Below are 111572 nucleotides of genomic sequence, written 5' to 3'. Positions count from 1 at the left end.
GCCTTCAAGCGGGTGAAATCCGCGATGCAGGCCAGTTTCGGAAACTTCCTTCACGAACAGCTGTTGCTGGAGGGCCGTTTGCAGGGCGATTGCGGCAAGACACGCGACTTCAAGGAAGGGGTGCTGGCCTTTCTGGACAAACGCCCCCCCGTTTTCGAGGGACGCTGAGGGCCGTTCACCCGTGCAACGCAAAAGGCCGCCCCCGTTGGGGCGGCCTTTTTCATCGGCGACGGGCGTGGCCGTCAGCGTTCGGGCAGCAGCCCCTTGGGGCTGAAGCGCAGCACGAGCAGCAGGATGATCCCCATCGTCAGCAGGCGCATATGCGCGGCCGATCCCAACAGGTGATCGCGCAGGGCCGAGCCCTCGTCGAGGCCCACGGTGACCGCCTGCATCAGCGCCATGCCCATGGGTTCGACCATGACCCACAGCCACCAGATCAGGAACCCGCCCAGAACCGCGCCCCAGTTGTTGCCCGATCCGCCCACGATCACCATCACCCAGATCAGGAAGGTGAAGCGCAGCGGCTGATAGGTCGAGGGCACAAGCTGACTGTCGAGCGTGGTCATCATCGCCCCCGCCAGCCCGATCACGGCCGAGCCGAGCACGAAAATCTGCAAGTGGCGGCGTGTGACGTCCTTGCCCATCGCCTCGGCCGCCACTTCGTTGTCGCGGATCGCGCGCATCATCCGGCCCCAGGGCGAGTTCAGCGCCTTCTGGCTCAGCCAGATCAGGATCAGCAGCACGGTGACGAACAATGCCGCATAAAGCAGTTTGACCGTGATGGTCGAGGCGGTGACCGGGTCCGAGCCCATCGACGCCGCGAAGCTCTGGAAGCCTTCGGAGGCCTGCAGATCGACCTCGTAGGGCACAGGGCGGGGAATGCCGATGACGTTCTTCACGCCCCGCGCCAGCCAGTCCTCGTTCTTGAGGATGGCGATGATGATCTCGGCAATGCCGAGCGTCGCGATGGCGAGGTAATCCGAACGCAGGCCAAGGGCGGTCTTGCCGATGATCCAGGCCGCCCCGGCGGCCAGCATCCCGCCCACGGGCCAGGCCAGCAGCACGGGCAGGCCCAGCCCCCCCAGATAGCCGCTGACCGAAGGGTTGACGGATTCGACCGCTTCGACACCGCGGTCGAACACGCCGCGGAACAGGAAGAACCCGCCCACCAAGATGGCCAGCAGCGCCAGGGTACGCAGCCGGCCGGCCGGCAGTTTCTGACGGGCCAGGATCGCGGCGATGATCGTGGCCGCGCCCAGGATCAGGCCCAGGATCACGCCCATGCCGCCCGCGGCCCAGGCCTCGCCCACCGGGTCCATCGAGACAAGGACGGTGGCCAGCCCCCCAAGCGCCAGAAAGCCCATGACACCCACGTTGAACAGGCCGGCATAGCCCCATTGCATGTTCACACCAAGCGCCATGATCGCGCTGATCAGGCCCATGTTCAGGATTGTCAGCGAGGTGTTCCACGACTGCACGATGCCGGTGCCGATGAACAGCAGCGCCACCAGGGCGAACAGGCCCACGGCCCGGAGATTCACCGCTCCGCTCATACCGCTTTCCCCTTCATGATGCCGGTGGGTTTGAACAACAGAACGATCAGCAGGATGCCGAAGCTGACCGCGAATTTGTAATCGGTTGACAGAAGTTGCAGCAGCCCCTCGGGCTCCATGCCCTCGGGTACCAGGTACGAGACGACCTTGCGGAAGGCATAGGTGACGGCCACCTCGGAATAGGCGATGACGAACCCGCCCAGGATCGCCCCCAACGGGTTGCCAAGGCCGCCCACGATGGCCGAGGCGAAAATCGGCAGCAACAGTTGGAAATAGGTGAAGGGCTTGAAGCTCTTGTCGAGACCGTAGAGCCACCCCGGCCGTGGTCGCCAATGCGGCGACGATCAGCCATGTGATCAGCACCACGCGTTCGGGGTTGATCCCCGACAGCAGCGCCAGATCCTCGTTATCGGAAAAGGCCCGCATGGATTTGCCGGTCCGGGTGCGGTTGAGGAACCAGAACAGAAGCGCGACCGCGATGATCGCCACGACGATGGTCAGCCCCTGGCTGGTGCGCAGGGCCAGCCCTTCGTCAAGGCCGGTCATGGTCCGGAACTCGCGCGCCGAAATGATGAAGCGTTCGCCATCGGCAAAGCGCTGGTCATCGACCCCGATGATGAACCGCACCAGCCCGTTCATCACGAACATCACCCCCAGCGAGGCGATCACATAGATGATCGGCTTGGCCTTTTGTTGGCGGTAGAAGCGGTAGACGACCTTGTCCGTCCCGATCAGCAAAAGCCCCGTGACGGCGATCCCCACAGGCAGGGCCAAAAGCGCGGTGGGCAGCGGCCCGAGCGACACGCCCAGTGATTGCAGCCACCATGTCACGAGGATCACGACCATCGTGCCAAAGGCCATCGTGTCGCCATGGGCGAAGTTCGAAAAGCGCAAGATGCCGTAGATCAGCGTCACCCCCAACGCCCCAAGCGCCAGTTGCGCGCCATAGGCAGTGGCGGGGATCAGCACGAAATTGGCAAGCGCCACGATCGCGTTGAGGACATCCATTCAGGTCAACTCCTCGCAGGTTCCGAAATAGCTGGTCGCGGCCCCGGTCGGTCCTGTCGAATGCAGGGTCAACACCGCGCGCGAGTCAGCCTCGATGCTCAAAAGCAGGGCGGCCGCATTCGCGCCGTGCCCGGCATAGTGGTGGCGGGCGGCCCCGTCAGGCGACAGGGCGGCGACGGGAATGTCCTGTCCCAGCCCGGTCAGGAACAACTCGCCCGCGTGGTCGGCGGCCAGCAGATCGAGGGTCAGGTCGCTGGCGTCACAGGGCGCGTCGGCGGGGCAGGCCACGGTCATGTCGCAGCGCCAGGGCTCGGCCGATGCGGCCGCGGCAGAGCCGATCAGCACAAGGATAAAAGCCGCTCGCCGCATCACTCGCCCCCTCCCTCGGGGATGAGCGCCGGGCAGGTGCCGCCCGCGGTGACAACCGGCGGTGTCACATGCGGCTGGTGCATGGTCACGGCGACATGACCGATATCGGACAGGGTGACGATCTGCACCGCTTGCGTATCTGCGGCGGCGTGCACCAGGGTGCGAATGCGCGCGGGGCGCAGCGACCCCTCGGGCGCGGGCAGATCGGCGACGAGGTCATAGGCCGCGCTCTGGGCCCCCGGCCAGGTGACGACCCAGGCCGCGTCCGCGTGCGCCGGCACCTCGAGCGTGATGGATTGATCCCAGTCGCGGCAGGGGGCCACCCCGAGGCAGACCACCGTCAAGTCGCATGTCAGCGTCGCGCCGGGCGTCTGCGCCGCAAGCGGCGACAGGGGCAGGGCGCAAAGCGCGGCAAGGGACAGGCGGGCAAAGGCGGTCATTGTCATCCTCGCACACAGGGGCCGATGAAACTGGCGACGCCAAGGCGGCCGCCCGGTGCGATCCGGTGGCGGGTCAGCACGCCCTCATTGCCGGGGGTCAGGGTGAACAGCAGCGTTTCGCCCTCGGCCTCGAAGACGAGGCCAAGTCCCCCGTCGGCAAAGCGCGCCAAAGGGCGGGCCGTCAGGGGCTGATCGTCGACCTCGAGGCTGTAGCGGCCGTCCTCAAAGGCCAGCTCGAAGGGAATGCCCTCATGCGCCTCGCAATCGATCTCGGGCGCGCAGACCAGCGTGAAGGCGCAGGCCACGGGCTGCGCCAGCGCGGGGGGCGCGGCCAACAGGATCGACAGGGTGAGGGCAGGGGCGGTCATGACGGCTCAGCCCCCGAGGAAGCTGCGGCGGACCTCATCATCGGCCAGCAGGTCCTTGCCGGTGCCGGTATGGGCGTTCGCGCCCTGCACCAGCACATAGCCGCGATCGGCGATTTCCAGCGCCTGACGCGCGTTCTGTTCCACCATCAGGATGGGGATGCCGGTGCGGCTGACCTCGATGATGCGGTCGAACAGCTCGTCCATGACGATGGGCGAGACACCGGCGGTGGGCTCGTCCAGCATCAGCACCTTGGGCTTGGTCATCAGCGCACGGCCCACGGCGACCTGCTGACGCTGCCCGCCCGAAAGCTCGCCCGCCGCCTGGTGGCGTTTCTCGCGCAGGATCGGGAACAGGTCATAGACCTGCTCCATCGTCGGGCGGAAATCGTCGCGGCGGGTGTAGGCGCCCATCTCGAGGTTTTCCTCGACCGTCATCGAGGTGAAGATGTTCGAGGTCTGCGGCACGAAGCCCATGCCCTTTTGCACGCGGGCCTGCGGGGTCAGGTGGGTGATATCCTCGCCATCCAGCACAACGCGCCCCTTGCGCAGGTTCAGCATGCCGAAAACGGCCTTCATCGCGGTGGATTTGCCCGCGCCGTTTGGCCCCACGATCACCGCGATCTCGCCGGGGTTCACGGCGATGGTGCAGTCATGCAGGATGTCCGCACCGCCGCCATAGCCGCCGGTCATCGCCTCGCCGATCAGAAAGGCGCTGGCGCCCTCGATCCGTTCGGCGCGGCCCCCCGCGGGGACCGGATCGCCCATGTGATCGACCGGCTCGCCGGTGACCGAGCGGTCGTTGTTGCCGCGATCCTCGTAGCCGCTGTCGCCGCTCATGCGCCCGCCTCCAGCTTGTCCTTGTTCTTGAGGCCAGTCCCGAGATAGGCCTCGATCACCTCGTTATTGGCCTTGATCTCGCCGATGGAGCCTTCGGCCAGCACGCGGCCCTCGGCCATGACGATGACGGGATCGCAAAGGCGGCCGATGAAATCCATGTCATGCTCGATCATGCAGAAGGTGTAGCCGCGATCCTGGTTCAGGCGCAGGATCGCGTCGCCGATGGTGTTCAGAAGCGTGCGGTTCACGCCCGCGCCCACCTCGTCGAGGAACACGATCTTGGCGTCCACCATCATCGTGCGGCCCAGTTCCAGCAGCTTTTTTTGCCCGCCCGAGATCATGCCGGCGGGGTGGTCGGCCAGGTGCTCGATGGTCAGGAATTCCAGCACCTCGTCGGCCTTGGCGCGCAGGGCGCGTTCCTCCTCGGCGATGCGCTTGCGCCCGAACCAGGTGTTCCACAGCTTTTCGCCCGACTGGCCGGCGGGCACCATCATCAGGTTTTCGCGGCAGCTCATCGACGAGAACTCGTGCGCGATCTGAAAGGTGCGCAGCAACCCCTTGGCGAACAGCTCGTGCGGGGGCAGGCCGGTGATGTCCTCGCCATCCATCACGACGCGCCCCGAGGTCGGCGGCAGAACGCCTGCAACCACGTTGAACAGCGTGGTCTTGCCCGCGCCGTTCGGTCCGATCAGGCCGGTGATCGACCCGGTCTCGATTTTCAGGCTGGCGCCGTCCACGGCGTGAAAGCCGCTGAAATGCTTGTGCAGGTTCTCGACCGTGATCATGTGCGGCTTTTCCCCAAAAACGAAGCAGCCCGGCGATTAACCGGGCTGCGCGTGGACCTCAAGTCAAATGGACCGAAATCAGCGGAATTCGATCGTCTCCAGCGATCCGCCCTGCATCTCGACGACGCGGTAGGACCCGGCTGCCTCGCCCGAGCCGATCATCTCGACGCCCGTGGCCCCCTGATAGTCGATCTCGCCGCCTTCGGCGAGGATTTCGAGCGCGCGGCCCAACTCGCCGGGCATGATCGGCTCGCCAGGGGCGTTGGCCACATCCATGATCGCGGGCGCGTATTCGGTGCCCACGGTCGACCCCGCGGCCTGCATCGCCAGCATCAGCAGCGCGGCTGCGTCATAGGCTTCGGCCGAAAAGACCGAGGTGTTGTCGAAATCGGCGCCTTCCGCGACGGTGGCGTACATCTCGACGCCTTCGCCTTCGGCGCCCGGTGCGGTGCCGAAGCTGCCGTCGATATCGCCGCCGAAGATTTCGGCCAACGTGTCGCCGACCATGCCGTCACCAAAGGCGAACATGTCGAACGCGCCGGTGTCCAGCGCGGCCTGAACCACGCCCGAGCCACCCTGATCGACATAGCCCAACACCACCAGCACGTCGCCGCCGGCCGAGGCCAGCGCGCCGACTTCGGCCGAATAATCCGCGCGGCCATCCTCGTGGGCGGCGACCAGCGTCACTTCGCCACCGGCCTCCTCATAGGCCGCTTGCAGCGCGTCGGCAAAGCCTTGGCCGTAGTCGTTGTTGGTGTAGGTGATGGCGATCGATTCGATGCCTCGCTCCATCAGGATGCCGGCCAGAACCTGGCCCTGCCGCGCATCCGACGGGGCGGTGCGGTAGAACAGGCCGTTATCGTCGGCCGAGGACAGCGCGGGGCTGGTCGAGGCGGGCGGATCATCGGCACGCCGTTGGGCACGGCGACGTTCGCCAGAATGGCCGTGGACATGCCCGAGCAGTCCGAGCCCATGATGCCCACCACGCCATCGGTCGTGATCACGCGCTCGGCGTTGGCCGTCGCGCCGGCGGCATCCGAACAGAACGTGTCGGCGCGCACGGGGGTGACGGTCATGCCGTCCATGAAGGCACCCGAAGCGTTGACCTCGGCAATGGCCAGTTCGGCGCCGCCCGCGATCGGCGGCACCAGGCTTTCGATCGGACCGGTGAAGCTGAGCAGGATGCCCAGCGGCACCTCGCCGCCGTCCTGGGCGAAGGTGCCGCCGGTCATGGCCATCGTTGCGGCCGAGGCGAGAAGGATCTTTTTCATCTGATGTCTCCCTGTTGGACATTCGGATCGTTACGCGCGGACAGTACCACGCGCAATTTCGGTGAAAAGAGGCATTCGCTAGATCAGGGAGGGCAGCCAGAGCACGATACCGGGGAAGGCGATCAGCACAGCCACCGTGGCCACATCGGCCGCGAAGAAAGGCGTCGCGCCGCGAAACACGTCCTGCACGGTGATGGGCAGCTTGCTGTCCTTGGCGACACCGGCGACGACGAAGCAGTTCAGACCTATGGGCGGCGTGATCAGACACAGCTCGGCCATCTTGACCACGATGATCCCGAACCAGATCGCGCATTCCTCGGCGGTCATGCCAAAGGCCGAAGCCTCGCGCGTGACATCCGGCCCCCCATTGAGGGCGATGATGGCCGGGAAGGTCACCGGAAGCGTCAGGATCAGCATCCCGATCGCATCCATGAACATGCCGAGGATGACATAGACCAGCAGGATCGCCAGCAGCACCAGATAGGGCGAGTATTCCAGCCCGCCGATGAACCCGGCGAAGACATCGGGCAGTTGCGCATAGCCGAGGAACCGCACGAAGATCAGCACGCCCCAGATCATGGCGAAGATCATGGCGGTCAGCTTGGCGGCCTCCATCAGCGCGCCTTTCAACTCGCCCCATTTCATGCCCTTCCACAGCGCCATGACCAACACGACAAAGGCCCCGAGCGCGCCCGCCTCGGTCGGCGTGGCCCAGGCCCCGTCTTCGCCGCGATAATAGATCGAGAAGATGATGATGAAGATCACGAACATGATCGGCAGCGCGCCGGGCAGGGCGGCGAACCGCTCGCCCCAGGTGTAGCCGGTGACCGGCGGGCCGAGGTCCTTTTTCCACTTGGCCAGGCCGATGACCAGGCCCGCATAGATCAGCGCCGAGACAAAGCCCGGAACGAACCCGGCCAGCAGCAGCTTGCCGACGGATTCCTCGACAATGATGGCGTAGATCACGAGAATGGCCGAGGGCGGGATCAGGCTGGCCAGCGTCCCGCCCGCTGCGACGACGCCGGCGGCGAAGGCCTTGTTGTAGTTCAGGCGCAGCATCTCGGGGATCGCGATCCGCGCGAAAACGGCCGAGGTGGCGACCGACGCGCCCGAGACGGCGGCAAAGCCGGCCGTGGCGAAGACGGTCGCGACGCCCAAGCCCCCCGGCACCCAGCCGACCCAGCGTTTCGCGGCCTCGAACAGCGTGCGCGTCAGGCCCGCGTAATAGGCCAGATAGCCGATCACGATGAAGGTCGGGATCAGGCTGAGCGCATAGCCCGACGATTTGGAATGCGGCACCTGACCGGCCAGTTTCAGCGCCGTCACGAGACCCCGGTCAAAGCCCTGCCGCTGCATGAAGAAGATGCATAGCCCGACGATCCCGACAAAGGCGGCGGCAAAGGCCACGCGCACGCCGATCAGCACCATGATCAGCAGCAGTCCGCACAGCCACAGCGAGACGGTGAAGATATCGACCCCGTCGAGCAGGGCGCGCATGTCGATGAATTGATCCATGCCGCGCTACCCCTTGTCGTGTCCGCTGACCGTTTCGGCCTCGCGGCTGGCCTGTTCCATGGGATCCTCGGGCAGGGGGACCGCAACGGGCGCATCGCCCCCCTGCCTCAGGCCGCGTGCATAGCCCCAGACCTGCAACACCAGCCGCACCCACAAGAGGGACAGGGCCAGCGGCACGATCAGTTTCGCGGGCCAGAGCGGCAGGCCGATATCGATCGAGCTGTCACGCGAAAACAGCGCCATGTCCCAGTCGAAGCTACGCAGGAAATGATGCCAGCTGCCATAGATCAGGCCCGTCGTCAGGATGAGCATGAACAGCACCGACAGCAGTTCGGCAAACCACAAGGTGCGGCCCCTGAGGCGCATCACCACGATATCCATGCGGATATGGCCGCCCTCGCGTTGGCAATAGCTCAGCCCGAGAAAGGCGAACAGGATCATGAATTGCGAGGTCCAGTCGACATAGCCCGGCACCGGCGCGTTGAACAGCTTGCGCCCGATGACGTTCCAGACGGCCATCAGGACCAGCAGCAGGATCGTCGCGCCGCCGATGAGGTTCAGCGCCGCCTCGACGCGCAAGACCGCGCGGTCGAGACGCGACAAAAGGCTGTTGTCGCTCTGGACATTGGAAGAAGACATGAAGGCCGCCGGATTAGGGTTGTCCGCGGTCCGGCGTCACGGGGCCGGACCGCGGGTTTGTCGATCAGGACGCGCCGGGGCTCAGTTGCCCGAACGCACCTCCTGCAGGGTGGCGCCCACAAGATCGTAGAGCTCCTGCGCGGGCAGGCCGGCGGCGTTCATTTCCTCGATCCAGGCGGCGTGGATCGGGGCCGCGGCCTCGGCGAGCTGCGCCAGCTGCTCCTCGGCGATCGTGACGCGCTCGACCTCGCGCTCGTCCACGCACCTCGTCCCACCGTGCCAGAAGCTCGCCGTAATTCTCGAGGTAGTAGTCGATGGCATCATCGACGGCGGCATCCAGAACGGCGCGTTCCTCGTCCGTCAGGGCCTCGTAGGCGTCGATATTCACCACGACGGGGCAGTTGACCGTGCCGGGGTTCAGGTTCTCGGTCCACCAGTCGGCGATGTCGATCGTGCGGAAGGACAGATGCGCATGCTGGGCAAAGGCGACGGTATCGACGACGCCCGACTCCATGGCGTTATAGGCCTCGGACGAGGTCACCGAGGTCGGCACACCGCCCACCGACGAGAACAGTTCGCCCAGGCCCCCGGTCGCCCGCACGCGCATGCCGTCCATCTCGGCCACTTCGTCGCGCGGCTCGCCCGTGCCGACGAGGTTGTATTGCGGCATCGGGCTGGTCATCAGCATGCGCGCATTCCACTGGGCCATTTCCTCGGCCACGGCGGGATGGTCATAGACGGCATGGCTGACGGCCACCTCTTCGTCGAGGTTGCGCACGTCCATGAAGGGCAGTTCCAGCACGGTGATCGCGCGGTTCTTGTCGGGGTGGTAGCCGGCGCAGAACTGCGCCATCTCGAACGCCCCGATCGAGATACCGTCCAGATTCTCGCGGTTGTTGGACAGGCCGCCATAGCTGATGTTCATCGTGAACGCGCCATTCGTGGCCTCGGATACGGCATCGGCGAGGTAGTGGATATGCTCGGTAAAGGCGCGGCGCTGGCCCCAGACCGAAACATTCCATTCGGTCGCCAGGGCTTCGCTGACGAAAGACACCGAAAGGACCGCCCCGATGGCGGAGGTCGCAAAGTACTTCATGGATGTTCCTCCCACAGAACGCGGCTCCGTCCCTTACGCGGGCCGCTTGGGCGCGAGGTTAGACGCGGCAATCTGTCCATGCCAAGGGCGAATTGGCCCGTGCGGTCAGAAAATCTGACCGGAATACCTGTATTCTCGCGCTCTGGTTGTGGCGCGCGGCGCGGGTTCAGGGCGCGGTGGTGCCAAACAGCCGCAGGCGCGATATCCCGCCATCGGGGAAGATGTTGAACCGGACATGGGTCACCGGCCCGAGCTTGGTCAGTTCGTCCCGGTAGGAATGCTCGGCATCGGCGCCCAGTTTCTGCTGGGGCAACAGCTCTTTCCAGAACATCGAGTCGGTGATCAGCGCATCGGTCAACCCGTCACCGAAATTGCGCAGGTCGGCGGCCTGGATCGACGCGCTGTCGGGGAAGTTGCCCTTGAAATGGGCCGTGTCGATCACGCATTTCTCGATTTCGCCGCGCGCGCCCAAGGCGATGATCATCCAGTCATAACCCGGCTCGCGACGGCGCCGCGTCTCCCAGCCGTCGCCCATGTTGATGCCGCGACCCGGGGCTAGAAGGCGGTTGTAATCGCCGTAATGTGCATCGGAAAAGCCCAGGATACGCCCGCCATTCAGCGCGGCGACCAGATCGATCTCGCCCTTTGCATTGGCGGCATCCAGTTCCGGCACGCCATAAACCCGCAGCCGTGCAATGCCGCCATCGGGGTAGATATGCACGCGCAGATGCGTCCAGCTTTCGAAACTTTCGCATTTGAAGAAGTGATGCGCCGACGGCCCCAAGGGCTTGTGCGGCAGGATGGTGACCCAGCTCTGCTCCTCGGGCGGACGTTCGCCCCGGAACGAGCAGGCCTCGATCTTGCAGGCCGGGGCGTAGTTGCCGGTGAAATGGCTGGTGTCGATGTCGAAACCGATGATCCGGCCCGCCCCGGCCAGCCGGATGATCGCGGTGTCATGCCCGCCATCGCGGCGACGCTGCGTTTCCCAGCCATCCATCCACTTACCGTGGTCGTCGAACTTGCCCTCGATGAAGACCGGGTCGGAATCATGCAGCATGCGTTCCAGCGGGGCGAAGAACTGGTTGCTGGCCCAGACCGCCCGCGCGCCAAGCCCCTGCGAGGCAAGGTTGATCCCCGTGCGGGCAAAGAGCGGGATGTCGGGGTTCAGGCTTTCGATGCTGGGCATGGCATGTCCGGTTGTTCGAGGGCAGGACGGGCCGCGACGGCCGCGTGGCGCGAACGGCCCTTTGACCCCGCGCCAATGCGCCATGTGCCCGTGATTGAAGCAGATGCCGGCGGATTAAGCCCCATTTTCCGCAAAGGGCAAGCCCCGTTGGGCGGGCCCGGCGGCGCGCCCCTTGCGCATCCCCCGTGTTTTCGCCGAAATGCCTGCAAAACGAACGATCCCGTGACAGTCATGCATGGGGCGCGCACGCGCGAGGGGACGCTTATGGACACCACCATCCTGCTGCACTGGGCCGAGTTTGCGGTGCGTTGGCTCCATGTCATCACGGCGATTGCGTGGATCGGGTCGAGTTTCTATTTCATCGCGCTCGATCTCGGGCTGGTGCGTGACCCCAGGCCCGCCAGCGGCGCCGATGGCGAGGAATGGCAGGTGCACGGGGGTGGGTTCTACCATATCCAGAAATACATGGTCGCCCCGTCGCAGATGCCCGAGCATCTGACCTGGTTCAAATGGGAAAGCTACTGGACCTGGCTGTCGGGCTTTGCCCTGCTGGTTCTGGTCTACTGGGTCGGGGCCGAGCTTTACCTGATCGACTGGACGGTGATGGAGCTTGCCCCCTGGCAGGCCATCGGCCTGTCGGCGCTGTCGCTGGTCGTCGGTTGGGTGATCTACGATCTCTTGTGCAAATCCCGGCTGGGCGACAGCCCAACGGTGTTGATGCTGCTGCTTTTCGCGCTGCTCGTGGTCATGGCCTGGGGCTATACCCAGGTCTTTTCGGGGCGGGCCGCGCTGCTGCATCTCGGGGCGTTCACGGCCACGATCATGACAGCGAATGTCGCGATCATCATCATCCCCAACCAAAAGATCGTCGTGGCCGATCTCAAGGCCGGGCGCACCCCCGATCCGAAATACGGCAAGATCGCCAAGCTGCGCAGCACGCATAACAATTACCTGACGCTGCCGGTGATTTTCCTCATGTTGTCAAATCACTACCCGCTGGCCTTCGCGTCCGAGTTCAATTGGCTGATCGCGGCGCTGGTGTTTCTGATGGGGGTGACGATTCGGCATTTTTTCAACACCATGCATGCGCGCGGCGGCTATCGCTGGTGGACCTGGGGCGCGACGGCGGCCATTTTCGGGGCCATCGTCTGGCTGTCGGTGGTGCCCCTTGCCGACGCGCCGCAGCAGGAGGTGCGGGTGAACCCCGCCTTTCAACCCTTTGTCGAACATGACGATTTTCTGCAAGTGGCCGATATCATCATGGCGCGCTGTTCGATGTGTCACGCCGAAGAGGTCTATTGGCCCGGCCTCGCCGTGGCGCCGGGCGGTGTCATGCTGGACAGCGAGGCGCGGATCGCGTCCCATGCCCGCGACATCTACTTGCAGGCGGGGGTGGACCCACGCCATGCCGCCCGGCAACCTGTCCTACATCGAAGAGGACGAGCGCGCCGCGATCCGGGCATGGTATCGGGCGGTCACCGGCGGCGCGACCTAAGGAAAAAAGCACGGAGGGCAGAATGCCGGCACCCCGAAACGACGTGAAAGCCGCCCTGGCGGCGGGCCAGTTGCAACGCGGCCTCTGGCTCAATCTCGACAGCCCGGTGACGGCCGAGATCGCGGGGCGGGCGGGCTTCGACTGGTGCCTGATCGACGGCGAACATGGCCCGTGGGACCCGACCGGCATCCGGGCCCAGTTGATCGCGCTGGAGGGCACCGGAACGACCGCCGTGCTGCGCGTGCCGGTGGCGCAGGACTGGATCCTCAAGCAGGCGCTCGACCTTGGCGTGCAGACCGTGCTCGTGCCCATGGTCGATTCCGTGGCCGAGGCCGAGGCCGTGGTCAGGGCCTGCCGCTATCCGCCCGAAGGCGTGCGTGGCATGGGGGCTGCCGTCGCGCGCGCGGCCGCCTATGGCAACACGGCCGACTATGCCGCCACGGCGAACGAGGAAATCTGCATTCTCGTGCAGGCCGAAAGCCGGGCGGCGATGGCGGATCTGGCGGCGATCGCCGCTGTCGACGGGGTCGATGGCGTGTTCATCGGTCCGGCCGACCTCGGCGCCGATATGGGCTATCGCGACGCGCTCGATGCGCCCGAGTTGTGGGACGAGGTCGAACGGGGGATCGCGATCATCCGCGATGCCGGCAAAGCCGCCGGGATCATCGTGTTCGGCGAAGAGGCCGAGGCGCGCATGATCGATTGCGGGGTGACGTTCCTCGGCGTCGGGTCGGATGCCGCACTGCTGGCGGCCGCCCTGAAAAAGGTGGCCGCGCCCGCATGATCCGGCTGGCCCATGCCGATGCGGTGGCGTTGATCGACCCGGCGGTGGGCAACATCCCCAGTTGGCAGGTGGCGGGCCGCAAGCCGCTCCATGCCGCGGCCTGGCGCGACGACCCGCAGGTGCAGGCGGATGCCGAGCTCCCCTTGGTCGAGCGCCGCCTGGCCGGCGATTTTCTCTGTCTGCCCTTTGGGGCCGCCGCCTCGGGCGACGATCCTTTGCATGGTTGGACGGCCAACAGCGCGTGGACGATCCTCGAGCATGACGTGGCCCATGCCACCCTGCGCCTTGGGGCGCGCCCCTACGGGGCCGAGATCACCAAGCGCGTGCAACTGGTCGAGTCCGGCCTGTTGCAGACGCATGTGATCGAAGGGGGCTTGGGCGAGGTGACGCTGGCCCACCACCCGATGAGCCACATGGCCGAGGGCGGGCGACTGTCCTTTTCGCCCAAGCGGGCGGCCCTGACCGATCCGCTGGCGCTGTGCCCTGGTCGCAATCTCTGGTCCGTCAACCAGTTGCGCGGCGATCTTCATCTCGATTGCGAAGATGGCCGTCAATGGGACCTGCGCCAGTATCCGGCCCGTCACCGGGTCGAGGATTTCGCGATCCTGGTCGAGGCGCGGGGGGCACGGCTGGGCTGGACGGTTGTGATCCGGCAGGCCGAGGATGACATGCTGGTGATCGTCAAGGAGGCGCGGGTACTGCCGATCACCATGTTGTGGATCTCGAATGGCGGGCGCGAGTTTCCGCCGTGGAACGGGCGGCATACCGGGGTGATCGGCATCGAGGACGGTGTTGCGAACGGCCCCTCGGGCCTCGGCGCCGCGACGGGGGAAAACCGGCTGACGGCGCTTGGCGTCCCGACCACCCTGTCTTTGGGGCCACGGCATGTCATCCGGCATGCGATGATCTCTTTGCCGCGCCCGCCTGGCTGGGTCGAGGTTGTGGCGCTGTCGATCACCCGCGGAACGCTCAGCCTGACCGAAGCGTCGGGCGCGCAGATCGCCGTGCCCTTCATGGAAGGCTTCTTTCCCCAATGACGACCCAGATCCTCGTCGATGCCGACGCCTGCCCGGTCAAGGAAGAAATCTACGCCGCCGCTTTTCGGCACAGGCTGCCGGTGCGCCTTTTCGCGGCACAATACCTGCGCCATCCCGATCATCCGCTGATTTCCATGACCATGGCCGGCGCGGCCTTTGACGCCGCTGACGACCTGATCGCCGATGCCGCCGGGCCGGGATCGCTGGTCATCACCGCCGATATCCCCTTGGCCGCGCGTGTCGTCGAGGCGGGCGCGTTGGGTCTGACCCCGCGCGGCGAGACATTGGATGCCCGCAATATCGGCTCGAAACTGGCCACGCGCGACCTGATGGCCGATCTGCGAGGCGGGCTGGAGGGCATGACCATGGGCGGGCCGAAACCGTTCTCGAAATCGGATCGCAGCGCCTTTGCCAATGCGATCGAGACGACACTGCGCCGACTTGGCAACGGGTAGGGACCGCGCGTAGGGGATTTTCAATGCATGCGCTTTGCGCTACACGCGCGGCTTGGCCATTCGAGAGAGCGTCATGAGCTTCACCCTCGCCATTGTCGGCCGCCCCAATGTGGGCAAGTCGACCCTGTTCAACCGTCTTGTCGGCAAGCGTCTGGCGCTGGTCGACGACCAGCCCGGCGTGACGCGTGACCTGCGCGAGGGGGCCGCGCGCCTGGGCGACCTTCGCTTTACCGTGATCGACACCGCCGGGCTCGAGGATGCGACCGATGACAGCCTTCAGGGCCGGATGCGGCGCCTGTCCGAGCGTGCGGTCGAGATGGCCGATGCCTGCCTGTTCCTGATCGACGCGCGGGCCGGCATCACGCCGAACGACACGCTCTTTGCCGATATCCTGCGCCGCTCGGGCAAGCCCGTCATCCTGACCGCCAACAAGGCCGAGGGGCGGGCCGCCGAGGCCGGGTTGATCGAGGCGTGGGAGTTGGGTCTGGGCGAACCCCTTGCCCTGTCGGCCGAGCATGGCGAGGGCATGGCCGAACTGGCCACGCGGCTGGCCCCGCTGGTCGAAGAGGCCGAGGCGCGCAGCGAAGAGGCCGAGACCGACATCGACATCGACGATGCCGAGGCCGAGGGCGACGGACCGCGCCCGATCACCGCGAAGCGCCCGCTGCAGATTGCCGTGGTGGGCCGCCCCAATGCGGGCAAGTCCACGCTGATCAACCGCATCATCGGCGAGGATCGCCTGCTGACCGGCCCCGAGGCCGGGATCACGCGCGATTCCATCGCCGTGCCTTTCCAATGGGAGGGCACGCATATGCGCATTTTCGACACGGCCGGCATGCGCAAGAAGGCCAAGGTGCAGGAAAAGCTGGAAAAGCTGTCGGTCGCCGACGGGTTGCGGGCGGTGAAATTCGCCGAGGTCGTCGTCGTCCTGCTGGATGCCGCGATCCCCTTCGAGACGCAGGATCTACGGATTGCCGACCTCGCCGCACGCGAGGGGCGGGCGGTCGTGGTTGCGGTGAACAAGTGGGATCTTGAAGAGGACAAGCAGGAAAAGCTGCGCGACCTGCGCACGGGGTTCGAACGGCTGCTGCCGCAACTGAAAGGCGCGCCGCTGGTGACCGTGTCGGCCAGGACGGGCCGGGGGCTGGACCGGCTGAATGCCGCGATCCTCAAAGCCTATGATACGTGGAACCGCCGGGTTTCCACCGCGCGCCTGAACCGGTGGCTGACCGCCATGACCGAGGCACATCCGCCCCCGCGCCGGGCGGCAAGCGGATCAAGCTGCGCTATATGACCCAGGCCAAGACGCGTCCGCCGGGCTTTGTGGTGATGTGCTCGCATCCCGACAAACTGCCGGAAAGTTATTCGCGCTACCTGATCAATGGCCTGCGCGAGGATTTCGACATGCCGGGCACGCCCATCCGCCTCTGGATGCGGAGCCAGGCGGATCAGAACCCCTACAAGGACCGCAAGAAATCGACACCCTCGCGGCTATCGAAACATGTCCGCGCCGGGGCGACGCGAAAAAAGGGCTAGCGCCGTGCCCGCACCAGCATCAAGAGCGATCCACCGACGCCGGTGAGAAACAGCGCCGCGCCGAGATACCCCATCAGCGCCGAGACGACACCGGCCGTCGCGGCATCGAGCGTCAGGCGTGGCAACCCCAGGTCGGTCAAGAGGACCGGCGCCCCGTAAAGATAGACGAGGGCACCCGCATAGACGGCCCCGAACATCCAGGCCAGGGCGGGGCCGCCGGGATGCAGCAGGCGGCTTGCGCCCCAGATCAACACGCCCATCGCCGCCATGATGCCCGCCAGGATCATTGGCCGACGGTCGGTCACCACATAATAGATGTCGCGGAAACTTCCGTCTTCGCCGATGGCCCCTTGCGAAAGCTGTCCAGCGAACAGACGGACGCCCAGGGCGAACAGCGCCCAGAACAAGGCCGCCCCCAGATAGAGGGCGGCCGGTCGTGTCACGGTCATGTAGGCCAGCGCCGGTACCAGCAGCGCAAGAAGGGCCCACAGCAGCATCGCGCCCTCAGGCGTTGGCTTCGCGGATCTTGTCGGCGGCATCCTTGGAATAGGTGACGCCCTTTTCGTCGAACAGCTGATCCAACTCGCCCGACAGGGTCATCTCGGTGACGATATCGCAGCCGCCGATGAACTCGCCCTTTACGTAAAGCTGCGGGATCGTCGGCCAGTCGGAATAATCCTTGATGCCCTGGCGAATGTCTTCGTCGGCCAGCACGTTCACGTCCTGGTAGGGCACGCCCATGTAGTTGAGCACGCCCGCCACGCGGCTGGAAAAGCCGCATTGCGGCATGTCCTTGCTGCCTTTCATGAACAGGACCACGTCATTGGCGGTCACGGTGTCCTTGATCCGGGTCTTTGCATCTTCGCTCATGGTCGGTTCCTGTTCCTGGTCGGGTTATGGGCTGTGGTCTGTTCAGGTCTGGCGCGCGGGCCCGCCGTCATCTGGCCGGGTTTCCCGCGCCTCGGTTTCGGGGTCGTTGTAATCGCTGGGGTCGTAGCTGTCCGGATCGAAGCCGCTTTCATCCTCGGCAAGCGCGCCGACATGGGTTGTGCCTGTCTCCTCATTGAAGGTCAGCCCGTATTGCGAGCGGCCCTCGGACGTGTAGCGGCGCAACTCATGAACCACCGCATGGACGAAGACGACCATGAAAGGCACAAGGATCAGTCCCGCCAGCAATCGCGCATCCATGCCGGTGTCACCTTATTCCGGCGCTTTGGTGGTCAGGGCGAGGGCGTGCAATTCGCCATTCGACCCGTCCATCTTGCCCTTGAGCGCGGCATAGACGGCGCGTTGCTGCTGCACGCGGTTCATGCCCCGAAAGCTCTCGTCGATCACCTGCGCCGCGAAATGCTGCCCGTCGTCACCATCCACGGTGATCTTGGCATTTGGAAAGCTTTCGCGGATCATCGTTTCGATTTCATGGGCGGTTATCGCCATGGTTGTCGTTCCCCTGAACCTGTCGTCGTCGAAAAATGTAAGTGCGCAGACGGGCCCGCGCAAGTCGCGCGCCCGACTTGCGCGGTTCAGCCTGCGCGTCAGCCGAAATGGCCGGCGAAGGCCCCCGTCCAGATATCGCGCAACTCGTCCAGCGCTGCCTCGGTGGCCCCGATGCGCACCGTGTCGCCGGTGAACTTGCCCACGGTCTGGATCGTCACGCCGGCCTGGCCGGCAGCAACCATCAACGCCTCGGCCTTGTCGAAGCTGCAGGCAACCAGGTATCGGCCCTGATCCTCGCCGAAGAGCGTGGCGGTATCGGCGGCATCCAGCGTCACGCCGACCCCGCCCGCGATGGCCATTTCCACGGCCGCAAGCGCCAGACCGCCATCGCTGAGGTCGGTGCAGGCATTGATCCACGCGCGGTTTTCGCGGATGAACTCACCGTTGCGCCGCTCGGCCTCGAGATCGACATAGGGCGCGTCGCCATCTTCGCGGTTGAACACCTCGTAGAGCAGGGCGGATTGGCCCAGATGCCCCCTCGGCGCTGCCGATCACAAGGGCCACATGCCCGCTGCGTGCGGTGCCGGCGATCAGATCATCGAGGCTGTCGAGCAGCCCGACCGCGCCGATGGTCGGTGTGGGCAAAATGCCCTGACCGTCTGTTTCGTTGTAAAGGCTGACATTGCCCGACACGATGGGCATGTCCAGCGCCGAACAGGCCGCGCCGATGCCTTTGATCGCGCCGACGAACTGGCCCATGATCTCGGGCTTTTCGGGATTGCCGAAATTCAGGTTGTCCGTGGTCGCCAGGGGTTTGGCCCCCACGGCGCAGAGGTTGCGATAGGCTTCGGCCACCGCCTGCTTGCCGCCTTCCTCGGGGTTGGCCTTGACGTAGCGCGGCGTCACGTCCGAGGTGAAGGCCAGCGCCTTTTCGGTGCCATGCACCCGCACCACGCCTGCGCCGAGGCCCGGCGCCACGACGGTGTCGGCCATGACCATGTGGTCGTATTGCTGGTAGATCCACGCGCGCGAGCAGTAATTGGGGCTGCCCAGCAGGATCTTCAGCGCGTCGATCGCGTCGATCTCGGGCACCGGCTCCATCTCGGGTGCGGGTTCGGTCGGCACCCATGGGCGGTCGTATTCCGGCGCCTCGGAGGAGAGCTTTGACAAAGGCACATCGGCCTTCACTTCGTTGCCGTGAAGGATGATGAACCGGTCCTCGGCAATGGTCTCGCCCACGATCGCGAAATCGAGGTCCCATTCTCGAAAACGGCGCGCGCCGCGGCCTCTTTCTCGGGGTGGAGGACCATCAGCATCCGCTCTTGCGATTCCGACAGCATCATCTCGTAAGCGGTCATGTTCTCTTCGCGCTGCGGCACGTCATCGAGGCGCAACTGCACGCCAAGTCCGCCCTTGTCGCCCATCTCGACCGCCGAGCAGGTCAGGCCGGCCGCCCCCATGTCCTGGATCGAGATCACGGCGCCGGTTGCCATCAACTCCAGCGTCGCCTCCATCAGGCGCTTTTCGGTGAACGGGTCGCCCACCTGCACCGTGGGGCGCTTTTCCTCGATCGTGTCGTCAAACTCGGCGCTGGCCATGGTGGCCCCGCCGACACCGTCGCGGCCCGTCTTGGCGCCAAGATAAACCACAGGCATGCCGACGCCCGACGCCTCGGAGTAATAGATCTTGTCGGCATCGACCAGGCCGGCGGCAAAGGCGTTGACCAGGCAATTGCCGTTATAGGCGGCGTGAAACCGCGCCTCGCCGCCGATGGTGGGCACGCCGAAACAGTTGCCGTAACCGCCGATGCCTTCGATCACGCCATGCACAAGTTGGCGCGTCTTGGGGTGGTCCTTTTCGCCGAAACTCAGCGCGTTCATCGCCGCGATGGGGCGCGCGCCCATGGTGAAGACATCGCGCAGGATGCCGCCGACACCCGTCGCCGCCCCCTGGTAGGGCTCGATATAGGATGGGTGGTTGTGGCTCTCCATCTTGAAGACCACGGCCTGACCATCCCCGATGTCGACGATGCCCGCATTCTCACCGGGGCCGCAGATGACCTGGGGGCCGTCGGTGGGCAGCGTCCGCAGCCATTTCTTCGAGCTCTTGTAGGAACAATGCTCGTTCCACATGGCCGAGAAGATGCCCAGTTCGGTGAATGTCGGCTCACGCCCCATGATCTCGAGAAGGCGGTCGTATTCGTCGGGTTTGAGGCCATGGGCCTCGTTCAAGTCTGGCGTGATGGCAGGTTCGGTCATCTGTCCCCTCCGGTTGACCTGTCTTTAGGGCAGGGCGGGGGCAGGGGAAAGGGCCAGTTGCGAACCATCCGCCAGGCGGGTCGATTCGGCACCGATGATGGCGCATCGCGAGCCTGCCAGCGTCACCTTCCGCGCCAAGGCGTGATCGAAAAACCGCAGTTGGCGTCGGAGTTTACCACAGACCGGCCCGCGATCTGGCCCATTGCCCATCCCGGGCATAACGTCCGCCACAATAAAAGACGCGCCCCCAAGGGGCCGTGACAGGAAGAAGGAAGGACCCGACCATGATGCGTGCAATTCTCGGCGGAACCGCAGTTGCTGCCGTGCTGGCCATCGCACCCGCCAACACGGCCCAGGCCGACCCGCTTGGCCTTTATTTCGGTGCGTCCGGGGTGATCGGCATCGGGGAGTTGAGCAGCACCAGCCACTATGTCGTCCCCGAAGGCATCGCCGCGCCGCTGTTCGAGGGCAACCCGACCGAAACCTTCGATATCGAAGGCGGCGGCGTGAACCTGCGCGTCGGCTACATGACCGAGTTGGGCGGGTTCCTCGTCGGCGGCGAGTTGTCGGGCATGATGGGCAGTATGGTCGTCGACGACACGCGGCGCATCCGGGTCGGCCAGGCGGGCACCGGCTATGACGACCGGTTCGAACTGAGCACGCCCAATGCGTTCGAAATCACCGATCTGGTAGAGTTGCGCGCGCTCGTCGGCATGACGCTCGGCGGTGGCTTCTCGGTGTTCGGGACGGCCGGGTATGCGTTCGGCCAGGGCGAAAGCATGGACGGTCGGATCGACCGTTTCGCCGAGCCCGCCGCCCCCGGCCATGGCAGAACGCAGGATTTCGACGTGGACGGCTATTCGTTCGGTGTCGGGACGATGTACCAGTTAAATGACAACGCAGCGCTGACCCTGCAATACACCTACACGGATTTCGGGTCCTACGATGTGCCGCAGCAGGATTTCGGCATCAATGCCAATGGGTTCGAGGAAGAGCTCGACATCACGCTCGGGCGCGTTGAGATGGGCTTCGTCATCGGCTTCTGACGGCCTGCAACGCCGCGCCCGATCACAGGGCGCGGCGGAACGTCAGGCTTCTTGCACGGCTGTGACCGGCATGTGACGTCCCTGCGACCAGCGAAAACCCGAGCCGCCGAAACAGGCGGTGGTTTTCGCGCAGTTCGACACGGGTCTGCACCTCGAGACAGGTCAACCCGTGGCTGCCAGCCGCCCGTGCCGCGGCATCGAGGATCTCGCGCGCCATGCCCTGGCCGCGCTGCGGTGCAGCAACCGCAAGTTTCCCCACATGGTAACATGCCGGCGTCGCCAGCCCGAAAGCGCAGGCGACCGGGCGGCCCGTGATGCGCATGAGAAAGAGGTCCCCGGTCTCGCTTTTGCGGGCAAGATCGGCAGCCGTCAGGTGGTTGAGCGACGATGGCGGGTCGATCCGCCCCTCCATACCTGCGAAGCAATCGCCCAACAGTTGCAACAACGCGTCCCAATCGTCGAAATCGGATGGGTTTGTTTCGACCCAATGGCCAATTCCAGGCGCGGTCATCGCATCCCCTCTGCGCGTCTTGCGGTCAAAAAAAAGGCCGAGACGAATCTCGGCCAAAGTCCAACAGGGAGGTAATGAAGGGACAGTTGCCTGTTCCGCTCCATTGATGCTGAAATAGTCAGCACATTAGAATCGATCAAGCCGTTTCGCGCCGCACTGCCGCATTCCCGGTATGATTGTGGCGCATAGCACACAGAAATGGTGATATCGGCCGTTCTGTGCCGCTCCGCGCTCAGCCCGCCTGTGCGCCGAGGCTTTCTTTCAGTCGCTTGCGATGGGCGATGACCTCTTCGGTGACGAACTCGCGAAACGCCTCGATTCGCTTCGATTGACGCAATTCCTCGGGATAGGCGAGGAACACAGGCACCTCGTTGGATTCAACATTGGGCAGGACGCGCACCATCTCTGGAAAATCCTGCGTCAGGTAGTCGGGCAGAACCCCGATGCCCAGATCGTGGATGACGCCCTGCAGGACGCCGAAGTAATTGTTCACCGTCAGATGGCTGCCGACATCATAGCTCGTCAGTTCGCGCACCAACACGGCACCGGCCGAGACCTGCGCGCTGTTGGCGTTCTGGCTGATCAGGCGATGTTCGCTGAGCTCCTCGAGGCTTTGCGGCGTGCCGTTCTTTTCCAGATAGCTGGGCGAGGCGTAGAGGCGCATGTTGATCGCCATCAGCTTTCGGCGGATCAGGTCGGCCTGGCTGGGTTCCTTCATGCGGATGGCGACATCGGCCTCGCGCATCGGCAGGTCGAGAACACGTTCCTCCAGCATCAGGTCGATCCGCAGGTCGGGATATTTCGCATAGAGCGCCGGCAGGCGCGGGGCCAGCCACAGCGATCCGAAGCCGATCGTCGTCGTCACGCGCAATTCGCCGAAGACCTCTTCCTCGCTGTCGCGAATGCGGGCCGCGGCGGCATCCAGGCGTTTGGTCATGTGCTTGGTGGCGTCGAACAGCAATTCACCCTGTTCGGTCAGGATCAGACCGCGCGCGTGGCGGTGAAACAGCGTCGTGTTCAACCCTTCCTCGAGGGCGCGAATCTGCCGGCTGACCGCGGATTGGCTGAGGTGCAGCGTATCGCCGGCATGGGTCAGGCTGCCGGCATCGGCCACGGCGTGAAAAATTCGCAATTTGTCCCAATCCACCGGGCGAACCTCCAGCTACGTGTTCGGAATACCTGATATGCATCCGGGGCAGCGCTTTCAAAGCCTAATGCGGCTTTGCCCAAAATTCAGTCGACGCGGGTATGCCGAATTCCGCCGCCTGCGGAAAAACCTGTTTTCAGGTCAGCCTTTTTGACCTATAATGGAATGTGTTACCCTAGCTTGCAGGGAGGTGCACGATGGGTTTGCAACAGGTTTCGCTGTCGGATCGGTTCGATCTGACGAAATCCCCGGTTTTGCTGAATGGCACGCAGGCGCTGGTGCGCCTGATGCTGGCGCAAAAGGCGCGGGATATGGCCGCGGGGTTGAATACCGCCGGTCTGGTTACCGGCTATCGCGGGTCGCCGCTGGGGGCGGTCGATCTGCAGATGGCGCGCGCGGGCAAGCAGTTGTCGGCCTCCGACATCGTTTTCCAGCCCGGTCTGAACGAGGATCTGGCCGCCACAGCCCTTTGGGGTAGCCAGACGGCCGAGTTGCGCGGCGAAGGCAAGTTCGATGGTGTCTTTGGCCTGTGGTACGGCAAGGGGCCGGGCGTCGACCGCTCTGGCGACGTGATGCGGCATGTGAACATGGCCGGCACCTCGCCCCATGGCGGCGTCGTGATGGCGATGGGCGACGATCATACCGGCGAATCCTCGACCACCTGCCACCAGTCCGACTGGGCGCTGGTCGATGCGCATATGCCGGTCCTGTCGCCTGCGGGCGTGCAGGAAATCCTCGATTTCGGGCATTACGGCTTTGCGCTGTCGCGTTTCGCCGGCGTCTGGGTCGGGCTCAAGACCATGAAGGACACGGTCGAGGCCACGGCGGTGGTCGATGGCCGCCCCGATCGCATGTCTTTCGTGCTGCCCCCGTTCGACATGCCCGAGGGCGGGCTGAACATCCGCCTCGGCGACCACTGGGTGCCGCAAGAAGAACGCCTCGTCGCTCATAAACGCTATGCCGCCGAGGCGTTCGCGCGGGCCAACGGTATCGACAAGCGCGTCTGGGGCAAGCCCGGCGCCAAGATCGGTCTGGTCGCGGCGGGCAAGAACTGGCTCGACCTGATGTCGGCCCTGTCGGCGCTGAACATTGACGCGGCCGAGGCCGAGCGGCTGGGGATCACCACCTACAAGGTCGGGCAGACCTGGCCGATGGACATGACCTCGCTGCGCGACTGGGCCGAGGGGCTGGACCTGATCGTGGTGGTCGAGGAAAAGCGCAAGCTGATCGAGGTGCAGGTCAAGGAAGCGATCTTTGACGATCGTCGCGGTCGCCGCGTCTATGGCTATCGCAAGGGCGGCGGCGGCGAGATCCTGTTCCCCACCCACTTTGCGCTCGACCCCGCCGATATCGCGCTGAAACTCGGCCGGATCCTGATCGAGGAAGGGCGGGAAACCGACCGCATCCGCGCCGGCATGGCCAAGGTCGACGAGGCCAAGCGTGCCTCGAACACCCCCGATCTGGCGGCCCGCGTGCCGTGGTTCTGCTCGGGCTGTCCCCACAACACCTCGACCCGGGTGCCCGATGGCGCGCGGGCCGGGGCCGGGATCGGCTGTCATTTCATGGCGAAATGGATGGACCGCGAGACCGAGGCCTATACCCATATGGGCGGCGAGGGCGTGAACTGGGTGGGCGAGGCGCCGTTCTCGACCCGGCCCCACATGTTCCAGAACCTGGGCGAGGGCACCTATAACCACTCGGGCATTCTCGCCATTCGCGCCGCCTTGGCGGCGGGCACCAACATCACCTACAAGATCCTCTTCAACGATGCCGTGGCCATGACCGGCGGCCAGCATAACGAGGGCGATCTGGACCCCGCGCGCATCGCGGCCGAGGTGCAGGCGATGGGGGTGCAGCATATCGCGCTGGTCTACGACCCCAAGGAAGAGATCGACTGGTCGCGTTATCCCAAAGGGCTGGAGCGCTTTGAGCGTGACAACCTGATGGCGGTACAGGAAAAGTATCAGAAGATCCCCGGCGTCTCGGTCATCATCTACGTGCAGACCTGCGCCGCCGAAAAACGCCGCCGCCGCAAGCGCGGCACTTTTCCCGATATCGACCGGCGTGTCTTCATCAACACCGATGTCTGCGAGGGCTGCGGCGATTGCGGTGTACAGTCGAACTGTGTGTCCATCGTGCCGGTGGAGACCGAGCTGGGCCGCAAGCGGGCCATCGACCAATCCAGCTGCAACAAGGATTTTTCCTGCCTCAAGGGGTTCTGCCCCAGCTTCGTGACCGTCGAGGGCGGCAAGATCCGCAAACAGGCGACGGCTCAGGTGGACCTGTCGGGCTTGCCCGAGCCCACGCTGCCCACGATCGACGGCACCCATAACGTGCTGGTCACGGGCGTGGGTGGCACCGGTGTCGTGACCATCGGCGCGGTGATGGCGCAGGCCGCGCAGATCGACGGCAAGGGGGCCGGCATGATCGAGATGGCGGGCCTTGCCCAAAAAGGGGGGGCGGTCTGGATTCACCTGCGCCTGGCCAACGACCCGGCCGATATCAGCGCCATTCGCGTCGGTGTGGGCGAGGCCCATGCCGTCATCGGCGGCGATCTGGTCGTCACAGGCGGGGCCAAGACGCTGTCGGCCATGCGCACGGGCCAGACGGGCGCCGCGGTGAACAGCCACGAGATCATCACCGGCGACTTTACCCGCGATACCGAGTTCCGCATTCCCGGGTCCGATCTGCAGACGGCGCTGCAAGCGCGTCTGAAGGATCGACTGGCGCTTTTCGATGCCACGGACCTGGCCAAGGCACTGTTGGGCGACTCGATCTATTCGAACATGATGACCTTTGGTGCTGCCTGGCAGATGGGGCTGATCCCGCTCAGCCACGCGGCGATCCGGGCCGCCATCGAGCTGAACGGCGCGTCGATCGAGACCAACCTGCAGGCTTTCGAAATGGGGCGTTGGGCGGTCGAAAACCCCGACGCCGCCGAGCGACTGACGCGGGCCGAGGTGGTCGCGCTTCCCAAGACGCTGGACGAGAAGATCGAATTCCGCGTCGCGCATCTGACCGCATACCAGGGGCCGCGACTGGCGAGGCGGTACCGCAAGATGGTGGACGGCATCACCGAGCCCCGCCTGAAGGAGGCCGTGGCCAAGGGCTATCACAAGCTGCTAACCTACAAGGATGAATACGAGGTCGCGCGCTTGCACCTCGATACCGTCGCCAAGGCGCGCGCAGAGTTCGAGGGGGATTTCACCCTGAAATACCACCTCGCCCCGCCGCTTCTGCCCGGCAAGGATGCGAACGGGCGGCCGAAGAAACGCGCCTTTGGCCCGTGGATCGCAAAGGCCTACCCGCTGCTTGCGCGCCTGAAACCCCTCCGGGGCACGCCGCTGGATGTGTTCGGCTACAGTGCCGAGCGGCGGATGGAGCGCGGCTTGATCAAGCAATATGAACGGGACATGACGACGCTATTGCCCGAGGCGCGGGCGGAAACGATGGATCTGCTGGTCGCGCTGGCGGAACTGCCGCTGCAGATCAAGGGGTTCGGTCCCGTGAAAGAGGCCAATGCCGAGAAGGCCGCGCGCCAGAGAGAGGACCTTTTGGCCATGATACGCTCGGGCGGGGCACCGGTGGCGGAGGCCGCCGAGTAGGGGCGGCAGGGCTTGCGCCGCCTGCGTCGTCGCCCGGCGCAGGCGCGGCCTCATGCCTCCTGCGGAGGCAATCGCCCACGCCTTGCCGCTTCGCGGCTTGCATATTTGAAGGATAAAGATGGGGTTAGTCCGGTCCACTCCATCTTTATCCGAGAAATATGCTCGGGGGAGCGCGAGGGGGCAGACAGCCCCCTCGCACGGGTCGGCGCGCATTCGCGCGTCGAGGGCCGGGGGCTCAGCTATCAGGGGCGATCAGACCCAGGCCACGCAAATAGATCCCGATACCGGCCTCGAGCAGATCCTCGGGGGGAAAGGGCGTGTTCGCGCCCGGGCGGCCACGGGCGAAAAGCTCGACCACCCCATGGCTCATGGCCCAGATATGGGCCGAGAACATCGTGGGCGGCGGGCGTTTGCCTTCGGGCAATTGCGCGCTGAGGGCGGCCGCCGCCCGTTCCAGCACGGCGCGCGAGCGGTTGGCCGCGGCGGCCAGGTCCGGCGTGGCATTGGCCGAGGTGCCGCTTTCGAACATCGCCATGTAATGCCCCGGATAGCGCCGCGCAAAGGCGAGATAGGCGCGCCCCGTGGCCTCGAAGGCCGCCAGCGCCGTGGGCTGGCCATCATTGAACGCATGCTCCATCAGGTCGGAAAAGATCGCATGGCCCTGCCGCGCACATTCGGCGATCAGGTCTTCGCGCCCTTCGAAATGGCGATAGACGGCGGCCGGTGTCACGCCGGCGTTCTTGGCCGCCTCGGACAGGGTAAAGCCGGTGGGGCCCTTGGTTTCGATCAGCGTCAGCGCCGCATCGACAAGGGCCTGCTTGAGATTTCCGTGGTGATAGCCGCGTTTGGGCATGGCCTTAGCTGCCATTCGGCGCCGAGTGATCGGCCCACATTTCCGGGCCGCCGCAGATCATCGGGTCGGGCTTGCCCACCAGGTCTTCGTCTTTGCCGGGATAGTGCATGTTTGCGAGGATGGCGCGGATCACGGCCAGCCGGGCCCGGCGCTTGTCATCGGCGCGGATGACCGTCCACGGGGCATGGGCGGTGTGCCCCAGGGCCAGTGTTTCCCCGATCGCGTCCGAGTAGGCATCCCATTTCTTCAGCCCCTCGACATCGATCTTGCTGAGTTTCCATTGCTTCAGCGGGTCTTTCTCGCGGTCGAGGAAGCGGCGCAACTGCTCGGCGCGGCCGACATTCAGCCAGAGCTTCGTCAGGCGGACCCCGTCGCGCACCAGCATCTGTTCGAAATCGGGAAGCTGCCGAAAAAAGGCCTGCCGCTGGTCGGGCGTGCAAAAGCCGAAGACATGTTCGACCACGCCGCGATTGTACCAGCTGCGGTCGAACAGGCGTATTTCGCCCGCAGCGGGCAGGTGATGCACGTAGCGCTGGAAGTACCATTGGCTGGCCTCGCGCTCGGTCGGTTTTTGCAGGGCCACCACACCGGCCACGCGCGGGTTCAGGTTTTCGCGGACCCGCTTGATGGACCCGCCCTTGCCGGCGGCGTCGCGCCCCTCGAAGACCACAGCGATGCGCTCGCCAGTGTCGCGCACCCAGGCGTGGAACTTGACCAGCTCGATCTGGAGGGCGGCGAGCTGACGCTCGTAGTCTTTCTTATCCATGCGCGCGGCATAAGGGTACTGAGGGTCGAGGATCGTGTCCTTGCTGGCCGATTTCAGCGCCTTGCGTACGCTTTCGGGCGCATCTTCCTTGTAGAACCTGCTGATCGCGCCGTCGAAGGGTTTGCTCATCCCGCCTGCCTCTGCCGTCATGTTATGACGCGTCACATTAAGGGCCGCGTCGCCTTAGCGCAATCCGGCGCGCGCGGCGGTGCGGTCGATGGCGGCGTCTGTCGCCTCGGGCGCGGCGTGGTGGGGCATGTGGCCGATCCCCTCCAGCACGGTGAGGGTCGCGCCATCGATCTGCCGCGACAGCGGGATGGAATGCACCGCCAGCGGCACGGTGTCGTCGGCATCGCCATGGATGATCTCGACCGGCACGGCGATCTCGCCATAGCGCGGGGCCTGGGCCGTGATCTCGGCCAGCAGGTTGGCGCGCTGCATCGCGTTCGCCCGCATGGAGACGCGGCGCAGGGTCAGGCCGGCCCCGATATGCGGGTGATAGCCCTCGGGCGCGGCGTTGGGCAGGAAGACCCTGTCGATCGTGTCGTCCACCACGCGATCGGGTACCCAGGCGGTGAGCGCCGGAATGACCAGCGACTGCCCGACGGGATGGGAGAGAACCGTGTAATAGGTCCCCAGCCCCGTCGACCAGGGGTTCGAGGCGGCGGCCGACAGGGTCAGGCCCGACAGGCGGTCGGGAAAATGAACGGCCCAGGCCAGGGCGACCGATCCGCCATAGGAATGCCCGAAGACCAGGGGGCGGTCCGCCCCAAGCTGCGCGGCCGCCTGCACCAGCAGGTCGGCCTGTTGCCGCAGCGAGGCCCCGCTGCGGTTGATCCGGTCGGTGTAGCCAAGGCCGGGCCGGTCGAAGACGATCACCCGGTAGCGATCGGCCAGCCTGTCCACCATCGAAAAGGTGAAATCGCGTGTATTGCCGCTGGCCCCGTGGATCAGCACCAGATCGGGGCCCGCACCCCGGATGACGTAATGCACGCGATGGCCATTCACGGTCAGGACCTGCCCCTCGGGCGGCCAATGCGCCTCGGCCAGACGTTCATGGCGGGCGGCCTTCCACAGGGTGACGGCCACGGTGACCGCCAGCAGGCCGAGAAGGATCAGGACGAGTTTCATGCGCCCGTGCGCCAGTCGGTGCTGGCCTCGCCGATGCGCGCGATCTCGAAGGGGGTCGTCAGGTAGACCTCGGAAATCCAGTTCCCATAAAGCAGATGCGCCTGGCTGCGCCAGCGGTTCGGCGGACGGCGCGTGGGGTCATCGTCGGGAAAGTAGTTCACCGGCAGCTGGATGTCGGCCCCGTCCACCTGCGCGCCGGCCAGGTCTCGCTGGTACTCCTCGTTCAGGGTGCCGCTGTCATATTCGAGATGGTTGAAGACATAGAGCGCGCGATGATCGGGGTCTTCGACAAGGCCGGTGCCCACATCTTCGGAATGCAGCAGGACGGGCAGGCCGGCGGCCTCGATCTCGTCGCGGCGCATCTCGGTCCAGCGGCTGACGGGCATGACGAAATCATCCGAGAAGCCGCGCAGATAGGGGCTGTCGGGGGCAAGGTTCTGGTGCCGGTAGCAGCCAAACAGTTTCTGCGGCAGCAGGTGCTTTTTCACCCCGTGAAAGTAGTGGATCATCGCCATCCCGCCCCAGCAGACGCCGAAGGTGGAATGCACGTGGCTTTGGGTCCAGTCGAAGACGCGGGTCAGTTCCGGCCAATAGGTGACCTCGTCGAAGGGCAGATGCTCGATCGGCGCGCCGGTGATGATCAGACCGTCGAATTTCTCGCCCGTGGCTGCGACCTCGCGGAAGGGGCGGTAGAACTCCTCCATATGCTCTGGCGCGGTGTTGCGCGTTTCGTGATCGGACATGCGGATCAGCGAGAACTCGACCTGCAGGGGCGTGGCCCCGATCAGGCGGGCGAATTGCGTCTCGGTCTGGATCTTTTTCGGCATCAGGTTCAACAGCCCGATGCGCAGGGGGCGGATATCCTGCTTGTCGGCGGCGCGCCGGCCCATGACCATGACGCCCTCGTCCTTCAGGATCGAAAAGGCGGGCAGGCTGGTGGGCAGGCGGATGGGCACGGGATCTGACCTCTGGTGGGTGTCGAGTGCTGTGATCTAGGCGTTGGCGGTGCGCCGTCCAAGGGCGGCGGCGACCATCGCCTCGGCGTCCGTGGCATCGCGGACGCTTTCGACCTCGGCCGCGGTGACGCTGACACCCCAGTGGCGCGCCATCGCCGCATAGAGGGGGGCGCGATGGGCCAGCGCACGGGCATAGGCGAACCGCACGAAGGCATCGGGGTCGACCGTCTGGGGCGACTGGCCGCTCTGGTCGAGATAGCTTGCCCATTCCGCCCGCAGAAAGCCAGGCTGGTAATACATCGGCTTGGGCGCGCGATCGAAGCGGCGGATCAGGGCCTCGGTATGGGCCTCGGTGCCCTCGATCCAGACCAGCAGCGTGTGTTTCGACAAACTCGTCAACACCTCGTCGGTCGGGTTCTCGGGGTCGACCACCTCGCAGATCGAGCCGCCGGTATCGTTCACGAAATGCGGATAGCCATAAAGGTCATGGGCCCGCGCGATGAAGGCGGGCGTATCGAGCAGCGCGTTGATCTCGGCCCGGCGGTGCAGGTCCTGGCGGCGCATGTACTCGTCAAAGGGCAGGCCACCGCGCCCCGGATCGCCCGGCTTGCCCAGATAGGTGGACAGAGGGGCGAGATTGTCGAAGCGGATATTCGAGCCGATATAGATCGAGTCCGAGCGCAGCAGTTCGGCCAGGAACGGCACCCGCATCGCCTGACGCTTGAGATTGTCGGTGATGTGCTCGCCCATATAGGCGGTGCCGATCCGGTAATCGACCGAGTAATGGAACCACGCCCCCTGATCGCGCAGCAGGCTGGCCAGCCGCGTCTTTCCCAGACCCGACATGCCAAACACCGAAAGCCGCTTTTGCGGCGCCGAAAGCCACGCGTCCGGGCTGTCATAGAGGAGGGGCATCGGCATCACCTTGGCATGATCTTTCGCGCCCCGTTTCCTAGCGCAGGCCATGGGGCGCGGAAAGGGGGCATCGTTGGGGGCAGGGCCGGGCGCGCGCCCGGCACTCGTCACTCCGCCGGTGTCAGGGTGGTGATCCCGAGGTTGCCGGCACGGGCGAGATCAGGGTCCAGGGTCATCGGGACATATTCGCCGCGGCGCCACAACTCGCCCAGATCGTCATAGTGCCGGCTGAGCGGGTGGCCGGACTGACCCGTGGAAATGACGAAGACCGAACTGTCAGGGTCCGCGAAGTCGTAGACGCCACGATAGCCCGCGGCGTGGACATTGGCGAAGGGCGTCGGCCCATGGCCGAGGGTCGCGCCGCGTTGCAGGGTGAAATCGCCACCCGATGTCGGCTGGTGGATATTCACGATCCACGAGAGCAGCCGCGTGTCCCCCAGGACGGGATGTCTGTGGCGGGCCTCGTGCGCGGCGCCCCAGCGCCAGGTCTCCAGATCGGCGCCATAGGTCTCGCTCAGGTCCTGCAAGGCATCGTCGAGGGCGGCCTCGGCGATGTCGGTGCAGGTCTCGGTCGCGGTCGAGGGGCGCACGTCGCACCAGATCGCGGCCCCGTTCACGTCGCGAAACACGCGCTCGATGAACACCGGCTCCAACTGCCAGAAGGCCTCGGCCAGCGGACCGATCTCATCGCGGATCAGGCGCTGTTGCAGATGGCGCATCCAGCTTGCGTAGATCAGCGGCTCGGGCAGATGTTCGTTCATCTCGCCGTCCCAGTCGGCCAGCAGTTCGAGGGCGCGCTGGCGCCGCCGCTCGGGCGTTCCGGCGGGGGCGGCCTCGCGGATGAACCACAGATCGCGCGCCACAAGGGGCAGGATGTTGCGTGCGGCGGCCGAGACGGCATCGAGCTGCGCCTCGATGAAGCTGTCGCGGGTATGAACCTGCCGATCGCGCAGCAGCCGCGTCAGGCGGGTGATGCGCTGCGTGTCGCCCCAGTCGAAGCTGACATGCAGCGGAAAATCCCGATCGACGGTCTTGTTGTTGGTGTTGCCCAGCAGGCCGCCCTCGGGGTCGATGAAGGTGGGGTTGGCGAAATACTGGGTGATGCCCTGCCAGCGGTTTTCCGGCTCCCAGCCCGGCGCGGGCATGCGCGCCTGTGTCTGGTGGCCCGTCATGCGCCATGGGATATGCCCGATCACCTGCATGCCGATGCGGCCGTCCGCGCCGGCCACCACCAGGTTTTGCGCGGGCGCGACGAAATCCTCGCCCGCTTCGAACGCCTCTTCGATCGTGGTGGCGCGCATCAGGCGCATGCCGGTCTGGATCGACGTGTTCTCGTCGGTCAGGGCCGTCCAACGCAGGCTCATCACGTGACCGGGCGGCGTCACGGTCGCGATGTCGAAATGCGTGCCCGGAATGACCGGGCCGTTCTCGGTGTTGCGCATGGTGATCGTGATCGGGGCTTCGTCCGCGATCTCGATGATGGCGCGCCGGGTCTCGAACGCGGCCCAGCCCTCGGGCGTGCGATACTGCTCGGTGTCGTCGGGGTTCACCTCTTCGACATAAAGGTCGATATCGTCGAGATAGGCATGGGTGATGCCCCAGGCCAATGCCTCGGACCGGCCCGCCAGGATCACGGGCATGCCGGGAATGGTGCCCCCGATCACCCCGCCCGTCGACAGCTCCAGCCGCGCCAGATACCAGGGCGAGGGGGCCGTCAGTTCCAGATGCGGGTCATTGGCCAGCAGCGCCCCGCCCGCGGCCGAGCGTTCGGGCGTCGCGGCAAAGACATTCGACGCCCCGCCGCGGCCCCGGCCCAGCGCATTGGGATGCAGCGGATGGCGGGGGCCCGAGACGCCCTGCGCGAACCGCGGCAGGGGCGCGTCGAACAAGGCCGCGTAATCGGCCAGTTCCGCCGCACCCTGGCCCGGGGCATCCGGCAGCAGATCGGCCAGCCGCGCGGGATCGCCAAGGGCCAGAGACGTGCGCGCGCGCAGGACTTCCTCTTCGTGATGGGTCGCCAGGTCCAGCGCCATCGCAAGGCTGACCGCGACGCTGTCGGCTGGACGCCAGGGCGCGATCTGCGGTTCGAACAGCAACAGTTCCGGCGCGCCGCGGCCCAGCGCCTCGGTCCCGACCAGCCGGATCCAGGCGTTAACCCCGTCGGCATAGGCCTGCAACTCGGCCACGGTCTGGGCGTCGAGGGCCTCGACCGACCGGCGGGCATGGCCATAAAGGTCGATCCGGCGCATGAAATCGTCGATCTGCACGGTGGACCGGCCGAAAAGCTCCGATAACCGGCCCTGCGCGGTGCGCCGCGTCATAAGCATCTGCCACAACCGATCCTGCGCATGGGCGAAGCCCAGGCCATAGAATACGTCGTGGTCGGTTTCGCCGAAGATATGCGGGATCGCCGAGGTATTGCGCACGATCTCGACGGGGCGTTCGAGGCCGGCCACCGTCCAGTCGGCGCCATAGTCGGGGATCGAGCGCCCGGCCAGCCACCACATGACCGCCACCGCGGCCACGCTGAGCGCAACCGCGATCGAAACCAGTCGCACGAGCCAGCGCAGAATGATCGGCATGAATCCTCGGGGCGGAGAAACGTCTCGCGCCATCTAGCCCCTTGGAAGGGGGAATGCAAAGCCGTGGTCGATCAAGGCACCGTCAGGGCAGGATGCGGGTATAGCGCGTCCCCTCGAGCGTGGCCCCGACGATCAGTCCGGCCTGCCCGTAGATGACCGCGATGACCGGGTCGAGCAGGGTCGTCGTGTCGATGCCCAATGTGCCGCCCTGGCTGTTGACGGCATAGCGCACATCTGCCCCTGCCGACCATCCGGCCGAGTTGCGGAAGGCCCGCAGCGCGTCCTCGGTCATGAAGAACAGCGTATGGGCGTATTGTTGCGCGCCGATCTGCAGACCGAAGGTGCCCGACGCGGCCGAGTAGTAATCGACCGTCGCGCCGTTGATGCGCAAGGCGCCGCGCCCATAGCCGCCGCCGATGCCGAACCCGGCCTCGGTGACCAGCGGCATGACCAGCATGCCGGCTGCGTCCATGGCCAACTCTCGGGTGCCCGGCACCTCCTGATACATGAAATCGATGGCCGTATCGACGCGCGCATCGATGCGTTGGCTGGCCCGGCTGTTCAATCCGTTGCCGCAGGCGGCCAGAAGGGGCACCGCGGCCCCGCCGATGACGAAATTCCTGCGCGTGGTGCTGCTCATGGGTCGGTCTGCCTTTTTCCTAGACCCCGACCATCGGCGATGGCGGGTGACATGCCTCGTTTGCCCGCGTCGAGACGCGCGGGTTTCCTGGCAACAGGATACGCCGCTTTGGCGCGGGTGTCATCCGCCAATGCCACAAGGTTTGCGGGTTTCCGCCGATGAAACCGCTAGGGTTTGGGCACGGCCCCAGCCCTAGCCGTTCAGCAACTGCGCCACGCGGGGCGCGAAATAGGTCAACACCCCGTCGCAGCCCGCGCGCCGGAAGCACATCAGGCTTTCCAGCATCACCTTTTCGCCGTCGATCCAGCCATTGGCCGCCGCCGCCTCGATCATCGCGTATTCGCCCGACACCTGGTAGGCATAGGTCGGCGCGCCGAAACGGTCCTTCACCTCGCGCACCATGTCCAGATAGGGCTGGCCGGGTTTGACCATCACCATATCGGCCCCCTCGGTCAGGTCGCGCTCGACGCAGCGCAGCGCCTCGGCGCGGTTGGCCGGATCGATCTGGTAGGTCTTCTTGTCGCCCTTGAGCGCCCCCGAGGCGCCCACGGCATCCCGAAACGGGCCGTAATAGGCGCTGGCGAACTTGGCGGCATAGGACATGATCGTCACGTTCACATGGCCCGCGGCCTCGAGCGCGGCGCGCATGGCGCCGATCCGACCGTCCATCATGTCAGACGGCCCCAGGATATCGGCCCCCGCCTCGGCCTGCGCCAGGGCCATCTTGACCAGCGCCTCGACCGTTTCGTCGTTCACGATCACCCCGTCGCGAACGATGCCGTCATGGCCATTCGCGTTATAGGGATCGAGGGCGATATCGGTCATCACGGCAAGGTCGGGAACCGCATCCTTGACCGCGCGGATGGCCCGGTTCGACAGGTTGTCGGGGTTCCATGCCTCTTCGCAAAGTTCGGTCTTCAGCGACGGGTCGGTATAGGGAAACAGGCAGATCGCCGGGATGCCGAGGCTGTGCGCCTGACGCGCGGCCTCGACGATCTTGTCGACCGAGCGCCGGACAACCCCCGGCATCGAGGCCACGGGTTCCTCGACGCCCTCGCCATCGCGCACGAAGATCGGCCAGATCAGGTCATTCACGCTGATTTCGGTCTCGCGCACGAGGTTGCGCAGGGACGCGCCGGCGCGGGTGCGGCGGAAACGGGTGGCGGGGAAGGGGGCCTGGTTGGCGCTCATGGTGTGCGTCCTCGTGCTCTCGTCTTTGCGTTGCCACAGCGGTGCCATGGCGCGGGGTGTGGCTTCAAGGCGGCAAAGCGCGCGGGGCGGCATTTTCGTCGCTGGCGTCCCGCAAACCGCGCGCCTAGGTGCGCGCCAGATCGGCAGACAGAACCAAGACGGACGCAGACGCGTGGATTTTCTCGACCTCGTGACCGAAGTGATCGACCTCAGGTCGTTTTCCAATCTGTGGTACTGGATCGTTCTTGCCATCATGTGGTCGACCTTGTCCCACTGGACGCTGGGGGTGCCCTATCACATGGTCAATCGCGCCCGGCGGGGCGATGCGCGGGCCGCTGCGGACATGCAGGCCCTGGCCGAGATCAACGGCGAACGCGTCCTGACGGTGGCGCGCGTCTCGGGGCCGTTCATGCTGGGCGTGGCCTCGTTCCTGTCCTCGGGGCTGGCCATAACCGGCTGGTATTACCGGGTCGAGTTCAGCCAGGCCGTGTTCCTTTTGCTGTTTCCGGCGTTCCTGGTGGGGGCGCTGACCTTTGCGACGGCCCGCAAACTGCGCGCAAGCAGCTACCAGGATGTGGCGCAGGTCTTGCGGTTTCACCGCATCAAGGTGCAGATGTTGGGCGTTTTGTTCATCTTCCTGACCGCCTTCTGGGGCATGTACACCAATGTCACCGTCGGCCCCCTGGGCTGAGCCGGAACCGCATGCTTGACTTCCCCGGCCCGCGGCGTAGGTCTCGCGCTCCATGAGCCAGCCAGATCACATCTTCGCCGGTGGCGCGCCCGAAGGGTTCGACGCCACGCTTCTGCTCCGCGAACTGGGCCGCCGCGATGGCCCGGTCCTGCATATCGCGCGCGACGACAAGCGGGCCGAGGCGATGGCGACCGCGCTGGCGTTCTTCGATCCGACCGTGCCGGTGCTGCGCTTTCCCGGTTGGGATTGCCTGCCCTACGATCGCGTCTCGCCCAATCCCGACATTTCGGCGCAGCGCATGGCGACGCTTGCGGGGCTGGCCTCGGGCGCGATCACGGGCGATGTCATCGTTCTGACGACCTTGAACGCGGCGATGCAATACATTCCCCCGCGCGCGCTTTTGCAAAGCTCGGCCTTTGTCGCGACGGTGGGCGGGCGCATCGACGAGGGTGCGCTCAAGGGGTTTCTGGTGCGCATGGGGTTCGTACAGGCCCCGACGGTCACGGAACCGGGCGACTATGCCGTGCGCGGCGGCATCATCGACGTCTGGCCCCCCGGAGAGCCCGCGCCGGTGCGCCTGGATCTGTTCGGCGACGTGCTGGATGGGGCGCGCCGCTTTGATCCGGTCAGCCAGCGCACGACTGAAAAACTCGACCGGATCGAGTTGGCCCCCGTCTCGGAGGTGATCCTCGACGAGGCCGCGATCACGCGGTTTCGACAGAATTACCGGATCGAGTTCGGCGCGGCGGGCAGTGACGATCCGCTCTATGAGGCGGTCAGCGCGGGCCGCAAGCATCAGGGCGTCGAGCATTGGCTGCCCTTTTTTCACGAGCGGCTGGAAACCCTGTTCGACTACCTGCCCGACGCCGCCGTCACGCTGGACGATCAATCCACGCCACAACGTCTGTCCCGGTGGGAGTCGATCGCCGATCAATACGACACGCGCAAGACCGCGCTGACGCAGAAGGGGCGGCTCGATACCGTCTACAAACCCGTGCCGCCCGAACAGCTCTATCTGTCCGACGCAGCCTGGCAAGATGCGATTGCCGGCCACCGCGTCGTGCAGCTTTCGCCCCTGCCGCAAGCGCCGGGGCCGGGTGTGATTGACGCCGGCGGACGCGCGGGGCGTGATTTCGCGCCCGAACGACAGAATGAAAACATCAGTCTTTTCGGCGCCTTGGCCGACCATATTCGCGCCAAACGTGAAGATGGCGCCGTCGTGGTGGCCAGCTGGTCCGAGGGCGCGCGCGAGCGTCTCAAGGGCCTGCTGGAAGACCAGGACATCATCGACACCGTCGAGATCGCGGACGCGCGCGATCTCGCGGGCGGAAAACTCGAGTTTTCCGGCCAGAAAAACCCGGGTTTTTCCGGCCCCGGCACCGGCCCCGTGCACCTGGCGATCTGGCCGCTGGAACAGGGGTTCACCGGCGCGGGCCTGACCGTCATCTCGGAGCAGGACGTTCTGGGCGATCGCCTGATCCGTCCGCGCCGCAAGACGCGCAAGGCCGAGAACTACCTGACCGAGGCGCAGACGCTGTCGCCCGGTGATCTGGTCGTGCATGTCGATCACGGGGTGGGGCGCTACAACGGGCTGGAAACCATCACCGCGATGGGCGCGCCTCATGAATGCCTCGCGCTGGAATATGCCGGCGGCGACCGCCTGTTCCTGCCGGTCGAGAATATCGAGTTGCTGTCGCGCTACGGCCATGAAGAGGGGCTGCTGGACAAGCTGGGCGGCGGGGCGTGGCAGGCGAAGAAAGCCAAGCTCAAAGAACGCATCCGCCAGATCGCGGACAAGCTGATCCGCATCGCCGCCGAACGCGAGTTGCGCAGCGCCCCCGTGCTCGCCGCCCCCGGCGACATGTGGGAGGCGTTCTGCGCCCGTTTCCCCTACGAGGAAACCGACGACCAGCTCAGCGCCATCGCCGACGTCATCGAGGATCTCGAACGTGGCCGCCCGATGGACCGGCTGGTGGTGGGCGATGTGGGGTTCGGCAAGACCGAGGTGGCGATGCGCGCGGCGTTTCTGGCCGCGGCGCAGGGGTTGCAGGTGGCGGTGATCGCGCCCACCACGCTGTTGGCGCGGCAACATGCCAAGACCTTTCGCGACCGGTTCCGCGGTTTTCCGATCAATGTGCGGCAGCTGTCGCGGTTCGTCAGCCAGAAAGAGGCGAGCGAGACGAAAAAGGGAATGGCCGACGGCTCGGTCGATATTGTCATCGGCACCCATGCGCTGCTGGCCAAGAACGTGCGATTCAAGAACCTTGGCCTGCTGGTGATCGACGAGGAACAGCGCTTTGGCGTGACCCACAAGGAACGCCTCAAGGAGATGCGCTCGGACGTGCATGTCCTGACGCTCTCGGCCACGCCGATCCCGCGGACGCTGCAAATGTCGCTGTCGGGCGTGCGTGACCTCAGCCTCATCGGCACACCGCCGGTCGACCGTCTGGCCATCCGCACCTATGTCAGCGAGTTCGACGCGGTGACCATCCGCGAGGCATTGCTGCGGGAACATTATCGTGGCGGGCAATCCTTTTACGTGGTGCCGCGCATCGAGGATCTGCGCGAGATCGAGGCGTTCCTGCGCGACCAGGTGCCCGAAGTCAGCTTCGTCACCGCCCATGGTCAGATGGCGGCGGGCGAGCTGGATGATCGCATGAACGCGTTCTATGACGGCAAGTATGACGTGCTCTTGGCCACGACGATCGTCGAATCGGGCATCGACATTCCGACGGCGAACACCATGGTCATTCACCGCGCCGACATGTTCGGGCTGGCGCAGCTGTACCAGATTCGGGGCCGCGTGGGCCGGGCCAAGACCCGCGCCTATGCCTACCTGACGACCAAGCCGCGCGCGAAGCTGACCCAATCGGCCGAGAAACGCCTGCGCGTGCTGGGCAGCCTCGACAGCCTGGGCGCGGGGTTCACCATCGCCAGCCAGGATCTCGATATCCGCGGTGCGGGCAATATCGTGGGCGAGGAACAATCCGGCCATGTCCGCGAGGTCGGGTTCGAGCTGTATCAATCCATGCTGGAAGAGGCGATTTCCAAGATCCGCGCGGGCGAGGCCGAGGGGCTGCCGGGCGACGATGGCCAGTGGTCGCCGCAGATCAACCTTGGTGTGCCGGTCCTGATCCCCGAGGATTACGTGCCGGATCTCGACGTGCGCCTTGGCCTTTATCGCCGGCTCAGCCAGTTGGAAACCAAGGTCGATCTCGAAGGCTTTGCCGCCGAGTTGATCGACCGCTTCGGCAAGCTCCCGCGCGAGGTCAACACGCTGCTTCTGGTGGTGCGGATCAAGGCCATGTGCAAGCGCGCCCATATCGCCCGGCTCGATGCCGGCCCCAAGGGCGCGACGATCCAGTTCCACGAAAACCGCTTTCCGAATCCGCAGGGGCTGGTGGAGTTCATCCAGGCCCAGCAGGGCCTGGCCAAGGTCAAGGACAACAAGATCATCGTGCGCCGCGACTGGAAAAAGGAGGCCGAGAAGATCAAGGGCGCCTTCGCCATCGCGCGTGATCTTGCCCAATATGCAACGACGCCCAGGAAAAGCTGAGGGCAGGATTGTCAACGCCAACCATTCGGCGCTAAGCACCCGCAAACCTATCGGGCAAGAGGTGTGAGCGATGCAACGAAACGGCGCCTGGACAAGGGCAGGCTGGTTTGTCTTTTGGTTCTTTTCGCTTCTCTCGGCGCTGTCGGCATTCAAATTCGTGCCACCGGGCCTGTATTTCGGCTTTTTCCCCTCGCTCGACCAGGGGCTGTCCGTCGCGGCCTGGCAGTTCGTCGAACAGGGCATCCGCGAAGGCGCCCGTCACGTCGCCTATCATATCGAGAATGTCGGCACGACACTGGCCGTGCATATGGTATTCGGAGGTCTGGCTGTCATCCTGATCCCGCTGCAGGTGTCGCGGTGGTGGCGTCGGCGCGGCACCAGTCACAAGACCCTGGGCTGGGTCCTTGTGCCGGTGGTGACCATTTCGGCGCTGACGACGATTCCGATCAGCTTCAACATGGACTGGCCGCTGTGGTCCGAAACGGGATTTGCGCTGGGGGCGTTCAACTGGTTCGCGGCGCTGGCCATCGGCATCCAGGCGATCTTGGCGGGCGATGTCGAACGCCACCGCCGCTGGATGATCATGATGGCGGCGCTCAGCTTTGGCGCGGTCAGCTTTCGCCTGCAATTGCCGATCCTGCGGATCTGGTTCGAGGAAGAAACCGTCTTTCCCTATATCGGCTGGTCCTGCTGGGTGCCCAATGTGCTGATCGTGATGTGGTGGTGGCGCCGCGAAAAGCTGCGCGGCGGCCAAACGCTTAGCGCGCCCGCCGCCACCCCGGCCGAGTGACCCGCGACCGCCCGTCCGCGGTCACGCCGCGCCCGTGGTGTGCCGCTTGATCCGCTTGAACATCGTGATCGCGTAGATCAACAGAAACCCGTAAAGGTAGGTTTCCATCACCTCGGCTTCCCGTGTCGAGATCTCGGGGAAATCGAGGTTCTTGGCCAACTGGTCCCAGATGGCGTAGAACACCATGAACCGGCCGATGGCATATGTGCTGATCCCCGGCAGGACAAAGGCGAACCTTTCGCGCAGACCGGAAAACCGTCCGTACCGCGTACCCAGCGGCAGGATCACGACCGCGAACAGGACGCTGACCTGCAGCACCAGTTGCGGCTTCTGGTTGAACCACGAGGATGAGTTGTGAAGGTTGGTTTCCTGCTGCCGGTTCAACTCGGCCCAGTATTCCGGTGTCGACCAGTTGAAGAAATGCTGGCCCCAGCTGTGTTCCTCGCCTGCGATGAAGAACCCGCCCAGCATCAGCAGGATGAACCAGATGCGCAGCGCCTTTTGCGACCCTTCCGGCAAGCTCATCAGGCAGGCGATCGCGACCACGCCGGTCAGGAACGGCATGACGAAATGCGAAAGCTCGACCGGCCCCCAGCCTTCGGTCAGGATGACAAAGCGCGAGAACTCGGGGTAGGTGTAGCGCAGCACGAAGGTGAACAGCGCCAGGGCCAGCGGCAATTGCCAGCGCCACAGCGCCGAGACCTCGTGGCGATCCGCGACGGGGGTGGACATCGATAAGGGGGACATTTCGCTCCTGCGCAGGGTGGTCTGTGGCGGCCGGGAAGCCCCCGGTCGCGGTTATGGAAGCCTGTCATATTAACGTCATGACCGGCGCCCGCAATCGCCGTTTCGCGCCGCGGTCACCCGGCATCCGCCCCTTCGCGCGGCATGGTGCGCATCACCAGCGCCCCCGCCGTCAGCAGGATCCCCGCCCCAATGGCCAGCGGCACCGGCGTGCCATTGTAGAGCTGTCCCAGACCCGCGCCCAGGATCGCCCCGCCCACCGTCGCCAGCGCCCCCATCAGCGACGAGGCGGTGCCCGCGATATGGCCCAGAGGTTCGAGGGCCAGCGCATTGAGATTGCCGATGGTAAAGGCCGCGGTTGCGAAAATGCTGACCGTCCAGACGAAATAGACCCAGAACTCCGCCCCGCCGAGTTGTAACACCCCGACGGCCAGGGCGGTTGCAAAGGACAGGCTGGCCGATACCCAAAGTGCGCTGCGGATCATCGGCCGCATGCCAAGCCGCATCACCAGCCGGGCATTGGTCGGGGCCGCCGGGGCCGACATCAGTGCGATCAGGGCGAACCACACGGGGAAGCTCTCGCCGCGTCCATAGGTCAGGTCGAACAGCTGCTGCACCGAGCTGAGCGCGCCGAAAAGCACGCCGAACACGACCGTCTGCACTAGGATCGACAGCTGCATCTGCCGATGCGCCATGGCCTCGCGCATATCGGTGAGGGTTTGGCGCAGGCTGAGTTTGCGCCGCGCGGCGCGGGGCAATGTCTCGGGCTGGCGCAGCGTGATCCACCCGACCGACAGGAGCGAAAAGATCACGAAGGCCAGAAATATCGAACGCCAGCCAAAGCCCGCGATGATCGCCGCGCCGATCAGGGGGGCGACCGCCGGGAACAGGGTGAAGATCATCATCGCGTAGGAGACGATCTGCGCCATGCCGCGCCCGGAATAGAGGTCGCGGATCATGGCCAGCGACACCACGCGCGGCCCGGCGGCCCCCAGCCCCTGTATGACGCGGGCCAGCAAGAGCAACTCGAGGCTCGGCGCGACATAGGCCAGCATCGCGCCCGCCAGATACAGCGCGGCCCCCATCAGGATCAGTGTCTTGCGCCCCAGCGCGTCCGACAGCGGACCGACGACCAGCGTGCCCAGCCCCATGCCCAGCACGAAACTGGTCAGGATCAATTGCGCCCGGTTCGCGGCCTCCGGGCTCAGCTCGGTGGCGATCTGGGGCAGGGCGGGCAGCATCGCGTCGATGGAAAAGGCCACCGTCGCGAAGATCGTGCCCATCATGGCGATGAATTCGACCCGGCCGAGGCGGCGGCGCGCCTCGGGCACTGCGGGGTCGGCAGGTGCCGTCATAGCGCGGCCTCGGGGGGCGCGGCCAGCTCGTCGATCACCTGGGTCCACAGATCGGGCGGCTGCGCACCCGGCACCACATGGGTGTTTGCCACGACAAAGGTCGGCACCGCCTGCACGCCGCGTTGGCGCGCATGGGCGTCGCGGGCGCGGATCTCGTCGGCGTCGGCGTCGCCCTCCAGCAGCCTGGCCACCATGTCGCCGTCCATCTCGGCCTTTTCCGCGATGCTTTGCAGGACCTGCGCATCCCCGATATCGCGCCCGTCCTGGAAATACGCCCGGAAGAGCGCCACCGCCACCGCCGTCTGCCGCCCCTCGATCCCCGCCCAATGGATCAGCCGGTGCGCGTCAAGCGTGTTGGGCGTGCGCGCGATCTGATCGAGCTTCAGGTCAAGGCCCGCCCTGGCGGCGTGCTCGGCCACCGGCAGATACGCCTCGACGGCCCCGTCCTTGCCGCCGAACTTGGCCTCGAGATAGGCGCGCCGGTCCATGCCACCCGCCGGCATTTCGGGGTTCAACTGGAATGGGTGCCATTCGATGGCAAAGGGGTGATCGGCCCGCGCCTCGAGGGCGCGGGCAAGGTTCGTCCAGCCGATATAGCACCAGGGGCAGATCGGGTCGGACAGGATATCGAGCTTGATCATGACGCCTCCTCCACCCGCGCCCGCAGCGCGCGGCGATCGAGTTTTCCGTTCGGGTTACGGGGCAGCGCGGGCAGACGGATAAAGGTGCGCGGCTGCTTGTATCGGGCAAGGCTGGCCGCGGCCAGATCGCGCAGCCTGTCCTCGGTCGCGTCGCCCACAAAGGCCAGAGCGACGATGGTTGTATCGGCCTTGGGGCTGAGCGCAAGGGCCGCACACTCCTGCACGCCCGGTGCATGCTGAAACGCGGCCTCGATCTCCAGCGGCGAGACGCGAAACCCTCCGGCCGTGATCAGGTCGTCGCGCCGCCCGTGATAGGTGAAGGCGCCATCGCCGCGCTGCTCGACCATATCGCCGGTCAGGAACCAGTCCCCGGTCAGGGGCAGATCAAGCGATCCGTCAGGCTGCTGATAGCCCAGCATCAGGCCCGGATCGTCGCGGTGTATGGCCAGGATGCCGGTATCCCCCTCGGCCACGGCTTGCCCGGTTTCGTTTAGAACCGCCACGCGCCGCCCCGCCTGCGCATGGCCCAAGGTGCCCTGTGGCGCGGGTCGTGCGGGGGACCCGGAAATGAAGGTCGAGCATTCCGACATGCCCAATGCCTCGTGAACGGCCGTGCCCGTGGCCGCCATCCAGCGCTGGCGCAGCGCCTCAGGCAGTTTTTCGCCCGCGCTCAGCCCATGGCGCAGCTTGGGCAGGCGCACGGGCACATCCGTGGCCAGAAGCTTTCGGAAAATGCCGGGCGCGGCGGCAAGGATCGTCGCGTCATGCCGTTTCAGCAATAGGGGCAGGGCGGCTGGCTCCAGCCCCGGCGCGGGGATCAGCGCCGTGGCCCCGACCGACCAGGGATCGAGCAGCCCGGTGCCCAGCGTGAAGGTCCAGTTGAAGGCGCCGGCATGCAGCAGCCGGTCGTCCTCGCGCAGGCCGTACCAGCCCTGATGCATCATCCGCCGCGCCCAGATGGCGCGGTGGGCATGGGCCACGGCCTTGGGCGTGCCCCCCGAGCCTGAGGTGAACACGAGATAGGCCAGCCTTTCCGGGTCGCCCATGACATGGTCGGCCGGCGCATGCGTCATGAGCGGCGCAAGATCGCGCAGGACCGGGCCGGAAAACCCCTCGGGAAGCGCGACCCCGTCCCCGGCCAGGATGCCGGCGGGGGCGATGACCTCGGCCAGTTTCGTGATCTCGCCAGATGTCAGCACCGCCGCCGTCGGCACCGGCACAAGACCCGCCGCGATGGCCCCGAGGAAGGCCACGGGAAATTCCGGCGTGTTCCCAAGGCGCAGCAACAGCCTGTCGCCGGGCCGGAACCCGTGGGCCAGCAATCCGCCGGCCATGCCACGAACCGCGCGGTCCAGCCTGGCATAGCTCCACCGTTCGGCGCGGGCGGGGCCAAGCACCGCGAGGGCGACCTTGTCGGGCAGACGGTCGGCCTGTCCGAGGACGTAATGCGCAAGGTTGAACGGGGCAGGGCAGGGATCGGTCATGCGCCCCGCCTACGCCGCCAACTGCCCCGAGGCAAGCTGCACCAACGCACAGGTGACCCGTGATGACGCCCCGCGGTCAGCCCCGGCGGCCCATCGGGCGGTCCGCTACACCCTCGTCGCCAAAGCGGTCGTCATCGGCATAGACATCCTCGCCCTCTGGCAGATAGCGCCCCGCGTCGCGCGCGGCGGCGTTGTCACGGGTCGGGTCGGCATAGGCATCCGCCGGCATGGGCCCCTGCCGCCATTCGTCCATCTGTCGCGCGATGTCGGTCGGCGTTTCGCCGGTCGCTCCGGCCAGGGTCGCGATCACCTCGTCCCGGTGCCCGGACAGGGCGATCAGGTCCTCTTCCGAGACATCGGGCCAGCGCGCACGGATCGCCGGGATCATGGCGGTCCAGTTTTTCTCGATATCGCTCCACTGCATGGGATGGTCCTTTCCTGTTCGCATTCAGCGTCGAAAGGGCAACGGCGCGCGCGCCGGCAGGGTTCCACCGGCTCAGCCGAACATCGCGCGCAAATCGACGCTGCTTTCCACGCCGATGGCGCCCAGATGCTGATCCAGGAAGCTGTCCGCCGCCGCGCGCCCCGCCGCGCGCAACTGGTGCAGGATCTGCGGCGTCGCCACGATCTTGGTGGCCACCGACAGCTGCTCCATCAGCGCGTCATCGGCGATCATGTGAAGGCGCAGACGCTTCATCGCGCCCTCCGGCAAGGTGCCGTCATCCAATAGGCGCTGAACGAAATCGATGGCGCGCAACTCGCGCAGCAGCGACGAGTTGAAGCTGATCTCGTTCACGCGGTTCTGGATCTCGCGCGCGCTGGTGGGCAACTCGGCGCGTTCCAGCGGGTTGATGTTCACCACCAGGATATCGCCCGGTGCATCCCCCTCGAACAGCGGGAACAGGGCCGGGTTGCCGGTATAGCCGCCGTCCCAATAGGCCTCGACCTCGCCGGTGTCGGGATGCGGGATCTCGACGGCGCGAAACAGGGTCGGCAGACAGGCCGAGGCCAGGATCGCATCGGCGCTGATCTCCTCGCCCGAAAAGACCCTGATCTTGCCGCTGCGCACATTGGTGGCGCAGATGTGGAACACCGGCCCGACATCGGCACAGACCTCGTCGAAGCGGAACCGCTCGACGATCCGCCTGAGCGGGTTCACGTAGAACGGCCCGGTGTCATAGGGGCTGACCAGTCGCGAGACCCCGTCGCCGAAGGCAAAGGGCAGCGAGGCCTCGATCGCCCGACTGACGGCCACCGGCGCGATCGCATCCAGCCACGGCGCGAGGGCAGGGGTGGTGATCGCGCCCACCTGTTCCCACAGCCACTCCAGGTTGTCGCGGGCCGCCGTGCGCCCGCCCCGCACCAGCCCCGACTTGACCGCCGCGCCGTTCAGCGCGCCCGCCGAGGTGCCGGTGATCCCCGCGATCTCGATCTCCTCGGCCTCCAGCAGCCGGTCCAGCACGCCCCAGGTAAAGGCCCCATGCGCGCCGCCGCCCTGCAGGGCCAGGTTGATCGGTTTCGCCTGCGCCATGACCGGCTCCTTCATCTTGGCAAGAAAACTCCGGGGGAGTCGCGCCAGCGACGGGGGCAGAGCCCCCAAACCGCCTGTCGCAATTGCTCAGACCGCGGTCCAGCCGCCATCCACGCTGATCGTGGTGCCGGTGATCTGGGCGGCCGCATCCGAACACAGGAAGGCACAGGTCGCCCCCCATCTGTTCGACGGTGGCGAAGTCCTTGGACGGCTGGCGCGCCAGCATGACCTCGCGCACGACCGTGTCGCGATCCATGTCATGGGCCTTCATCTGGTCGGGGATCTGCGCCTCGACCAGGGGGGTCAGCACATAGCCCGGGCAGATCGCGTTGGCGGTGATCGGCTCTTCCGCCGTTTCCAGCGCCGTGGTCTTGGTCAGGCCGACGATCCCGTGCTTGGCCGCGATATAGGCCGACTTGTAGGGGCTGGCCGTCAGGCCGTGCGCCGAGGCGATATTGACCACGCGCCCCCAGCCGGCCTTGCGCATCATCGGCAGGGCCGCCGCCGTGGTGTGAAAGGCCGAGCTGAGGTTGATCGCGATGATCGCATCCCATTTCTCTTCGGGAAATTCGTCGATGGGCGCGACATGCTGGATGCCGGCATTATTCACTAGGATATCACAGGCGCCGGCCTCCTCGATCAGCTTGCGACATTCCTTGCCCTTGGACATGTCGGCCTTGATGTAGCGCGCCTCGACACCGGCCACGCGCGCGATTTCTTCTGCCAGCGCATGATCCTCGTCGCGGTCGGTGAAGGAGTTCAACACCACATTCGCCCCCGCCATGGCCAATTCCCGCGCGATCCCCAACCCGATGCCGGAATTGGACCCGGTGATGACCGCGGTTTTGCCGGACAGGTCGGTGATGATGGCCATGGTGAACGCTCCCGTGATGCAATGTCGCGGCAAAGCTAATGCTGCATCCGCACAAGGAACAGGGGGCGCGGCGGGCCCGGGACCAAAAAAAACGCCGGCACGAAGCCGGCGTTAAGTTATTGAGGCAGGTTTCATACAGGCAAGAAACCTATCGAGCAGTGATTTCTTTATAAGCAAACCGAGGCCGAGAGTCCAACTGAAAAGTTGTACTGGACCTGTTCGGGGCCGCGCCGCAAACTCCCGCAAACACAGGCAAGCAGAGGATTGTTTACAGATGCCCAGGAATTGTTTCACCGGAATTCTCGCGGCGGGCCTGCTCGCTCTGGGCCTGTCTCACACGGCGCAAGCCCAACCAATGCACGGGATCGCGATGTATGGCGCGCCGGCCTTGCCGCCCGATTTCGTAGCATCTGCCCTACTGCCAATCCCGACGCCCCCACCAGGCGGGCGGGATCGTCACCGGCGAGGTGGGCAGTTTCGACAGTCTCAACCCCCATATCCGCCGTGGCTCGACCCCGTGGCAACTGCGCTTTCTGGCTTACGAATCGCTTATGGGACGCAGCTATGACGAACCTTTCTCGCTCTACGGCCTGCTGGCCGAATCGGTCGAAGTCGATCCCGACCATCTGTGGGTGGAATTCACCCTGCGCCCCGAGGCGCGGTTTTCCGATGGCAGCCCGGTCACCGTCGCCGACGTGATCTGGTCCTACGAGACGCTGGGAACCGAGGGGCATCCCCGCTACCTCAACGCCTGGGGACGTATCGCAGCAATCGAGCAGACGGGCGAGCGCTCGGTGCGGCTGAGCTTCACCGAACCCGACCGCGAGTTGGCCATGATCATGGGTTTGCGCCCGATCCTGAAGGCCGCCCAATGGGAAGAGACGGCCTTCACCGAGTCGGGGCTGGATGTCATTCCCATCGCCAGCGCGCCCTACGTGATCGACGATTTCGAGGCCGGCCGCTTCGTGTCGCTGCGGCGCAACCCCGACTATTGGGGCGCGGATCTGCCGTTCCGCCGCGGCACGCACGGGATCGACGAGGTGCGATTGGAGTTCTTCGCCGATGCCACCGCCATGTTCGAGGCCTTCACCTCGGGCGTCATCACCACGATCCGCGAAACCAACGCTGCCGATTGGGCCACGGAATACGATTTCCCGCGCGTGCAATCGGGCGAGGTGGTGCTGTCCGAGGTGCCGCATGAACGCCCCTCGGGCATCATCGGTTTCGTCATGAACACGCGGCAGGGCCCGTTCGCCGATTGGCGTGTGCGCGAGGCGATGATCCAGGCCTTCAACTTCGAGTTCGTGAACCAGACGCTGAACGGTGGGATCGCGCCGCGCATCACCTCGTATTTCTCGAATTCGCCGCTGGCGATGTCGCATGGCCCGGCCGAAGGGCGCGTGGCCGAGTTTCTCGAACCCTTTGCCGATGATCTGCTGCCCGGCGCGCTCGAAGGCTACAGCCTGCCGGTCTCGGACGGGTCCGAACGCAACCGCGCCGGCATCCGCGCGGCGTTGCGCCTGCTGGAAGAGGCCGGGTACACCGTGCAGGAGGGTGTGATGACCGGCCCGGACGGGGCGCCCTTCACCTTCGAGATCCTGCTGCAGAACGGCTCCTCCGAGAACGAGGCCATCGCCAATATCTACGCCGAGGCGCTGGAACGGCTGGGGATCTCGGTCGAGATCTCCTCCATCGACCCGGCGCAGTACCGCGAACGCACCGATGCCTTCGATTTCGACATGACCTATTATGCGCGCGGCCTGTCGCTCAGCCCCGGCAACGAACAGCGCCTTTACTGGGGCTGCGAGATGGCCGAAACCGAAGGGTCGCGCAACCTGATGGGGGCCTGCAACCCGGCCATCGACGCGATGATCGACCGCCTCCTGACCTCGGAAAGCCAGGAGGATTTCCTGGCCGCAACCCGAGCGCTGGACCGTGTCCTGACCTCGCAGCGCTATGTGGTGCCGTTCTGGTACAACCCGATCGCGCGCATCGCCCATGATGCCAACCTGCGCTACCCCGAGGCCCTTCCGATCTATGGCGACTGGATCAACTGGCAGCCCGATGTCTGGTGGTACGAGGCGGATTGACCGCCATCCGCGCGGCGCCCGTCCGCGGGCCGGTCACTCGGCGGCGTCGGGCAGGCCCTCTTGCGGGGCGTCAGAGCCGTCGCCGCTGGGATAGACCAGCCCCGCCGAAATCACCAGTTTCGCCGCATCCTCGACCGACATGTCGAGGATGATCACATCCTTGCGCGGCACAAACAGCAAAAAGCCCGAGGTGGGGTTGGGCGTGGTCGGCAGGAACACCGACACCATTTCCTCGGGGCCGTGACGGCGCGAGATCTCGCCCTTTGCAGTGGTCGATATGAAGGCGATGGCCCAGATCCCCTTGCGCGGGTACTCCACGAGGCACGCCTTGTCGAAATTCTGCTGCCCCTGGGCCAGCACGGTTTCGACGATCTGCTTCAACCCCGAATAGAGCGAGCGGATCAGGGGGATCGACAAGACAAGGCTTTCGGCCCACAGGATCAGCGAGCGCCCGATCAGACCCTTGGCGATCCAGCCGACAAGGATGGTGAACAGCAGAAAGGTCACCACCCCGATGCCGCGGATATTCACCTCGATCCCGGTATAATCGCGGATCAGGGTCGAGGGGTTGTAGGCGGTCGGGATCAGCGGCAACACCCAACTGTCGATCCACCCGGTCAGCGTCCAGATCAGCCAGATGGTCACGCCGATGGGTGTGATGACCACGAGGCCGGTCAGGAAACTCGACCGCAGCGAAGCGAAGAAGCCGCGTTTTGGCGGTGGGGGGGGCGTGGGGATTTGCATCTGTGTTGGGGTCTACGAAACGTTGCGCTTTATCTATGCTCAGCGGCGGCACGGCACAAGCGCGGCGCAGCGCATGGCCCACCGCTCATGCCATCAGCGCCCGCGCAATGCGCGCCGCAAGGCGGGCGTTGTTCAGAACGAGGGCGATATTCGCCTCGAGTGTCCGGCCCTCTGTCAGCTCGAACAGCCGCTGAAGCAGAAAGGGCGTCACGGCCTTGCCGGTGATGCCGCGCGCATCGGCCTGCGCCTGCGCCTGCTCGATCAGCGGGGCCAAGGTGCTGGCCGGGATTTCGGCGTCTGCAGGGATCGGATTGGCCACCAGTTGCCCGCCCGGCAGGCCCAGGGCCGCGCGCATGCGGTGGGCATCGGCAATCGCCTCGGGCGTATCCATGCGCAGCGGGGCGGGCAGGCCGCTCTCGCGGCTCCAGAAGGCGGGAAAGCCATCCTGCCCAAAGGCGATGACCGGCACGCCCTGCGTTTCCAGAACCTCAAGCGTCTTGGGCAGGTCCAGAATGGCCTTGGCCCCTGCAGCAACCACCGTCACCGGCGTCTCGGCCAGTTCGCGCAGGTCGGCGGAGATGTCGAAACTGTCCTCGGCCCCTTTGTGGACTCCGCCGATTCCGCCCGTGGCGAAGACCGCGATGCCGGCCCGCGCCGCGCAGATCATGGTGGCCGCCACGGTCGTCGCGCCGACCCCGCCCTGCGCCAGACAGACCGCCAGATCGGCCCGCGACAGCTTGGCCACATCCTCGGCCTGCGCCAGATGCGACAGCTCTGCCTCGGACAGACCCACATGGATGCGTCCCCCCATCACCGCAATCGTGGCCGGGACCGCGCCGGCCGCGCGCACCGCGGCCTCGACGGCGCGCGCGGTCGCGAGGTTGCGGGGATAGGGCATGCCATGGGTTATGATGGTCGACTCCAGGGCGACCACGGGCTGCGCACCGGCGCGGGCCGCGGCCACTTCGTCCGACAGGGTGATCAGGTCAGTCATCGTCATCTCCCGCAACATAGGCGGCTGCCGCCAGAACGGCCTGCTGCAAGGCATCCGCGCGCCCGATGCCGCGCAACTCGGCCGCGATATGGGCCGCCATGAAGGTGTCGCCCGCCCCTGTGATGCGTCGCGCGTCGATGGCGGGCGGGGTGCAGACCCGGCAGCCGTCCGCATCGGCACAGGCGGCCGCCGCGCCCCCTTCGGTGACCAGCGCCCGATGCGCGCCCGCGTCGATCAAGGCTTGGGCGGCGGTGCGGGCGTCGCGCGGGCTCTGCCCGGTCAGCAGCGCGGCCTCTTCGAGATTGACATACAAGGTCGCCCTCAGATGCCCGATCAGCGGGCGCAGGCGCTCGGCCTTGCCGGGCGAGGCCGGGGCGAGGCGCAGATCGGCCGCGGCGAAGACCGGGTTGACCGCGATCTCGGCCAGCACCGCCTCGGTCAGGTTGCCGTCAATTGCCACCGGGCCCGTCCAGGGCGCCTCGGGCGTGCCAAGGCGCCCATCGCCGAGCGGGGCCAGAATGCGGGCGCCCGCGGCCTCCAGCGAATGGGCATCGGCCAGGGCCGCGATCAGTGCACCCTGCGCCTCGATCGCCATGTAGCGATCCGTCGGCAGATCGGCATCGACCAGCATATGCTGGGTCATCAGCCCCATGCGCCCGCAGGCCGACATCAGGTCGCGCCCCTCGGGATCATCCCCCACGACCGAAATCAGCGCCGGCGTCAGGTCGAACCGTCGGAGCGTCATGGCGATATTCAATGCAACGCCCCCGGGCAAGCGCGTGATCCGCCCCGGCTTGTCATTGCCCGCCACCATGGGCAGATCGCTGCGGCCGATCACGTCCCACAGGACGGAGCCGATGCACAGGATATCGGGACGGGCGCTCATGCGCGCCGTGGTAACCGCACACCCCGCGCAGGTCCATCGCGAAACGTGTCCCTCTTCATCTTGGCCAGGAAACCTCCGGGGAACGCGCCGCAGGCGCGGGGGGCAGAGCCCCCGAACGCCCTCGGCCAAGCCGCGCAACGGGGCAGGGGGGTTGCCATTGCCCGCCAAACCCCCTAAAGGCGCGCTCATCACTCAGGCGAAGGCGGGCCTGCGGGGGAGACATCCCCGTTTCGGTCCACCGGTTGGGGCATCCGCCCCTGATCCTTCGCCCCAGGCGCAAACCGGAAAGGACCAAGGACATGGCGCTTCCTGATTTCTCTTTGCGTCAGCTTCTCGAAGCTGGCGTTCACTTCGGCCACCAGACCCAACGCTGGAACCCGCGTATGGCCCCCTATATCTACGGGGACCGCAACGGCATCCACATTCTCGACCTGACGCAGACGGTCGAGTTGCTGGACCAGGCACTGAACGTGGTGCGCGAAACCGTCGCCAAGGGCGGCCGTGTTCTGTTCGTCGGCACCAAGCGCCAGGCGCAAAAGCCGATCGCCGAAGCCGCCGAGCGCTGCGCGCAATACTACATGAACCACCGCTGGCTGGGCGGCACGCTCACCAACTGGAAGACGGTGTCGAACTCGATCAGCCGCCTCAAGGCCATCGACGAGCAGATGGCGCAGGGCCTCGAAGGTCTGACCAAGAAGGAACGCCTCGGGATGGAGCGTGACCAGGTCAAGCTGCAGGCATCCCTCGGCGGCATCCGCGAAATGGGCGGCCTGCCCGATTTGATCTTCGTGATCGACGTCAACAAGGAAGACCTGGCCATCGCCGAAGCGAAGAAGCTGGGCATCCCGGTCGTCGCCGTGGTCGATACCAACTGCTCGCCCGATGGTGTCGATTACATCATCCCCGGCAATGACGACGCTGCCCGCGCCATCGCGCTCTATTGCGATCTGGTTAGCCGCGCAGCCCTTGACGGCATGAGCGCGCAGCTGGAAACCGCCGGTGTCGACCTGGGCTCCCTCGAAGAAGGCAATGTCGAAGAGGCCCTGGCCGGCGACGCCGCCGCCGCCGCCGAGGCGCCCGCCGAGGAAAACGCCGGCTCCTGAGCCGCTGTCACGTGACTGACATGCGGGCCGGGATACAACCCGGCCCGACAACCGTTTCAATCCAGGAGATCAGACCATGGCGATTACCGCTGCAATGGTGAAGGAACTGCGCGAAGCGACCGGCGCAGGCATGATGGACGCCAAGAAGGCGCTGACCGAAAACAACGGCGACATGGAGGCCGCAACCGACTGGCTGCGCACCAAGGGTCTGGCCAAGGCGGCCAAGAAATCGGGCCGCACCGCCGCCGAGGGCCTCGTGGCCGTCGCCACCGATGCCGGCACGGCCGTCGCGGTCGAGGTGAACTCGGAAACCGACTTCGTCGCCAAGAATGCCGAGTTCCAAGACATGGTCGCCGGCATCGCCAAGGCCGCCCTGGGCGCCGCGGATGTCGACGCCCTGAAAACCGCCGATCTGGGCGGCAAGACCGTCGAGGACACGATCACCGACAAGATCGCGACGATCGGCGAAAACATGAGCGTGCGCCGCATGGCCAAGATCTCGGGTGATAACGTGGTGTCCTACATCCACAACGCCGCGGCCGAGGGCATGGGCAAGATCGGCGTTCTGGTCGCCTTCTCGGGGGATGACGAGGGTTTCGCACGTCAGGTTGCGATGCATGTCGCCGCCGTGAACCCCGCCGCCCTGAACGAGGACGAACTGGACCAGACCATCGTCGACAAGGAGCGTCAGGTCCAGATCGACATCGCGCGCGAATCGGGCAAGCCCGAGCAGGTCATCGAAAAGATGATCGAAGGCCGCATGAAGAAGTTCCTGGCCGAGGTCACGCTGGTCAACCAGGCCTTCGTGGTGAACCCCGATCTGACCGTCGGCGCCGCCGCACAGGAGGCCGGGGTCGAGCTGAAAGGCTTCATCCGCCTCGAAGTCGGTGAAGGCATCGAGAAGAAGGAAGAGAACTTCGCGGAAGAGGTGGCCAAGGCCGCCCAGGGCTGAGCCAAAGCCGCCCTTGTGCGGCGTTCGAGACAGTCCAACCGGGCCGCAGATTCTCTGCCGGCCCGGTTTGCGTTTCCCGGGTAAGTCGTGCTGCCGGTGAGGGATTGGTGGGCCCGGCACAGGTAATGGGGACAGCGCGCCGGGCCCTAAATGACGAGCGCACCGCCGACCCCAATAGACCGGCACCGCGTTCGCGACCCGATGCGGGACAGCATCGGGATGGGACCGGGGGACGGGACTAAACCGCTCCTTTGGTCCGATGCTCCAGGATAATGTCCTTCACTCACGGAACCAGTCTAAGGTGCGCGACAAGGCGGTGCGGCGTAAGTCAGGTATTCCTTACCTTGGGTCACTTCGGTGCCGACGGGGGTAGAGCGGTTATCAGTGAACCTTGCCAACCTGCGACACCGATCCGCGCATTTTCGGCGGGTCGGTCTTGGCGCCGTCGAGGCGGAAGATCTGGTTCAGGATCGATGCCTTGCGCACCGCCTGGGCCGTCGTTTCCACCCCCAGGGCATCCCGCGCGCCGCGCAAATGCTTTTCGATGGTGGCGACGTTCCGGCTCAGCAACAGCGCGATATCCTGCATCGTCTTGCCATCCGCAACCAGTTCCAGAACCTCGGCCTGGCGCGGCGTCAGCAGGCGATGCTGGCCCGTCGCGGGCAGTTGCAACACGCACAGATGCGCGACGTGGTTGATGATCTCGATATCGCTGCCATGCTCGGCCCAGATGGCATCGGCATCGTCCTGGGTCATGCCCTGGCGCACGGCCAGACCGATCCCCGCATTGGCGTTCTTGATCGCCATCGGAAAGCTGATCGTGTAGCCTGCGATGATCCCATGGCGTTCGTTGAGGGCACGCATGGCCTTTTCGCCGGGGCTGGGCGGCTGGTCGGGCAGGGCCTCGTAGACCTCGCGCCAACTGGCCACGCCGGTGTTCTTGATCGCCCAACGCACCATGACGCCGTCGCGGAACATCCCGCCATCGACATAGGCGTCGATATAGTCGGTCGGCATGTTCGTCAGCAACAGCGCGTCGTCGGGGTTGTCATAAAGACCCGCACCGCGAAAGGCATTGAAGGCGTAGAACAGCCGGTCGAACCCGTAGGCGGCCATGACCCGCGTGTGGTGGCTCCACAATTCCTCGACCGAGGTCATTTGCAGGTAGGGCCGCAGCGGTGTCATTGCGACCCTCCGCCAAGATGCCTGTGCAGCGCCTCGAGCGCGATGGGATAGCCGGCGGCGCCAAATCCCTGGATGACCCCGATACAGACCGGCGCGATCATCGAGACATGGCGGAATGCTTCGCGCGCATGGGTGTTGGACAGGTGCAGCTCGATCACGGGCAGCGCGCTGGCCGTGATCGCATCACGCAAGGCGACGGAGGTGTGGGTGTAGGCCCCGGCGTTCAGGACAACGCCCTGGGTCGTGCTGCGCGCCGCATGCAGCGCGTCGATCAGGGCGCCTTCGTGGTTGGATTGCACAAACTCCAGCGATGCGTCCAGACGCTCGGCCGTGGCACGGCAGGCGGCTTCGATATCGTCCAGCGTGTCATGGCCGTAGATCGCCGGCTCGCGCGTGCCTAGCAGATTCAGGTTCGGCCCGTTGAGTACGAGGTAGTGCATGCTGTCCCGCTATCCCTTTGACCCGGCAGTATAAGCTGGCATTTCGTTCAGGCAACTCCGTGGTGATGCCGGGGGCGTCGAAATGGTGATTGACTGTCTGCGCGCGGGATGGTGCGGAAATACAATGGCTTGTGCGCCAGAATTCATGTGACACCTGAGCACGTCGCATGGGTTTTATTTACATAATCATGATTATCGGCAGAATGGCTGGGCGCGTCTTGCGCAACACCCGTCCGCCACCCCGGTCAGCCGAGCGCGTAGCCCGCCCCCCGGATCGTGCGGATCGGATCGCCGGATGCTTCGGCCCGCAGCGCCTTGCGCAAGCGCCCGACATGCACATCCACGGTCCGGCTGTCGACATAGATGTCCCGGCCCCAGACCCGGTCGAGCAATTGCTCGCGGCTCCAGACACGGCCCGGCCGTTCCATGAAGGCGGTCAGCAGACGGAACTCCGTCGGCCCGAGGTTCAGCGCGGCACCGGCGCGATAGACGCGATGTTCGGCCAGATCGAGTACGATATCCTCGTATTCCAGGCGCTCGCCCACGGCCGCGGGCCGGATCCGGCGCAACTGCGTGCGCAGACGGGCCAGCAATTCGGCCACCGAATACGGTTTGGTCACGTAATCGTCGGCCCCGATCTCGAGGCCGCGCACCCGGTCGCTTTCCTCGGATCGCGCCGACAGCATGATGATGGGGATACCGGCGGTGTCGCTGCCCATCTTGAGTTGGCGGCAGACCTCGATCCCCGAGACATTCGGCAGCATCCAATCGAGAATGATGACATCGGGCGGCGTTTCCCGCACGACGACCAGGGCCTCGTCCCCGGCTTCGGCGGTCAGCACGTCGAACCCCTCGGCCCGGATGTTATACGCCAGAACCTCGCGTTGTGCGGGTTCATCCTCGACGATCAGGACGGTGGGTTCGCCAGCCATTGTCGTCTCCCCTACCCCGGTTCGGTTCAGGCGCTCGGCGGCAGCGGCACGTCGGTCGCCTTGGGCCGGTCGTCGGTGGGCATTTCGCCGGACACAAGGTAGATTACCTGCTCGGCGATCGAGGTGGCATGGTCGCCCATGCGTTCGATGTTCTTGGCCATGAAATGCAGATGCATGCAGGTCGTGATGTTGCGCGGATCCTCCATCATGAAGGTCAGGTATTCGCGGAACAGCGCCGAATACATTTGGTCGACCTCCAGGTCGCGCTCGCGCACGTCCTGGGCCTTGTCCTCGTCCTGTTGGATATAGGCGTCCAGCACGTCCTTGAGCATCAGTTCCACCTGCCGGGCCATGCGGCGCAGGGAGGCACCGGTGCCCTCCACCGGCGGATGTTCGAGGATCGCCTCGGAGCGTTTCGCGATGTTCTTGGCATAATCGCCGATCCGCTCGAGGTTGTTCGAGATGCGGAACACCGTCAGCACGGTGCGCAGATCCGATGCGATCGGCTGACGCCGTGCGATGATGCTGGCGGCGGCATCGTTGATCTGATCGTCCAGCGCATCGATGGCCGCGTCGTTGCGGCGGACTTGGCCGGCCAGTTCGACATCGCGGGTGTCCATCGCCCTGGCAGCATCGGCAATTGCCTGCTCGACCAGCCCGCCCATGCGCATGATCATGCCCTGGATGCTCTCCAGCTCGTCGTCGAAACTCGCGACGATGTGTTCGGAATTCGCCATCTGTCTGCGCCCTGCCCTATGAATTATCCGATGCGCCCGGTGATGTAGCTTTCGGTGCGCTGATCCTCGGGATTAGTGAAAATCTTGGTGGTTTCGTCGAATTCGACCAGTTCGCCGAGGTGAAAGAACGCGGTCTTCTGGCTGACGCGGGCGGCCTGTTGCATCGAGTGCGTGACGATCACGACCGAGAAGCGCGCGCGCAATTCATCGATCAGTTCCTCGACCTGCGCCGTGGCGATCGGGTCGAGGGCCGAGCACGGCTCGTCCATCAACAGCACCTCGGGGCTGGTGGCCACGGCGCGCGCGATGCACAGGCGCTGCTGCTGGCCGCCCGACAGGCCGGTGCCCGGCTGGTCGAGCCGGTCCTTGGCCTCGTCCCAGAGCGCGGCGCGGCGCAGCGATTTCTCGACGATCTCGTCCAGCTCGGCCTTGGTCTGGGCAAGCCCGTGAATGCGCGGCCCGTAAGCCACGTTGTCATAGATCGACTTGGGAAAGGGATTGGGTTTCTGGAACACCATGCCCACCTTGGCGCGCAGTTGCACCGGGTCCACGCGCTTGTCGTAGATGTCTTCGCCATCCAGCGTGATCTGACCGTCGACGCGCGCGACATCGATCGTGTCGTTCATGCGGTTCAGGCAGCGCAGGAAGGTCGACTTGCCACAGCCTGACGGGCCGATAAAGGCCGTCACGGTGTTGTCCTCGATATCGACATCGACCGATTTGATGGCATGCGTGTCGCCATAGAAGACGTCGACCCCCCGCGCGCGCATCTTGATTTCGTTGTTGTCCACAGCCCGCTCCGTCAATCGCATCGTGTTCATCTTGGTATCCTCCATAGCGTTTACCAGCGGCGTTCGAAACGGCGCCGCAGGAAGATCGCCAACGCATTCATGAAGAGGAGGAAGATCAACAGTACGATGATCGCCCCCGAGGCGCGCTCCACAAAGGCCGGGTCCGAGCGCTGCGTCCAGTTGTAGACCTGCACCGGCAGGGCCGAGGCCGCGTCGAACAGGCCCTCGGGCGGGGCGGCGGGGTATTCCCGCACGAAGGCCACCATGCCGATCAGCAACAGCGGCGCGGTCTCGCCAAGGGCCTGCGCAAGGCCGATGATCGTGCCGGTCAGAATGCCGGGGGCCGCCAGCGGCAGAACGTGGTGAAAGACCGACTGCATCTTTGACGCCCCCAGCCCCAGCGCCGCCGCCCGGATCGACGGCGGCACCGCGCGCAGAGAGGCGCGCGTGGCGATGATGATCGTCGGCAGGGTCATCAGCGTCAGCACCAGCCCCCCCACGATCGGCGCCGATTGCGGCAGGCCGGCGAAATTGATGAAGATGGCCAGACCGAGGATGCCGAACACGATGGACGGCACGGCCGCGAGGTTCGAGATATTCACCTCGATCAGGTCGGTCAGTCGGTTCTTCGGCGCAAATTCCTCGAGATAGATCGAGGCCGCGACGCCGATGGGCAGCGCCAGCGCCAGAACCACCAGCATCATGTAGAACGAGCCCAGGATCGCCACACCGAGGCCCGCCGCTTCGGGCCGCTGACCCGAGGCATCCGGCGCGGTGATGAAATCCCAGTTGAAGCGGGTTTCCAGCATGCCGGCCTCGGCCAGCGCCTGCGCCAGTTGCAACTGCTCGGGCGTCACGTTCGCGTCGCGCTCGGCGGATTCCATGGTGACGCGGCCCTTGAAGAAGCCATCGATGCGGCCGCCGGCCAAGACCTCGACGGTCAGGGTCTGCCCCACCAGATCGGGATTGGCCAGGACGCTGTTGCGCAGCTGCGCCGGCGCCTCGTCCGAGATCATGTCCGCCAGGCTGCGCAGACCGACCTCATGCGCGAGTCCTTCCGCCTCGATCGCGTCGGCAAAGGCCTGCGCGATCACCGGCAGATAGCCGAAGGTCGTGACCCGCGCCATCTCGGCCGGGTCGCGATTGCCCGCAGGGTCAAGACGGTCTTCCGACAGGGTCACCGGAAAGCTGATATAGGTCTGGCGAAAGGCGCTGGCACCGTTCGACAGGATCGAGACCAGCAGCAGGATCAGCGCGACGACCCCCACGATGACCGCGGCCAGACCATAGGCGCGAAAGCGGGCCTCGGCGGCGTTGCGGCGCTTGGTGCGGGCGTCCTGCGCAAAGATCGAGCGCTTGGGCGCGGCCCCCTTGTCCGGGCCGGAATTTGCGGCGGCGTCGGTCATTCGTACTGCTCCCGGTATTTGCGCACGATGAAGAGGGCAAAGACGTTCAGCCCCAGCGTGATGACGAACAGTGTCAGCCCGAGGGCAAAGGCGACCAGCGCCTCGGGGCTGGAGAAATCGGTGTCGCCGGTCAACTGGCCCACGATCTTGACGGTGACGGTGGTCATCGCCTCGAACGGGTTCAGCGACAGGCGGGCCGCCGCCCCTGCCCCCAGCACCACGATCATCGTCTCCCCGATCGCGCGCGAGGCCGCCAGCAGCACGGCGCCGACGATGCCCGGCAGCGCGGCGGGCAGGATGACTTGCTTGACCGTCTCGGACTGCGTCGCGCCCAGCCCGTAGGACCCGTCGCGCAGGGACTGTGGCACGGCGTTGATGATGTCATCGGACAGCGAGCTGACGAACGGGATCAGCATGATGCCCATCACAATGCCCGCCGTCATCACGCTGGAGGAGGATGTGCCCAGGCCCAAGGGTTCGGCGAAATAGTCGCGCAACAGCGGGCCAACGGTGATCAGGGCGAACAGGCCGTAGACGATGGTGGGAATGCCGGCCAGGATCTCGATCATCGGCTTGGCGACCGAGCGCACCCGTTTCGACGCGTATTCGGCCATGTAGACCGCCGCGAACAGCCCGATCGGCACCGACACCAGCAGGGCGATCAGCGAGATGTAGAGTGTCCCCCACAGCAGCGGGATCAGGCCAAGCTCGGACCCGCCCTCGAAACTGGGGCGCCATTCGAGCCCGAAGAAGAACTGCTGCCACGGGTACAGATCGAAGAAACGAAAGGTTTCCGACAGCATCGACAGCACGATGCCGAGCGTTGTCAGAATGGCGATGGTCGATGCCAGAAGCAGGATCGCGAGGATGCCGTGTTCGACCGAATTGCGCGCACGGAATTCCTGATGGGTTTTGACATAGGCATAAGCCAGCCCCAGCGCCGCCAGCAGCAGCACCACGAAAGCGCGGGCGACATTGGCCGACGCGGTCAATTCGCGATAGCGCTGCGCGGCCTGCAGAACCTCGGGGCGCACATCGCTGCCAAGGGCGACGCCCACCTCGGCCAGCCGGTCGCGGACATTGGTGACCTCGGTACTCAGGCTGCGGGCCTCGTCACGGCCGAGCGCGCCTTGGGCGACGGCCTGATCCAGCCCGTCGGCCACGCGCCGGACCTCGCCCAGAACCAGATCGCGCGAGCCGACCTCTTCGACGACACGCTCGGGGATCAGATGCGAGATCGCATTGCCGACCAGCATCGGCTGCACGACCAGCCAGACCGCCAGCACCAGCAGCGCGGGCACAAGAGTCAGCATGGCGACATTGGCGCCGTAATAGCCGGGCAACGAGTGCAACACGCGCGAGTCGCCCCCCGCGCTGGACATGGCCTTGCGCCGGCCGATGACATAGCCGACCGCACCCAGCACGATCAGCAGCACGATTATCCAGAACAGCGGCATGGCGGGCCTTTTCGGGGATCAGCGAACAGGAACGAAGCGGGACTTCGGCGGGACAAGGGCGGGGCCGCGCGTGTCGGCCCCGCCCCGATCATGTGGTCAGGCGCAGATTACATGTCGCCCATGGTGACGCGCTCGGCGACCACGCGCTGGGTCTCGGCCAGCTCGGGGTCGGACACCAGGCCATAGGCGGCCAGCGGGCCGAACGGGCCGGCGATGTCGTCGGAGACGAAGAACTCGGCATATTCCTGCAGGCCCGGGATCACGTCGAGATGGGCTGCCTTGATGTAGAAGAACAGCGGGCGCGACACCGGGTATTCACCCGAGGCGATGGTGTCGACCGAGGGGGTCACGCCGCCCATGGTGGCAACCTGCAGGGTATCGGTGTTGTTCTGGTAGAAGGCCAGGCCGAACACGCCGATGCCCTCGGGGTTTGCGGCGATGCGGGCGAGCGTTTCGGTGTAGTCGCCGTCGATGTCGACCGACACGCCATCGGCGCGGATTTCCATGCACGCCTCTTCGGCGGCATCTTCGTCCATGCCCATTTCCATCATGGCGCCCATGGCGCCGGTGTCTTCACAGCCCTGCAGGATCACGTTCTCGTCGAACACTTCGCGGGTGCCGTGACGGGTGCCGGGGATGTAGGTGGCGATTTCCTGGTCGGGCAGATCGGCGTTCACCTCGGACCAGTTGGTGTTGGGGTTGGCGACCATTTCACCATCGACGGGCAGTTCGGCGGCAAGCGCCAGGTACCAGTCCGAGGGGGTGAACTCGAACGAGTTGCCGTTGATGTCCGAGGCAAAGACAATGCCGTCATAGCCGATGCGGACCTCGATGATGTCGGTCACGCCATTGGCGGCGCAGGTCTCGATTTCCGACTCGCGGATCGAACGCGATGCATTGGCGATGTCGGTGGTGTTTTCGCCGACACCTTCGCAGAAGCGGCGCAGACCGGTCGACGACCCGCCCGATTCGACGACGGGGGTCGGGAAGTCGAAGTTTTCGCCGAACGCCTCGGCCACGATGGTGGCGTAGGGCAGAACGGTCGAGGACCCGGCGACCTGCACGGTGTCACGGCCCTGGGCCGAGGCGGCGGTGGCGGAAACGGCGGCCACGGCCAGGGCCGAGACGGTGAGTTTTGCGAGCGACATGAATGACTCTCCTTGGGTTTTCAGACATCGCGAACGCGCAGTGGTTTTGCGCGCGCTCAGCGGCGACCTATCCGTGGCGCGCTACGCTTCTGTGACAGTTGCGTAACAGTTTTATGACAGGCGGCGATTTCGGAGCATTCCGTGGCGCAAGCCCGCCGCCGACCGACCGCGCGCGGGGCGCAGCGCGGCCCCGAGCCCCTTCAGACGGCGGGAAAAACCGCGCTGAAGGTGCTGCCCTGGCCGGTCACGCTGCTGACGCGCAGACGGCCGCGATGGCGGTTCACGATATGCTTCACGATCGCCAGTCCCAGGCCGGTGCCGCCCATTTCGCGCGATCTATGGGTGTCGATTCGATAGAACCGCTCGGTCAGGCGCGGGATGTGACGCGCCTCGATCCCCTCGCCGCGGTCGATGACATCCACCCGCAGGACGGGGCCCTTCATGCTGCCGCTGCCCTCCTCGGCCACCAGTCGCAGCGTGACAGGGCGACCGGGGCCGCCGTATTTGAGCGCGTTTTCCGCAAGGTTCAGGAACACCTGCATCAGCTGGTCGCGATCGCCCTGGATCACGGCGCGCCGCCCGTCGGGCAGGTGCCGGTCGATCTCGATGGCGTTGCCGTTATCCTCGGCGGTGGGTCTCAGGGCGGCGGCCACCGCCTCCAGCACGGCCGACAGATCCACCTCGTCGGCGGGCCGGATGCGTTCCTGGCTTTCGACCCGGCTGGCGACAGCAGGTCCGAGACCAGACGGTTCATTCGCCGCGCCTCGGCCTCCATGATCCCCAGAAAGCGGTCCTGCGCCTCGGGGTCGGTCCGGGCCGGCCCGCGCAGCGTTTCGATAAAGCCCAGAACCGCCGTCAGCGGTGTGCGCAACTCGTGGCTGACATTGGCGACGAAATCGCGGCGCATCTCCTCGGCTTCGCGCAGATGGGTGATGTCCGAGAAATGCAGCAGCAGCGGCACATGACCGCCCCCCCGGTGCTGCGCTCAGCGGGGTCAGTTTGACGCGGAACTGCGTGACACCGGCCGTGTCGGGCATTTCGAAACGCGCTTCGCTGGCCGCGCCGCCGGCCTGCAGCGCCTCGATCCGGCCCAAAAGCCCCGGTTGACGCAACACGGTGGTATAGGCGCGCCCGACGATCCAGTCCCCGAACATACGGCGCGCGGGGGCGTTGGCCACTGAAATCGTGCCGGTCGAATCCAGCTGGATCATCGGGTCGGGCACGGCGCCCAGAAACTGTTCCAGGGGTCCGAAAGGGGTGTCACGGGGCATCGCGGTCACTTGCGGCAAGGGAATCGGCCGGGGTCGCTTGTGACTAGGGCCAAACCGCGCGCGCTGGCAATGGGGTCGCCGCCGCCGCCCGCCCATTGGACGTCCGCGGCTCGCCGCGGGGTGGCACGGGCCCGCCCGCCAGTCGCGGCAGGGGCGAGTGGCCTGGGAACTGCGGCCTGAAAATCCCTTTCATATGCTAAGAAACCTTTGTCTCGGGGGCAAAGATTGATAGGTTCCAACTGTGTCGCGGATGTCCGCCGAATGGAGGGGCCGACAAGCCGGACCGATGTTGCAGTGGCCGAGGCGCGTATGAGAGACACCGGCAACAAACGCAGCGGGGATCTACAAGGGTTCCAGTCGGACGGCCCCGCGCTGCACGGCAGCCGCGTGCTGGCCGTTGCGCTGCCTGCCTCGGTGCTGGATCTGTTGCCGCGCAACGTGCTCGAGCCGCATTCCTACATCGCCCGCGCCGATTACGACGAGCTCGATTCGATGAACTTCGCCGGGCGTGACGCCCCGGCCCTGGTGCTGTCGCCCCTGCTGACGCCGGTCTTCGATGCCATCGACCTGGCGCGCTATCTCAGCCAGCGCGCCTATCGGGGGCGCTATCTGGCCCTGGTCGAGAAACTGCCCTCGGCCAATCTGATCCGGCGCGAGGTCGAGGCGCAATCGCCGGACCTGAATTTCGACGTGATCGTGCTGGATGGCTCGACCCCGTTGCATTCGCTGTGATCCGCGCTGCGCTGATCCTCTTGCTCGGCACCCTGCCCGTCACCGCCCAACAGGATTTCACCGATCGGATCGCAGGGCGCTATGCGGGCGGCATCGGCCTGCCCGCCGGGAACCCTTGCCCGCCCGCCGCCCCCGAGGGCGGGCGGCCCGTCGGATTCGAGGGCGAGACCTATTACGGCGCGAATTTCACCTGCCGCTTCCACACCGCAACCCCGGTGCGCGGCATGGACGCGATCCTTTACGATGTCAGCTGCACGGGCGAGACGGGCACGCCCTATGATGCCGGGCGCGTGATGCTGATGCCCACCGAGGACGGGCTGTGGTTCATACAGGATGGAAGGATGCAATTTTGGCCGCGATGTTCCGATTGACCCTGGCGGTGCTTCTGGTCGCCACGCCGCTGGCCGCGCAGGAGGATTTCCTGCCGCGCCTCGAAGGGGCTTATCTGCCCCCGGCCCCGGACTGCCGCGCGGTTCAGCTGCGAGGGCCAATGGGGCCTGATCGGCGGGCGCCTCGGCATTCGGGACGGCCAGTTGATCGGATTGGAGAACGCTTGCACCCTCACCGACCCGGTCGAGGTGCGCGGCATGGACGCGATGCTTTTCGACACGCAATGCAACGGCGAGGGCGTGGCCTATGACGGCGGCCGCGTCATGCTGATGGCGACCCGCGCAGGGATCGCCATCATAAGCGATGGATCGGTCGTCGAATGGACCCGCTGCCCGAACTGAACCGCGCTTAGACGGCGGCCAGCCCTTGCTCGAAATCCGAGATCAGCAGATCGATCTCTTCGATCCCGACCGAGACGCGGAAAGAACCCGTCGACTCATGCCCCAAGTCCGCCCGCGCATCGGGGGTCAGGGCGCGGTGACTGGAGCTTGCCGGGTGGCTGAGCGTCGTGCCCACATCCCCCAGCGTCGGCGCAAAGGGCAGTTGCGGCGCGGCCGCGACCATGCGGTTGGCCGCGGCCTCGTTGCCGTCGATCTCGAAACTGACCATGTTGCCGGTCCGCGCGCCCAAGAGCGCCTTGGCCCGTGCGCGATCGGGGTGATCGTCGCGCCCCGGATAAAGCACGCGCTTGACCTTGGGATGCCCGGCCAGCACATCGGCCAGCGCGGCGGCATTGGCCTCGGCCCGGTCATAGCGCAGCGGAAAGGTGTAAAGCCCCCGCTCGGCCAGCCAGCATTCGTAAGGCGACGGCGTCAGCCCCGTGGTCACCGCGAAATCGTAGATCGCCCTTTGCAGGCCCGCGTCCTTGGCCACGACATAGCCCAGCGTCACGTCGGAATGGCCGGCCAGCAGCTTGGTCACCGAGTGGATGACGATATCGGCGCCATGCTCGAAGGGCCGCCAGGCGCGCGGCGTGGTGAAGGTGTTGTCCACGGCCAGCAGCACGCCCGCCTCGCGCGCGACGGCGGCGATGCCCTCCATATCGGCCACGCGCAAGGTCGGGTTCGACACGACCTCGAGAAGGATCATCCTGGTCTCGGGGCGGATCGCGGCGCGCACGGCCTCCGCATCTGTGGGGTCGGCCACCGAGGTGGCGATGCCGAACCGCGCCAGATCCTGATGCATCAGCCGCAAGGACCGTCCATAAAGCTGGTTGCCGCCGATCACGTGATCGCCCGCGCCCATGATCCCCATCAGCGCCGCCGTCACCGCGGCCATGCCCGACCCGGTGACGAGGCCGCCCTCGGCCCCCTCCATCGCGTCGATCTTGCGCGCCAGCACAGTCGCGTTCGGGTGCCCCTCGCGCGCGTAGGTATAGCCCGTCTCGCGCCCCTCGTATTGTGCGTGCAGCGTGTCGATCGAGGGCGAGGCATAGACGACCGAGGGCTGGATCGGCGTGACCACGGGGCGGCTGACCCCCTCGGCCAGCGGCATCCGGCGCACAAGGGTTTCGGGTCGGACGTTGCGGCGATCGTCGCTCATTCTGGGCCTCACAGGATTTCTCGGACGGCGCATCTAACACCCCGCCTCGGCAAGAGAAAAGGGCCGACGTCGCGGCCCCTTGCCCCGTGCATCCTTATCCTTCGAACATGCCGGGGGGCAGAGCCCCCCTTGCCCGCCGCGCCCGACGCGATCAGGGCCGGACGGTGCCGTCGCCCGTCACCTGATACTTGAACGAGGTCAACTGCTCGGCGCCCACCGGCCCGCGCGCATGCATCTTGCCGGTGGCAATCCCGATCTCGGCCCCCATGCCGAACTCACCGCCATCGGCGAATTGCGTCGAGGCGTTGCGCATCAGGATCGCCGAATCGAGCCGCTGGAAGAAGCGCTGCGCGGCCGCGTCATCCTCGGTGAGGATGCTGTCGGTGTGGTTCGAGCCATACTGCCGGATATGGGCAATGGCCGCGTCGATATCGTCCACGACCCTGGAAGCGATGATCATGTCGAGGAACTCGCGCCCGTAATCCGCTTCCGTCGCCGCAACCACGCCCTCGATCGCCTGAAGCTCGGCATCGCCGCGCACCTCGACCCCGGCGTCGATCAGGGCGCGCACCACGCCTTGCCCGATCGTGTCCAGCACGTCGCGATGGATCAGCAGGCATTCCGCCGAGCCGCAGATGCCCGTGCGCCGCGTCTTGGCATTCAGCACCACCTTCAACGCCTTTTCGGCATCGGCGCCCGCATCGACATAGACGTGGCAGATGCCCTCGAGATGGGCAAAGACCGGCACCCGCGCCTCGCGCTGCACCAGGCCCACCAGCCCCTTGCCCCCACGCGGCACGATCACGTCCACATACGCGGTCATGGTCAGCAGATGGCGCACCGCCGCGCGGTCGCGGGTCGGGATCAGCTGCACCGCGTCCTCGGGCAATTCGGCGGCGCGCAGACCGGCCTTCAGACACTCGGCCAGCACAGCCGAGGAATGAAAGCTTTCCGATCCGCCGCGCAGGATCACCGCGTTGCCCGATTTCAGGCACAGCGCGCCGGCATCCGCCGTCACGTTCGGGCGGGACTCGTAGATCACGCCGATCACGCCAAGCGGCGTGCGCACCCGCTGGATATGCAGCCCCGAGGGCATGTCCCATTCGGTCATCACCGCGCCCACCGGGTCATCCTGCGCGGCCACGGCCTCCAGCCCCCTGGCGATGCCCTCGATCCGGCCCGCATCCAGCATCAGGCGGTCCATCATCGCGGCGCTCAGGCCCTTGTCGCGGCCAAAGGCCATGTCCTTTTCATTCGCCGCGATGATCTCGCCCTCGCGCACCCGCACCTCGGCGGCGGCCACCTCCAGCGCGCGGCGCTTCGCCTCTGGCGCGGCAAAGGCGAGTTCGGCGCTGGCGGCGCGCGCGCGGCGGCCGATCTCGTCCATCAGGGTGGCGATGTCCTGGCTGTCGGGCAGGTCTTTCATGGCGAACCTCATGTCGGGGGTGGCAGTGAGGGTACTGGGTTTTCGCGGGATCAGGAAGGCTTCAGAGCACCATGTCGTCGCGATGGACCAGCGCGGCGCGGGCCGGATAGCCCAGGATCGCCTCGATCTCGTCCGAGCGGTGCCCCGCGATGGCGCGCGCTTCCTTGGCGGTGTAACGGCTGAGCCCGAGGCCAAGCGACGTGCCGTCGGGCCCCTCCATCCGCACCGGGTCGCCGCGCTGGAAATCGCCCGACACGTCGGTGACCCCCGCCGGCAACAGCGACTTGCCCCGCCCCAGCGCCGCCACCGCCCCGGCATCCAGGCGCAAAATCCCGCGCGGCTTCATCGCCGAGATCCAGCGCTTGCGCGCCGCCTGCGGATCGAGCGTCGCGGTGAACCATGTCGCGCGCGCGCCCTCTTCCAGCGCCGTAAGCGGGCGCAACCCCCGGCCTTCGGTGATCGCCATGGCGCAACCCGCGCCGGTGGCGGTGCGTGCCGCCATCAGCTTGGTCTTCATCCCGCCTTTCGACAGGCCCGAGCCCGCATCGCCGGCCATCGCCTCGATCTCGGGCGTGATCGCCGGGACCTCGGACAGATGCCGCGCGGTCGCATCCTCGTTGGGATTGGCGGTGTAAAGCCCATCCACATCGGACAGCAGCACGCAGGTATCGGCCCCCGCCATCACCGCGACATTCGCCGCCAGACGGTCATTGTCGCCATAGCGGATCTCGTCGGTGGCGATGGTGTCGTTCTCGTTGACGATCGGCACCACGCCCCGCGCCAGAAGCGCCGCAAGGGTGGCGCGCGTATTCAGGTAACGCCGCCGGTCGCCGCTATCGTCCAGCGTCAGCAGGATCTGCGCGGTGGTGATGCCATGGGGGGCGAACGCTTCTTCATAGGCGCGGGCCAGGCGGATCTGGCCCACGGCGGCGGCGGCCTGCGCCTCGTCCAGCGACAACGCCCCCTGCCCCAGCGCCAGAACCCCGCGCCCCAGCGCGATCGACCCCGACGAGACAAGGATCACGTCCACCCCGCGCGCCTTGAGCATCGCCACGTCCAGCGCCAGCGCACGCAGCCAATCGGCCTTGAGCGCGCCGGTCTCGCGATCCACCAACAGGGCCGAGCCGATCTTGACGACCAGCCGTTTGGCCTCGGCCAGGCCCACGCTGCGCGCCTCCGCGCTCAGGGCCGCCACGGCTCGGGCTCCTCGCGGTCGGCGCGCATCCGCAGCCGGTCCGCGTCGATCTTCGATCGCAGCACGCGCAACACCTCGACCAGGCCGGTGCGGGCGACGCCCGACATGGCCATGACCGCGCCACCGGTTTCGGCCTCCAGCGCGGCGCGTTTCCCGGCGATCTCCTCGTCCGTCAGCGCGTCGATCTTGTTGAGCACTGTCACGCGCGGCTTCTCGGCCAGCCCCCCGCCATAGGCCGAAAGCTCTTCGATGATGGTGTGGTAATCGGCCACCACATCCTCGGATGTGCCGTCGATCAGGTGCAGCAGCACCGCGCAGCGCTCCACATGCCCAAGGAACAGGTCGCCCAGCCCCCGCCCCTCATGCGCGCCTTCGATCAGGCCGGGAATGTCGGCCACGACGAATTCCGCACCATCGACCCCCACGACGCCCAAGTTGGGATGCAGCGTGGTAAAGGGATAATCCGCGATCTTGGGCCGCGCGTTCGAGGTCGCGGCCAGAAAGGTCGATTTGCCCGCATTGGGCAGACCCAACAGGCCCACATCCGCGATCAGTTTCAGCCGCAGCCAGATCGTGCGCTCCACCCCCGGCTGGCCGGGATTGGCCCGGCGCGGGGCCTGGTTGGTCGCCGTCTTGAAATGCAGGTTGCCGAAGCCGCCATTGCCGCCCTTGGCCAGCAGCACCCGGTCGCCCACATGGGCGAGGTCGGCGATCACCGTCTCCTCGTCTTCTTCCAGAATCTCGGTGCCCGCCGGAACGCGCAGCACGATATCGTCGCCGCCCGCGCCGGTGCGCTGCTTGCCCATGCCGGGCGTGCCGTTCTTGGCGAAGAAATGCTGCTGGTAGCGGAAATCGATCAGCGTGTTCAGCCCGTCCACCGCCTCGGCCCAGACATCGCCGCCGCGCCCGCCATCGCCGCCATCGGGTCCGCCATATTCGACGAACTTCTCGCGGTGAAAGCTGACCGCCCCGCCGCCGCCGCTGCCCGAGCGGATATGGACTTTGGCAAGATCTAGAAACTTCATGGGATCACCGGGACGAGGCGCAGGGCCTCCCCTTCATCTTGGCAAAAAACTCCGGGGAGCGCGAGGGATTGTCTCTTGTCCGGCAGTGGTCCGCGGACAATGGACGATGCCCCCTCGCATCCCGCCCGTCGACCCTTACCCCAAACGCTTGAGGTAGGTCCATGTCGGCACCTTGGCCTGACGTGCGACCGAATAGGCCTCGGCATCGCCCAGATAGTCGAAGCCCGCATTGGTCAGCACCCGCGCCGAGCCCGGATTGTCCTGAAACACCGAACCGAAAATGGTCTTGTTCTCGAGCGGGTTCGCCGCCACCAGCGCATTCACGGCCTCCGAGGCGAAGCCCGTGTTCCACATCGCGGGCGCCACCCAGTAGCTGATTTCGGACTGGCCGCGATCCATCTGCTTGAGGGCAATCACCCCCAGCACCTCGGCCCCGCCGTAGCGCGTGGCGTCCATCGCCCAGACGAACTCGGTCCGGTCGGGATGGCTGACGCGCTGTATGAACGCCTCGGTGGTGCCGGGCGGCAGGGGATGGGGAATCGATGTGGTCATCTCGGCCACGCGCTTGTCGGATGTGTACATGGACAAAAGCCCCGCATCCGACGGACGCAGCGGGCGCAAGACCATGCGCGGGGCCTCGACAAGGGCCTGTGCAACGATGGCTTCCTGTTTCATGGGCTGTGGCCCTCCTCCGAACCACTCCCCCCAGGGGAAAAATGGGCATGACGGCCCGGTAACACAAGGTGATGGCAAAAATGCGAAAGGGCCGGCTGATCCGCCGGCCCCTCAACCTGTCCACAGTCGGGATTCGGCGTTACTCCGCGGCCTCGGCGGTTGGCAGGACCGAAATGAAGGTGCGGCCCTTGAAACCCTTGGCAAAGGTCACCTGGCCTTCGGTGGTCGCAAAGATGGTATGATCCTTGCCCATGCCGACGCCTTCGCCCGGATGCCACTTGGTGCCGCGCTGGCGCGCGATGATGTTGCCCGGAATGACGGCTTCGCCCCCGAACTTCTTGATGCCAAGACGACGACCGGCGGAATCGCGGCCGTTACGGCTGGAGCCACCTGCTTTTTTATGTGCCATGTGTCTCTCTCCTTATGCGCCGGCCAGTTTCTTGGCCTGTTCGATCCAGCCCTCACGCTCGATGCGGCCCTTGAAGGACAGCTTCTCGTCCATGTCGGCCACATCTTCGGGCGTCCATGCGGCGATCTGGGCAAAGCTGGTCACACCTGCCTCGTGCAGCTTTTTCTCAAGCGCGGGGCCGACGCCCGACAGTTGCTTGAGATCATCGCCACCCGCGGCGGGGGCGGCTGCGGTCGGTGCGGCCTCTTTCTTGGCGGCCTTTTTCGGGGCCGGGGCGGCCTCGGCGGTCGTGGCGACCGAGCCTGCGCCGACGGCGGCCTTGACGCCGGACTTGTCCGCACCCGAGGTCAGGATCTCGGTGATCTCGACCAGCGTCAGCTGCTGGCGATGGCCCTTGGTGCGCTTGGACGAATGCTTGCGACGGCGCTTGACGAAGTGGATCAGCTTTTCGCCCTTGATCTGGTCGACGACGGTGGCCTGCACCGCCGCGCCCTCGACCGTGGGGCTGCCCACCGTGGCGCTGTCGCCGCCAAGCATCAGAATATCGTTGAACTGGACGGTTTCGCCCGCATCGGCTGCCAGCTTTTCAACGCGCAGACGGTCGCCCGCCTTCACCTTGTATTGCTTGCCGCCGGTTTTCATCACCGCGAACATGCGCGTGGTCCTTTTGTCTGCCGCGCCCTTTGGCCCCGGTGTCCCGGTGTTTCTGGGGTCGGGCCGTGGCCCCTGCCCCGCCTCGGACAGCGCGCCCCGGTCGGGGCGTCATGTCAAAAACGATTCCCGCCGCCCGAGAACCCGGACGGCGGCAGAAGCCGTGATATGCCTCAAGCGCCCTGCCGGGTCAAGCTTTGCCGCTCAGGTATCTTCGCCCGCGATGAAGACCGCGGCGGCCGTTCCCAAGGCATAGCTGGTATCGTCGAACATCGCATCGAAGGCCGTGAACAGGGCGGCGTTCAGCGCCTGGCCCGCGGGCGTTTCGGACATGGCGATATAGGCCTCGAAATCGGACTCGGTGACGCCCGAATAGGCGGCCAGCTGGTAGGAATATAGCCATTCGATCGTGTCGGCCCGGATCTGGGGCTCCTGCCCCCAGACCTCGGCCAGCATCAGCTCTTCGGGCAGATCGACCTCGAAGGCGCCGCCATCGGCCAGGCCGCGATAGAAGGCATAGTTGGAATTGAGCGCGCCCATCACGTTGCGCTCGACCAGGTCGTTGGCGGCGATGAAGCGGCCCAGAAGATCCAGACGCGGGTCCTCGGCCTCGGCCCGCTCGCGAAATCGGATCTGCGCCGCGTCCTCGACCGCCGGATCGAGAAAGGCGCGTCGCGCGGCGATCTCGCCCTCGATCACGCTGCGCCCCGGCTCGGCCGTGGCAAAGGCCGTGATCCGGGCGATCTGGTCGGGGGTCATCCGATCGACGGGAAAGGCCGCTTCGAAGGCCTCGGTCATGGTCTCGACCGAATGCAGCCGCGCGATCATCGCCTGCCACGCCGCCCCGCCCTGGCCGGGAAACATCTCCGCCTCCGGGTCCGTCGAGCCGGCCAGCGCTTCGGCGGACATGATCTCGATCACCTCGTACATCCCAAGGGCGTCCAGCATCGCGTGCACCTCGGGCGCACGTTCGGACAGGGGCGGTTCGGCCGGCATCGTCTGCGCCGGTGTCTGGGCCGGTGTCTGGGCCGACGCGACGGCCGCGGCCAGAAGACCGAAGACCATGGAAAAGGTGAAAAAGGCGGCGCGCAGCATCAAGGGGCCTCCTGCGGGATGCGTGTCATCGGTGCGGGCGCACCGATCCGGTCGGGCAATGCCATAGCAGATGGGAACGCGCGACGGCAGGGCCAATCCCAAAGACGTGAACAAAAATCGGGCCTTGCGCTGCGGATCGCCGCCGTCGCCGCACCGCAGGTTTCGCGCAGGAAATGCCCAAACCCCTCTTGCACGCCCGCCGCACAGCCGCTACACGCCTGCTCCACACGGACCACGTGCCTTGCGGAGAGGTGCCGGAGTGGTCGAACGGGGCGGTCTCGAAAACCGTTGTGGGTGCAAGCCCACCCAGGGTTCGAATCCCTGTCTCTCCGCCACATTCCTTCCCCGGGTTCGGCCGCGATGGCCTTGCGTCCCGCGCGTTGGCGCGACATGCCTGTGCGCGACGAAAGCCTGCAGGAAAGCCCATGACCGATCAGCCCGACACACCCGCCCCGCGCGCGCTTGCAACCGCGCTGGCCCGCGACATGGCCGAAAGCGACGCCTTTCGCACCGCCCTGGCCGACTTGATCGCCTTTCGCACCGATGCCACGCGCCCCGATTCGGCGCTGACGCTGGCGGCCTATCTGGATCATGTCGAGGCCGGCTTGCGCGCCACGGGCTTCGAGACCGAGCGCGTGGCGGCCGACGGGCATCCGTTTCTGATCGCCCGCCGTATCGAGGATGCCGCCCGCCCGACCGTTCTGGGGTATTCCCATGGCGATACCGTACCCGGCATGGAAGGCCGCTGGCAGCAGGGCCGCGACCCCTGGACCCTGACCGAAGAGCCCGAGACCGGCCGCCTTTACGGGCGCGGCATTGCCGACAACAAGGGGCAGTTTCTGGTCAACCTGACGGCGCTGCAGGCCGTCATGGCGGCGCGCGGCGGCACGCTGGGGTTCAACGCGCTGTGGATCATCGAGATGGGCGAGGAGATCGGCTCGCCCGGCTTGCGCAGCCTTTGTGCCGAGCACAAGGATGACTTTGCCGCCGATCTGCTGCTGGCCTCGGACGGGCCGCGCATCGAGGCCGCCCAGCCGACGATCTTCCTTGGCGCCCGGGGCGGCCACACGTTCAAGCTGCATCTGAAGCGCCGTGACGGCGGACGGCATTCGGGCAATTTCGGCGGCGTGCTGCGCAACCCCGGTCTGGAAATGGCCCATGCGCTGGCCACGATCGCGGATGCGCGCGGGGCGATCCAGGTGCCCGGCTGGACGCCGGAAGGCGGCGTGCCCGACCCGGTGCGCCGCGCGCTGGCCGGTCTGATCCCGGCGGGCGGCGAGGTCGATGACGGCTGGGGCGAGCCCGAGCTGAGCCCGGCCGAACGGGTGCATGGCTGGAACTCGGCCGAGATCCTCGCCTTCACCTGCGGCACGCCGGATCAGCCCGTCAATGCCATCCCCCCCGAGGCCACGGCCTGGGTCCAGCTGCGCCATGTCACCGGGCTGGACGAAGACCGGCTTGCCGCACATCTGCGCGCCCATCTCGACGCGCAGGGCTTCGGCGATATCGAGGTCACCGAGGATGGCCCCGCCTTTGCGGCCTCGGCCACGCCGCCCGACCACCCCGCCGCCGCCTTCGCCGCCGGGTCGCTGGCGCGCACACAGGGCGTCGCGCCGGTCGTGCTGCCCTCGCTTGGGGGATCGCTGCCCAACGACATCTTCACCGATCTTCTGGGCCTGCCCACCGTCTGGGTTCCGCATTCCTACCCCGGCTGTTCGCAGCACGCCCCCGACGAGCACCTGCCAAAGGCGCTGCTGCCCGAAGCCGCATCGCTGATGGCGGGCCTTTATTGGGATTTGGGCGAGGTGGACCGCGCCGAGTTGCGCCGCCAAGACTAGCCGTCCTCGGCGCGCCACGCGGACAAGGCGGCGTTGTCCGATGCGCCGTCCTGCGGACCCGAGGCGCCCCGGCCGGCCCGCACCGATCCCGGGCCCAGGGGACCGCGGAAATAGTGCAACTCGCGCGCGCCGAAGTAAAAGCTGACGATGGCCCCCAACAGCCACCACAGCGGATCGGGCACCTCGGACAAACCGCGCATGCGGGCGGAAAACCCCAGCGGATCGGCCATGGCATAGACGAACAGCCCCATCGTCCCCAGCGCCAGCAAGGGCCGCGGCAGCCGGTTCAGCCCGTTGATCGCCCGGTCGAACCGGCCGACCCCGGCATGTTCGAACTCGGCCGAGGCCGCGCGCAGCGCCGCGGCGCGCGCCTCGGCGGTCAGTTCCATGCGCCGTGTCGCGTTCTCGACGAACACCTCGGAGACCCCCTCGACCGCATCGCCCACGGCGCCGACGGTGCGACCGGCTTGCAGCGCCTGACGGATCATCCCCATGCGGCCACCCGGGCGCGATGCTCGGCCTCCGTCAGGTGATAGCGGGGCGAGATGAATTCCTCGGCACGCCGGATCCAGCCCCCCTTGCCGCCATCGCGGCGGCGGGCGTATTTGCGGCTGGCCGGGCGTCGATCGGCAAGGCGGTAATAGTAGCTGCGCCGCGCGATGCCGTAGGCGTCGACCAGGTGATCCGGCGCCACGCGCAAGGCGGCATGGGCGGCGCGCGCCGTCTGCGGCCCGATCACCCCATCGACGACGACGTCCAGCCCCATGTCGCGCAACAGCCGTTGCAGGATGCGCACCGCATTGGACCCGGCATTGACATACATGTCGAAGACCGAGGGCTGCAGCGGCTCGGGCAGCAGCGCGATCCGCGGGGCGTCGAAGTAATGCCGCAAGAAAATGTCGGCCGCGATGTCGGGGGTCACCGCGCGCACATCGGCGACATCCACATCGCCATCGGCATCAAGGTCCAGCCCGAGGCAGCGCATGGTGTGGATCGTCACACCATGTTTGGTGGCCCCGCCCGGATCGTCCGGGTCATCCACGAAGCCGCCCTCGCGGGACACGATCTGATTGGCAATAGCACGAACCGAAAGCATGGCTCGCCCCTCCATGCTCAAGGTTTCAATCCCGAGCAGGACACCACGAAAACCCTAAGATCCGGTTAAGATCTCGTGACGGACATGCCGCTTCATCTTGGCAGGAAAACTCCGGGGGTGCGGGGGCAGAGCCCCCGCGGGTCGGCGCGCGACAGCGCGGCGAAATCCGGTCAGCTTTCCGGCCCCGCCTCGTCCTCCGCGTGGCGGTAGACGCCCTGCTCTTCCAAGGCGTCGATCACCTCGGCCGGCATGTAGGTCTCGTCATGGCGCGCCAGGATCTCGGTCGCCTCGAAGACACCGTCGACCAGGCGGCCCGTCCCGACCATGCCCTGCCCCTCGTCGAACAGGTCCGGCAAAACGCCCGTGTAGGTCACCGGCACCGAGGCGCCGCCATCGGTGACCAGGAAGGTGATCGTCTCGCCCTGGCCGCGCACCAGGCTGCCATCCTCGACCAGGCCGCCGATGCGGAAGGTTTCGGTGGCCGGCGGGGGGCTTGCGACCACATCCACCGGCGCGCGGAAGAAATTGATGCCGTCGCGCATGGCATAGCCGATCAGCCCGGCCGAAACGGCCAGCGCCACGGTGGCTACCATGACCACCTGGATCCGTCGTTGTTTCTTGAGACCACGCATGGCCTGTTTCTCCTCACTCGCTCAGGGGAACAGCGCCGCCCCCATCAGCCCGGTCGTTTCCTCGATCCCGAGCATCAGATTCGCGTTCTGCAGCGCCTGCCCCGAAGAGCCCTTGCACAGGTTGTCGAGCGCGACGAACACGATGGCCCGCCCCGCCCGCCGGTCTGCCGTCACACCGACATGCACATAATTGGACCCACGGACGTCATGTGTCGAGGGGGCCGTGCCAAAAGGAAGCATGCGGATGAACGGCTCGGCCGCATAAGCGCTTTCCAGCGCCTCATAGATCGCCTGCCCATGGCCATGGACATAGACAGTGGCCAGAATGCCCCGGTTCATCGGCGCCAGATGCGGCGTGAACTGCACCGCGACGGGGCGGCCAGCGATGGCGCTGAACTCCTGGTCGAACTCGCCGAGATGCCGATGCACCCCGCCGATTGCGTAGGGGTTCGTGCCTTCGGACAATTCCGCGTGCAGCAGGTTTTCCTTGAGGCTGCGCCCCGCGCCGGACACCCCGGTGATCAGGTTGATGATGATCTCGTCGGGGTCGATCACGCCGGCGCTCAGCAAGGGGCGGATCGCGTATTGCCCGGTTGCCGCGTTGCAGCCCGTCCCGCCACCAGCCGCGCCGTGCGTATCCGGTCGCGGTAGAACTCGGTCAGGCCATAGACGGCCTCGGCCTGCAACTCGGGCGCGTCATGCGGTTTGCCATACCATTTTTCATAGGCCGCCGCGTCGCGCAGGCGGAAATCGGCGGACAGATCCACGACTTTCAGGTCGCGGGGCAAATCCTTGATCACGCTTTGCGATGTGGCATGCGGAAGGGCACAGAACGCCAAGTCGATCTGGCTGAAATCGACCTCGTCGATACGGCAGAGATCGGGCAGGTCGTAGCCGCGCAGGAACGGGTAGACGGCGGCCATCGGCTGACCGGCCTTGCGGTCGCCCGTCAGCGCGGTGATGCTCATGTCGGGATGCCCGAGGATCAGCCGGACGAGTTCGGCCCCGGTATAGCCCGAGGCGCCGAGGATGGCGATTTTCTTAGTCATTTCAATATGGTCCCGGTCGAGGGAAAACTCTAGAGATCGGCGGACTCGAAGGCGATCTGTCGTCGCAGGAATTGCGTGGCCTTGGACGACACGCGCTTGGGGTCGCCCGTGGTCAGGAATTTCGTCTCGCCGCCCGGGCCCACCATTTCGGGGCGGCGGTCGAGGTAATCGGCCAGGCTTTCGGCCACGAGATTGGGCTGGGAATAGACCGCCACCTCGGGGCCGAGGGCGTCGCGGAACACTTCTTCGACCAGCGGGTAATGGGTGCAGCCCAGGATCGCGGCCTCGGGTTTGGGCATCCGCCGTTGCAGCGATTCCACGTGGCTGCGCACCAGCGCATCGGCCAGGATCATGTCGCCCATCTCGATCGCGTCGACGACACCGGCGCAGGGCTGCGCCTCGACATCGACACCGATGGCGCGAAAGGCCAGTTCGCGCTGGAAGGCGCGGCTGGAGACGGTGGTGGGCGTCGCGAACAGCGCCACATGCTTTACGGCGACTTCGCGCGGGGGGGAGTTGTCGCCCCATTTGCGTTCGGTCAGCGCCTCGATCAGCGGCACGAAGACGCCCAGCACGCGCTTGTCATGGGGCACCCAGCCCTCCTGCATCCGGCGCAGCGCGGCGGCGGACGCCGTGTTGCAGGCCAGGATCACAAGGTCGCAGCCCTGATCGAACAGGCATTGCACGCCGGCGGTGGTCAGGTCGTAGATGTCGTCGGCATCGCGCACGCCATAGGGCGTGTGCGCGTTGTCGCCGAAATAGACCACGGGCAGGTCCGGCAGGCGTTTCGTCACCGCCTCCAGTACGGTCAGCCCGCCCAGACCGCTATCGAAAATTCCGACTGCCATAGCCCTAATACCTGTCTTTCCGTTTGCCGCGCGGCCGCACGCCCTCGGCGTCCTTGTCGCGGTGTTGTGCCTCGAACTCGAATCCCCGCAGCTGCGGGTCCAGCGGCCGGGGGCTCAACCCATAGGTCCTTTCGCGCAGAAACGCCATCATCGCCTTGGTGTCCCTTGCAAAAGGCTCAAGCTCGGCGCGCGGGATGGGCGCGCCGATGACGACGCGCACGGGGCTGTTCACGCGCGAGCGGAACTCCTTGATCAGCAGGCCCATGCGCAGCGTGGTGTGCAGGTGGCTCATCAACTGGAACAGGCGCGAGTTCTGGCCGTCGAAGAAGATCGGCACCACCGTCGCCTCGGATTTGGCGATCATCTTGGCGGTGAAGCCGCGCCAGCCGGGATCCATCGGGCGGCCGAAAGGCTTGGCCGCGGTGCTGACCGTTCCGCCCGGAAACACCCCGATCGCGCCCCCGTCGGAGAGGTAGCGCAGCGCTTCGCGCCGGGTCCGGATGTTGAGCGCCAGCGCCTCTTTCGTGTCGTCGAAGCTGATGGGCAGGATGATGCGGTCGATATCCTCGGCCTTGCGAAAGACGCGATGGGCTAGGATGCGGAAATCGCCGCGTGCCTTGGACAGGATATGGCCCATCATCAGCCCGTCGAGAATGCCATAAGGGTGGTTGGCGATCACCACCACGGGCCCCTCGGCGGGGATGTTCGACAGGCTGCCGCCGATGACCTCGAGGCTGAGCCCGTAGCGATCGGCCATCACCTGCCAGAAATCGCGGCCCTGCCGCACTTCGTCGTCATAGCCCTCGGCCCGGCGGATCAGGCCCATGCGGCCGGTGGCGTTCTCCATCACGCGGATCATCGCGCGCCCGCCCTTCGAGGCGGCGGAAGAGGCATAGGAAATCTCGCGCGCGACCTGGCGCTGGAGCGCGCGTTGCGTGGGTTCGGAGCGCCTGAGCGGCATGGTTCGCGTCCGGGTTGAAAGCGTTGCCTTGGCTTACCGCGAAGGCGGCGGCTGCGTCCAGTCTCTAGCGCCGGGTCCAGCCCCAAAGACAGAGCAATTCCATCGCCACATGGGCGCCGGCCACCGCCGTCATCTCGGCATGGTCATAGGGGGGCGAGACCTCGACCACGTCGCCGCCGACCAGGGTGATGCCCGCCAGCCCGCGCAACAACTGCGCGGCCTGCGCGCTGGACAGGCCGCCCCAGACCGGTGTGCCCGTTCCGGGGGCGAAAGCCGGGTCCAGCCCGTCGATATCGAAGCTGAGGTAGACGGGGCGGTTCCCGACCCGTGCGCGCAGATCGGCGGCCACGGCCCCTGCCCCGCGCGCATGCAGCTCGGCCGCGTCGTGGATGTGAATGCCCAGATTGTCCTCGACCACGGTGCGGATGCCGACATGGGCGGAATGGGCCACATCGATCAGCCCTTCCTTGACGGCGGTGTAGCAGAAGGTGCCGTGGTCGATGCGGGACGGGTCGTCATCGGGCCATGTATCTGTATGGGCATCGACCTGGATCAGGGCGATGGGCCCGTGTTTCGCGGCATGGGCGCGCAGGATCGGCAGGGTGACGGAGTGATCGCCCCCCAGCGTGATCGCGGCCGCGCCTGCGTCGAGGATGCCCTTGATATGCGCCTCGATCCGGGCGGGCACATCGGCGGGATAGGCATAGTCCAGCGCCATGTCGCCGTAATCGGCAATCGCGAGTGCTTCGAGCGGGGAATACCCATCCCAGCCATAGGGCGGATCGAAGGGTTGCAGGCTGCAGGCCGCGCGGATCGCGCGCGGGCCGAACCGCGTGCCGGGCCGGTTCGTCACCGCCTGATCGAAGGGGATGCCGGTCACCGCCACGTCCACGCCGGTCAGGTCCTTGGTGTATCTGCGCCGCAGGAAACTGGTCGCGCCGGAAAATGCGTTCTCGAAGGCCAACCCCTTGAGATCGTCGCGCGTGATCGCGGTGTCGATCTGGTGTTTCGCGTCTTCCAAAGCCATGTGTCGCCTCCGTTGCGTCGCGCCAGCCTTTGCCGTTTCGCGCGCGATTGGCAAGCGGCCCCTGACTTTGCCGCCCTTGCCCCTACTTGCCCCATCGGGCAAGGAAGCGACAGGCAAGCGACGGGAGAGTTCCGATGGCCGAGACCAGCGATACGACCGCAGCAGAGGCGCTGCGCGCGGCCTTCCTCGAAGGGATGAGCCGGTCCGCCGCCTCGGTCTCGGTGGTGACCACCGATGGCCCGGCGGGGCGCGGCGGCGTGACGGTTTCCGCCATGACCTCGATCTCGGCGGATGGGGCGGCGCCCACGATGCTGACCTGCCTGAATGCGTCCTCCTCGGCCCTGCCGCTGGTGCTGGACAACAAGTGTTTCTGCATCAACGTGCTGCGCACGGGCCAGACCGACATCTCGGATGTGTTTTCCTCGCGCCGCCCACCCCCGGGCGGTGACAAGTTCAACGCGGTCCTGCATGTGCCGATGACCACGGGCGCCCCGCGCCTGACCGAGGCGCTGGTCAGTTTCGACTGCCGCCTGATCTCGGCCGAACGGATCGGCACGCATCACATCTGCATCGGCGAGGTGGCCGAGGTGATCACCGCGCATGAGGGCGAGCCGTTGCTTTACGGATTGCGCAAATACCTGCGCCCCGAGGACCACTGATGCCGGACGCCCCGCAAGATCAGATGACCCGGCTGCGCGCGATCATGGCGCGGCTGCGCGACCCCGAGCATGGCTGCCCCTGGGACGTGGAGCAGACCTTTGCCACCATCGCGCCCTACACGATCGAAGAGGCCTACGAGGTCGCCGACGCGATCGAGCGCGAAGCCTGGGACGAGTTGAAGGGCGAATTGGGCGATCTGCTGTTCCAGTCGGTCTTTCACGCGCAAATGGCGCAAGAGGCCGGCTTGTTCGATTTCGACGATGTGGCGCGGTCCATCGCCGACAAGATGGTGGCCCGCCACCCGCATGTGTTCGGCGATGAAAGCAACGAAAAAACCGCCGAGCAGCAGACCCGCGACTGGGAAACGGTCAAGGCGGCCGAACGCGCGGCCAAGGCGCGCGGCGGCGTGCTGGATGACGTGGCCCTGCATCTGCCCGCCTTGATGCGGGCCGAAAAGCTGCAAAAACGCGCGGTGCGGGTCGGCTTCGACTGGCCCGAGATCGGCATGGTCGTGGACAAGATCGCCGAAGAGGCGCGCGAACTGGCCGAGGCGCGCGAAACCCTGCCCCAGGACAAGATCGAGGAAGAACTGGGCGATCTGCTGTTCGTGGTGGCCAATCTCGCGCGGCATCTCAAGGTCGATCCCGAGGTCGCCCTGCGCGCGGCCAATGCGAAATTCCTGCGTCGGTTCCATCATATCGAGGCGACCCTGGCCGAGCGCGGCAAACGCCCCGAAGACAGCAACCTGGCCGAGATGGACGCCCTGTGGGAGGCGGCCAAGGCCAAGGGCCTGTAGACGCGCCAAGAAGGGACGCGACCGCAGCGGAGACTGCGCTAGGTTTGCCTTATGCGTCCAATCTTGCCTGCCCTGCTTCTCGCCCTGCTTTTGCCCGTCGCGCCCGCGCGGTCCACCGAATTGCATTGCCTGGGGACCGAGCGGTTCTTCATCCTGTTGCTCGACGGGGACGTGGCGCGCTTTGACTACCTTGGCGACGGGGTGTTTCCCCTCACCCCCGCCCTGCCCGACACCCTGCCCGATTTTCTGCGCCTTTCGCTCGGGGCCTATGCCGGGCCGATCCCGGTCTTTCTGGAACGGGGGGCGTGCCCGATCACCGCGCGGGGCCTGCCGCTCAGCTTGCCATGGCGGGTGGAACTGGGCATTGAGACCTTGGGGGTGCAGCAGCCGATGACGGGCTGCTGCCGGGAGGCCGGGGAAAACCGATGACTGCACAACCAGCGCCGCCGTTCGCGCCACCGCCGGCCCATGTCGGGCGCGCTGCGGTGTGGATGCTCGGGGCCATCGCGTCCTTCACGTCGATGGCCGTGGCCGGACGGGCCGCCAGCCTCGAGCTGGACACGTTCGAGCTGATGACCTGGCGCTCGGCGGTGGGGTTTGTCATCGTGCTGGTCGTCGGGCTGGCCAGCGGCAAGCTGCGGCAGGTGACCACGCGCCATATGGGGCGGCACGTGGCCCGCAACATCGCCCATTTCACCGGGCAGAACCTGTGGTTCTACGCCATCACCGTCAGCCCGCTGGCCCTTGTCTTCGCGCTCGAGTTCACCTCGCCGCTCTGGACCATCGCGCTGGCCGCGCTGTTTCTGGGCGAACGCCTGACGCGGGTGAAGCTTTTGGCCGGCGCCATGGGGTTTGCCGGCATTCTCGCCATCGTGCAGCCCGGCAATGCCAGCCTGTCGCCCGGCATGGTCGCGGCGTCTGCGGCGGCGGTGATGTTCGCCACCACCGCGATTTTCACCAAGCGTCTGACCGCCACGGAAACGACCACCTGCATCCTGTTCTGGCTGACCCTGATCCAGCTGGGCCTGGGGCTGGCGACCTCGCTTTACGACGGCGACATGGCTGTGCCATCGGCTGCGATGGTGCCTTGGGTCGTGCTGATCGGCATTGCGGGTCTGGCGGCGCATTTCTGCCTTACGACGGCGCTGTCGCTGGCCCCGGCCTCGGTCGTGATGCCGATGGACTTTGCCCGCCTGCCGGTGATCGCCGTGATCGGCGTGCTGTTCTATGACGAGGCGCTTGGCCTCGGCGTCATTCTCGGCGCGCTTCTGATCCTTGGCGGGAATTACCTGAACATCCGGGCGGGGCGCCGCAAGACGGCCTGAGGCCCGGCCATCTGTGGCCCAACGGCCACAGCCGGCCCGCGGCGCGGCTGTCGCTGAGGGCCGGAGGGCGTCTTTGTTTGACACACGCAACCGTCGCCTTTGCAATAAGCCCCAGTATCCGCGGCCATCCCGGGAGGCGCACGACCATGATATCGATCCGGTCCGCAACGCTATGGGCCGCATGCCTTCTGCCCGCGCCCTTGTGGGCCGGTGGGATCGAGCGCGGCATCCCCAGCATGGCCTTTCTGTTCGAAGAAGGCACCTATCTGGAACTGACCTTCACCTATGCCGAGCCCGAGATTTCCGGTGTCGATCGCCTGGGATTTGCCGGCGGGGCTGCGACGGGCAACACCGTGCCGCCGCTGTTCGATGCCGCGTTCCGCTACCGGCAGGACCTTACCGAGCGTCTCTCATTCGGGCTTGTCTACGACCACCCGCTCGGGGCCGATTTCGACTATCCGCTGGGCACGGGCTATTACCTGCAGGGCTCGAGCGCCGGCATGACCTCGCAGGCGCTGTCCGCGCTGTTTCGCTACGAATTCGCAGACGGCGTTTCAGTCTATGGCGGCCTGCGGGTCGTCGAGGCCGATGGCGAGGCCGACATCTTCTTTCCGGTCCCCTATTCCGTGCGCGCCGATGGCTCGACCGAACTGGGCTATCTGCTGGGTGTTGCCTATGAGCGCCCGGACTACGGGCTGCGCGTCGCGCTGACCTATCAATCGGCGACCGAGCACAGTTTCGACACGGTCGAGAACGGGGTCCCGACCGGCCGCTTTTCGGCTACCGTGCCGCAGGCCATCACCCTCGAAGCGCAGACCGGCATCGCCCCGGACACGCTGCTGATCGGGGGCGTGCGCTGGGTCGAATGGTCCGAGTTCGCGGTCGCCACCACCGTGCCACTGGTCGCCTATGAGGAAGACATCTTCACCTATGCATTGGGCGGCGTGCGCCGGCTGTCCGAGGCATGGGCCGCCACCGCGCTGTGGACGCATGAGCCGGCCGACGGCAACACGGGCGGGGCGCTCGACCCGACCGACGGGCGCGATGACCTGACGCTGGCGCTGACATGGACCGGCGAGGATGTGCGTCTGACCGGCGCCCTGACCCATAGCTGGATCGGCGATGCCGAGGTCGATCTGGGCCGGTTCAGCGACAACACCAGCCTGTCGGGCAGCCTGCAACTGGGGATCTGGTTCTGAATGCGGCGCAAAAACGCGGCCAAAGCTGTTACTTTTGCGTCACATTGTCCGCCCAAGCGTTACCCATGCCCATAATTTACGCTGCGGAAGAATTGACCGCCTGCGCCTGTCCCGGACATTAACTCCCGAGGGAATACGGGGACAAAGGGGAGGAACCCATGTACCGATTTACGGCCGCATCTGCGGCTTTGCTTGCGACCACCGCCGTCGCGCAGGCCGGTGGCGTCGAGCGTCAGGCGCAGACGCCGGCCATCCTGTTCGAGGACGGCACCTATGTCGAACTGAGCTACAGCTTTGCCGATCCCGACGTGTCGGGCGTCCAGGTTTACGACTTTCCGGTGGGCGGCGCCCCGGCGGGCAGCAGCAGCGGCGATGTCGCACCGTCCTACAGCTTTGCCAGCTTTTCGTTCCGCACCGATCTGAGCGAGCGTCTGTCCTTTGCCGTGATCTACGATCAGCCCATCGGCGCGGATGTGGATTACTCGGGCGTAGCGACGCCGCCGTGGTATCTCTACCGGGCCGGCGAGGGCAGCCAGGCCGAGATCCGCTCGGAGCAGGTGACCGCGGCGCTGCGCTACGAGATCGATGAAAACTTTTCGGTCTATGGCGGTCTGCGCTTCGTCACGGCCGAGGGCAATGTCGCGTTGTTCAACAATTCGGCCCCGCCGGCGGGGGCGGGCAACCGCTACATCATGGAGGCCGATGGCTCGACCGAGTTGGGCTACATGCTGGGCGCGGCCTATGAACGCGCGGACATCGCCCTGCGCGTCGCGCTGACCTATTACAGCGCCACGACCCACGAGTTCACCGGCACCGAGGGCTCGACCCTGGGCGGTGTCGGGCCGACCCGGTTCGAGACGACCATTCCGCAGCAGGTGCTGCTCGAGGCGCAGACCGGCGTTGCCGAGGGCACCCTTGTCTTCGGGTCGATCCGCTGGACCGACTGGAGCGAGTTCGACATCACGCCGCCCACCTTCGACGCGCTGACCGGATCCTCGCTGGTCAACTATGACGACGATACCTTTACCTACACGATCGGCGGGGCGCGTCGGCTCAGCGACAACTGGGCGGTCCTGGGCTCGATCACCTACGAGGCCGAGCAGGACGGATTTTCGGGCAATCTCGGGCCGACCGACGGACGCACCTCGCTGGGTCTGGGCGTGCGCTATGACCGTGGCCCCTGGCGGGTTCTGGTGGGCGGCAGCTACACCTGGATCGGCGATGCCGAAACCGAGGCACCGGGCGTGACCGGCGCCGCCCCCGGCACGACCTTTGCCGAGTTCCGCGACAACACTGCGATCGGCTACGGCCTGCGCGTCGGCTACAGCTTCTGAGCGGTGGCTGACACGGCATGATCGGGCCCCCGCAGGCGACTGCGGGGGCTTTTTCGTTGCTTGCGCATGTTTTGGGTCGCGACGGGGTGAAACTCTTGCGATGACGGGGCCATGACCCAAGCCCGATCCCCTGCCCTGTCGTCGCGCGCCCTGGCCGAAATGCTGCTTTTGGCGGGCATCTGGGGCGCGTCTTTCCTGGCGATCAAGCTGGCGCTGGACGAATTGCCGGTGCTGACGCTGGTGGCCCATCGCGTGGCCTGGGCGGCGCTGATCCTGTGGGGCTATGTGCTGCTGCGCGGCTTGCCCGTTCCCCGCGCGCCGCGGGTCTGGGGCGCCTTGATCGTCATGGGTTTGCTGAACAATGCCATCCCCTTCGGCCTGATGGCCTGGGGCCAGCAGTATATCGAGACGGGGCTGACCTCGATCTTCAACGCGGGCACCGCCGTCTTCGGGGTGCTGGTGGCGGCCGCCGTCTTTGCCGATGAACGGCTGACGGCGCGGCGGCTGGCCGGGGTGCTGATCGCCTTTGCGGGCGTCGCGATGGCGATCGGTCTGGATGCTCTGGCGCGTTTCGACATCCGCTCGGCCGCGCAACTGGCGGTGCTGGGCGGCGCGCTGTCCTATGCGGTGGCGGCGGCCTAGGGCGCGCAAGCATCTGGCCGGCCTGCCGCCGCAGATCGCCGCGATGGGAATGTTGACCGGGTCGAGCCTGATCCTGTTGCCTCTGGCCCATCTGGTCGATGGGGGCATTGCCCTGCCACAGGCTGCGCAGGGCATCGGCGCGGTCGCCTATTTCGCGGTCTTCGGCACGGCGCTGGCCTATCTGCTCTATTATCGCGTGCTGGCCGTGGCCGGGTCGGGCAATGCGATGCTGGTCACGTTGATGATCCCGCCGGTGGCGATCACGCTGGGATGGCTGGTGCTGGACGAGCGGCTGGCGCCCTCGGTCTTCGCGGGGTTCGGCCTGCTGGCGCTGGGGCTGGTGATGCTGAACCCGCCCGCAGCCCTTCTCAGAGCGCTTGGAAGGCCGCGCGCTGCCGGTCGGTCCAGTTGACGGTCAGGCGGGTCTCTTCTTCGCCCGCGTCTTCGCCTTCGACGATGCCCTGCTCGAACAGCCAGGCGCGGCGGCGGCCATCGGCATGTGTCAGCGTCACGACCGTGCGGGTGCGCGGCGGCGAGACGGCCTCGGCCACCGCCTTGAGCAGCGGCCCCATCCCTTCGCCCGTCAGTGCCGAGGCCGCATAGACATGCGCGCGCCGGGCGGCCTCGGTCAGCCGGGTGGCGCGTTCGGGGCCGGGAAGCTGGTCGATCTTGTTCCAGACCTCGATCAGCGGGGTTTCGCCTGTCACGCCCAGATCGGTCAGGATCTGGGTCACATCCGCCGCCTGCTCGCCCGTTTCCGGGTGGCTGATGTCGCGCACATGCACGATCAGATCGGCGTCCAGAACCTCCTCCAGCGTCGCGCGGAAGGCGGCGACCAGTTGCGTCGGCAGGTCCGAGATGAAGCCCACCGTGTCCGACAGGATCACCTCGGTGCCATCGGGCAGTTCGATCGCGCGCATGGTCGGGTCGAGCGTGGCGAACAGCATGTCCTTGGTCATGACTTCGGCCCCGGTGAGGCGGTTGAACAGCGTGGATTTGCCCGCGTTGGTGTAGCCCACAAGCGCGACGATCGGATACGGCACCTTCTTGCGGGCAGCGCGGTGGAGCGTGCGCGTCTTGACCACCTTGGCCAGTTGCCGCCGGATACGCGTGACCGCCTCGTCGATGGCGCGGCGGTCGGCCTCGATCTGCGTCTCGCCGGGGCCGCCGACGAAGCCAAGGCCGCCGCGTTGCCGTTCAAGGTGGGTCCAGGCCCGGACAAGGCGCGTGCGCTGGTAGCTGAGCGCGGCCAGATCGACCTGCAACACCCCCTCGCGGGTGGCGGCGCGGTCGGCGAAGATCTCCAGGATCAGGCCCGTCCGGTCGAGCAGTTTGACGCCCCATTCCTTTTCGAGGTTGCGTTGCTGCACGGGCGTCACCGGCCCGTCGATCAGGACCAGTTCGATCTCCTGCGCCTTGACCTTGGCCTTCAGCTCCTCGATCTTGCCGCTCCCAAAAAGCAGGCCGGGATGCGCTTTGGGGAGGCGCACGACCTCGGCGGCCACGACCTCCAGATCTGGCAGGGCGGCGGCCAGGGCCACGGCCTCGTCCAGGGCTGGGCCGGGATCGCGGCGCTCTCGCTCGGTCTGGATGTCGGGATGCAACACCATGGCGCGCGTGGGGCCACGCGCGTTCATGTCATCCTCGGGCAGGTGACGGTCGGAAGCGGTCACTCTTCCCCGTCATAGAGATTGATGGGCTGGGCCGGCATCACGGTGGAAATCGCGTGTTTGTAAACCAGCTGGCTTTGCCCGTCGCGGCGCAAGAGCACGCAGAAATTGTCAAACCAGGTGATCACGCCCTGCAGCTTGACGCCGTTGATCAGAAAAATCGTCACCGGCACCTTTGTTTTGCGGACGTGGTTGAGAAAAGCGTCCTGAAGGTTCTGTTTGTTTTCGGCCATAATTCTTGTCGCGCCTTCTTAAACTCTGGTCGCCGGACATGCCGCCGGCGCACACACCGGTTTCCACTATGGCGGCGATCAGAGCGGATTTCCACCCCGGATCCGGGGACTTGCTGCATTTGCATCACGCCCGCCAGAAGGCCGGATTGAGCAGGGCGATCAGCACCAGCATCTCGATCCGCCCCACGATCATCGCCGCCGACAGGATCAGCTTGGCCGCATCGCTGAGCGCGCCATAGGCGATCGGCGTCTCTCCGGCGACCTGGGCCAGCGACCCGGTCGTGGACAGCGCCGCGATGGACAGGATCATCGCCTCTTCGAAATCGAGGCCGGTGGCGGCCAGCCCGACCATCACCACAGCGAGGGCGAGAATGAACAGCATGAAGAAGATCCAGGCGATATAGGCGCCTTCGCGCCGGATGCGCCGCCCCATCCGGCCGGCCCCGGCGACCGAGTTGGGATAGATCAGCTTGTTCAACTCGCGCACGCCATGTTTGTAGAGCGCATAGACCCGCAGCAGTTTCAGCCCGCCGGCCGTGGTGGCCACCCCGCCCCCCATCAGAACCAGACCGATCAGCAGGATGCCCGGCGTGCCCAGCCCCGACCAGGCCGCCGCCGCGCCCCAGCTTTCCGACACGAACCCGGTGGTGGTCAGAAAGGACAGCACGGTAAAGGCGCTGCCCCAAAGCGCCCGCAGGGCCGCGCCCAGATCGGACAGTTCGTCGACCTCGTAGGCGCCCGCCCAATGGCGCAGGAACAGCAGGCTCGGCAGCAGAACCACAGCGAACAGGGCAAGGCGGATTTCCCGGTCGCGGCCGACCTTTTCGACAAAGCTTCGACCGAAGCCCGAGGTGAAGGTGTGGCGCGACAACGCAAAGAGAAAGAAGACGAAGATCAGCATTTCCGCCGCAATGCCGCCGGGCCGCCCCTCGAGACCGCTGACCGGCGGATGCCCGATGTGGACAGCGTCGACATGGCATGCATGACGGCGACGATCGGCTCTTCCCCGGCGATCGTCAGCGCAAGTGCCAGAATGACCGTCAGGCCGGCATAGACCGGTGTCAGCCGGCGCGCCGCACGGCGCAGGCGCTGCGACGGTCGGGCGGCGCGCATCTGCTGGCTGCTGGAGGCGACCCGCCCGGCAAGATGCGCCTCGGAGGTCACCTCGTAGCCGCCGAGGTTCAGCGGCGCGAGGATCGCCATGGCCGACACCCAGATCAGCAAGCCCCCCAGCCAGCCGACGGTCGCCCGCCACAGGTGGATCGCCATGCCGAACCTCTCAGGATCGAACACCACCGCGCCCGTCGTGGTCAGGGCCGAGACCATGTCGAAATAGACATTCAGAAAGCGGGTGTTGCCGACGGCCTGGCTCATCGGGATCGCCAGGATGACCGGCAGCACCAGATAGGCGGCCAGCATGGCAAAGAGATGAGTGCGCTCGGTCGCCGGGCGCGGCTGGGCCTGAACCGCGATGCCGACCAGCGACGCCCCCAGGCAGACCAGCAGGGCGGTGTAGAAGAACAAGCGCCCCTCGCGGTATTCCCCCAACGCCATCCCGGCCGCCGCGGGCACCAGCATCGCCGCCCCCGCCATAAAGACCAGCACAACGAACAGCGGCAGGTTTCGGAACCACGCGACCATCGGTCAGAAGAAATCGATCGAGACCTGCAGCAGGCTTTCCACGGCGGGCACATCCGGGGCCAGCGCGAAGATCACCACCACATCGCCCTCGTCGATCCGGGTGGACCCGGTGGGCCGCATCACCTTGCCCCCCTTTTGCACCGCGCCCACAAGGGCGCCCTCGGGGAAATCGACATCGCGGATCGGCCGCCCCGCGATGGGCGAGGTCTTGAGGACCTGGGCCTCGATCACCTCGGCCTCGGCGTCGCCGATGGAGTAGACCCCGCGCACCCGCCCGTGGCGGATATGGCGCAGGATCGACGAGACCGTGGTGGCGCGCGGATTGACATAGGCGTCGATATCCAGCGGGTCCATCAACGGCACCAGCGTCGGGTCATTGACCAGCGCGATGGCCATCTTTGCTCCGGCCGATTTGGCCCGGACCGAGGCCAGGAGGTTCGTCTTGTCGTCATCGGTGACGCAGACGACGGCATCGGCGCGCTGCACCCCCGCCTCGCGCAGCAGATCGATATCCAGCCCGTCACCATGCAGAACGATGGTGCGCTCCAACGCGTCGGCGGCCACCTCGGCGCGGGTGCGGTTGGCCTCGATCACGCGGGTGCGCAGGCGCGTCTGGGACGCCTCCAGCGCGGTGGCCACGGTCAGCCCGACATTGCCGCCGCCGACGATCACGATGCGCTCGGGCGCCTTGCGGGTCTTGCCGAAGATCTCGAGCGTCCGCGCGCTGTCCTCGGAATGGGTGAAAACATAGATCTGGTCGCCCTCGAACAGCTGATCGCCCGGTTCGGGCGCGAACAGCGTTCCCTCGCGCCGGATGCCCACGACGATCGCGCGCAGGGTCGAGAACAGTTCGGACAATTGCCGCAGTGGCGTGTTGAGCACCGGGCAGTCGCTTTCCAGCACGATCCCGAGCATCTGCGCGTCATCGCCCAGAAACGTCTCGGCGTCGAAGGTCGCGGGGCTGGCGATACGGCGCAGCGCGGCCTCGGCCACTTCGCGTTCGGGCGAGATCACCACGTCGATGGGCAGATGATCGCGGCGGTAGAGGTCGGAATAGATCGCGTCGAGATAGGACTGGCTGCGCAGCCGCGCGATCTTGCGAGGCACGGAAAACACCGAATGCGCGACCTGGCAGGTGACCATGTTCACCTCGTCCGAAAAGGTCGCGGCGATGATCATGTCGGCGTCGCGCGCCCCGGCCCGGTCCAGCACGTCAGGGTGGCTGGCAAACCCTTCGAGGCCCTGCACATCCAGCGTGTCGGTGGCGCGCCGCACGAGGTCGGGGTTGTTGTCCACCACCGTCACATCGTTGTTTTCACCGGAAAGATGGCGCGCGATCTGCCAACCCACCTGGCCCGCGCCGCAAATGATGACCTTCATGTGCCTTTTCGCCTGAAGTGTCGCAACCGGGGTTCTGCATGGCAGGAACGCGCGCAGGCGTCAATCGCGCGATGCCCCGGCCCCGTGGGCGCCCGTGGGCGCGTCGCGGGCCGGGCGACGCGGTCCGTGCTGCGCACCGGGGCATGTTTCCGGGACAAAGAGGTCAGGGGCAGCGCGAGACGGGGCAGCCGCCGGCGCCCCGTTTCGGGACGGCTGCGTCGCGCGGCGCAACGCCGGCGACCCGCGACAGAGCGCGGCCGCGGCGCCAAGGCCCGGAACCGCGTCGTCCGCGCTAGTCGGCGCCGCCGTCGCTTTGCGCCATGCGCGCGCCGGACTTGTTCGACGTCACCACGCCAAGCGACTTGAGCTTGCGATGCAGCGCCGAGCGCTCCATCCCCACGAAACTGGCAGTACGGCTGATATTGCCGCCAAAGCGATTGATCTGCGCCATCAGGTATTGCCGTTCAAAGAGTTCGCGCGCCTCGCGCAGCGGCAAGGTCGTGAGCGAGGCCGATAGCGTGATGTCCTCGCCGCTGGTGTCGCCCTCGCTCGACGGTCCGGGCAGGTCGCGCGCCTCGATCGGGCCGGTGCCCTCACCCAGGATCAGCACCCGCTCGATCACGTTCTTGAGCTGCCGGACATTGCCCGGCCAGTTCATCGTTTGCAGCATCGCCACCGCATCCTCGCCCAACTCGCGCAGGGGCAGGCCCTGGTCGCGGTTGAAGCCTTCGATGAAATGGCGGGCGAGATCGGGGATATCCTCGCGCCGATCCTCGAGATTGGGCACCTCGATCGGCACCACGTTCAGGCGGTGATACAGCTCTTCGCGGAAGGTGCCCGTAGCGATCGCCTCGACAAGGTTGCGCGTGGTCGAGGAGATCACGCGCAGATCGACGCGAACCTTGGTCGTGCCGCCGACGCGGGTAAAGCTTTGATCCACCAGAACGCGCAGGATCTTGGACTGCGTCCCCAGCGGCATGTCGGCGACCTCGTCGAAAAAGATCACCCCGCCATGGGCCTGTTCGAGCAGCCCCTGCTCGACGCCGCGTTCCGGGCTTTCGCGGCCGAACAGAACCTCTTCCATGTGGTCGGGCTGGATCGAGGCCAGGAGACCGTGACAAAGGGCGCATCGGCGCGGTTGGAATTGCCGTGAATCCAGCGCGCCGCAACCTCCTTGCCCGAGCCAGGCTCGCCCGAGAGCATCACCCGGCCATTGGATTTCGTGACCTTTTCAAGCTGGCCGCGCATCATCTTGAACGCCGTGGAGGTGCCGATCATTTCGGCGGCCTTGACGTCTTGGCGCCTGAGCGCGCTGTTTTCCCGCCGCAGGCGCGAGGTTTCCATCGCGCGCCGGATCACCACCATCAACTGGTCGATATTGAAGGGCTTTTCGATGAAGTCATAGGCGCCCTGCTTGATCGCCGCGACCGCGATCTCGACATTGCCATGGCCCGAGATGATCACCACCGGCACGTCCGGGTTGTCCTGCTTGACATGTTTGAGAATGTCGATCCCGTCCATGTTGCTGTCCTTGAGCCAGATGTCGAGGATCATCAGCCCCGGCGCGGCCTTGTTCAACTCGGCCATCGCCTCGTCCGAGGTGCCCGCGCGGCGCGTCACGAACCCCTCGTCCTCGAGGATATCGCAAATCAATTCCCGGATATCGCGTTCGTCATCGACCACGAGAATGTCGCTCATGACTCAATCTCCCTCGTTCTCGGGCAATCTGGGCAGCGTCATACGCGCCATTGCCCCGATATGTGCGCCCTCGGCAAAGGGCGGTGCATCGACCAGGTCCAGGGTGCCACCGTGTTCCTCGACGATCTTCTTGACGATCGGCAGGCCCAGCCCCGTGCCCTTGTCGCGGGTGGTGACATAGGGCTCGAACAGCTTGGCGCGGTCGGGCGGCAGGCCGATCCCGTTGTCGGCGATCTCGATCACGGCCGTCTCATCGGTGAGAGACAGGCCAATGCGCAACTGTGGCCGATGCCCGTCAGGCGCGCCTTTTTCCTGCAGAGTTTCAATTGCCTCGCCGCCGTTCTTCATCAAGTTCGTGAAGGCCTGCCCGATCATCGTGGCATCCAGCTCGGCCATGACGGGGCCCTCGGGGATGTCGACCGTGAAGGTGACGCCCGGCTGGCCGGCGCGTTGCAGGGTGACCGCCTCGCGCAGCAGATCGGCGACATCCTCGACCCGCGTCTCGGGTTCCGGCATGCGGGCGAACTTGGAAAACTCGTCCACGATCCGGCGCAGATCGTTCGTCTGGCGGACGATCACCTCGGTCATGTCTTCGAGTTTCTGTTTATCTTCGCCCTCCAGGGTTCTGGAAAACTTGCGATTTATGCGCTCGGCCGACAATTGGATCGGGGTCAGGGGGTTCTTGATCTCATGGGCGATGCGGCGGGCGACATCGCCCCAGGCCGCCATCCGCTGCGCCGAGACCAACTGCGTGACATCATCGAAGGCCACCACATACCCCTCGAGCGCGCCTTCGGTATTGCGCCGCGTGGCCATGCGCACCAACAGGCTTTCCTGTTTGCCGCGTCGGGTCAGCTTGATCTCTTCCTGCACGGTTTCGGCCAGCCGCGATTGCAGCCGTTCGAACAGGGCCGTGAATTCCGGCACGGCGGCCTGCAGCGACAGGCCGTTGTCGCGCTGCTCGACCAGGGCCAATAGCCGGATCGCCGAGCGGTTCATGAAATCGATCCGGCCCTCTTCGTTCAGGCCGATCACCCCCGCCGTGACCGAGCCCAGCACGCTGTCGAACAGGCGACGGCGTTCCTCGGTCGCGGCGTTCTGTTCAATCAGCGTGTCGCGCTGCCCCTTCAACTGCCGGGTCATCTGGTTGAACAGCCGGCCCAGCATCGCGATTTCGTCGTCGGTCGTCTCTTCGATCACGCGCACATCCAGATCGCCCTGCCCGACGCGCTGCGCCGCACTGGCCAGCCGACCCACGGGCCGCGACAGGCGTTCGGCGAACCACAAGCCCAGCCAGACCGCGGCCAGGATCATGATGATCGCAAAGCCCAGGTAGAGCAGCCCGAACTCGAACAGGACGCGGCCACGGTCGGCCTCGAGCTGCCGATACAGCTGCACGGTCTGCTGCGTTTCGTCGAGCAGCGAGATGATCTCGCCATCGACCTCGCGGCTGACATAGAGATACCGGTCGGGAAAGGCCTGCAAACGATAGAGGGCGCGAAACTCGTTCTGACCGCGATCCTCGATCAGCACCAGTTCCCCGGCCTCGGCGCGGTCGAGATCCTCGGCGTCGGGTCGTTCGAAATCGAAGAAATAGCTGCGCTCGCCACGGGCGCGGATCTCGCCGCCGCCATCGATGACGAAGGCCTCGCGCAGACCGCGCTGGATGCGCCCCTGCCCCTGGCTGAGCAACTGGCGCAACTCGCCGTCGCTGAGAAACGGCGTGGCCCTTCGGTTGAGGTTCAGAAATGCCCCGAGGGCGCGGGTATCCTCGGCCAGATCGTCGAAATGTTCCTGCTGGTAGGCCTCGGCGGCATCGACCGAGTTGCCCAGAGCGGTGGACACGCGGTCCGAGAACCACCCCTCGAGACCCATGTTCACGGTGATCGTCGCGAACACGGCGACAAGGATGGTGGGCACCAGCGCCACGATGCCGAACACGCCCGTCAGGCGCAGATGCAGGCGCGAGCCCGCCGATTGCGCCCGCCGCGAGGCGACGATCCGGGCCACTTCGCGCAGGACCATGGCCGCGAGCACGAGAATGTAGATCAGATCGGCCAGCAGCACGAGGCGCAGGATGGGCGAGTCGGCAAAGGCGGCGAGCGGCCCCAGCACCAGAAAGGTGGCGACGGCCAGAACCGGCCCCAGGATCACCAGGCCCAGTGTGCCCGCGCTGCGCAAGCCGCGATGGCTGCGCAGGTTGAAGACCCGCTCGATCATGGACGATTCCGTCCTGTGCGCCGGACGCTCCAAATCCTGTCTCCGACTGCTCCCCCAAGCATGGCCGCGGCGTCGGCCCCGACGCTCTGGCGGCGACGGCTGTTTCCCAACGGCCACGCGACTGTTGCTGTTTTACATCAACTTGCGCCGGCGAGTCACGCGAATATCAAGGTCGGTGATCTTCTTGCGCAGCGTATTGCGGTTGATGCCCAGCAATTCGGCACATTTGGCCTGATTGCCGCCCGTCGCCTCGAGCGCGATTTCGATCAACGGGGTCTCCACTTCGCGCAGGATGCGGGCATAAAGGCCCGGCGGCGGCAACACCCCGCCATGCAGGTCGAAATAGCGCCGCAGATGCTTGGCGGTCGAGGCCGACAGCTTGTCGCCCTCGCCGCCGCCCATCAGCGGCTCGATCGCGGGTTGGCTGCCCAGAACGGTTTCGACCTCGCTGCGCGAGATTTCCTCGGCGGGGTTGGTCACGGTCAGCCGGCGAATGGTGTTTTCCAGTTGCCGGACATTGCCGGGCCAGGAATAGGCGCGGATCATGTCCATCGCCTCGGGGGTAAAGCGGCGCGCCGGCGCCCCGTCGCGTTCCGCCCGCGCCAGGAAATGCTCGGCCAGAAGCGGGATGTCATCGACCCGTTCGCGCAAGGACGGCACCGCGATGCTGACCCCGCCCAGGCGATAGAACAGGTCCTGCCGGAACTGCCCCTGTTCCATGCGGTCCATCAGGTCCTTCTGGCTGGTGGCCATGATGCGCGGCGCCGCATCGGACAGGGCATCGAGCATGCGCACGATGCGTGCCTGGGCGTCCTCGCTCAGATCGCCCACCTCGTCGAACAGGATCGAGCCGCCCTTGGCCCGCGCGATCACGGCGGAAGGGCCGTCCAACCCCTCCAGATCGCCGGCCGAGGCGACGGCAAAGGGCAAGGTACGCCGGTCGGAAAAATCGTGGATCGCGCGCGCGATCAGGCTTTTGCCAGTGCCGCTTTCGCCGGTGATCAGGACCGGCAGATCGGTGTTCATCACCCGCGCCACCAGACGGTAGAGCGCCTGCATCGACGCGGTGCGCCCCACAAGCGGCAGATCCTCCTGCGCCGAGAGCGGCGCCTCGACGGCCGGCTTGGGCGCGGGCGCGCGGCGCTTCTGGTCCAGCGCGCGGGCGGCACGTTTCATCAGGTCGGGCAGATCGAAGGGCTTGGGCAGGTAGTCGTAGGCGTCGGCCTCGGTGGCCTGGATCGCCGTCATGATGGTGTTCTGCGCCGAGATGATGATCACCGGCAGGCCGGGGCGCGCCTCGCTGATCCTGGGCAGGGTCTCCAGCCCGTTGCCATCGGGCATCATCACGTCCGAGATCACGAGGTCGCCCTTGCCCTCCTCGACCCAGCGCATCAGCGTCATCAGGCTGGAGGTGGCATGCACCTTGCAGCCCGCGCGCGTCAGCGCCTGGGTCAGAACGGTGCGGATGGTGCGGTCGTCATCGGCAACGAGAACAGTGCCGTCCATGGGGTCAAGCTCCGAGGGTCTGTCTGGGAAATGGGGTCATGCGGGCGTCTCCTCGCGCGGGGCGATGGGCAGCGAGATGCGAAACACGGTGCGGCCCGGCACGCTGTCGACGGCGATCCAGCCGTCATGGTCCGAAATGATCTTGGAAATCAGCGCCAGTCCAAGGCCGGTGCCGTTCTCGCGCCCCGAGACGAAGGGTTCGAAGATATCGGCCGAAATCTCGGGCGGGATGCCGGGCCCGTCGTCGATGATCTCGACCTGCAGGGGCACCGCCGCCCCCGTCCCGTCGCGCCGCCGCACCTTGAGCGACAATTCGTAGAAGGTGCGGATGCGGATCGTGCCGCCCTGTCTGGCGGCCTCGGAGGCGTTCTTGAGCAGGTTCAGAAATACCTGCTGCAACTGGTCGGGATCGGCCCAGGCCGGCGGCAGCGAGGGGTCGTAGTCGTCCTCGAGCTCCATATGCGCGGCAAAGCCCACGGCGGCGGATTTGCGGGCGCGGTCCAACACGTCGTGGATGTTGACGGCGCGGCGATCTGGCGGGCGGACATTGCCGAAATCCTCGACCTGTTCCAGCAGCTTCAGGATGCGCCGCGTCTCGGCCACGATCAGGTCGGTCAACTCGCGGTCTTCGCCATTGGCGTTCATGCTGATCAGTTGCGCCGCGCCCGTGATCCCGGCCAGCGGGTTCTTGATCTCGTGCGCCAGCATCTCGGCCATGCCGATGGCCGATTTCGCGGCCGATTTCGACGACAGCGCCCGATCCATGCGCCCGGCCAGCTCGCGGCTTTCCAGCAGCACCAGAACATGGCCGGGCCTGTCGCTCAGCGGCGCGATCTGCACGTCGCAGGAGACCGGCTTGCGGCTGCCGGTGCCCACATCGACCGAGTTCACGAACAGCGCCGAGTGGTTGCTGCGCACGCGCGCAAAGGCCTCTTCCAGCGGGGCGTCGACAAACACCTTGTCCCAGACCGGAAACCCTTCGAGCGTCTTGCGCGAGGCGTTCAGAAAGGTCTCGGCGGCCGGGTTCACGTCGCGGATGCGGTCGGCGCCGTCGATCATCAGCGCCGGGATCGGCAGCGACGCCCAGAGCATGTCCGAGGGCACACTCATGCGGCCCGCGCCTCGCATCGCACGGACAGGGCCAGCGGCAGCCGTGACAGAACGTCGGCCGGGGCCCGGGCCGTCAGAACCTCGCGCCGCAATGCGGCCGGGGTGCCGGCGCGCGCCATGTACCAGCCCAGATGCTTGCGCGCGACGCGCAAGCCCAGGTCGCGCCCGTAAAACGACAGCATGTCCTCATAATGGCCGGCCACCATCTCGCTCAGCGCCGGGCCATCCGGGATTTGCGGGGTCTTCGCACCGAACAGCGCCGCCGCGATCTCGGCTAGCACCCAGGGCGCGCCTTGCGCCCCGCGCCCGACCATCACGCCATCCGCGCCCGAGGCGTCGAGCGCCCGCCGCGCGCTGCCCGCATCCACGATGTCGCCATTGGCGATCACCGGGACCGTCACAGCCTGCTTCACCGCGCGGATCGCCGCCCAGTCGGCGCGCCCCTTGTAGAATTGGCAGCGCGTGCGCCCGTGGATCGTGATCATGCGAATGCCCGCCGCCTCGGCCCGCCGCGCAAGCTCGGGCGCGTTGCGCCTGTCATCGTCCCAGCCCAGCCGTGTTTTCAGCGTGACCGGCACATCGACCGCCGCCACCACCGCCTCGATCAGCGTCAGCGCATGATCGAGATCCCGCATCAGCGCCGAGCCCGAATAGCCGCTGGTCACCTTCTTGGCGGGGCAGCCCATGTTGATGTCGATGATCCGCGCGCCCTGCCCTTCGGCGATGCGCGCGGCCTCGGCCATCCAATGCGCCTCGCGTCCGGCGATCTGAACGGCGGTATTATCCTGGCCAGAGCCCAGCTCGGCCCGCGCCCGGACCGAGGGTTTGGCCGCCACCATGTCCTGGCTGGCGACCATTTCCGACACGACCAGCCCCGCCCCGAAGCGCGCGACCAGCCTGCGAAACGGCAGGTCGGTGATCCCGGCCATCGGGGCCAGCAGAACGGGCGGTGTCAGCCTGTGGGATGCCAGCGAAACAGACAAATGCTCAAACCTTGTGCAGTTGATCACGGGAATAGAGTGCTCTTGCGGCGAGTTCAAAGGAAACTCTTGGCCCCCGGCGGGTTGCGCGGCAAGGCGCCTAAAAAATGGGCAGACCGCCCCGCGATTGACCAAGTGGCGCAAATGATTGTGCCCGGACGGCTTTGGTCCTACACCGCGCCCCATGAGTTCGCAAACACCGCATGGCCCCCCGTTTTCTGCCGCCGCCCTGATCGTTGCCGCCGGGCGGGGGACCCGTGCGGGCGGCGGATTACCCAAGCAATACAGGGACCTTGGCGGCAAGCCGGTGCTGGCGCGCACGATTTCCGCACTCGATGCGCATCCGGCCGTGCGGCAGATCGTCGTTGTCCGCCATGCCGATGATTCCGCGCTGTTTCGGGGGGCCTGCCCCGCGACGCGCGCGGCATTGAGCGATGTGGCCGGCGGGGCCAGCCGCGACGCCTCGGTGCGTGCTGGCCTGTCGGCGGTGGCCGACGATATCGATGTGGTGCTGATCCACGATGCCGCCCGCCCGCTGGTCAGCCGGGCCGTGATCGACGGCGTGATGGACGCCTTGCACAGTTACGACGGCGCCGCGCCCGCGCTGGCGGTCACCGATGCGCTGTGGCGGGGTGACGGAACGGTCACCGGCACCGAAGACCGCAACGGCCTGTGGCGCGCCCAGACCCCGCAGGGTTTTCACCTCGACAGGATCCGCGCCGCCCATGCACATCATCCCGGCGGTGCCGCCGACGATGTCGGGGTTGCCCGCGCCTACGGCCTGTCCGTCGCCATCACTCAGGGCGACGAGGCCAACCTGAAAATCACCACGGCAGGGGATTTCGCCCGCGCCGCCCGCTTTCTGGAGGACCAGATGGATATTCGCACCGGCAACGGTTTCGATGTGCACCGCTTCGGCGAGGGCGATCATGTCATGCTCTGCGGCGTGGCTATCCCGCATGAGCGCGGGCTGCAGGGCCATTCCGACGCCGATGTGGGCCTGCACACGGTGACCGACGCGATCTATGGCGCGCTGGCCATGGGCGATATCGGCACGCATTTCCCGCCCTCCGACCCGCAGTGGAAAGGCGCGGAAAGCCATATCTTCCTGACCCATGCCGTCGATCTGGCCGCCGAGATGGGGTTCACCCTTACCCATGCCGACCTGACGCTGATCTGCGAACGCCCCAAGATCGGCCCCCATGCCGCACCGATGCGCGCCCGCCTGTCCGACTTGCTGCGCATCGAGGCCGCGCGCGTGTCGGTCAAGGCGACAACGACCGAACGCCTCGGCTTTCCCGGCCGCGAGGAAGGCATTGCCGCGCTGGCCACCGTGACCCTGGTGAAGGCATGACCCGGATCATCACGACACTGGCCTATGTGGGCTACCTGAGGCCGGCCCCCGGAACTTGGGGCAGCCTGGCCGCGATCCCGCTGGCCTGGGGGCTGCATGCGCTTGGCGGGTTCGTCGCGCTGCTCATCGCGACACTGGTCGTCACGGCCCTGGGATGGTGGGCCATCGGGCGCGAGACGGCGGGATCGGCGGACAAGGACCCCTCCGAGATCGTCATCGACGAGGTCGTGGGCCAATGGATCGCGCTCTGGCCGGTCTCTTACGGCGCGGTCTTTGCGGGCGTCGGCTTCTGGGATCTGTATCCGGGCGTCATCACGGCCTTCCTGGCCTTCCGCGCCTTCGACATCTGGAAACCCGGCCCCGTCGGCTGGGCCGATCGCAAGCCGGGGGCGTTCGGCGTCATGGCCGATGACGTGATCGCGGGCTGGCTGGCGGCCCTGGTCGTTGCGGTCGCGGCGGCCATCGCCCATATCCCGATGATGTTGGGATGAGCGCGCGTGACGTCCTTGAGGCGCTCAAGGCGCGCGGCTGGATGATGGCCACCGCCGAAAGCTGCACTGGCGGGCTGATCGCGGGCGCGATCACCGAGGTGGCGGGATCGTCTGCCGTGTTCGACCGCGGCTTCATCACCTATTCCAACGCCGCCAAGATGGACATGCTGCAGGTGCGGGCCGAGACGCTCGATGCCCACGGCGCGGTCAGCGAAGCGGTCGCCGCCGAGATGGCGCGCGGTGCGCTGCGGGCCTCGGCCGCGCAGATCGCCGTCGCCGTCACCGGCATCGCGGGCCCCGGCGGTTCTGACCACAAGCCCGAGGGGCGCGTCTGTTTCGGGCTGGCCCATGCGGGCGGCACAAGGACTGAAACGGTCGAATTCGGGGCCCTCGGCCGGTCCGAGGTGCGCCGTGCGACGGTCGCGCATGCGCTGTCGCTTGTCTTGCGCGCCGCAACGCAAGGCGATGCAGGATTTTCCTGAAAAAACCTGCCCGCCGCCTCTGGGCACCCCATCGGCCACCGGGCCGCAGAATTTTTCAGAAAATTCTGCCCGGCCGCGCGCGACCGGGCTCAGGCCGCGCCCTTGCCGTACAGCGCCTCGGCCCGCGTCTCGAAGGCGCGCACGATGCGCTGCATCGCCTCCATGAAAAACAACCCGGCCGCCCCTTGCAGAATGCGGTTCTTGAACTCGAAATCGACCTGAAAGGCCACCTCGCAGCCGCCTTCGGGCAGGTCGCGGAACTGCCAGGTGGACAGCAGGTGGTGAAACGGCCCCTCGATATATTCGGTGTCGATCTTCTGCTCATCCTCCCACAGCGTCACACGGCTGAGGAAGCGTTCGCGGAACATCTTGAAGCCCACCACGAGGTCGGCCAGCATCACCGCATAGTCCCCCTCGGGCGTGACCGAGCGTACACGACTTGCCGCGATCCAGGGAATGAACTCGGGGTAGCGCGCCACGTCACCCACCAGATCGTACATCTGTTGCGCGGAATAGGGCAGCTTTCGAGTTTCGGAATGCGCGGGCATCGCGGGCCTTTCGTCTTTCACCGGTGACAGGGATGTCTTAAAACCGGGCCGGAAATTCAAGGTTTCAGGCCTTTTTCTGCGGGGGACCAAATGGCGCAGTCCGATTACGCGGTCGATCAACTGATCTCGGCCAAGACCATCGCCGCCCGGATCGAGGATCTGGCCCGGGAGATCGAAACCGCCTTTGCGGGCACCGAGAAACTGGTCGTGGTGGGCCTGCTGAGGGGCAGCTTCGTCTTCATCGCCGACCTCGTGCGCGAGATCGACCTGCCGGTCGAGGTCGATTTCCTCGAGGCGTCGTCTTACGGCAATGCCATGGAAAGCTCGCGCGAGGTGCGCATCCTCAAGGATCTGCGCGGCGAGATCGCAGGGCGCGACGTGCTGGTGGTCGAGGATATCGTCGATACCGGCCACACGCTGTATCACGTGGTCAACCTGCTGCGCTCCAAGGGGCCGGCCCGGCTCAAGACCATTGCCCTGCTCGACAAGCCCACGCGGCGCGAGGTCGATATCCGCGCCGACTGGATCGGCTTCGAAATCCCCGATGAATTCGTCGTGGGCTATGGCATCGACTATGCGCAGCGCAACCGCAACCTGCCCTATATCGGCAAGGTGCGCATGCTGGCCGCGGCCGGGGCCGGGGCATGAGCGTGTCAGGCTGCCCCGCGATGGGGGAGGCGCAATGCCCTTCGACTGGCTGTTGAGAGCGGTCGGGTGGGTGCGCAACCCGCCCTCGGCGAAGATGGTCAAGCTGGTGCTGGCCGTGATCGCCGTGGCCCTGGCCCTGGGCGCGGTCGAGCGGTTTCTCGGCTGGCCCGACTGGCTGACCGTGGACAATATCCGGCGCGGCGCCTTTCGCTGAACCGCGCCGGGGCGGCTGGCGAAAACTTTCATTGACCTGCGGGCTGCGACATCTAGCCTCATGGGGGTGAGCGACCCAGCCAACCCATGAGGTTTTCCAGATGACCCGTTTCAGCAAGATCGCCGCCGCCAGCCTGGCCAGCACCCTGTCCCTGTCGGCCATCGCAGTGGCCCAGGACCTGCCCGCGCCCGTAGACGCCCGTCAGGGGCAGTTCAGCATCATGGTGCTGAACCTCGGCGTGCTCGGCCAGATGGCCCGCGGCAACACAGACTACGATGCCGAGGCCGCCAGCACCGCCGCCGCCAACCTCGCCACGATTTCGATGCTGGATCAATCGCTGCATTGGCCCGAGGGCACCGACAATTTCGGCCTGGACGGCACGCGCGCCTTGCCCGCCATCTGGGAAAACCCTGAGGATTTCGCGGCGAAATGGGCCGATTACGGCACCGCCGCCGAAGCGCTGGCCGCGGTGGCGGGCGACGGGCTGGAACCGATGCAGGCCGCCCTTGGGCCCCTGGGCAACACCTGCGGGGCATGCCACGACGACTATCGCGAACCCCAGTAAGGCGGGCGCGGTCGGGGCCCCGCGGTGGGCCCCGCCTTTCTGAACTTTGACGCTGGCAAGAGGTGACGCATGGTCCGGTTTCTTGGGGGGCTTGTCGCGCTCGGGCTTGGCGCTCTGGCCGCCTTCTGGTTGGTGACGCGCCCGCAGCTTGTCCCCGAGGCCGAGCTTGCGGGCCTGAGCGGCGACGCGCAGGCGGGCGCGGCGATCTTTTGGGCGGGGGGCTGCGCCTCGTGCCATGCCCCCGAAGAGGCCGAGGGCGACGCCCGTCTGGTCCTGTCGGGCGGCGCGGGGCTGGTCAGCGATTTCGGAACCTTCTACCCGCCCAATATCTCGCCCGATCCCACGCAGGGGATCGGCGCCTGGACCCTGGCCCAGTTCGTCACGGCCATGCAGAACGGCATCAGCCCTGAGGGGCGGCATTATTACCCGGCCTTTCCCTATCCCGCCTACAGGCTGGCCACGCGTCGGGACATGGCCGACCTTTTCGCCTTCCTGCAAACCCTGCCCGCCTCGGACGCGCCCTCGCCCGCGCACGAGGTCGGATTCCCGTTCTCCATCCGCCGCGCCGTCGGGGCGTGGAACCTGCTCTACCTGTCCGACGAATTCGCCGTCGCCGACGCGGGGCTGAGCGAGGCGCAACACCGCGGGCGCTATCTGGCCGAGGCGCTGGCCCATTGCGGCGAATGCCACACCCCGCGCGATGCGCTTGGCGGCCCCGACCGCGCGCGGTGGCTGGCCGGCGCGCCGAACCCGACCGGGTCGGGCCGCATTCCGTCACTGACGCCGGATGACCTGACATGGTCGCAAGACGAGATCGCGGCCTATCTCAACGACGGCTTCACGCCCGAGTTCGACAGCGCCGGCGGGCATATGCGCAGCGTGATCCTGAACCTCGCCAACCTGACCGGGGCCGACCGCGCGGCCATTGCCGCCTATCTCGACGCGGTGCCGCCCGCCGCCGACTAGGGCCGGGTCAAAAGCCCCTCGGCCCCTGCGGGTCGGGCAACTCGGCAAATCGGGCCTCGGCGGCGCGGATCACGGCCTCGGTCAGGAACTGGGCATGGCCGTCGCAACTGGCGCGGTGGCGGGCCTGCAGCGTCGGGTCGGGTTCGGCGGCCACGGCCCACAGGCACCAGGCATAGCCTTCGACCGGGTCCGCCGGCAGGGTCGTGGCGCTGAGCAGCAGATCGGCCAGGTTCCACGCGCCCAAACCATAGCCCCCATCGGCGCTGCGCCGATACGCATCCCGCGCCGCGACCAGATCGACCGGACCGCCGACGCCGGTTTCCAGCATCACGCCCAGATCGTTCAGCGCCGCCGCATGCCCCCATTGAGCGGCCTGCTGCATCGCCGCCCGCGCGGCGACCGGATCGGGGTCGGTGCCCAACCCGTCCCACAGATGAATGGCCAGCGCGTAGCTGCCCTCGGGCCGACCGAAATGTTGCGCCTGGCGAAACAGGTCCAGCGCCTGTTCGAGGTCGTCCCGGGGCTCGGCCAGGCCATCCGACAAAAGCTGCCCCAGACGCAGCGCGGCCCAGCCATCGCCCATCTCGGCGGCACGGGCGAACCAGCGCAAGGCGGCGTCGGGGTCGGTGTCCTGCATCATCATCGCCAGATCGGTCGCGGCGGCCCCCTCGCCCGCGTCGATGGCGTCTTGCAGCAGGGCGCGCGCGGCCTCGGCGTCGACCGGACCGCCCACGCCCTGCGCCATCATATGAGCCAGCAGGCGCGCGGCGCCGGGCACCGATCGCGCCACCAGGTCCTCGGTCAGGGTGCGGGCGCGAAACGGCTCGGGCGGGCCGCCAAGACCCTGCGCCATCATCGCCGCCATCTGCAATTCGGCGGTCCGGCTGCCGCCGTCGATCGCGGCCTGAACCAGCCTGCGCAACGCCGCCCAGTCGGGCGGACCGAAGACGCCCGTGGCGATCAGCGCCGCAAGATTGGCCTGGGCGGTGACGCTGCCCGCCTCGATCGCGGCCTCATAGCGCCGTTGCGCGGCCAGCGGATCGGCCGGCACGCCAGGCGCGCCGTGGTGGTAGATCTGGCCCAAGGCCACCAGCGCCGTGACCGACCCGGCCTCGGACGAGGTTTCGAACAAGGCCATGGCGCCCGCCAGGTCGGCTTCGCCCCCCAGCCCGTCGCGCAGCATGATCCCGGCCAGTGCCAGCGCCTCGGGTGCCCCCGTCGCCATCAGGTCCGACAGCAGCGCCTGCGCCGCCTCGGCATCGCCGCGGATGATCGCGGCGCGCGCGTCCTCGAGGCTCTGCCCGTCGGCAGGCAGCGCCAGTGTCGCCGATATCACGATTGCGGAAAGAACGGGCCGGATCATGCCACCACCCTAGCGGCACGATCCCGACCGGGAAAGAAGCTTGCCCGGCTTGACCGTCTTGCCCGGCGCGCGCCCCGCTCAGACTAGGCCGAGGCGCGTCATGCGGTTCTCGCGCAGGCGGGCGAAATCGTCGCCGGCATGGTAGCTCGACCGCGTCAGCGGCGTGGCCGAGACCATCAGGAACCCCTTGCCATAGGCGGCCTTTTCGTAGGCGGCGAACTCGTCGGGATGCACGAAACGGTCCACCGCGTGATGCTTGGGCGTGGGTTGCAGGTACTGCCCGATGGTCAGGAAATCGACATCCGCGCTGCGCATGTCGTCCATCACCTGCAGGACCGATTGGCGATCTTCGCCCAAGCCCACCATGATGCCCGACTTGGTGAACATCGACGGATCCAGCTCCTTGACCCGCTGCAGCAGGCGCAGGGAATGGAAATAGCGCGCGCCCGGCCGCACCGAGGGATAGAGCCCCGGCACGGTTTCCAGGTTGTGGTTGAACACATCCGGCTTCGCCGCCACCACCGTTTCCAGCGCGTCGGGCCCGCATTTCAGAAAGTCCGGTGTCAGGATCTCGATGGTCGTGCCCGGCGCCTGCTTGCGGATGGCGCGGATCGTCATCGCGAAATGCTCGGCGCCGCCATCCTCCAGATCGTCACGGTCGACCGAGGTCACCACGACATGGTTCAGGCCCAGCTTCTTGACCGCATCGGCCACGCGGCCCGGTTCGAACACATCCAGCGCGTCGGGCCGGCCCGTCGCGATGTTGCAGAAGGAACAGCCGCGCGTGCAGATATCGCCCATGATCATCATGGTGGCGTGGCCCTGGCTCCAGCATTCGCCGGCATTGGGGCAGCCCGCCTCTTCGCAGACGGTGACCAGCTTGTGCTCGCGCATGATGCGGTGTGTCTCGCGGTAGCCCTCGCCCGTGGGGGCCTTGACCCGGATCCAGGACGGTTTCTTGGGCTGGGCGTTGTCGGGGCGATGCGCCTTTTCGGGGTGGCGCTGGTCGGGGATCTTGAGATCGCGCATAACTCTCCTCCGCGCGGGCCGGCGGGCCCGCCTTTGCAGCGCTATCTAACGCGTTTCGCGGCAATTGTAACGGGGCATGGGCGCACAGCCGGGTTGCGCGGATCGCGAAACCCGACCCTGCGCCCCCGCCAGGCCCTCAGTTGCGCAGAGCGGGCACAAAGCCGTGGCGGGCCTCGTAATGCCGCAGCAGGCGTTGCAGGCCGATCTTGAGCACGATCTTGCCCGAGCGCGCCGACCAGCCCAGGCGTTTCTCGGCCTGTTCCATCCCTTCGCAGAAACAGCACACGCGCATCACCACATCGGCCAGGCCCGGCCCGAGGTCATCGAGCGCATCCGACACGCGTTGACGCGCGGCGCGCGGCCCCTCGCCAATGCCGCTGTCGCCCAGAAAGCCGCCGCGATCGGCCCCGGCGGTCAGGAACCTGTCCCAGTTCTGGCCGACGCGCGGGCCCATCTGGGCGCGCTCGAAATCCTCGCGCAGGCGCTCGCCGGCCTGCACCAGATCGGGTCCGAGAAAGGGCTGACCGTCCGGCCCCTTGCGCCGCGCCAGCCCCGCCAGGGGCGACTCGGCGATATTCACCCGCATGGGGCGGCGTTGCCCCGCCTCGTCGGTGACCGGCACCGAGGCGAACTGGCTGTGTTGCGCGGCAAAGCGCGATGGCGCCTCGGCAAAGCCCTGGGCGGCGTGGCGGCGACGGCGGTCGTCGTCGATCATCCGCTTCAGTGCCGATTTGCCGGCGCGCGTGATCTCGTAGCGGGCGATTCGGCCGGTCTTGAGGCAGGCGATCCAGTCCTTTACGGCAAAGGCCTGCGCGACGCGCCGGTCGACCACGGCGGTGCGGGTCTGTTCGCCCCCCTCGCCCGTACGCGCACGACGGCCTTGTCCATGTCCTGGGCCACGGCCAGCACAGCCCCGGTTTCGCAAAGCCGCCGCAGAATGCGCCGCGCTTCTCGGATGATGGTCGCCTCGTCGGTGACGACGGGGCTTTTGAAATGGGCTGCCATGCGCAAATGCTCCTGTTCTTCCTTGTCTGACTGCCCGCGGGCAGATGCCTCTGTGGCGAGGGCGTCCAGCGCCTCGTCCAGCAATGGATCATCGCGCCGTGCCTCGATCCGGCGCACCCGCCGACACACGGTCGAGGGCGCATGGCCGAAGCTTTCGGCGATCCGGCGGAGCGATTGCCCCCCGGCGACATGAACGAGGTACTGGTAGGCCGCGACAGGCACCCAGTCCGGCACATCAATGCCGGAAAGCGCTTTGTCCTGTGCAGACGCAAAATCCATCTGTCCCACCTCGTCCTTTGTCCGAATGACAAGCGTCAGGATTTCTTTGGATTGATTACTGTTTGGTTAAAATCTGTGGATACCCCGAAATTTGTTTCGATTTCGTAAACAAATGGCGGATTGCGCACGGTCCGCACCGGCATCGCGCAACACCCCGGCCCGAGGCCGCATGCTCGGCCCATCCTTGATGCGACTCAGCCCGGAGGGTTCCATGACCGATCTTGCCAATCACCTCGCCTCGATGCGCCGTCCCGGCCTGCTGGTTCAGGCCGCCAGCCTGGCCGCGCAATCGGGGTGCGCCCATCGGCGCGCGGCGCGCCGGCCCGTGCCGGCGCTGCTCGATGAAGAGGCGACGCTGAATGCCGCGCGGCTGGGGGGTGGGCCTGGGCTATTCGCCCCGCCGCCATGTGCAGGTGATGAGCGCGCTGTTGTCCGCCGCCCGCTCGGCATGAGCCATGCCGGCGCGCCCGATGCCTCAGATGAAGGCGTCGGGCATCTCGGCCTTGCGCCGGGCGATGTAATCCTTCAGCGCCTCGTCCACCGCGGGGTCCAGCGCGGGCTGCTGGTAATCGCCCAGCATCTTGGCCACACGCTGCGTGGCCAGCTCGTAGGTGCTGCGCTCGCCCTCTTCGGCCCAGGTCTCGAAGGGTTTGTAATCGAGCAGTTTCGTGCGCCAGAACGCCGTCTGGTAATTGGCCTGGGTATGCGCGCAGCCAAGGTAATGGCCGCCCGGCCCGACTTCGCGGATCGCATCCATCGCCTGCGCGTTCTCGTCTGTCGGGATGCCCGCGGCCAGTTTGTGCAGCGCGCCCAGTTGGTCGGCATCCATGACGAATTTCTCGGGGCTCGACACCAGGCCGCCCTCCAGCCAGCCGCAGGCGTGCAGCATGAAGTTCACGCCCGACACCAGCGCGTTGTTCAGCGTGTTCGCGCTTTCATAAGCCGCCTGCGCATCGGGCAGTTTCGAGCCGGTGAAGCCCCCGCCCGACCGATACGGCAGGCCAAGACGCCGGGCCAGTTGGCCTGCGCCATTGGTGATCTGCGCGGCCTCGGGCGTGCCAAAGGTGGGCGCCCCCGAATTCATGTCGATCGAGGTGACGAAGGCCCCCATGATCACCGGCGCGCCGGGGCGGATCAGCTGGGAATAGGCGACGCCGGCCAGAACCTCGGCCAGAACCTGCGTCAGCGTCCCCATGACCGAGACCGGCGCCATCGCCCCGCCGACGATGAAGGGCGAGATGATGCAGGCCTGCCCGGCGGCGGCGTAGTGTTCCAGCGCGCCCATCATCGTCGCGTCGAAGGTCAGCGGCGAGTTGATGTTGATGAGCGAGGTCATCACGCAATGCGCGTCCACCACCGCGTCGCCGAACAGGATCTTCGCCATCTCGATCGAGTCGCGTGCGCGCGACGGGTCGGTGACGGATCCCATGAAAGGTTTGTCCGACAGGCTCATATGGGCATAGAGCATGTCGAAATGGCGCTTGTTGACCGGCACGTCGGTCGGCTCGCACACGGTGCCGCCCGAGTGGTGGAGCCATTCGGACATGTAGCCCAGCTTCACCAGCTTTTCGAAATCGGCCATCGTCGCGTAACGCCGCCCGTCCTGGTAGTCGCGCACGAAGGGCGGGCCATAGACCGGGGCCAGAACAAGGCTGCCGCCGCCGATCTCGACATCGCGGGCGCGGTTGCGGGCGATCTGGGTAAAGCGCGCGGGGGCCGTGGCGCAAAGCTGCCGGGCCAGCCCGCGCGGGATCCGTACACGCTCGCCTGTGACATCGGCCCCGGCCTGTTTCCAGCGCTCCAGCGCGGCGGGGTTCTCGACGAAGGCGACGCCGATCTCTTCGAGGATCGTTTCGGCGTTCTCCTCGATGATCTCCAGGGCCTCTTGCGACAGCATCTCGAGATTGGGGATGTTGCGCTCGATGAAGCGCGCGGTCTCGAAGCTGACAGCCGAGCGCGCGGCGCGTCTGGCCGCGCCGCCACCCGCGCCGCGCGCGCGTCGGCGCGCCCCTTTTGCCTCGGCTTCGGTCATACCGAATCCCTCCCGCCTGCAAAGCCCCGTTTCGCCGCGTTTTAGCCCGTTCGGCCCAACATGCACGGGCGGATTGCGGCAATTCCGGCGGGAAAGCGACATGCCCAATGGCGTGAAGGCCCCGCGGGGCACCGATTTTCGGGCCGATTCCGGGCGCTTACAAGACATGTTGCCGCAAGGGCACGCATGCCCCGAAAATCTTTGCAACCTGTCAACAATTGCAGCACAACCGCCAGTGGTTTGTTAATATCAGGTCAAACGAAACACCTAGTGCATTGGGGGAAATAATGCAGCGTGTAACCAAACTCCTTTCCGCTTCCGCTGTTGCCCTTGTCGCGGCAACCTCGGCCTCCTTCGCCGGTGGCGTCGTCGAAACCCCGCCGCCGCCGGTCACCATCATCCCCGAGCCCGTCTATGACTGGACGGGGGTATACGTCGGTGGCAGCCTCAGCTTTGCTCATGGCATCTACGAAGGGGAATTCGTGCCGCCGAGTGCAGTGCCTGGTCTTGGATTTCCGGCCGATGGTGAGGGTGACCTCGAAGGGCACATGATCAGCGGAATCATTGGCTACAGCATGCAAAGCGGCAACCTCGTTTATGGTGGCGAGCTTGCCCTCTCGGCGGTTGACATCGACGGTTCGGAGGAGTGCCCGAACACGACTTTTGATTGCGACATTGCGATCGACGCAATGGCCGCTCTCAGCGGTAGGCTTGGCTACCTCGCCAGCGATCGAATGATGGTCTACGGCACACTTGGCCTTGCGGCGGCAAATGTCGATGTTTCGACACCTGGCCCCATCACGGGCGGGAGCGAAGAGACGGTGACGGGCTTCACCATCGGGCTTGGCATGGAATATGCCGTGAGCGAATCCATGCGTGTGCGCGGCGGGATCAATCACTATTCCTTCGGCGAAGAAGAATACGCTGTTGCGGGTGGTGATGTTGCCGAAGTCGATTTCAACTTCACTGCGGTCGAAATCGGCGTCCTGTTCCAGTTCTGAACGATCCGACAACCCCAAGACCGAGCGGGCCCCTTTCGGGGCCCGTTCCGTTTGCGCCATCTTGTCCAACCCCGCCACGTCGCATAGAGGCAGGCCATGAGTGACATCGTTGACCCCGCCCGCCATCACGAACGCCTGCTGATCATCGATTTCGGCAGCCAGGTCACGCAACTGATCGCCCGCCGCCTGCGCGAGTTGAACGTCTATTGCGAGATCCACCCGTTCCAATCCGTCACCGACGCCTTTCTCGACGATTTCGCGCCCAAGGCCGTGATCCTGTCCGGTGGTCCCGCCAGCGTGATCGACGAAGGCGCGCCCCGCCCGCCCGCAAAGGTGTTCGATCTGGGCGTGCCGATCCTGGGCATCTGCTACGGCCAGCAGGTGATGATGCAGATGCTGGGCGGCGAGGTGCTGCGCGGCGAGGGCACGGCGGAATTCGGGCGCGCCTATGTGGAACCCGCGGACAAGCGCATCGACCTGCTGACCGGATGGTTCCTCGAAGGGCGCGAACAGGTCTGGATGAGCCATGGCGACCATGTCAGCCGCCTTGCCCCCGGCTTCGAGGTGATCGCCACCTCGCCGGGTGCGCCCTTTGCCATCACCGCCGATCTGGCGCGCAATTTCTTCGCCGTGCAGTTCCACCCCGAGGTGCACCACACCCCGAACGGCCGCACGCTCTATGAGAACTTCATCCGGCTGGCCGGGTTCAAGGGCGACTGGACCATGGCCGCCTATCGCGACGAGGCGATCCGCCTGATCCGCGAACAGGTGGGCGATGCCCAGGTCATCTGCGGCCTGTCGGGGGGCGTGGATTCCTCCGTGGCGGCGGTGCTGATCCACGAGGCGATCGGCGACCAGCTGACCTGTGTTTTCGTCGATCACGGCCTGTTGCGGCAGAACGAGGCCGAGGAAGTGGTCAGCATGTTCCGCGATCACTACAACATTCCGCTGATCCACGCCGATGAAGCCGAGTTGTTCCTCGGCGCGCTCGAGGGCGTTTCCGACCCGGAAACAAAGCGCAAGACCATCGGCAAGCTGTTCATCGACGTGTTCCAGAAATACGCCGACCAGATCGAAGGCGCCGAGTTCCTCGCGCAGGGGACGCTCTACCCCGATGTCATTGAATCGGTGTCGTTCAGCGGTGGCCCGTCCGTCACGATCAAGTCGCATCACAATGTCGGCGGCCTGCCCGAGAAGATGGGGTTGCGCCTGGTCGAGCCGCTGCGGGAGCTGTTCAAGGACGAGGTGCGCGCGCTGGGGCACGAACTGGGCCTGCCTGCGTCGTTCATCGGGCGTCACCCCTTTCCAGGCCCCGGCCTTGCCATTCGCTGCCCCGGAGAGATCACCCGCGACAAGCTGGAGATCCTGCGCAAGGCGGATGCCATCTATATCGACC

At 66.3% G+C, this 111572-nt stretch carries 100 protein-coding genes, 1 tRNA gene and 11 pseudogenes (2 of these 112 only partly in view); 35 read left to right on the top strand and 77 right to left on the bottom strand.

All coding sequences use genetic code 11. The features are described 5' to 3' along the window. Positions 1-168, top strand: the 3' portion of a protein-coding gene (locus ROSELON_RS13935; RefSeq protein ID WP_025312953.1) for an enoyl-CoA hydratase-related protein. Its footprint begins 609 nt before the window's first position; only the last 168 of its 777 coding nucleotides appear in the window; its start codon lies beyond the left edge, outside the window; the stop codon is at positions 166-168. Positions 169-242: 74 nt separating this feature from the next. On the opposite strand, the gene ROSELON_RS13930 is transcribed toward ROSELON_RS13935, so the two are convergent. The 12 genes and pseudogenes from ROSELON_RS13930 to alc form a co-directional block, all read right to left on the bottom strand. Next, the gene (locus tag ROSELON_RS13930; RefSeq protein ID WP_156945951.1) at positions 243-1553 is read right to left on the bottom strand and encodes a branched-chain amino acid ABC transporter permease; all 1311 of its coding nucleotides are present in this window, start codon (positions 1551-1553) and stop codon (positions 243-245) included. Beyond that, a pseudogene (locus tag ROSELON_RS17875) lies at positions 1550-2561 on the bottom strand (branched-chain amino acid ABC transporter permease). The gene ROSELON_RS13930 and the pseudogene ROSELON_RS17875 overlap by 4 nt, the downstream one beginning before the upstream one ends. After that, complete coding sequence (locus ROSELON_RS13925; protein WP_025312951.1) at positions 2562-2930, bottom strand: hypothetical protein; 369 nt, start codon at positions 2928-2930, stop codon at positions 2562-2564. Then, positions 2930-3376: a hypothetical protein gene (locus tag ROSELON_RS13920; protein ID WP_156945950.1), complete on the bottom strand. Its 447-nt coding sequence runs from the start codon at positions 3374-3376 to the stop codon at positions 2930-2932. Before ROSELON_RS13920 ends, ROSELON_RS13925 begins: the two co-directional genes overlap by 1 nt. Next, complete coding sequence (locus tag ROSELON_RS13915; RefSeq protein ID WP_025312949.1) at positions 3373-3738, bottom strand: hypothetical protein; 366 nt, start codon at positions 3736-3738, stop codon at positions 3373-3375. Before ROSELON_RS13915 ends, ROSELON_RS13920 begins: the two co-directional genes overlap by 4 nt. A gap of 6 nt (positions 3739-3744) precedes the next feature. Then, a complete protein-coding gene (locus ROSELON_RS13910; RefSeq protein WP_025312948.1) occupies positions 3745-4575 on the bottom strand; it encodes an ABC transporter ATP-binding protein in 831 nt (276 codons plus the stop codon). Then, complete coding sequence (locus ROSELON_RS13905) at positions 4572-5360, bottom strand: ABC transporter ATP-binding protein (protein WP_025312947.1); 789 nt, start codon at positions 5358-5360, stop codon at positions 4572-4574. The genes ROSELON_RS13910 and ROSELON_RS13905 overlap by 4 nt, the downstream gene beginning before the upstream one ends. Before the next feature lie 78 nt (positions 5361-5438). Then, positions 5439-6631, bottom strand: a pseudogene (locus ROSELON_RS13900) (ABC transporter substrate-binding protein). Positions 6632-6709: 78 nt separating this feature from the next. Then, a complete protein-coding gene (locus ROSELON_RS13895; protein ID WP_025312946.1) occupies positions 6710-8146 on the bottom strand; it encodes a TRAP transporter large permease in 1437 nt (478 codons plus the stop codon). A 6-nt stretch (positions 8147-8152) separates the two neighbouring features. Next, on the bottom strand, positions 8153-8785 hold the full coding sequence (locus ROSELON_RS13890; RefSeq protein ID WP_025312945.1) for a TRAP transporter small permease subunit: 633 nt from the start codon (positions 8783-8785) through the stop codon (positions 8153-8155). A gap of 81 nt (positions 8786-8866) precedes the next feature. Further along, positions 8867-9881 (bottom strand): annotated as a pseudogene (dctP, locus tag ROSELON_RS13885) (TRAP transporter substrate-binding protein DctP). A 166-nt stretch (positions 9882-10047) separates the two neighbouring features. After that, positions 10048-11067 (bottom strand): allantoicase, encoded by a 1020-nt coding sequence (gene alc, locus ROSELON_RS13880; protein ID WP_025312944.1) that lies wholly within the window; start codon positions 11065-11067, stop codon positions 10048-10050. Between the two features lie 264 nt (positions 11068-11331). On the opposite strand from alc, the gene ROSELON_RS13875 reads away from it, so the two are divergent. From ROSELON_RS13875 to der, 5 genes and pseudogenes are all read left to right on the top strand, one after another. After that, positions 11332-12609, top strand: a complete 1278-nt coding sequence (locus ROSELON_RS13875) for a urate hydroxylase PuuD (protein WP_407059661.1) — start codon at positions 11332-11334, stop codon at positions 12607-12609. Next, positions 12585-13346 (top strand): HpcH/HpaI aldolase family protein, encoded by a 762-nt coding sequence (locus tag ROSELON_RS13870; protein WP_025312943.1) that lies wholly within the window; start codon positions 12585-12587, stop codon positions 13344-13346. The genes ROSELON_RS13875 and ROSELON_RS13870 overlap by 25 nt, the downstream gene beginning before the upstream one ends. Further along, a complete protein-coding gene (locus ROSELON_RS13865; RefSeq protein ID WP_025312942.1) occupies positions 13343-14383 on the top strand; it encodes an aldose epimerase family protein in 1041 nt (346 codons plus the stop codon). Before ROSELON_RS13870 ends, ROSELON_RS13865 begins: the two co-directional genes overlap by 4 nt. After that, positions 14380-14838 carry a YaiI/YqxD family protein gene (locus ROSELON_RS13860; RefSeq protein ID WP_025312941.1) on the top strand — a complete coding sequence of 153 codons (459 nt, stop codon included), beginning with the start codon at positions 14380-14382 and terminating at the stop codon, positions 14836-14838. Before ROSELON_RS13865 ends, ROSELON_RS13860 begins: the two co-directional genes overlap by 4 nt. A 73-nt stretch (positions 14839-14911) precedes the next feature. Beyond that, positions 14912-16374, top strand: a pseudogene (gene der, locus ROSELON_RS13855) (ribosome biogenesis GTPase Der). Here der and ROSELON_RS13850 read toward each other — a convergent pair. From ROSELON_RS13850 to purL, 5 genes and pseudogenes are all read right to left on the bottom strand, one after another. Beyond that, positions 16371-16871, bottom strand: a complete 501-nt coding sequence (locus ROSELON_RS13850) for a hypothetical protein (RefSeq protein ID WP_025312940.1) — start codon at positions 16869-16871, stop codon at positions 16371-16373. The pseudogene der and the gene ROSELON_RS13850 overlap by 4 nt on opposite strands. 7 nt (positions 16872-16878) lie before the next feature. Then, positions 16879-17244: a Grx4 family monothiol glutaredoxin gene (gene grxD / locus ROSELON_RS13845; protein ID WP_025312939.1), complete on the bottom strand. Its 366-nt coding sequence runs from the start codon at positions 17242-17244 to the stop codon at positions 16879-16881. Positions 17245-17286: 42 nt separating this feature from the next. Continuing rightward, positions 17287-17562 (bottom strand): hypothetical protein, encoded by a 276-nt coding sequence (locus ROSELON_RS13840; protein ID WP_025312938.1) that lies wholly within the window; start codon positions 17560-17562, stop codon positions 17287-17289. 12 nt (positions 17563-17574) lie between these two features. After that, positions 17575-17811, bottom strand: a complete 237-nt coding sequence (locus ROSELON_RS13835; RefSeq protein WP_025312937.1) for a BolA/IbaG family iron-sulfur metabolism protein — start codon at positions 17809-17811, stop codon at positions 17575-17577. Positions 17812-17909: 98 nt separating this feature from the next. Next, positions 17910-20069 (bottom strand): annotated as a pseudogene (gene purL / locus ROSELON_RS13830) (phosphoribosylformylglycinamidine synthase subunit PurL). A gap of 284 nt (positions 20070-20353) precedes the next feature. On the opposite strand from purL, the gene ROSELON_RS13820 reads away from it, so the two are divergent. Next, positions 20354-21115 carry an outer membrane protein gene (locus ROSELON_RS13820; protein WP_084613802.1) on the top strand — a complete coding sequence of 254 codons (762 nt, stop codon included), beginning with the start codon at positions 20354-20356 and terminating at the stop codon, positions 21113-21115. Positions 21116-21137: 22 nt separating this feature from the next. Here ROSELON_RS13820 and ROSELON_RS13815 read toward each other — a convergent pair whose 3' ends face one another. Next, a complete protein-coding gene (locus ROSELON_RS13815; protein WP_025312934.1) occupies positions 21138-21626 on the bottom strand; it encodes a GNAT family N-acetyltransferase in 489 nt (162 codons plus the stop codon). Between the two features lie 232 nt (positions 21627-21858). Continuing rightward, entirely contained in the window at positions 21859-22773 is a 915-nt protein-coding gene (locus ROSELON_RS13810; RefSeq protein ID WP_025312933.1) for a LysR family transcriptional regulator, read from the bottom strand. Between the two features lie 197 nt (positions 22774-22970). Between ROSELON_RS13810 and ROSELON_RS13805 the strand changes: the two genes are divergently transcribed. Next, positions 22971-26378: an indolepyruvate ferredoxin oxidoreductase family protein gene (locus tag ROSELON_RS13805; RefSeq protein WP_025312932.1), complete on the top strand. Its 3408-nt coding sequence runs from the start codon at positions 22971-22973 to the stop codon at positions 26376-26378. 235 nt (positions 26379-26613) lie between these two features. Here the strand turns inward: ROSELON_RS13805 and ROSELON_RS13800 are convergent, their stop codons facing one another. The 8 genes from ROSELON_RS13800 to hemB form a co-directional block, all read right to left on the bottom strand. Then, on the bottom strand, positions 26614-27231 hold the full coding sequence (locus tag ROSELON_RS13800) for a TetR/AcrR family transcriptional regulator (protein ID WP_025312931.1): 618 nt from the start codon (positions 27229-27231) through the stop codon (positions 26614-26616). 4 nt (positions 27232-27235) lie between these two features. Continuing rightward, positions 27236-28126 carry a polyphosphate kinase 2 gene (ppk2, locus tag ROSELON_RS13795; protein WP_025312930.1) on the bottom strand — a complete coding sequence of 297 codons (891 nt, stop codon included), beginning with the start codon at positions 28124-28126 and terminating at the stop codon, positions 27236-27238. Positions 28127-28180: 54 nt separating this feature from the next. Continuing rightward, on the bottom strand, positions 28181-29128 hold the full coding sequence (locus ROSELON_RS13790) for an alpha/beta fold hydrolase (RefSeq protein ID WP_025312929.1): 948 nt from the start codon (positions 29126-29128) through the stop codon (positions 28181-28183). After that, positions 29125-30084: a homoserine O-succinyltransferase gene (locus tag ROSELON_RS13785; RefSeq protein ID WP_025312928.1), complete on the bottom strand. Its 960-nt coding sequence runs from the start codon at positions 30082-30084 to the stop codon at positions 29125-29127. The genes ROSELON_RS13790 and ROSELON_RS13785 overlap by 4 nt, the downstream gene beginning before the upstream one ends. 36 nt (positions 30085-30120) lie before the next feature. Next, positions 30121-31005, bottom strand: coding sequence for a hypothetical protein (locus tag ROSELON_RS13780; RefSeq protein ID WP_025312927.1), 885 nt, complete (start codon positions 31003-31005; stop codon positions 30121-30123). Between the two features lie 101 nt (positions 31006-31106). Then, entirely contained in the window at positions 31107-33581 is a 2475-nt protein-coding gene (locus ROSELON_RS13775; RefSeq protein WP_025312926.1) for a penicillin acylase family protein, read from the bottom strand. Between the two features lie 82 nt (positions 33582-33663). Beyond that, positions 33664-34221 carry a lipid-binding SYLF domain-containing protein gene (locus ROSELON_RS13770; protein ID WP_025312925.1) on the bottom strand — a complete coding sequence of 186 codons (558 nt, stop codon included), beginning with the start codon at positions 34219-34221 and terminating at the stop codon, positions 33664-33666. A 192-nt stretch (positions 34222-34413) separates the two neighbouring features. Further along, complete coding sequence (gene hemB, locus ROSELON_RS13765) at positions 34414-35412, bottom strand: porphobilinogen synthase (protein ID WP_025312924.1); 999 nt, start codon at positions 35410-35412, stop codon at positions 34414-34416. Positions 35413-35584: 172 nt separating this feature from the next. Between hemB and ROSELON_RS13760 the strand changes: the two genes are divergently transcribed. The 3 genes from ROSELON_RS13760 to ROSELON_RS17600 all read left to right on the top strand — a co-directional run bounded on the left by ROSELON_RS13760 (position 35585) and on the right by ROSELON_RS17600 (position 40449). Beyond that, a complete protein-coding gene (locus ROSELON_RS13760; RefSeq protein WP_025312923.1) occupies positions 35585-36103 on the top strand; it encodes a hypothetical protein in 519 nt (172 codons plus the stop codon). A gap of 52 nt (positions 36104-36155) precedes the next feature. Continuing rightward, positions 36156-39659: a transcription-repair coupling factor gene (gene mfd / locus ROSELON_RS13755; protein WP_025312922.1), complete on the top strand. Its 3504-nt coding sequence runs from the start codon at positions 36156-36158 to the stop codon at positions 39657-39659. Positions 39660-39816: 157 nt separating this feature from the next. Next, entirely contained in the window at positions 39817-40449 is a 633-nt protein-coding gene (locus ROSELON_RS17600) for a DUF2306 domain-containing protein (RefSeq protein ID WP_217520166.1), read from the top strand. A gap of 21 nt (positions 40450-40470) precedes the next feature. Here the strand turns inward: ROSELON_RS17600 and ROSELON_RS13745 are convergent, their stop codons facing one another. The 7 genes and pseudogenes from ROSELON_RS13745 to ROSELON_RS13715 all read right to left on the bottom strand — a co-directional run bounded on the left by ROSELON_RS13745 (position 40471) and on the right by ROSELON_RS13715 (position 47078). Further along, the gene (locus ROSELON_RS13745) at positions 40471-41181 is read right to left on the bottom strand and encodes a hypothetical protein (RefSeq protein WP_025312920.1); all 711 of its coding nucleotides are present in this window, start codon (positions 41179-41181) and stop codon (positions 40471-40473) included. 128 nt (positions 41182-41309) lie between these two features. After that, positions 41310-42548 carry a multidrug effflux MFS transporter gene (locus ROSELON_RS13740; RefSeq protein ID WP_025312919.1) on the bottom strand — a complete coding sequence of 413 codons (1239 nt, stop codon included), beginning with the start codon at positions 42546-42548 and terminating at the stop codon, positions 41310-41312. After that, complete coding sequence (locus ROSELON_RS13735; protein WP_025312918.1) at positions 42545-43189, bottom strand: DsbA family oxidoreductase; 645 nt, start codon at positions 43187-43189, stop codon at positions 42545-42547. Before ROSELON_RS13735 ends, ROSELON_RS13740 begins: the two co-directional genes overlap by 4 nt. Then, positions 43186-44673, bottom strand: coding sequence for a class I adenylate-forming enzyme family protein (locus tag ROSELON_RS13730; RefSeq protein ID WP_025312917.1), 1488 nt, complete (start codon positions 44671-44673; stop codon positions 43186-43188). Before ROSELON_RS13730 ends, ROSELON_RS13735 begins: the two co-directional genes overlap by 4 nt. A 76-nt stretch (positions 44674-44749) precedes the next feature. Beyond that, positions 44750-45097: a hypothetical protein gene (locus ROSELON_RS13725; protein ID WP_025312916.1), complete on the bottom strand. Its 348-nt coding sequence runs from the start codon at positions 45095-45097 to the stop codon at positions 44750-44752. Positions 45098-45169: 72 nt separating this feature from the next. After that, positions 45170-46204, bottom strand: coding sequence for a patatin-like phospholipase family protein (locus ROSELON_RS13720; RefSeq protein WP_025312915.1), 1035 nt, complete (start codon positions 46202-46204; stop codon positions 45170-45172). Between the two features lie 87 nt (positions 46205-46291). Then, a pseudogene (locus ROSELON_RS13715) lies at positions 46292-47078 on the bottom strand (3-hydroxybutyrate dehydrogenase). 274 nt (positions 47079-47352) lie between these two features. Between ROSELON_RS13715 and ROSELON_RS13710 the strand changes: the two are divergent. Further along, positions 47353-49168, top strand: a pseudogene (locus ROSELON_RS13710) (extracellular solute-binding protein). Positions 49169-49201: 33 nt separating this feature from the next. Here ROSELON_RS13710 and ROSELON_RS13705 read toward each other — a convergent pair. The 3 genes from ROSELON_RS13705 to ROSELON_RS13695 all read right to left on the bottom strand — a co-directional run bounded on the left by ROSELON_RS13705 (position 49202) and on the right by ROSELON_RS13695 (position 51792). Next, positions 49202-49912, bottom strand: a complete 711-nt coding sequence (locus ROSELON_RS13705) for a DUF502 domain-containing protein (RefSeq protein WP_025312914.1) — start codon at positions 49910-49912, stop codon at positions 49202-49204. An 85-nt stretch (positions 49913-49997) separates the two neighbouring features. Then, a complete protein-coding gene (locus tag ROSELON_RS13700) occupies positions 49998-50906 on the bottom strand; it encodes a pseudouridine-5'-phosphate glycosidase (protein ID WP_025312913.1) in 909 nt (302 codons plus the stop codon). Continuing rightward, positions 50899-51792, bottom strand: a complete 894-nt coding sequence (locus ROSELON_RS13695) for a PfkB family carbohydrate kinase (protein WP_025312912.1) — start codon at positions 51790-51792, stop codon at positions 50899-50901. Before ROSELON_RS13695 ends, ROSELON_RS13700 begins: the two co-directional genes overlap by 8 nt. A gap of 299 nt (positions 51793-52091) precedes the next feature. Between ROSELON_RS13695 and rpsB the strand changes: the two genes are divergently transcribed. Together rpsB and tsf are read left to right on the top strand one after the other, a co-directional pair. Next, positions 52092-52895 carry a 30S ribosomal protein S2 gene (rpsB, locus tag ROSELON_RS13690; RefSeq protein WP_038651670.1) on the top strand — a complete coding sequence of 268 codons (804 nt, stop codon included), beginning with the start codon at positions 52092-52094 and terminating at the stop codon, positions 52893-52895. 76 nt (positions 52896-52971) lie between these two features. Beyond that, positions 52972-53847 carry a translation elongation factor Ts gene (gene tsf, locus ROSELON_RS13685; protein WP_025312910.1) on the top strand — a complete coding sequence of 292 codons (876 nt, stop codon included), beginning with the start codon at positions 52972-52974 and terminating at the stop codon, positions 53845-53847. A 381-nt stretch (positions 53848-54228) separates the two neighbouring features. On the opposite strand, the gene ROSELON_RS13680 is transcribed toward tsf, so the two are convergent. The 10 genes from ROSELON_RS13680 to ROSELON_RS18235 all read right to left on the bottom strand — a co-directional run bounded on the left by ROSELON_RS13680 (position 54229) and on the right by ROSELON_RS18235 (position 62904). Continuing rightward, positions 54229-55032, bottom strand: coding sequence for a LuxR family transcriptional regulator (locus tag ROSELON_RS13680; protein ID WP_025312909.1), 804 nt, complete (start codon positions 55030-55032; stop codon positions 54229-54231). Then, on the bottom strand, positions 55029-55472 hold the full coding sequence (gene aroQ, locus ROSELON_RS13675; RefSeq protein WP_025312908.1) for a type II 3-dehydroquinate dehydratase: 444 nt from the start codon (positions 55470-55472) through the stop codon (positions 55029-55031). Before aroQ ends, ROSELON_RS13680 begins: the two co-directional genes overlap by 4 nt. 245 nt (positions 55473-55717) lie before the next feature. Further along, positions 55718-56404 carry a phosphate regulon transcriptional regulator PhoB gene (gene phoB, locus ROSELON_RS13670; protein WP_025312907.1) on the bottom strand — a complete coding sequence of 229 codons (687 nt, stop codon included), beginning with the start codon at positions 56402-56404 and terminating at the stop codon, positions 55718-55720. A gap of 26 nt (positions 56405-56430) precedes the next feature. After that, complete coding sequence (gene phoU / locus ROSELON_RS13665) at positions 56431-57141, bottom strand: phosphate signaling complex protein PhoU (protein ID WP_025312906.1); 711 nt, start codon at positions 57139-57141, stop codon at positions 56431-56433. Positions 57142-57164: 23 nt separating this feature from the next. After that, a complete protein-coding gene (pstB, locus tag ROSELON_RS13660) occupies positions 57165-57953 on the bottom strand; it encodes a phosphate ABC transporter ATP-binding protein PstB (RefSeq protein ID WP_407059684.1) in 789 nt (262 codons plus the stop codon). Positions 57954-57982: 29 nt separating this feature from the next. Continuing rightward, on the bottom strand, positions 57983-59338 hold the full coding sequence (gene pstA, locus ROSELON_RS13655) for a phosphate ABC transporter permease PstA (protein WP_025312904.1): 1356 nt from the start codon (positions 59336-59338) through the stop codon (positions 57983-57985). Next, positions 59335-60795, bottom strand: coding sequence for a phosphate ABC transporter permease subunit PstC (pstC, locus tag ROSELON_RS13650; protein ID WP_025312903.1), 1461 nt, complete (start codon positions 60793-60795; stop codon positions 59335-59337). Before pstC ends, pstA begins: the two co-directional genes overlap by 4 nt. Before the next feature lie 107 nt (positions 60796-60902). After that, a complete protein-coding gene (locus ROSELON_RS13645) occupies positions 60903-61943 on the bottom strand; it encodes a substrate-binding domain-containing protein (RefSeq protein WP_025312902.1) in 1041 nt (346 codons plus the stop codon). A 200-nt stretch (positions 61944-62143) separates the two neighbouring features. Next, positions 62144-62623 carry an ATP-binding protein gene (locus tag ROSELON_RS18240; RefSeq protein WP_156945949.1) on the bottom strand — a complete coding sequence of 160 codons (480 nt, stop codon included), beginning with the start codon at positions 62621-62623 and terminating at the stop codon, positions 62144-62146. Further along, positions 62581-62904, bottom strand: coding sequence for a sensor histidine kinase (locus ROSELON_RS18235; protein WP_281172817.1), 324 nt, complete (start codon positions 62902-62904; stop codon positions 62581-62583). Before ROSELON_RS18235 ends, ROSELON_RS18240 begins: the two co-directional genes overlap by 43 nt. 571 nt (positions 62905-63475) lie before the next feature. Between ROSELON_RS18235 and ROSELON_RS17595 the strand changes: the two genes are divergently transcribed. The 3 genes from ROSELON_RS17595 (at position 63476) to ROSELON_RS13625 (ending at position 64677) form a co-directional block, all read left to right on the top strand. Next, positions 63476-63946, top strand: a complete 471-nt coding sequence (locus tag ROSELON_RS17595; protein WP_025312901.1) for a hypothetical protein — start codon at positions 63476-63478, stop codon at positions 63944-63946. Beyond that, on the top strand, positions 63943-64317 hold the full coding sequence (locus tag ROSELON_RS13630; protein ID WP_025312900.1) for a hypothetical protein: 375 nt from the start codon (positions 63943-63945) through the stop codon (positions 64315-64317). The genes ROSELON_RS17595 and ROSELON_RS13630 overlap by 4 nt, the downstream gene beginning before the upstream one ends. 162 nt (positions 64318-64479) lie before the next feature. Beyond that, a complete protein-coding gene (locus ROSELON_RS13625) occupies positions 64480-64677 on the top strand; it encodes a hypothetical protein (RefSeq protein WP_156945948.1) in 198 nt (65 codons plus the stop codon). Between the two features lie 7 nt (positions 64678-64684). Here ROSELON_RS13625 and ROSELON_RS13620 read toward each other — a convergent pair whose 3' ends face one another. From ROSELON_RS13620 to ROSELON_RS13585, 8 genes are all read right to left on the bottom strand, one after another. Beyond that, on the bottom strand, positions 64685-65878 hold the full coding sequence (locus tag ROSELON_RS13620; protein WP_025312898.1) for a trans-sulfuration enzyme family protein: 1194 nt from the start codon (positions 65876-65878) through the stop codon (positions 64685-64687). A 151-nt stretch (positions 65879-66029) separates the two neighbouring features. Continuing rightward, complete coding sequence (locus tag ROSELON_RS13615; protein ID WP_407059660.1) at positions 66030-67304, bottom strand: glutamate-5-semialdehyde dehydrogenase; 1275 nt, start codon at positions 67302-67304, stop codon at positions 66030-66032. Between the two features lie 61 nt (positions 67305-67365). Then, entirely contained in the window at positions 67366-68499 is a 1134-nt protein-coding gene (gene proB / locus ROSELON_RS13610; RefSeq protein ID WP_025312896.1) for a glutamate 5-kinase, read from the bottom strand. After that, the gene (gene obgE, locus ROSELON_RS13605) at positions 68487-69524 is read right to left on the bottom strand and encodes a GTPase ObgE (RefSeq protein WP_025312895.1); all 1038 of its coding nucleotides are present in this window, start codon (positions 69522-69524) and stop codon (positions 68487-68489) included. The genes proB and obgE overlap by 13 nt, the downstream gene beginning before the upstream one ends. A gap of 135 nt (positions 69525-69659) precedes the next feature. Continuing rightward, positions 69660-70199, bottom strand: coding sequence for a GNAT family N-acetyltransferase (locus ROSELON_RS13600; protein ID WP_025312894.1), 540 nt, complete (start codon positions 70197-70199; stop codon positions 69660-69662). A 139-nt stretch (positions 70200-70338) separates the two neighbouring features. After that, complete coding sequence (rpmA, locus tag ROSELON_RS13595; protein WP_025312893.1) at positions 70339-70608, bottom strand: 50S ribosomal protein L27; 270 nt, start codon at positions 70606-70608, stop codon at positions 70339-70341. A gap of 12 nt (positions 70609-70620) precedes the next feature. Further along, positions 70621-71262 (bottom strand): 50S ribosomal protein L21, encoded by a 642-nt coding sequence (locus ROSELON_RS13590; protein WP_025312892.1) that lies wholly within the window; start codon positions 71260-71262, stop codon positions 70621-70623. A gap of 201 nt (positions 71263-71463) precedes the next feature. Next, complete coding sequence (locus tag ROSELON_RS13585; RefSeq protein ID WP_025312891.1) at positions 71464-72354, bottom strand: hypothetical protein; 891 nt, start codon at positions 72352-72354, stop codon at positions 71464-71466. A gap of 245 nt (positions 72355-72599) precedes the next feature. Here ROSELON_RS13585 and ROSELON_RS13580 point away from each other — a divergent pair. After that, positions 72600-72689: transfer RNA gene (locus ROSELON_RS13580), tRNA-Ser, on the top strand. Positions 72690-72779: 90 nt separating this feature from the next. Beyond that, a complete protein-coding gene (locus ROSELON_RS13575) occupies positions 72780-74192 on the top strand; it encodes a M20/M25/M40 family metallo-hydrolase (RefSeq protein WP_025312890.1) in 1413 nt (470 codons plus the stop codon). Here ROSELON_RS13575 and ROSELON_RS13570 read toward each other — a convergent pair. The 7 genes and pseudogenes from ROSELON_RS13570 to speB all read right to left on the bottom strand — a co-directional run bounded on the left by ROSELON_RS13570 (position 74189) and on the right by speB (position 79805). After that, positions 74189-74686, bottom strand: a complete 498-nt coding sequence (locus ROSELON_RS13570) for a holin family protein (protein WP_025312889.1) — start codon at positions 74684-74686, stop codon at positions 74189-74191. The genes ROSELON_RS13575 and ROSELON_RS13570 overlap by 4 nt on opposite strands. Beyond that, a complete protein-coding gene (locus tag ROSELON_RS13565) occupies positions 74677-75288 on the bottom strand; it encodes a holin-associated N-acetylmuramidase (RefSeq protein ID WP_025312888.1) in 612 nt (203 codons plus the stop codon). Before ROSELON_RS13565 ends, ROSELON_RS13570 begins: the two co-directional genes overlap by 10 nt. A 170-nt stretch (positions 75289-75458) precedes the next feature. Next, positions 75459-75920: a cytochrome c maturation protein CcmE gene (gene ccmE / locus ROSELON_RS13560; RefSeq protein ID WP_025312887.1), complete on the bottom strand. Its 462-nt coding sequence runs from the start codon at positions 75918-75920 to the stop codon at positions 75459-75461. A gap of 21 nt (positions 75921-75941) precedes the next feature. Further along, a pseudogene (gene argC / locus ROSELON_RS13555) lies at positions 75942-76969 on the bottom strand (N-acetyl-gamma-glutamyl-phosphate reductase). A 29-nt stretch (positions 76970-76998) separates the two neighbouring features. Next, positions 76999-77817 (bottom strand): glutamate racemase, encoded by an 819-nt coding sequence (locus ROSELON_RS13550; protein WP_025312886.1) that lies wholly within the window; start codon positions 77815-77817, stop codon positions 76999-77001. Positions 77818-77821: 4 nt separating this feature from the next. Beyond that, a complete protein-coding gene (locus tag ROSELON_RS13545) occupies positions 77822-78778 on the bottom strand; it encodes a lysophospholipid acyltransferase family protein (protein WP_025312885.1) in 957 nt (318 codons plus the stop codon). Positions 78779-78842: 64 nt separating this feature from the next. Further along, the gene (gene speB, locus ROSELON_RS13540; protein ID WP_025312884.1) at positions 78843-79805 is read right to left on the bottom strand and encodes an agmatinase; all 963 of its coding nucleotides are present in this window, start codon (positions 79803-79805) and stop codon (positions 78843-78845) included. A gap of 134 nt (positions 79806-79939) precedes the next feature. Between speB and ROSELON_RS13535 the strand changes: the two genes are divergently transcribed. The 7 genes and pseudogenes from ROSELON_RS13535 (at position 79940) to ROSELON_RS13505 (ending at position 86173) form a co-directional block, all read left to right on the top strand. Next, positions 79940-80464, top strand: coding sequence for a flavin reductase family protein (locus ROSELON_RS13535; RefSeq protein ID WP_025312883.1), 525 nt, complete (start codon positions 79940-79942; stop codon positions 80462-80464). Beyond that, complete coding sequence (mazG, locus tag ROSELON_RS13530) at positions 80464-81261, top strand: nucleoside triphosphate pyrophosphohydrolase (RefSeq protein ID WP_025312882.1); 798 nt, start codon at positions 80464-80466, stop codon at positions 81259-81261. Before ROSELON_RS13535 ends, mazG begins: the two co-directional genes overlap by 1 nt. A gap of 51 nt (positions 81262-81312) precedes the next feature. Next, complete coding sequence (locus ROSELON_RS13525) at positions 81313-81690, top strand: hypothetical protein (RefSeq protein WP_025312881.1); 378 nt, start codon at positions 81313-81315, stop codon at positions 81688-81690. Further along, positions 81687-82586, top strand: coding sequence for a DMT family transporter (locus ROSELON_RS13520; RefSeq protein WP_025312880.1), 900 nt, complete (start codon positions 81687-81689; stop codon positions 82584-82586). Before ROSELON_RS13525 ends, ROSELON_RS13520 begins: the two co-directional genes overlap by 4 nt. Before the next feature lie 146 nt (positions 82587-82732). Continuing rightward, positions 82733-83785, top strand: a complete 1053-nt coding sequence (locus ROSELON_RS13515) for an OmpP1/FadL family transporter (RefSeq protein WP_025312879.1) — start codon at positions 82733-82735, stop codon at positions 83783-83785. Positions 83786-83943: 158 nt separating this feature from the next. Next, positions 83944-85119, top strand: coding sequence for an OmpP1/FadL family transporter (locus ROSELON_RS13510; protein WP_025312878.1), 1176 nt, complete (start codon positions 83944-83946; stop codon positions 85117-85119). Between the two features lie 111 nt (positions 85120-85230). Next, positions 85231-86173 (top strand): annotated as a pseudogene (locus ROSELON_RS13505) (DMT family transporter). Here the strand turns inward: ROSELON_RS13505 and hflX are convergent. The 10 genes and pseudogenes from hflX to dusB form a co-directional block, all read right to left on the bottom strand. Beyond that, positions 86130-87398 (bottom strand): GTPase HflX, encoded by a 1269-nt coding sequence (hflX, locus tag ROSELON_RS13500; protein ID WP_038651649.1) that lies wholly within the window; start codon positions 87396-87398, stop codon positions 86130-86132. The pseudogene ROSELON_RS13505 and the gene hflX overlap by 44 nt on opposite strands. 32 nt (positions 87399-87430) lie before the next feature. Then, the gene (gene hfq / locus ROSELON_RS13495) at positions 87431-87664 is read right to left on the bottom strand and encodes an RNA chaperone Hfq (protein ID WP_025312876.1); all 234 of its coding nucleotides are present in this window, start codon (positions 87662-87664) and stop codon (positions 87431-87433) included. A 124-nt stretch (positions 87665-87788) separates the two neighbouring features. Further along, positions 87789-88565 carry a potassium transporter TrkG gene (locus ROSELON_RS19105; RefSeq protein ID WP_342665297.1) on the bottom strand — a complete coding sequence of 259 codons (777 nt, stop codon included), beginning with the start codon at positions 88563-88565 and terminating at the stop codon, positions 87789-87791. Beyond that, on the bottom strand, positions 88559-89305 hold the full coding sequence (locus tag ROSELON_RS19100; protein WP_342665296.1) for a hypothetical protein: 747 nt from the start codon (positions 89303-89305) through the stop codon (positions 88559-88561). Before ROSELON_RS19100 ends, ROSELON_RS19105 begins: the two co-directional genes overlap by 7 nt. A 3-nt stretch (positions 89306-89308) precedes the next feature. After that, the gene (gene trkA, locus ROSELON_RS13485; protein WP_025312875.1) at positions 89309-90685 is read right to left on the bottom strand and encodes a Trk system potassium transporter TrkA; all 1377 of its coding nucleotides are present in this window, start codon (positions 90683-90685) and stop codon (positions 89309-89311) included. A gap of 292 nt (positions 90686-90977) precedes the next feature. Then, positions 90978-92383, bottom strand: a pseudogene (gene ntrX / locus ROSELON_RS13480) (nitrogen assimilation response regulator NtrX). Positions 92384-92386: 3 nt separating this feature from the next. Further along, the gene (locus ROSELON_RS13475; RefSeq protein ID WP_025312874.1) at positions 92387-94603 is read right to left on the bottom strand and encodes a sensor histidine kinase NtrY-like; all 2217 of its coding nucleotides are present in this window, start codon (positions 94601-94603) and stop codon (positions 92387-92389) included. A 132-nt stretch (positions 94604-94735) separates the two neighbouring features. Further along, positions 94736-96109 (bottom strand): sigma-54-dependent Fis family transcriptional regulator, encoded by a 1374-nt coding sequence (locus tag ROSELON_RS13470; protein WP_025312873.1) that lies wholly within the window; start codon positions 96107-96109, stop codon positions 94736-94738. Positions 96110-96145: 36 nt separating this feature from the next. Next, positions 96146-97219, bottom strand: a complete 1074-nt coding sequence (locus ROSELON_RS13465) for a two-component system sensor histidine kinase NtrB (protein WP_025312872.1) — start codon at positions 97217-97219, stop codon at positions 96146-96148. Then, positions 97216-98202 carry a tRNA dihydrouridine synthase DusB gene (gene dusB, locus ROSELON_RS13460; protein ID WP_038651646.1) on the bottom strand — a complete coding sequence of 329 codons (987 nt, stop codon included), beginning with the start codon at positions 98200-98202 and terminating at the stop codon, positions 97216-97218. The genes ROSELON_RS13465 and dusB overlap by 4 nt, the downstream gene beginning before the upstream one ends. Before the next feature lie 181 nt (positions 98203-98383). Here dusB and ROSELON_RS13455 point away from each other — a divergent pair, with 181 nt between their 5' ends. Genes ROSELON_RS13455 through ROSELON_RS13445 form a run of 3 tightly spaced genes read left to right on the top strand, consistent with a single transcriptional unit; the run spans position 98384 to position 100526 of the window. Continuing rightward, complete coding sequence (locus ROSELON_RS13455; protein WP_025312870.1) at positions 98384-99553, top strand: bifunctional 2-C-methyl-D-erythritol 4-phosphate cytidylyltransferase/2-C-methyl-D-erythritol 2,4-cyclodiphosphate synthase; 1170 nt, start codon at positions 98384-98386, stop codon at positions 99551-99553. Continuing rightward, positions 99550-100044, top strand: a complete 495-nt coding sequence (locus tag ROSELON_RS13450; RefSeq protein ID WP_025312869.1) for a phosphatidylglycerophosphatase A family protein — start codon at positions 99550-99552, stop codon at positions 100042-100044. The genes ROSELON_RS13455 and ROSELON_RS13450 overlap by 4 nt, the downstream gene beginning before the upstream one ends. Continuing rightward, positions 100041-100526 (top strand): CinA family protein, encoded by a 486-nt coding sequence (locus tag ROSELON_RS13445; protein ID WP_025312868.1) that lies wholly within the window; start codon positions 100041-100043, stop codon positions 100524-100526. The genes ROSELON_RS13450 and ROSELON_RS13445 overlap by 4 nt, the downstream gene beginning before the upstream one ends. An 89-nt stretch (positions 100527-100615) precedes the next feature. On the opposite strand, the gene ROSELON_RS13440 is transcribed toward ROSELON_RS13445, so the two are convergent. Further along, complete coding sequence (locus ROSELON_RS13440; protein WP_025312867.1) at positions 100616-101074, bottom strand: type II toxin-antitoxin system RatA family toxin; 459 nt, start codon at positions 101072-101074, stop codon at positions 100616-100618. 90 nt (positions 101075-101164) lie between these two features. Here ROSELON_RS13440 and hpt point away from each other — a divergent pair, with 90 nt between their 5' ends. From hpt to ROSELON_RS13420, 4 genes are all read left to right on the top strand, one after another. After that, positions 101165-101722 (top strand): hypoxanthine phosphoribosyltransferase, encoded by a 558-nt coding sequence (gene hpt, locus ROSELON_RS13435; protein WP_025312866.1) that lies wholly within the window; start codon positions 101165-101167, stop codon positions 101720-101722. Between the two features lie 34 nt (positions 101723-101756). Continuing rightward, positions 101757-101936 (top strand): hypothetical protein, encoded by a 180-nt coding sequence (locus tag ROSELON_RS13430; RefSeq protein ID WP_025312865.1) that lies wholly within the window; start codon positions 101757-101759, stop codon positions 101934-101936. Between the two features lie 100 nt (positions 101937-102036). Continuing rightward, positions 102037-102501, top strand: coding sequence for a c-type cytochrome (locus ROSELON_RS13425; protein ID WP_025312864.1), 465 nt, complete (start codon positions 102037-102039; stop codon positions 102499-102501). 69 nt (positions 102502-102570) lie between these two features. Next, on the top strand, positions 102571-103467 hold the full coding sequence (locus tag ROSELON_RS13420) for a cytochrome c (protein WP_025312863.1): 897 nt from the start codon (positions 102571-102573) through the stop codon (positions 103465-103467). A 7-nt stretch (positions 103468-103474) separates the two neighbouring features. Here the strand turns inward: ROSELON_RS13420 and ROSELON_RS13415 are convergent, their stop codons facing one another. From ROSELON_RS13415 to ROSELON_RS13400, 4 genes and pseudogenes are all read right to left on the bottom strand, one after another. Beyond that, positions 103475-104830, bottom strand: a complete 1356-nt coding sequence (locus ROSELON_RS13415) for a tetratricopeptide repeat protein (protein ID WP_025312862.1) — start codon at positions 104828-104830, stop codon at positions 103475-103477. 78 nt (positions 104831-104908) lie between these two features. After that, positions 104909-105859: a lipoyl synthase gene (gene lipA / locus ROSELON_RS13410; protein ID WP_025312861.1), complete on the bottom strand. Its 951-nt coding sequence runs from the start codon at positions 105857-105859 to the stop codon at positions 104909-104911. 136 nt (positions 105860-105995) lie between these two features. Next, positions 105996-107143, bottom strand: a pseudogene (locus tag ROSELON_RS13405) (DUF6456 domain-containing protein). A 475-nt stretch (positions 107144-107618) separates the two neighbouring features. After that, on the bottom strand, positions 107619-109175 hold the full coding sequence (locus ROSELON_RS13400; RefSeq protein ID WP_025312860.1) for a trimethylamine methyltransferase family protein: 1557 nt from the start codon (positions 109173-109175) through the stop codon (positions 107619-107621). Between the two features lie 287 nt (positions 109176-109462). Between ROSELON_RS13400 and ROSELON_RS13395 the strand changes: the two genes are divergently transcribed. Together ROSELON_RS13395 and guaA are read left to right on the top strand one after the other, a co-directional pair. Continuing rightward, positions 109463-110176 carry an outer membrane protein gene (locus ROSELON_RS13395; protein ID WP_051508422.1) on the top strand — a complete coding sequence of 238 codons (714 nt, stop codon included), beginning with the start codon at positions 109463-109465 and terminating at the stop codon, positions 110174-110176. Positions 110177-110272: 96 nt separating this feature from the next. Next, positions 110273-111572, top strand: partial view of a glutamine-hydrolyzing GMP synthase gene (gene guaA, locus ROSELON_RS13390; RefSeq protein ID WP_038650431.1) — the 5' portion only. 278 nt of this gene lie beyond the right edge of the window; the window shows 1300 of its 1578 coding nt (coding positions 1-1300); it begins with the start codon at positions 110273-110275; the stop codon falls past the right edge of the window.

The sequence above is a fragment of the Roseibacterium elongatum DSM 19469 genome (assembly GCF_000590925.1).
GTDB classification, from domain to species: Bacteria; Pseudomonadota; Alphaproteobacteria; order Rhodobacterales; family Rhodobacteraceae; genus Roseibacterium; species Roseibacterium elongatum.
The sequence above is the reverse complement of the archived record's forward strand: the minus strand, read 5'-3'. Positions and strand labels throughout refer to the sequence as shown.

Excerpts from the sequence above, each read along its gene's own strand:
- ROSELON_RS13740 (WP_025312919.1), bottom strand. The coding sequence starts at position 42,548 with ATGACGGCACCTGCCGACCCCGCAGTGCCCGAGGCGCGCCGCCGCCTC.
- ROSELON_RS19100 (WP_342665296.1), bottom strand. The coding sequence starts at position 89,305 with ATGGTCGCGTGGTTCCGAAACCTGCCGCTGTTCGTTGTGCTGGTCTTT.
- ROSELON_RS13585 (WP_025312891.1), bottom strand. The coding sequence starts at position 72,354 with ATGCTGCGCGCCGCCTTTTTCACCTTTTCCATGGTCTTCGGTCTTCTG.
- ROSELON_RS13735 (WP_025312918.1), bottom strand. The coding sequence starts at position 43,189 with ATGATCAAGCTCGATATCCTGTCCGACCCGATCTGCCCCTGGTGCTAT.
- ROSELON_RS13840 (WP_025312938.1), bottom strand. The coding sequence starts at position 17,562 with ATGGATGCGCGATTGCTGGCGGGACTGATCCTTGTGCCTTTCATGGTC.
- ROSELON_RS13905 (WP_025312947.1), bottom strand. The coding sequence starts at position 5,360 with ATGATCACGGTCGAGAACCTGCACAAGCATTTCAGCGGCTTTCACGCC.
- ROSELON_RS13415 (WP_025312862.1), bottom strand. The coding sequence starts at position 104,830 with ATGATCCGGCCCGTTCTTTCCGCAATCGTGATATCGGCGACACTGGCG.
- ROSELON_RS13470 (WP_025312873.1), bottom strand. The coding sequence starts at position 96,109 with ATGGACGGCACTGTTCTCGTTGCCGATGACGACCGCACCATCCGCACC.
- ROSELON_RS13615 (WP_407059660.1), bottom strand. The coding sequence starts at position 67,304 with ATGAAAGACCTGCCCGACAGCCAGGACATCGCCACCCTGATGGACGAG.
- trkA (WP_025312875.1), bottom strand. The coding sequence starts at position 90,685 with ATGAAGGTCATCATTTGCGGCGCGGGCCAGGTGGGTTGGCAGATCGCG.
- ROSELON_RS13700 (WP_025312913.1), bottom strand. The coding sequence starts at position 50,906 with ATGACTGACCTGATCACCCTGTCGGACGAAGTGGCCGCGGCCCGCGCC.
- ROSELON_RS13515 (WP_025312879.1), top strand. The coding sequence starts at position 82,733 with ATGATATCGATCCGGTCCGCAACGCTATGGGCCGCATGCCTTCTGCCC.
- ROSELON_RS13450 (WP_025312869.1), top strand. The coding sequence starts at position 99,550 with ATGACCCGGATCATCACGACACTGGCCTATGTGGGCTACCTGAGGCCG.
- pstC (WP_025312903.1), bottom strand. The coding sequence starts at position 60,795 with ATGCCGCTGTTCTGGATAATCGTGCTGCTGATCGTGCTGGGTGCGGTC.
- ROSELON_RS13860 (WP_025312941.1), top strand. The coding sequence starts at position 14,380 with ATGACGACCCAGATCCTCGTCGATGCCGACGCCTGCCCGGTCAAGGAA.
- rpsB (WP_038651670.1), top strand. The coding sequence starts at position 52,092 with ATGGCGCTTCCTGATTTCTCTTTGCGTCAGCTTCTCGAAGCTGGCGTT.
- ccmE (WP_025312887.1), bottom strand. The coding sequence starts at position 75,920 with ATGCGTGGTCTCAAGAAACAACGACGGATCCAGGTGGTCATGGTAGCC.
- ROSELON_RS13725 (WP_025312916.1), bottom strand. The coding sequence starts at position 45,097 with ATGCAGTGGAGCGATATCGAGAAAAACTGGACCGCCATGATCCCGGCG.
- pstB (WP_407059684.1), bottom strand. The coding sequence starts at position 57,953 with ATGCGATTGACGGAGCGGGCTGTGGACAACAACGAAATCAAGATGCGC.
- speB (WP_025312884.1), bottom strand. The coding sequence starts at position 79,805 with ATGGCTTTGGAAGACGCGAAACACCAGATCGACACCGCGATCACGCGC.
- hflX (WP_038651649.1), bottom strand. The coding sequence starts at position 87,398 with ATGAACGCGCGTGGCCCCACGCGCGCCATGGTGTTGCATCCCGACATC.
- ROSELON_RS13915 (WP_025312949.1), bottom strand. The coding sequence starts at position 3,738 with ATGACCGCCCCTGCCCTCACCCTGTCGATCCTGTTGGCCGCGCCCCCC.
- ROSELON_RS19105 (WP_342665297.1), bottom strand. The coding sequence starts at position 88,565 with ATGCTGATCTTCGTCTTCTTTCTCTTTGCGTTGTCGCGCCACACCTTC.
- ROSELON_RS13870 (WP_025312943.1), top strand. The coding sequence starts at position 12,585 with ATGCCGGCACCCCGAAACGACGTGAAAGCCGCCCTGGCGGCGGGCCAG.
- ROSELON_RS13850 (WP_025312940.1), bottom strand. The coding sequence starts at position 16,871 with ATGCTGCTGTGGGCCCTTCTTGCGCTGCTGGTACCGGCGCTGGCCTAC.
- ROSELON_RS13770 (WP_025312925.1), bottom strand. The coding sequence starts at position 34,221 with ATGAGCAGCACCACGCGCAGGAATTTCGTCATCGGCGGGGCCGCGGTG.
- ROSELON_RS13920 (WP_156945950.1), bottom strand. The coding sequence starts at position 3,376 with ATGACAATGACCGCCTTTGCCCGCCTGTCCCTTGCCGCGCTTTGCGCC.
- alc (WP_025312944.1), bottom strand. The coding sequence starts at position 11,067 with ATGCCCAGCATCGAAAGCCTGAACCCCGACATCCCGCTCTTTGCCCGC.
- ROSELON_RS13775 (WP_025312926.1), bottom strand. The coding sequence starts at position 33,581 with ATGCCGATCATTCTGCGCTGGCTCGTGCGACTGGTTTCGATCGCGGTT.
- aroQ (WP_025312908.1), bottom strand. The coding sequence starts at position 55,472 with ATGCACTACCTCGTACTCAACGGGCCGAACCTGAATCTGCTAGGCACG.
- ROSELON_RS13895 (WP_025312946.1), bottom strand. The coding sequence starts at position 8,146 with ATGGATCAATTCATCGACATGCGCGCCCTGCTCGACGGGGTCGATATC.
- hemB (WP_025312924.1), bottom strand. The coding sequence starts at position 35,412 with ATGAGCGCCAACCAGGCCCCCTTCCCCGCCACCCGTTTCCGCCGCACC.
- ROSELON_RS13565 (WP_025312888.1), bottom strand. The coding sequence starts at position 75,288 with ATGCTTTCGGTTCGTGCTATTGCCAATCAGATCGTGTCCCGCGAGGGC.
- ROSELON_RS13510 (WP_025312878.1), top strand. The coding sequence starts at position 83,944 with ATGTACCGATTTACGGCCGCATCTGCGGCTTTGCTTGCGACCACCGCC.
- ROSELON_RS13620 (WP_025312898.1), bottom strand. The coding sequence starts at position 65,878 with ATGAGCGACGATCGCCGCAACGTCCGACCCGAAACCCTTGTGCGCCGG.
- phoB (WP_025312907.1), bottom strand. The coding sequence starts at position 56,404 with ATGGCTGGCGAACCCACCGTCCTGATCGTCGAGGATGAACCCGCACAA.
- ROSELON_RS13590 (WP_025312892.1), bottom strand. The coding sequence starts at position 71,262 with ATGTTCGCGGTGATGAAAACCGGCGGCAAGCAATACAAGGTGAAGGCG.
- rpmA (WP_025312893.1), bottom strand. The coding sequence starts at position 70,608 with ATGGCACATAAAAAAGCAGGTGGCTCCAGCCGTAACGGCCGCGATTCC.
- ROSELON_RS13400 (WP_025312860.1), bottom strand. The coding sequence starts at position 109,175 with ATGACCGAAGCCGAGGCAAAAGGGGCGCGCCGACGCGCGCGCGGCGCG.
- ROSELON_RS13730 (WP_025312917.1), bottom strand. The coding sequence starts at position 44,673 with ATGACCGATCCCTGCCCTGCCCCGTTCAACCTTGCGCATTACGTCCTC.
- ROSELON_RS13815 (WP_025312934.1), bottom strand. The coding sequence starts at position 21,626 with ATGACCGCGCCTGGAATTGGCCATTGGGTCGAAACAAACCCATCCGAT.
- ROSELON_RS13395 (WP_051508422.1), top strand. The coding sequence starts at position 109,463 with ATGCAGCGTGTAACCAAACTCCTTTCCGCTTCCGCTGTTGCCCTTGTC.
- ROSELON_RS13520 (WP_025312880.1), top strand. The coding sequence starts at position 81,687 with ATGACTGCACAACCAGCGCCGCCGTTCGCGCCACCGCCGGCCCATGTC.
- lipA (WP_025312861.1), bottom strand. The coding sequence starts at position 105,859 with ATGCGCGATCTCAAGATCCCCGACCAGCGCCACCCCGAAAAGGCGCAT.
- phoU (WP_025312906.1), bottom strand. The coding sequence starts at position 57,141 with ATGGCGAATTCCGAACACATCGTCGCGAGTTTCGACGACGAGCTGGAG.
- ROSELON_RS13695 (WP_025312912.1), bottom strand. The coding sequence starts at position 51,792 with ATGAGCGCCCGTCCCGATATCCTGTGCATCGGCTCCGTCCTGTGGGAC.
- ROSELON_RS13430 (WP_025312865.1), top strand. The coding sequence starts at position 101,757 with ATGCCCTTCGACTGGCTGTTGAGAGCGGTCGGGTGGGTGCGCAACCCG.
- ROSELON_RS13440 (WP_025312867.1), bottom strand. The coding sequence starts at position 101,074 with ATGCCCGCGCATTCCGAAACTCGAAAGCTGCCCTATTCCGCGCAACAG.
- grxD (WP_025312939.1), bottom strand. The coding sequence starts at position 17,244 with ATGAGCGAAGATGCAAAGACCCGGATCAAGGACACCGTGACCGCCAAT.
- tsf (WP_025312910.1), top strand. The coding sequence starts at position 52,972 with ATGGCGATTACCGCTGCAATGGTGAAGGAACTGCGCGAAGCGACCGGC.
- ROSELON_RS13925 (WP_025312951.1), bottom strand. The coding sequence starts at position 2,930 with ATGCGGCGAGCGGCTTTTATCCTTGTGCTGATCGGCTCTGCCGCGGCC.
- ROSELON_RS13780 (WP_025312927.1), bottom strand. The coding sequence starts at position 31,005 with ATGCCGATGCCCCTCCTCTATGACAGCCCGGACGCGTGGCTTTCGGCG.
- ROSELON_RS13535 (WP_025312883.1), top strand. The coding sequence starts at position 79,940 with ATGGCCGAGACCAGCGATACGACCGCAGCAGAGGCGCTGCGCGCGGCC.
- ROSELON_RS13575 (WP_025312890.1), top strand. The coding sequence starts at position 72,780 with ATGACCGATCAGCCCGACACACCCGCCCCGCGCGCGCTTGCAACCGCG.
- mazG (WP_025312882.1), top strand. The coding sequence starts at position 80,464 with ATGCCGGACGCCCCGCAAGATCAGATGACCCGGCTGCGCGCGATCATG.
- ROSELON_RS13910 (WP_025312948.1), bottom strand. The coding sequence starts at position 4,575 with ATGAGCGGCGACAGCGGCTACGAGGATCGCGGCAACAACGACCGCTCG.
- ROSELON_RS13800 (WP_025312931.1), bottom strand. The coding sequence starts at position 27,231 with ATGCCCAAACGCGGCTATCACCACGGAAATCTCAAGCAGGCCCTTGTC.
- obgE (WP_025312895.1), bottom strand. The coding sequence starts at position 69,524 with ATGAAGTTTCTAGATCTTGCCAAAGTCCATATCCGCTCGGGCAGCGGC.
- ROSELON_RS13645 (WP_025312902.1), bottom strand. The coding sequence starts at position 61,943 with ATGTCGCTCGCAAAACTCACCGTCTCGGCCCTGGCCGTGGCCGCCGTT.
- ROSELON_RS13445 (WP_025312868.1), top strand. The coding sequence starts at position 100,041 with ATGAGCGCGCGTGACGTCCTTGAGGCGCTCAAGGCGCGCGGCTGGATG.
- ROSELON_RS13745 (WP_025312920.1), bottom strand. The coding sequence starts at position 41,181 with ATGTCCACCCCCGTCGCGGATCGCCACGAGGTCTCGGCGCTGTGGCGC.
- ROSELON_RS13890 (WP_025312945.1), bottom strand. The coding sequence starts at position 8,785 with ATGTCTTCTTCCAATGTCCAGAGCGACAACAGCCTTTTGTCGCGTCTC.
- mfd (WP_025312922.1), top strand. The coding sequence starts at position 36,156 with ATGAGCCAGCCAGATCACATCTTCGCCGGTGGCGCGCCCGAAGGGTTC.
- ROSELON_RS13790 (WP_025312929.1), bottom strand. The coding sequence starts at position 29,128 with ATGAAACTCGTCCTGATCCTTCTCGGCCTGCTGGCGGTCACCGTGGCC.
- ROSELON_RS13550 (WP_025312886.1), bottom strand. The coding sequence starts at position 77,817 with ATGGCAGTCGGAATTTTCGATAGCGGTCTGGGCGGGCTGACCGTACTG.
- ROSELON_RS13570 (WP_025312889.1), bottom strand. The coding sequence starts at position 74,686 with ATGGGGATGATCCGTCAGGCGCTGCAAGCCGGTCGCACCGTCGGCGCC.
- ROSELON_RS13680 (WP_025312909.1), bottom strand. The coding sequence starts at position 55,032 with ATGACACCGCTGCGGCCCTACCTGCAAATGACCTCGGTCGAGGAATTG.
- ROSELON_RS13835 (WP_025312937.1), bottom strand. The coding sequence starts at position 17,811 with ATGGCGATAACCGCCCATGAAATCGAAACGATGATCCGCGAAAGCTTT.
- ROSELON_RS13525 (WP_025312881.1), top strand. The coding sequence starts at position 81,313 with ATGCGTCCAATCTTGCCTGCCCTGCTTCTCGCCCTGCTTTTGCCCGTC.
- ROSELON_RS17595 (WP_025312901.1), top strand. The coding sequence starts at position 63,476 with ATGGAGGGGCCGACAAGCCGGACCGATGTTGCAGTGGCCGAGGCGCGT.
- ROSELON_RS13600 (WP_025312894.1), bottom strand. The coding sequence starts at position 70,199 with ATGAAACAGGAAGCCATCGTTGCACAGGCCCTTGTCGAGGCCCCGCGC.
- ROSELON_RS13805 (WP_025312932.1), top strand. The coding sequence starts at position 22,971 with ATGGGTTTGCAACAGGTTTCGCTGTCGGATCGGTTCGATCTGACGAAA.
- ROSELON_RS13425 (WP_025312864.1), top strand. The coding sequence starts at position 102,037 with ATGACCCGTTTCAGCAAGATCGCCGCCGCCAGCCTGGCCAGCACCCTG.
- ROSELON_RS13545 (WP_025312885.1), bottom strand. The coding sequence starts at position 78,778 with ATGCCGCTCAGGCGCTCCGAACCCACGCAACGCGCGCTCCAGCGCCAG.
- hpt (WP_025312866.1), top strand. The coding sequence starts at position 101,165 with ATGGCGCAGTCCGATTACGCGGTCGATCAACTGATCTCGGCCAAGACC.
- ROSELON_RS13820 (WP_084613802.1), top strand. The coding sequence starts at position 20,354 with ATGATGCGTGCAATTCTCGGCGGAACCGCAGTTGCTGCCGTGCTGGCC.
- ROSELON_RS13720 (WP_025312915.1), bottom strand. The coding sequence starts at position 46,204 with ATGGCGCAGGCGAAACCGATCAACCTGGCCCTGCAGGGCGGCGGCGCG.
- ROSELON_RS13465 (WP_025312872.1), bottom strand. The coding sequence starts at position 97,219 with ATGAGTGTGCCCTCGGACATGCTCTGGGCGTCGCTGCCGATCCCGGCG.
- ROSELON_RS13930 (WP_156945951.1), bottom strand. The coding sequence starts at position 1,553 with ATGAGCGGAGCGGTGAATCTCCGGGCCGTGGGCCTGTTCGCCCTGGTG.
- ROSELON_RS13420 (WP_025312863.1), top strand. The coding sequence starts at position 102,571 with ATGGTCCGGTTTCTTGGGGGGCTTGTCGCGCTCGGGCTTGGCGCTCTG.
- pstA (WP_025312904.1), bottom strand. The coding sequence starts at position 59,338 with ATGACCGACGCCGCCGCAAATTCCGGCCCGGACAAGGGGGCCGCGCCC.
- ROSELON_RS13875 (WP_407059661.1), top strand. The coding sequence starts at position 11,332 with ATGGACACCACCATCCTGCTGCACTGGGCCGAGTTTGCGGTGCGTTGG.
- ROSELON_RS13455 (WP_025312870.1), top strand. The coding sequence starts at position 98,384 with ATGAGTTCGCAAACACCGCATGGCCCCCCGTTTTCTGCCGCCGCCCTG.
- ROSELON_RS13865 (WP_025312942.1), top strand. The coding sequence starts at position 13,343 with ATGATCCGGCTGGCCCATGCCGATGCGGTGGCGTTGATCGACCCGGCG.
- ROSELON_RS13705 (WP_025312914.1), bottom strand. The coding sequence starts at position 49,912 with ATGCAAATCCCCACGCCCCCCCCACCGCCAAAACGCGGCTTCTTCGCT.
- ppk2 (WP_025312930.1), bottom strand. The coding sequence starts at position 28,126 with ATGAGCAAACCCTTCGACGGCGCGATCAGCAGGTTCTACAAGGAAGAT.
- hfq (WP_025312876.1), bottom strand. The coding sequence starts at position 87,664 with ATGGCCGAAAACAAACAGAACCTTCAGGACGCTTTTCTCAACCACGTC.
- ROSELON_RS13475 (WP_025312874.1), bottom strand. The coding sequence starts at position 94,603 with ATGATCGAGCGGGTCTTCAACCTGCGCAGCCATCGCGGCTTGCGCAGC.